This is a genomic window from Parasphingorhabdus halotolerans (genome assembly GCF_012516475.1).
Taxonomy (GTDB): Bacteria; Pseudomonadota; Alphaproteobacteria; order Sphingomonadales; family Sphingomonadaceae; genus Parasphingorhabdus; species Parasphingorhabdus halotolerans.
Genome location: NZ_CP051217.1, coordinates 2228078 through 2343420, shown reverse-complemented (window position 1 = coordinate 2343420; position 115343 = coordinate 2228078). Strand labels below are relative to the sequence as shown.

The following is a 115343-nucleotide window of genomic DNA, read 5'->3' as shown; positions in this document are numbered from 1 at the left end:
TGGGCCGCACGCCGCGTTCGGCTATCATCTTGTCAAATGCATCCAGATGCACTTGTTCCTGCTCGGCCATATGATGGATTGCGCTGCTGTCGGGCGCATCATCGCCCATCACCGCAAGCTGGCCTTTGTAAATTTGCGCCGCGCCATATTCGCCCGCCTGATTGACACGGATCATCGAGGCGATATCCGCTTTTGACCGTCCGAGGTTTTTTTCATCCATGCTGCATTTCCTTACGGCCCATTGTCAATAACATCAAGATAAGCATGGCTCCGACCACTGACAAAAGAAAATTAAAGCCCGCAAGAGAAATTCCGAAAAGCGACCAGGGCGCGACATCGCAGCGCACGAGCGGCGCGTTCATGATGGAGTCGAGCATATCGCCGCTGGCAGGCACCGTCGTGGCGCATGCGGTCAGCCCCTCCCACCAGCCATATTCCACGCCTGCGTGAAAACCGCCGATCAGACCGCTGACCAATACCGCCAGCGCCGCGGCAACCACGATGGATTTCGACAGTTCATGGTTGCGCAATGCCATCGCCAACGCAGCAAAACCGAGAGCGATGTAATGCGGCCAGCGCTGCCACATGCACATTTCGCACGGATAGAGGCCAAAAACATATTGGCTGATCAAAGCGCCGCCCAGCAAGGCAGCGGGAATGATCAGCGCCAGTGCATAGGCTATTCGCGTCAATGCCATGCATTCAGCCTTTAATTTTTAGCGGTCGCGGGTTTCTTTGTGACTGCCTTTTTCGTAGCCTTGTTGATCGCAACCCTCATACCTTCAGGACCCAGACGACTCAGCGTTTGCAAGGCATAATGCATCTGAAAATCCTTCACGCCCTGTTTTTCGAGCTCTTCCGAAGTCGCCGTAAACCGAGGATCTTCTTTGGTGTCTTCTTCCAGAACACCGTCTTCCAGTTTGATTTCGTTGATCAAATGGCGGCGGAGATCTGCCTCGCGGAATTTCGGGCGGGTTTTATAATCGGGGTCGGAAAGCTGCGGCACGATGATATCAGGTTCAATGCCGCCCTCCTGCACTGACTTGCCAGACGGCGTGTAATAGCGCGCTGTCGTCAGGCGCAGCGCCGAGGTATTGGAAAGCGGCAACAATGTTTGCACCGATCCCTTGCCGAAGCTGCGTTCACCCATCACCAGTCCGCGATGATGATCCTGCAACGCTCCAGCTACGATTTCAGAAGCCGATGCCGAACCAGCATCAATCAGCACAATCACCGGCAGGCCATTGGCGGCGTCACCGGTTTTTGCGAAATAACGCTCAATGTCTGATTTTTTGCGGCCACGCTGCGAAACAATTTCACCGCGCGTCAGAAACACATCCGACACCGCCACTGCCTCGTCCAGCAGACCGCCGGGGTTGGAACGCATATCGAGAATATAACCAAGTGGTTTTTTGCCCAGTGATTTTTCAATGCCTGTGATCGCCGCTTTTACGTCCGCGCCGACATCGGCGGAAAAGCTGTTGAGGCTGATCACACCAACCTGATCCTTAATCTCCCATGTCACCGGTTTGAGATCAATGATCGCGCGGTTCATCGAAACATCAAAAGGCTTGTCGCGGCCCGGGCGCACGATGGTCAGTTCGATTGGCGTGCCCGGCTTGCCGCGCATTTCTTCGACCGCTTCATCCAGTGTTCCGCCATAAATCAACTCGCCGTTTATATGGGTGATATAGTCACCCGCCTTCACGCCAGCTTTGTCCGCCGGGGTATCCTTAAACGGCGCAATCACCTTAACCGCTCCGTCTTCCATGGTTACAGACAGACCTAGACCGCCGTAATTGCCATCTGTTTGCGTCCGCAGGTTTTCAAAATCACGGGCATCGAGAAAGCTGCTGTGCGGATCGAGACTACCAAGCATCCCGTCAATTGCGCCCTTTATCAGATCGGCATCGTCAACCTGATCGACATAGTCGTTTCTCACCCGGTCAAACACGCTCATGAACTGCTCCATTTCGCGATATGTGTTCGCGTCCACCGCAGACAGTGCCGAAGTGGTGGCGGGTAACAGCGCGACGGTCAAAACCAGCGCGGAGGCTTGAAGAAAAGGCTTTTTCATGTGGTCTGTCCTGTGACTTGAAATATACAGTAAATATAGGCCTGAATCGCTGATAAAGCCAAGCACCTTAACCAAATATGACGCTGTTCGTCGACCAACAACTCAAAACTGGTCGCTCAAGCACAAACTTCAGCCGATAAGCGCGGCAATATCAATGGGTCGGCCATTTCGGCGCAGCTCAACGGTGACGGTTGGGTCGTCATTGCCGGAACGACCAACCGGAGCGCCTTGCACCACCTTGGCGCCTTCTTCGACGCTCGTTGTCGCCATATTAGTGATCAAGCTGGTCCAACCGCCGTCATGCTCAATGATCAATATGTTACCGTAACCCTTATACCGCCCGGAAAAGGCCACTCGGCCTGCTGCTGGCGCGACGATTTGCGCATTCGGATCAACGGCGATGGTAAGCCCGCGAGAGCGATAGCCGCTATTGGATATCTCTCCCAGTCCAGTGATGATATCACCAACCACTGGCAGCCTATAGGCATTGGCAATGGCGGGATCTTTTGATTTGCGGGATGCTCGCTGGTCATTGCCCTGCCCGGGCCGCAGCAGCGGACCATCCAGATCCGCCAGAGACTCGCGGACCTCGCCGCTTTCGCGAATTTGATCCATCAGATCGAGAATATCTCGTGCTTCCTCGCCCAGTGCCAGTGCGCGATCCTGTTCCAGCCCGGCATCATCGGCAAATTGCGAGGCGGTAATCCGCTCGTTGGCTTCCAATCGCGCCAATTGAGTACGGCGTTCCTTTAGCCGCTGCTGGCTCTCGTTGAGCGAAGCAATCGCGCGATCCGACTGGGCGCGCAGTTTCTCGCCCTGCTTCACCTCGTTCCGCAAGCTCGCCGTGCGGCGTTCAATTTCCGGAATGACGGTCGACATGATCGAACGCATATATATGAGCTCATCCAGCGAGCGGGGCTCCACAAGCGCGAGCGCGGTCGGCTTGCGGGTCATCATCTGGAGTGCCGCAGTCAAACGAACCACGGGTTCCTGCCTTTCCGCCAACCTTGCGCGTAGTTGTTGCTGAAGCCTTCTGACAATGGCGATGCGCGCCCTTGCCGCCCTTATGTCAGCTTCGCTTGCCTGAATGCGGGCCGCGAGCGCCGCCGCTTCGCTTGCCACCCGGTCCGCTTCATTAGATGCAGTGTCAGCCTGACGACGCAACGCATCGCTGCGCTGCCGCGCGCTTTCCGATTGTTCCCTTGCAGAAACAAGCGCACGTTGCTGCTCCGACAAGGATGGGCCGGAAGTCTGGGCGGTCAGCGATGCGGCGCAGAAGGCGCCAATCGCCAGCATTATTACCAAACCTAAAAATCCGCGCAGCACTCGCTCATCCTTCTCTGTGATAGGGATGGTTAGCAATTATTGCAGTCGCGCGAAACAATTGTTCTGCCAGCATCGCGCGGGCCATCATGTGTGGCCAGGTTGCTTTGCCAAAGGACAAAAAATGATCGGCGCTGGCGCGTTCTTCAGCTGACAAACCATCTGCTGCGCCGATAAGAAAACGCGCTTCGCGCACACCATTGTCGCGCCAACCTGCCAGCAGCTTTGCAAAATTTTTGGATGTCCAGTTTTCGCCGGTTTCGTCCAGCGCAATGATTTTGGTTTCGCCATCCAGTTTGGGTGTTTTCCCGCCTTGGTCCGGCAATTCGCTGAGTTTCACATCCCATGGAATGCGTTTCACATATCGGTCGACCAGCTCCCATTCAGGACTGCGGCCAATTTTTCCGCGAGCGACAATATGCAGTTTCATTGGCTGTTTTTAAGCTTCGGCGGCTTCCGCTTGATCCTCGTCATCCTCGACCATCCACATGCGTTCCAGATTATAGAAACTACGCACTTCGGGCCGGAAAAGGTGAACAATCACGTCGCCTGCATCAATCAAGACCCAGTCCGCATTGGCGAGACCTTCAATCCGTGCGGTTCCGCCAGCTTGCTTGACGCGCTCGGCCAGTTTTTGTGCAATCGATGCGACCTGCCGCGTCGATCTCCCTTCCGCAATCACCATATGGTCGGCAATATTGCTTTTGCCCGCCAACGGTATCGCAACAATGTCCTGCGCCTGATCGTCATCAAGCGATTTCATGACCAGCGCATAAAGCGCATCTGATTCAGCTTTCCCCTCCGGCGATTGGGCTGATTTCAATTTGGTCTTACGTTCAGTCAAAACTATATCCAGTCAATCATCGGGGCAAATAAGTTGCCGTGTCACTGCGTCACGAACGCAGCGATTGGCGTGTTCTTTATGCCATTGGGGCCGGGCCAGCCGAATCGCGGTGGCCGAGCGGGGGTCGGGACGATAGCGCAAGAATGTCAGCGCTGGCGTACTCCATTTTGTCCAGCTTCTACGCTGGCTCGCAGGGTGGACGAAGCGCCGGAGCCAGGCCATTGCGGGAGCCGCAAAAGCATCAACATCATAGCCGGGCCTGCTGATAACTGCAATCGGCAATAAACGTGCGATTTTCCGCCAGTCTTTCCAGCGATGAAATTGCGCCAGATTATCCGCGCCCATGATCCAGATAAATTGCCTTTTCGGATGTTTCCTAACCAGCGCGAGAATCGTGTCATATGTATAGCGCGTGCCCAATTGTTTCTCGATTGCGGTCGGGCGAATAGCGCTGCGCCGTGCCATTTTTAGTGCTGAGGCCAGCCGCGCATTAAGCGGTGCCATGTCTTTTGCGCTCGCTTTCAAAGGATTGCCTGGTGATACCAACCACCACAATTCGTCCACTGCCAGTTCTTCCATCGCGAACAAGCTGATTGAACGGTGTGCGCCGTGAGCAGGGTTAAACGATCCGCCGAGGAGTCCTGTGGTTTTCATCGGTTTGGGGTCAAGGCCGCACCTGGCCCGTCCCGCGCACCACCCATTTGTAAGTCGTCAGTCCTTCCAGTGCCACCGGCCCGCGGGCATGCAAACGTCCTGTAGAAATGCCGATTTCAGCACCCAGACCAAACTGGCCGCCATCGGCAAACTGGCTTGACGCATTGTGCATAACGATTGCGCTGTCCGCGCGCTGGATAAACTCCTGTGCCACCTCGTTATCTTCAGTCACGATGGCATCGGTATGATGAGAGCCATGCTCGGCGATATGGGCCAACGCTTCGTCCACACCCTGCACCATCCGCACGGCGACAATGGGCGCAAGATATTCTGTGTCCCAATCGACAGGTTCAGCAGAAACCGTCCGCGGATCCAACTCCATGATCATGTCGTCACCGCGCACTTCGCAGCCCGCCTCTATGAGCGCACGCACAAGCGGGCCGGGCGCGGGATAATCCTGATCGATGAGTAGCGTTTCCATCGCCCCGCAAACACCGGTACGGCGCATTTTGGCGTTGACGGCGATCGCAATGGCTTTGTTCCGATCCGCATCCTTTCCGATATAGGTGTGACAAATGCCATCCAGATGCGCCAGCACAGGAACGCGCGCTTCGTCCTGGACGCGCGCAACCAGCGACTTGCCGCCACGGGGAATGATGATGTCGATTAACCCGCTCGCCTTTAACATGGCACCAACCGCTTCACGGTCCGTCGTTTGCACCAATTGAATGGCATCCTCCGGCAGGCCTGCCTCGGCAACGCCCACCGCCATCGCCTTGTGGATCGTGCGATTGCTCTCAATCGCTTCCGAGCCGCCGCGCAAAATCACCGCATTGCCAGATCGCAAAGCCAAGGCGGCGGCATCCGCAGTAACATTCGGACGGCTTTCATAAATTATTCCGATCACACCCAGCGGCACTCGGATGCGCTCCATCACCAGACCGTTGGGTTGTTCATTACGATCAATTCGAGCGCCAACGGGGTCTGGCAAAAGGGCAACTTGCTCGACTGCTGATGCAATGGATTCCAATCGCTCATCGTCGATCATCAAGCGATCGAGCATCGCATCGCTCAATCCGCGCTCCTTGCCCTTCTGCATATCGAGCGCGTTGGCCGATAAAATCGCTTCTCTACCCATGCGCAGTTGCTTTGCCGCCGCTTTCAATGCCGCCGCTTTTTGCGCATCGCTCGCACCCGCCAAATCGGCGAATGCGCGGCGTGCTGTTTGGCCCATTTTTTCTATCGTGGCTTGATGCTTGTTCATCTTGCGATGCTAGCACGAGCAACAATGGCAATTAAACGATATTCGTAATCCTGACGTGCAAAAAAATCCGTCATTCGGGAAAAATTGAAAGGTGGCGAATTCTTGCAATCGAATCGCCAAAAACTGTGATATTGCAGTTAATGAATTGCAAAAAAGTCAATTCACCGCACGACTCGTTCGATTCGTCACGAGTCTGCCGAATGCGATTCGCGCGCTCAATCCTCCTCTGCTAGCGGGCGGTTGGGGATTAGTAATAATAACGGCGGGTCATGCACAACAATATTAAAACCAAGCCAGGGCTTTTAGCCCGGCTGGACCATATGTTTACGGATCGCGAGTTTTTCATGCGGTCGCACGGACAGGTAAGGTTCTTAAAATTTTCGGCAAAACTGCAAAAGCGCATCGCGGGTTCTATCGCGGCTGTGCTTGGCATCTGGCTAGTCGTCACTTTGGCGATGACGGTCAACCAGTTTACCGTGTCTCGCGACCGGATGGCTTTGGCGGCCAAGGAAGCCGAAATCAACAGCACCCAAAACCGTGTTGCCGCCTATAAATCATCAGTTGAAGATGTTGCGGCCGATCTTAACGAACGGCAAGATGCACTCGACCAGATCACCAAACAATTTATCGGCAATGATGTTGCCAAGCAGGCGACTGGTTCGGAAAAACTAACCGCTGACGAGAAGAAGATTCTCGAAAATACCAAGAAAATAAGTGCGGCATTTCCCGCGGCAGGCAAGCTCGCCGCGCTGGAAGCCCGCCAAATCCTCTTTGCCAAGAAGTTAACCCGCGCCGCCATGAAGCGCTCCACTCAGGCCGAGGTTGCCATTCGCAAATTCGGTTTGAACCCTGACAAACTCGCTGCCAATATGAACGCTTCGGGCATAGCAATGGGTGGACCGCTGATCCCGTTCTTCTCGAGTGGTAGCGATGATCTCCATCCGACGCTTGAGCGACTAAGCAACGCGCTGACCCGGATGGACGCGCTGGAGCGCACATTGCTCGCAATTCCCTCTGCTATGCCAACCAGCATAAATATGATGACGAGCAATTATGGCTATCGACGCGATCCGATTACCGGCGGCGGTGCGATGCACAGCGGCATTGATTTCAAAGGCCCGCACGGCCAGCCGATTCTCTCCGCTGCCAAGGGGAAGGTGACTCACGCAGGCTGGAAATCAGGCTATGGTAAGACTGTGGAAATTACACATGGTAACGGTTTAATGACGCGTTACGCCCATTTGTCGCGGGTAAACGTGGCCACTGGTCAAAATGTAACGCAGGGGTTACAAGTGGGGCTATGGGAAGCACGGGACGGTCGACCGGCACGCATCTGCACTTTGAAGTGCGGATGAACGGGCAGGCGATAAACCCCCGGCCATTTTTGGAGACGAACTCAGATGTTCTCAAAGTCAAAGCAAACGCTCGAAAGCGCGCCGACAATAACGCCAAGCAGAGCACCAGCCGTGGCTAGAAGCAACGGCACCGGTGGCTCGAGCTTTTCAATTATCGGCGACGGAATCACCATAACCGGCAATATCGATTCGCGCGTTGATTTGCATATTGATGGTGAAGTGATTGGTGACATCAAGTGCCTATCCCTGGTACAAGGCCCCTCCAGCAAGATCCAGGGCGCGATCATAGCCCAGAACGCGAGTCTGTCCGGTTCGGTGGAAGGCTCAATCGAATCCGGCGATCTGGTGATTTCTTCTACCGCCCGAATCAGTGGCGATGTGGCTTATGAAAATGTCACGATCGAGCAAGGCGGCCATGTGGATGGCAAGTTCAAGCACAAGAGTGCGAAATTACCCAATATGGCGAAAACCACTGTGGATATGAAAAGTGCCTCCCCACCACTGGAACTGACCGAAGGTGATAAGGCGGCTTAGGATGCTGCGAACGGTTAGTTCCTCGGCGCCTGCCTCCGATAACTCAGGGCTTCTGCGACATGAATACGCCCCACCTGATCAACACCTGCCAAATCCGCAATCGTCCGCGATACCCTGAGCACCCGCGTATAGCCGCGTGCTGACAGCCGCATTACTTCTGCCGCCTGCGCCAATAGTTTCTGCCCCGGCTCATCGGGGGTCGCGTAATTCTCCAGCCCGTCGCCATCAATCTCGGTATTCGTCCGGGCCTCCAGATCAGCATAGCGCTGCCGCTGGATATCCCGCGCTCGTGCGACGCGGGCTGCGACCACATGGGAGCTCTCAGCGGGTGGCGGCATAGTGAGATCGCTGGCCGACAATGCTTCCACTTCAATGTGCAAATCAATCCGGTCCAGCAAAGGCCCGCTGACTTTCGCCTGATAATCCGCCGCACATTTCGGTGCCCGCGAACAAGCCAGAGCGGCGTCCCCCAGATGCCCGCAACGGCAAGGGTTCATCGCGGCCACCATTTGTACGCGGGCCGGAAATGTTACATGTGCATTGGCGCGCGCGACGCTGACTTCTCCGGTTTCCAGCGGTTGGCGCAACGAATCGAGCACATCGCGTTTGAACTCAGGCAATTCATCCAGAAATAATACGCCGAGATGCGCCAAACTGACCTCTCCAGGCCGGACCTTCAAACCGCCGCCAACCAGAGCGGCCATCGAGGCGCTGTGATGCGGACTGCGAAAAGGTCTCGCGCGACTGATAGTGCCGCCTTCTAAAGTCCCAGCCATTGAAGCAACCATAGAAACTTCCAACGCTTCCCCGGGCGAAAGCGGCGGCAATATTCCGGGCAAGCAGGATGCCAGCAAGGATTTTCCCGAACCGGGCGGGCCGTTCATCAGCAAATTATGCCCGCCAGCCGCAGCAATTTCCAAGGCGCGCTTAGCGGTTTCCTGGCCTTTCACATCCTTAAGGTCGGGACCATAATCCGGCTCTGGCGCTGCGCCGGTTTCCGGCGGCGTAAGGATGGACTGACCTTTGAAGTGATTGAGGAGTGTCAATAAATCCGTTGGCGCAAGAACTTCGACATCGCCCGCCCACGCCGCCTCTGGTCCCTGCAATGCCGGGCAAATCAATCCCAGATTTTCGGCAGATGCGTGAAGCGCGGCGAGCAGGACACCGGGTGTTGCGGCCAGCCGTCCGTCCAGCGATAGTTCACCGACCACCACATAGCTCGCCAATGTCTCGGCATCGATAATCCCCATCGCGCCAAGCAACGCCAGCGCGATCGGCAAGTCATAATGCGAGCCCTCCTTGGGCAAATCGGCCGGCGATAAATTTATCGTGATCCGCTTGGGCGGCAGCGAAAGCCCCATCGCCGAGATCGTCGCACGGACCCGTTCTCGGCTTTCGCCCACCGCTTTATCGGGCAGCCCGACGACATTAAACGCAGGTAGTCCGGGAGCGACCTGACACTGGACTTCGACGCCCCGCGCCTCCAGGCCGAGATAAGCGACGGTCTGAACCAGTGCTACCATTTTGCCCCGCATATTTTCATCTAAAGGACAGTGGCCAGCCGCTAAGCTCGAGTCGAGCGGGAACGATCACTTGGCCGAAACGGTCAAAGAACACCTGTCTTCACCGTTTCCCGCGCATGTTGTTGGTTAATTTTCAGGGAACCAGCCGCTTCTACCATTTGGCAAGGCCTATCGGCCAAAAGGCTTCTTATGAATCGGGGCATGTATCACAAATCACACAAGCAAATCAGTCTGAGCGGCGCGCTCTGGCTGACCGTTTTTGCTGTTTTCTCGCTAGTCCTGCCGCAAAAGGCTGCGCAAGCGAGCGGCAGCTATACTGTCACCGAGACGGTTGAGACCCTCGAGTATGAGATTATTGAACCAGCTAGCGCCGATCAGGGTTTTGCGAACAGCAGCTTTGACGATCGTAGCTTCGATCAACAATCTCTCGCTATTGGCGAATATGGCCCGTTTCGCGTGGTCGCCCCGCATGTCGCGGAGATGACCGGCACCGTGGACAGCTATACACCGGCACTGTTCCGCAAGATGCTCCAGCGCCATCCCGGTATCAAACGCATCGAGATGCTCGACTGCGATGGATCGGTTGATGAAGAAGCCAATCTCAATCTGGCGCGGATGATAAGACGAGCGGGCATTAATACACATGTTCCGGCTAATGGTTCGATCCGCTCCGGTGCGGTTGAGCTTTTTCTCGCTGGCGTGAAGCATACGGCAGACGACGGCGCGGAATTTGTTGTCCATAGCTGGATGGATGAGGACGGCCTTGAGGCCAATGACTACCCGGCGCATGATCCGGTTCACGCCGAATATCTTGGCTATTATGCAGAAATGGGTGTTCCTGCTGAGAAAGCCCGGGCATTTTATGCGCTCACCAACAGCGTACCGTTTTCCGGACAACTCAAACTGTCGCGCAACGATCTGGCGCAATATCAATTGCTGCAATAGGCCGGAACAAGCCAGCATCGTCATACCGGCGCGATAAAATGATTATCGTTCACGCTATATCCATGAAATTCTGACATTAACGACCAAATGCACCGAATTATCGGCGGCACGGCTTGCGGCTGATATTGCAATGCACCATATTGAGGTTTGATGGAAGAAAAACCAAATAAGCGCTGGGCCTATACATCCGGATCGCGATTCGCGCTTTCGGTGCTGGGTTTTCTGTTGATCGCAATCTCACCAATTATCGGAGCCATTCCCGGCCCGGGTTCGTTATCGTGTTCCCGATCGGACTAGCATTGGTCCTCCAAAATTCGCGCTGGGCGAAGAAACGCTATGTGGATTTCAAACGGCGCTTCCCGCAATATGGCAAATGGACCGACTGGGCGATGCGCCGGAAGCGCCATAAAGAGCTTCCTGACAATTTTGAGCTGCCTTATTTTGGCAAAGTGAAGACCGGCAACGAAAACAAGAAAGTTCCGCGCTAAAGCTTGACTTTATGCGGTCTCCGCCTTAATCGCAGCGACCAACAGGCGGTCGTGCTTTTGCGCGGCCTTTTTTATCGATATTTTGACTTTAGGAAAACGCGATGAAGCGCACATTTCAACCAAGCCGACTGGTCCGCAAACGGCGCCATGGTTTTCGCGCCCGCAAAGCCACAGTAGGAGGCCGCCGCGTGCTGGCTGCCCGCCGTAACCGTGGCCGCAAGAAGCTCTCTGCCTGACACCGATACGCCCGTCGTATCCGAGCTTGCGAACGCGAGCTCACCGGAAAATTCACCCGCTATAGAAGTGATTCGGAAACGCCCGGATTTTCTCGCCGCCAATCGCGGCAAGCGATTCGTGGCGCCGGGCTTTGTTTTGCTCGCGCATAAACGCCGGGAGGATCATCCGGTGGCAGAAAACACGATTCGCTATGGCATCACCGTCACCAAAAAAATCGGTAATGCGGTTGCGCGCAACAGAATGAAGCGCCGGTTCCGTGCATTGCTTGCGCAAGTACTTCCAAGACAAGGTATTGCGGGGTCGACCATATCATGATTGGTCGCAAACAGGATCAAGAACCAGAATTTGCGAAAATGAAAACGGACCTTGAAAAAGGCCTCAAGCATCTCGCAAAGAAGCTCTGAATCGGATGCTCAAAGCCATTTTCATTTTCATTGTACGGTGCTGGCAGTGGGGCCCCTCGCGCATTTTGCCCCCAACCTGCCGTTATGCCCCGACCTGTTCGGCTTACACCATCGAAGCGATAGAAAAACATGGCGCAATTAAAGGTGGCTGGTTGGGCATGAAACGGCTATTGCGCTGCCATCCTTGGGGCGGCAGCGGATATGATCCGGTGCCTTGAACAACTAATACACCCGTCTTATCTGACAGTGATACCGAAAAACAGGACAATATAGTGGACGACAAGCGTAATATCATCATGGCGGTGCTGCTCACCGGTATCATATTGTTCGGCTGGCCGATGCTGATGGAAACTTTTTTCCCGGACATGGCAAACAAGAACGAGACGGTTGAGGCGGCAAATGCTTCTGGCAATGATCAGTCAGACGCAGGCACTCCGAATGTTTCCACGACTCCACAAGTTGGCGCAGATGTTGCGGCAACAACGCAGGTTGGAAAGCTCCGTTCGGTTGCGGCTGCATTGCCGGAAAGTCCGCGGATCGCAATTGAAACACCGCGTCTCAAGGGATCGATCAATCTTGCCGGCGCAAAAATTGATGATTTGACCCTAACGGATCACACGATTGATCTTTCCAAAGACAGCGCGCCAGTGCGCCTGTTTGCGCCTTCCGGGACTAAAGATGCCTATTTCAATCGCTTTGGTTGGGCTGGCGAGGGTGTTAAGCTTCCTGACGACAGCACGATATGGACAGCCGACAAGGCCAAGCTCTCGCCGGGCAATCCGGTGACTTTGAGCTGGGCCAATGACAACGGACAAAATTTTGCGATCACCTATTCCATAGACGAAAATTATCTCGTTACTGCGGAACAAAGCGTCATTAATCGCGGTGCAAGCCCTATTGCGCTCAATCCATATGGATTGCTTAGCCGGACGCGTGATCTGGATAATGTTCTTCCAGCTGAAAAGAGTACCTGGACCATTCATATCGGCCCGGTTGGCGTGTTTGAAGGTACGGCTAATTACGACTGGGACTATGATGATGTAATGGAAGCGGGGAGCAAAGGAGCCGATTTTAACGGTACCAAAGGCTGGATAGGCTTTACCGATAAATACTGGCTCGGCGCTCTGATTCCGACCGGTAGCGGCAAGATTGATGCAAAATTCCGCAGTGGCAACGGCGACCTGTTTCAGGCGCAGATTTCCCGCGATAGCGCGCAAATTATCGCTCCCGGCAAGGTGTTGAAAACCACTACGCGGCTATTCGCCGGCGCCAAGGAAACGGTGCTGCTCGATACCTACAAGGAGAAATACAACATCACCCTGCTCGATCGCGCGATCGACTGGGGCTGGTTTTACTGGTTTGAAAAGCCGCTTTTCTATCTGCTGCACTGGTTATTCGAAATGGTCGGAAATTTCGGCGTCGCGATTATCATTATGACATTCATCGTGCGCGGCATCATGTTCCCGATTGCGCAGAAGCAATTTGCATCGATGGCGCAGATGCGCGCAGTACAGCCAAAAATGAAGAAAATTCAGGAAAAGCACAAAGAGGACAAACAAAAGCAGCAGCAGGAAATCATGAAGCTGTACAAGGACGAGAAGGTCAATCCGCTCGCGGGCTGCCTGCCGATCTTCCTGCAGATCCCGATTTTTTTCGCGCTTTATAAGGTGCTGATGCTCTCCATCGAAATGCGCCACGAACCATTCACGCTGTGGATCAAGGATTTATCCGCGCCCGATCCGCTCACACCTGTTAATTTGTTTGGGCTGATTCCTTTCGATCCCCCGGCCTTTCTAGCAGTTGGCATTCTGCCGATCCTGATGGGTATTACCATGCATTACCAGTTCAAGCTCAACCCACAGCAGATGGACCCGATGCAGCAGAAGATTTTCAGCTTCATGCCGTGGATTCTGGTGTTCATCATGGCACCATTTGCCGCAGGCTTGCAGCTCTACTGGACGGTCTCCAATGTGCTCACCATCGTGCAGCAAAAGTGGCTCTATTCGCGTCACCCGCAGCTGAAAGAGCAAATGGCGAAGGATGCCGAGGAAAAGGCCAAGGCAAAAGAAGCCGAAGCTAAAGGCTAGGATGTGAAATCAACCTGCATATCTTGTTGTGCTGAACCTGTTTCAGAATCTCCTGGAATCCTGAGACACTTACAGGATGACGGGCTGTCGTGACCAATCCACTCCATCCTAAAATATTCTCCGGGCCTATTTCATTTTTGAAAAGCGCGCCGCAGTTGCAGTTCCTGCCACCTGCCAAGGCACCGGAAATAGCCTTTGCAGGCCGGTCCAATGTCGGCAAATCATCGCTGATCAACGCGCTCACCAATCGCAATGGACTCGCGCGCACGTCGAACACGCCCGGGCGCACGCAAGAGCTCAACTTTTTTGATGTTGGTGATCCGCTGATCTTCCGGATTTGCGACATGCCAGGCTACGGCTTTGCCAAAGCCCCGCCAAAAGTCGTCCAGAAATGGCGTTACCTGATCAATGACTATCTGCGCGGACGGGCAGTTCTGAAGCGTGTCTTCGTATTGATAGATTCTCGTCACGGGATTAAGCCGGTCGACGAAGAAATCATGGAGATGCTCGACAAGGCAGCGGTGAGCTATCACATTGTGATGACCAAGGCCGACAAGGTGAAGCAGGAAGCGCTTGCTGCCACTGTAGCGCAAGTAGCCGAGATTGCGAAGAAACATCCAGCAGCACATCCCGAGATGATCATCACTTCATCGGAGAAAAAGGATGGCATTGATGCGTTGCGGATGGCGGTTCTGGATGCCGTGCAACTCTGACTGCATTTGTTTCTCGACTTCGCTGGAAACGTACGGCTAATATGCCGCAATGAAACTGATAATCGGAAACAAGGCCTATTCCAGCTGGTCCATGCGCGGATGGCTCGCTTGCAAGCAATCAGGGCTGCATTTTGAAGAGCTCACGGTTCCTCTCTTTGGGGAAGATTGGGATGATATTCGGACTTCGGAAAATTTTGCGCCCTCGGGCGGCAAAGTGCCGATCCTGTGGGACGGCGAAACGGTGATTTGGGACAGCCTCGCGATTATCGACTGGCTGGCAGATAAAACCCACCGTGACCGGTTTTGGCCGAAAGACGAAACAGCGCGTGGCATGGCCCGCTCGATGGCGGCTGAAATGCACAGCAGCTACATGGCGCTGCGCAAACAATGCCCGATGAACACCCGCAAGAAATATGAAGGTCTGCAATTCTCGCCCGAAGTGGTTCAGGATGCCGACCGGATTTTGCGTCTCTGGGCAGAAGCCCGCGCACGCTTTGGCAGCGGTGGACCGTTTTTATTCGGAACGTTCGGTGCTGTCGATATCATGTACGCGCCTGTGGTTTCGCGCTTTTTGACTTATGGCTTTCAAGTCCCCGGATTCGCGCAAAGCTACATGCAGACCATATTGGAGCATGAGTGGATTGAAACCTGGATGGAGTCTGCAGAAGACGAGCCATGGGTGATTGAACGGTTGGAAACGCCGGAAACGGTTAAGGGTTAAACGGATATATGACCGGCAATAATGCGCTTGATTTGGCGAAACGCCTGATCTCCCATCCGAGCATCACTCCCGCTGCCGGCAGCGTGTTTGACGAGATGGAAGCCATGCTCGAACCGCTTGGTTTCGATGTACATCGCTTCATTGCCGGAGAAGCGCCTGATGGGCCGGTGGAAAACCTGTTTGCACTCCGCAAGGGTGCCCATGGTTCACGTCATTTTTCATTCGCGGGTCATCTTGATGTCGTCCCTCCCGGTGAAGGCTGGGAAACCGACCCCTTTGTTCCGGAGGTTCGCGGCGATTTGCTATACGGGCGCGGCGCGGTGGATATGAAGGGCAGTATTGCTGCTTTTGTGAGCGCTTTACATAGCCTGCCCGCCGATCTTGGCACGATCAGCCTGATCATTACCGGCGATGAAGAAGGTCCGGCGCGCTTTGGAACGGTGGCGCTGATGGAATATATGGAGGCTCAAAACATCACACCGGATCTTTGTCTGGTTGGCGAGCCAACGTCCGTCAACCGGCTCGGCGATATGATCAAAATCGGGCGGCGTGGCTCGGTCAACATGTGGGTGACCGTGAACGGTACACAGGGCCATGTCGCCTATCCCCATCTTTCGGACAATCCGATCACCAAATTGGGTAGAATATTAACCGAAATCGAGGCGATCCAGCTGGACGAAGGCACCGACTGGTTCCAGCCCAGCAACATCGAGTTTACCGATCTGTACGTCGGCAATCCGGCGCATAATGTGATTCCCGCAAAAGCGGAGGGGCGGCTTTCGATCCGGTTTAACGATCAGCATTCGGGTGCCAGCCTGAGCGATCATATCCGCGCAATAGTTGAAAAGCACGGCGGCGAACTACGGCCAGTAATATCAGGGGAGCCTTTTCTCACGCCGCCAGGCGAGTTATCCGGTTTGATCGCAGATGCTATTAAAGAGGTGACAGGTTTGAACACCGAGTTATCGACCAGCGGCGGCACATCAGATGCTCGGTTCCTTTCGAAGATCGTGCCCGTGGTGGAATTTGGCCTGTGCAACGCAACCATGCACAAGCTGGACGAAGCAGTAGCGCTGGATGATCTGGAGCAGCTTGCGAAAATTTATACGCTGGTTGTCGAACGGGCGCTTGCTTAGCGCCGCCGCCGCAAGATAATATAAAGCGCGCCGGACCCGCCGTGTCTGGGATGCGCATTTCTGACCGTGGCAATATGAGACGCGTGCCGGGAAGCTGCCAGCCAGTCGGCAATCGCTGCCCGGATAGCGCCCCGTCCGCCATCACGCCGCCGTTCATCCGCGCTGCGTTCTTTGCCGGTAATCAGCAAAATTGCGCGATGGCCTGCCGCAATAGAAAGTTCGAGCGCGCTATCCAGTCGGCCATGGGCGGTGGTCAGCGTATAACCATGCAGATCGATTGTAACCTCCGGCTGCACAACGCCCTTGGTCAAGCGGCGCTCCCAATGACCATCAAGACCATGTTTCGTCGGCACTGGAACCTGGTCTTTTAGCGGAATGGCAGCTGATGGCTTGACGCCAAATGTCTGCGCGGTGATCGGCCCAGAAACAACACGCAATTTTTTCGCGACGGGCAAGGATTTCACCCGGCTGACCCGCGTCTGATCCAGCGGTTTTACCGATTCGATAAACTTCTGCCAAAGCGCCTTTTCTCCGGCGGTAAGCGGCCGGTCAGACATAGGGACTACCGCCCGGTCAATCTGGCGAACGTACCTTTAGGCAAGAAAATCAGCGCCTGCCCACGGGACGACATACCGCCTGCTATGCGCGCGGCTTCTTCCCCCGCGCCCCAGAATGTATCAAACCGGTTAGAACCCTTGATTGCACCGCCAGTATCTTGCGCGACCCAGAGTCCGTCGGCAATATCATGCTCCATATTGAGGAAAACTGGCGCTCCCAGCGGCACGAATTGCCGGTCTGCTGCCACCGAAACGCGTCCTACAACCGGATGGCCCATAGCGCCCAAGGGGCCGGGACCGGTCAGTTCATTGAAAAAGACATAGCTCTTGTTCTCGCGCATGATCTTCATGCCCTCTTGCGGATTGGCGCGCAGCCATTCGACAATACCCTGCATGTTGGTCTTGCCATCGGCGAGCAATCCGCGCTCGCGCATCAGCTTGCCGATACCGGTATAATCACGACCGTTTTGGCTCGCGTAGCCAATGCGCATCACCGAACCATCGGGCAATGCCAATCGTCCAGACCCTTGGATCTGGAGCACGAAAAAATCGATATAGTCCTCGACCCAGGCAATCTCGAGACCCTGGCCCGCGAGCGCGCCGTCATCGATCTGACCGCGATCTTCGAACGGGACCAACTTCGTTCCGTCAATCTTGCCACGAATTTTCTTGTCTTTCAGCTCTTCAGAAAACAGCCCCAGATCCACATCCAGAAGATTAGTCGGACGGCGATAAACCGGAACCTGGTATCTGCCATTGCGCACTCGCGAGCCTTTGATTTCAGGTTCGAAATATCCCGTAGCGAAGGCCTTGCCATCACCAATCTGGACCGCTTCGAAATAGCTTTCGAAAAACCGGTTTGCGTCATTTTCCGGCCAAGCCTTGGCCGCGTCACAAGATTGTTGCCAATCCTGTCCCTGGGTCAGGCCGCTATTGTCTTCCCGGCGAGCCAAGGACGAACAGCTCGTGCGAAAAGACTTGAGCGCCCCGGAAGCGCGGGCCGCATCAATGCCAAGAGCGCCAATGTCCGGGCCAAGCGCAATGCCGACACCAACAGCGCGGGTTTCGTTGCCACCAATTTTTACCAGCTGATCACTTGCGACCGGCTTGATCGCCTTGGCCGGGTTTACATTTATTGTGGACTGGGGTTGATCTAGATCACTAATCCCTTGCGTCCACTCGCCCAGTTGTTGGCCGGAGTGTTGATCGGAAACTTGGTCTGATGCACCCCGCGCTGCGCCTTCAGGGATCACCGAAAAAGAACAGGCACTAATCAGCGCAACCGCGCCCAGAAGGCTTCCCGTTTTCATGATTTGTTTGCCCCAGCCTAGAAAATCAGGCTTCATCGGTTTCGTCGAGAACCCAGTTAGGATCAGAGCTGGAAAGATCGCGGCTGAAAGTCCACACATCATGCGTTTCAACAGCATCGGACAATGATCCGCCAATCAGCGTACCGTCTTTGTCTTTTACGACGGAGGCAATATCAGCATCAAAACGCACGGTGATACGCGCTGTGCGTCCTTCCATCTCGGCCTCAGAAATACGCGCATCCTCAATCCGCACCAGACGGTTTTCGAGAACTTCGCCTTTGGCATCGCGATCCGAAATGGCTGCATCAAAACTGGCATAAATATCATCGTCGCAAAGGATTTTCAGTTCGTCGCGATCACCCTTCCAGAAGGCTTCCAGAATCATGCCGTAAGCCGCTTTCGCGCCTTCAACAAAACGACCGACATCAAAATTGCGGTCTGCTGCCAATATATCGCGCATGCCTGATTCGGCTCCGGATTCATAAACCATCACCGGTTTTGCCGACGGTGCAGGCGCAATATCGGGCACATGCGGCTTGGCATCTTCCAACGGACGCCGGTCATTTGCTTTTGGCTCTATGCTACGCGGCGTATGCTCCTGCTCGTGCCCTGTGCGCTTGCCGAGCACGGAATAGAGGCGCAGTCCCAGAAAGGCCGCTACCATCGCCAACACTATAATTTCGACTGTCACATTCATTCCAATCATTAAATCGTACGCACTACATAGGCGGTAAACCGCCGCTTTTCAAATAGCTTTCATCCATCGGTCTTCAATATGACGGATACAAGCCATTGTGCTATGGTCTAAACTGTGAACCCAGGCTGACAAAGCTGTTCTTGAGATCATATACCGACAGGCATTGCTCTACCCACAAAGCCCTGCTAGTCGCGCTGCAAAACGGGCGCTTGCAGAAGTATTTGGCAGAATTTCCAGACGGACTCCGAAAAAACGAGGCTCGTAATCGAGTTTAGAAAATAGGGACTTATTACATGGCTGAAGAAAACGGCAATATCACCACTCCTGATCCAGCGGTAAATGGCGCGGATACAGCACCGCAAATTGGCGTGATTTCACAATATGTGAAGGATCTGTCGGTTGAAAACCCCAATGCGCCCGATGTCTATCAGTGGGAAGCGCAGCCACAGATTGATGTGCAATTTAATATCGGATCATCGCCAATATCGGATGAGGTCCACGAAGTGGAACTCAAGATCGAAGTGAAAGCAGAAGCTGAGCAAGGCGTCGCCTTCTCGGTCGAGCTTCTCTATTGCGGCCTGTTCGGGATGCGCAACGTGTCTGAAGATCAAGCCCATCCGTTTCTTTTTGCAGAAGCGCCGCGACTGTTATTCCCGTTTGCCCGCGCGATAATTTCAGATGCCGTGCGCGATGCCGGTTTCCAGCCGCTGATGCTGGAGCCGATTGATTTCACCGCGCTCTATATGCAGCAGCGTGAAGCGCAAGCGGCAGCTGCGACAGAAGCCGGAGATCAACCGGTTGGTAACGCGTAAGCGAAACACGTTTGAGGGCCTGAGATGAGCCTGATCAAAAACACCGGCACGATTGCCGGTTTCACGATCATCAGCCGGATATTCGGTTTTGTCCGTGATATGCTGCTCGCCCGCGTTCTGGGCGCGGGGCTGGCAGCGGATGCCTATCAACTTGCCTTCACGCTACCCAATACGTTCCGGCGGCTTTTTGCCGAAGGCGCGTTTTCGGTCGCATTTATCCCGATGTACAGCCGCCGTCTTGAGGATGAAGACGGCGAAGCACGCGCGCAGGAATTTGCCGACGATGTGCTGTCGATCTTCATCTGGATATTGCTGGGATTTTCGGCGCTCGCCATGCTGGCAATGCCGCTTATTGTTTACGGCCTCGCCAGCGAATTTCAGAATGAACCCGGTAAATTTGAACTGGCAGTGTTCCTTAGCCGGATGACATTCCCCTATCTGTTTTTCATCAGTCTGGTGGCGATGTTATCAGGCTTGCTTAATGCGCGATCCCGCTTCGCGCCAGGAGCAATAGCGCCGGTTTTGTTCAACTTCACCCTGATCAGCGGAATTATTATCGGTTATTATGCCCGCGGAAGCAGCGATAATGACGTAATAGTCGTCCAGATTTTAAGCGCTGCTGTTGCTCTCTCGGGCCTCGTCCAGCTTATTTATCTCTGGTGGGCGGTCAAACGGGCTGGCGTGAAATTGCAGGTAAAACGCCCGCGCCTGACGCCGGAAGTCAAACGGCTCGGCATTGTCATCCTGCCCGCCACATTCGGGGCAGGCATTTACCAGATCAGCCAGTTTGTCGATACGTTCTTCGCCACGTCTCTGCCGCAGGGTTCACTGACTTTGCTGAAAATGGCCGACCGGCTGAACCAGATGCCGCTGGGTATAGTCGGTATTGCGCTGGGCACGGCGATCCTGCCGATGCTGTCCCGCCATATCCAGTCGGGCAATCAAGCGCTGGCACAGCGTCTACAGACCGACGCCTTTGAAATGGCAACATTACTGACCTTGCCCGCCGCTGCCGCGCTAGCCGTATGCGCGCCTGCTTTTACCAATGCCTTTTTTGTCGGCGGAAAATTCACACTAGCTGATGGCGCGATTATGTCGAATATTGTGGTCGCGCTGGTTGCCGGCCTGCCTGCCTATGTCATCATCAAAATTCTGGTTCCCGGTTTTTTCGCGCGCAGCGATACCCGCACGCCGGTTTATACAGCGCTTGCATCTTTGATCGTGAATATCGGGCTTAACATATATGTTGTGATGTATGCCGGTTACGGGATTGTCGGTCTGGCCGCAGCAACAGCGGCCTCTGCAACGCTCAACTGCATATTGCTTTATACTATGTTGCACCGGCGCGGATATTTCCATTTTACCGCAGCGCTGGGTTCGCGCATTTTCCGGCAAGCGATTGCCACTGCAATAATGGCGAGCGTATTATGGCTGCTCATGCAATGGCTTGGTCCGAATTTTTCCGCTGATGCATGGTCGCGCGTGTGGTCGCTTATCACGCTGGTTGTAATTGGCGGAGGCGTTTATGCGGTGGCCGGTTTCACTGTCGGCGCGGTAGACAAGGCGCGGATCACGGCGCTGATCAAGCGCAAACCGATTGCGGCGCAGGAGAATGAAGCATGAGAACAGTATCCGGCATTCAGCCCACAGGTAATCTCCATCTCGGCAATTATCTCGGCGCGATCAAAAACTGGGTGACCATGCAGGACGAGGGCGAAGCACTCTATTTCCTCGCCGATCTCCACGCGATTACCGTTCCCGGCGATGCAAAAGAACTCAGCGCGAACAGCCGCGAGATGGCAGCTGCGTTGCTGGCGTCTGGCGTTGATCCCAAGAAATCTATCCTGTTCAACCAGGCCCGAGTTCCCGGACATGCCGAACTGGCATGGATGCTATTCTGTTCGACGCCGATGGGCTGGCTCGACCGGATGACACAGTTCAAGGAAAAATCCGGCAAGCACAAACAGCGCAGCTCGCTGGGTCTTTATGGCTATCCTGTGCTTCAGGCCGCCGATGTACTGATCTATCAAGCCACCCATGTGCCGGTCGGCGAGGACCAGAAACAGCATCTGGAACTCGCCCGCGATATTGCAGCCAAGTTTAACGGTGATACGGGCAACGAGACATTCACGCTGCCAGAGCCGTTTATCGGCAAGACCGCAGCGCGGATTATGTCGCTGCGCGATGGCAATGCCAAGATGAGCAAGTCCGACCCGTCCGACCTGTCGCGCATCAACATGACCGATGATGACGAGACGATTGCGCGCAAGTTCAAGAAGGCCAAGACCGATCCCGAACCACTGCCCGACAATCTTGCTGCGCTGGAAGGCCGGGCGGAGGCTGCCAATCTGGTCGCCATATATGCCGCGCTCGCCGACATCAGCGCCGAAGACGTACTCGCCGAATATGCCGGGAAAGGCTTTGGTGATTTCAAACCGGCGCTGGCTGATCTGGCGGTGAGCAAGCTTTCCCCGATCCGCAATCGTTTCGATGAACTGCGCAAAGACGAAGCGGCGATTGATGCCGTGCTGCGGGACGGCGCAGAGCGAGCCAGCGCCTTGGCCCAGCCGACGGTTGATGCAGCCTATGCAGCGTTGGGCTTGCTCCGGGGGTAACGCTTGGCTAATCCTCTGGTTAAACAGGGGGAATGGCTGATGACCGAAAAAGATGGTGGGCAAGAGCATCGGGACCACGCTCCGGCGCCAGCTTACCCCAAACCAGCCTATTGGCTCGCCATTCTCGGCTTGCTAATCATCCTTTGTGGCGGCGCTCTGGCGCATTTCATCCGATCCGCCGACGGCGTTTCGGTCGAGGATATACGTTTCTCCGGCACGGATGGCAAAACCATGAGCGCCCTGCTCTATGTTCCGCAAGGCGCGACCAGAGAAAACCCGGCTCCCGGCATATTGGCGGTGCATGGTTATATAAATTCGCGTGAAACCCAGGATGGCTTTGCGATTGAATTTGCGCGGCGGGGCTATGTCGTGCTCTCGCTCGACCAGACCGGCCACGGCTATAGCGATGGCCCGGCCTTCTCCAATGGTTTTGGCGGCCCGGATGGTTTGCGGTATTTGCGTGCCCTGCCGATGGTCGACAAAAACAATATCGGCCTGGAAGGCCATAGCATGGGCGGCTGGACGATCCTTGCCGCCGCCGCAGAAATGCCAGATGCTTATAAATCAATGGTCTTGCAGGGCTCATCAACCGGCGCGCCGTTTGCGCAGGAAGGCAGCCCGCAATGGCCCCGCAATCTGGCATTGGTGTTCAGCCGCTATGACGAATTTTCCAAAATCATGTGGGGCATGGACCGGGCGGTGGATACGCCGCAAAGCCCCAAATTGCAGGTCGTCTTTGGCACGCAGTCTACCATCAACGAAGGCAAGCTCTACGGCTCGATTGCCGATGGCACCGCCCGCGTACTGCATCAACCCGGCACCACCCATCCCGGCAATCATTTCTCCCGCGAATCGATCGACAAGGCTAGCGACTGGTTTGCCAAAACATTGGAAGGCGGAACACCGCGCCCCGCCAGCGACCAGATCTGGTACTGGAAAGAATTCGGCACCGGCATCGGGCTGATCGGCTTTGTGATGCTGATGCTCGGCGTGTTCGATATCCTGATCCGCGCCAAGCCATTTGCCGCGATCAGAAACACGCCATCCCAAACCACCATATCGCCAACCCCCATATCCCGGGACCGCAAATGGTGGCGGATGTTCGCGCTCAGCACCGCCCTGCCCGCGCTGATTTTCTTCCCCGCCTTTATCGCTGCGGGATTGGGATTGCCGGCATCGTCCATCTTGCCACAGGCCGTCACCACGCAGGTCATGGTCTGGGCGCTGCTCTCAGCCGGATTGACCCTGCTGCTCAACCGCTTTGGCCCCGCTACGACTTCCAGCCGATCTGCCTCATGGCTCCATTCCATCGTCATCGCGGTCCTTTCCGTAGCCGCCGCCTATCTCGCGCTCCGGCTGGTCGACCGCCTGTTCCACACCGACCTGCGGCTTTGGGTCGTCGCGATTAAATGGCCCAGCCTCAGCCAATGGGGCATTGCCGCGATTTACGTCATTCCCCTGACCGCAGCCTTCCTGGTCACCCTGCGCCCGCTCACCGGCTATTTCCTTGTCGATGGCGACAGCAACCGGCGGCGGTATGCCACGGGCATCGCGCTGCTCGCATCCGGCTTTGCGATATTGCTTGGCACAATCTACGGCATATTCTTCGCCACCGGCGTCCTCATCACCAGCCTTGACCCGCTCAGCACCGTGATTGCGCTGCAATTTGTTCCGATGCTCACCGCAATGGCGATTATCACGATATTCTGCTGGCACCGCACCGGCAGCCACCGGCCCGGCGCGCTGATTGCCGGAATTTTCGTAACCCTCTATGTTGTCGCGGGCACCGCCACCCAGGTTTAGCCGCTGCGCGAAACAGTATCGCGGAAATGCAGTTTTGTGTGCGAAGGTTACAATGATGATACAGTTATAAGCGCAAAAACCTCCTCCGGCGCAAATCGCGCGTAATTTTATTACAAAGTTTAGGAAGTTTAGCCCTGTACGTGCGCGCGCCCGCGCGTGTTGCAAGAAGCGTTCCCAACATCGGGTTTGCGGCGGTCGGCCGGGTGGGATGCTTGGCTAGAGCGGGTGTCAGGAGCATTTGGTAAGCGCTGTGCATATCGGCGCAGGATTAGCAAGGCGCGGGATATGTAGGAAAGATATTTCGCGCGAAGCAGCGAAGACGAGAAGTTTTTTGTAAGTGCGTTGTGGTATCGTGCGAGCCAGAGATATGTAAGCCAAGACTTGACAAATTTTATGTCAGCCATTAGCTTACATCCATGATCCGCTCCGTTCCGAAGCAAAGCCCTGCGCCGTTATGTCGAGCGGGGTGATCCCTCGAAGCTGAGCGTGCCCAATGTTGCAAGAGTGGAACGCATATTGGCCCGTCTGGATGCAGCGCCAGCACCGGAAGACATGAACTTGCCCGGATATCGCTTTCATGGGCTGAAGGGAAAGGACAAAGGGCGCTACGCCATCGATGCGTCGGGCAACTGGCGGATCACATTTGCCTGGGACGGCAAGGATGCAATTGATGTTGATTTGAAGGATTATCACTGATGACTAACCCGCTTACAAAAGGGCTGCGACCCGTTCATCCCGGCGAATTGCTGCGCGAAGATATTCTCCCCGCCGTCGCCCGCCCGAAAACCGAAATCGCGCGCCTGCTCGGCATTTCGCGCCAGACGCTTTATGATATTTTGAACGAGAAACAGCCAGTCACCCCGGCCATGGCGCTGCGCTTCGCAAAAATGTTCGGCGGCGGGCCAGAGGTGTGGCTGAACATGCAGCATAGCTATGATTTGAAAATTGCCGAGCAGGAACTGGGCGACGTGCTGGATAAAATTCCGGAGGTGAAGGCGGCGTGAGGGTGGACTTGCTCGTCCATTATTCGCCGATTGCTAGATAACGACTATTGCGCTTTATCAGGAACTCAGAAGCTTAAACATATCCGGATCAACGTTAAAGGCCTCACTAAACCCTTTGTCCGCCCATTGTTTGAATTGCTCCTCAGTGCCGTTTGGTTGCAACCAACGGTAGTCATACTTGAAAGGGCCAGCGGTAGTAATCCACTGCCGCGTTAGATCATAGAGTGCAAAACCACCATAAAATTCCTGAAACGTGTTCATCACATCTGTTTCTTTCACACCGCCCTAATAACTGGAACGATCATTTCGTCTTCAGCGCGATCAATGAACATCGGCGACTGACGTGAAAATACGCCCATACTTGATTCGTCCCTAAACCGGCCAGCCATAGCCGCTCCGGGCCAACAAATTACATGTGGGTACTCTAACTTATCACGGGCAAACGAAGCAAATTGTCCAAAGAGGACTTGAATGGGTAAATTCAAGGGGGCAGCTTGACCTATGTCATGGAGTTTCAAACATTCTTTTGCCAGTTTGCACTCCGTAACCATTAGCTCCATTGCCCGGCAATTATTTATCGGAGAAAATAACTTAAGGGCCTCGCATAGTGAGCTACTAACTTCCTCATACTCGGTTGCGTTGTATCTGGTAATGGCGCTCGCGGTTTCCGGACAAAACATTCGAACGGCAGCCGAAAGATGCAGGAAACGCATTCCGGGATCAGCATCAGTAATAAAAGTCTTCGGACTCCAAATTGGAAAAGGAAAACCCTCTCCTGAATTGATGGTAATATCGCAAATCAGTAAAAATAGACCGACTACGGGATGGTCGATTGTCGCGGGACGCTCAAGTTTACTTTGCGCAAGAAAACCTTCGAATGCAGCCGTGTAAACAGTAGACATCATGCCCGCTTTCTCAGCCTCATCCCAATCAAACTTTCCTCCCGAAGCAAAATGAAGATACTGCAATTGGGAAAACCGTGCCTGTCCTTCAAAGATATGGAATGCACCTAGTGGCGAAAGAGTAACTGGTGAGCCGTAGTAAGAACCTTCTTCTCGCGCTTCGCGCAAATTGCGAAATTCTTGTTCCCAGTCACGTGGGTCGGGTAGGTGAGAGAGTTCACGATCAAATGTACTGGCAAGCAACCAAACTCCATTTGTAAGTGCGATATGATAAGCATGTCCGACACTCTCAAACATCTTATCATTGACCAAAGGAACTGCGCGCTCTGGATTGGTTGCGATGAAACGATACGCTTCAATATCAAATTGATTGTTTACGATAATATTGGAAAGACCACCCGGGTTTTCAGGTGATGGCTTTCCCTGCTGTGTCGCCGAGAATTCCAGTACTGATTTGACGGGGCCAACTTTTTCCAAAAATTTATTCAGGTGATTGAGATTGGCATGTGTCTGAGCAGGATAGCTTAGGCTTAACATCAAACCACATGTGCTTCCCACATGCTGCCACCAGTGGATTGTTTCGTGAAGATACGTCGAAAAAGCCTGAACATGCTCAAACGAAACATCACTCTGAAAACCTATTCCGTTCGGCAGTTCGGCGATTAGGTCGTGAACACGGGGCGACAACCGAACGACAAACCGAAGTCCATCATACATCCCATGTGCACCCAATGTCGCACGAAATTGATTGGGTGTGAACAGATCACCCCGGCTTTCTTCAAGTAGGGATGAATCTAGGTTTTGCATTTGGAGTTACTTAGCGCGCCCACCTACGCCCGCGAAATCATCCCGCCATCCAGGGCAATCGTCTGGCCGACCAGCCATGCCGATGCCGCGCCGCAGAGATAGAGCGCGGTTCCGGCGATATCTTCCGGCTTGCCCGCCCGGCCACGCGGGATTTGCGCCAGTGCCGCTTTGGTCATCGCTTCATTCTCGACAATCTGCTTGGTCATGTTGCTCGGGAAAAAGCCGGGCGCAATAGCGTTCACATTGATATTCCAGTGCGCCATATCGGTCGCGAGATGGGTGGTCAGGTGGATCACTGCGGACTTGCTGGCGGTATAGGCATAGGTCGGCATGCCGGAGTTGCGGATGCCGTTGATCGAAGCGATATTGATGACCCGCGCCGGGTCATCGGCAGTGCCCGCCGCCTTGAGCAGCGGAATGAACTTCTGGGTGGTGAAGAAGATCGATTTGATATTAATGTCCATCACCTTGTCCCAGCCGTTCTCCGGGAACTGATCGACCGGCGCAGCCCAATTGGCACCGGCATTGTTGATGAGGATGTCGACTTTCTCTTCCTGCGCGCTGACCGCCGCGACGAAAGCTTCAATGCCTTCGACTTTCGACATATCGGCGGCAATCGCGACGCACTCGCCGTAGGCAGACAGCTCTTTCTGCATGGCATGGAGCCGCTCTTCCTTGCGCGCGGTGATGTAAACCTTCGCACCGTTTTCGAGCAACCCGCGCGCCATCATCGCGCCAATCCCGCTGGAGCCGCCGGTAACCACCGCCACTTTACCGCTTACGTCGAACAGGTTTTTCATGCGCTTTTCCTTTGTATGAAATCTCACGCGCCTTGTTTCAGAGCGCGGGTTGATTGTCCATCAAAGAAGCCGCGCCCATCGATGGAGCGCCTTAGCTGGTTGGCGGCGGTGCAAAAACCGGCGCATTTGGCCCCAGCGGGATTTCAAACGCGACCCACAGCATGATCAGCGCCAACCCGGCACCCAGCAACCACAAAGCGTAAGGCAGCATCATCGCGGTCAGATTGCCGATGCCAAAATCCTTGTTCCAGCGCTGGCAGAAGATCAGGATCAGCGGGAAATAGACCATCAGCGGCGTGATAATATTGGTCGCACTATCGCCGACGCGATAGGCGGCGGTCGTGGTTTCCGCGCTCACGCCAATCAGCATCAGCATCGGCACGAGGATTGGCGCGAGCAAGGCCCATTTGGCGCTGGCGGACCCGACAAACAGGTTCATCACGGCCACAAAGATCACCACCAAAGCGAGCAGGAGCGGCGCAGGCAGGTCTAGGCTTTGCAATGTCTCTGCCCCATGCACTGCCGTGATCAGTCCGAGATTGGACCAGCTGAATAGCGCCACGAAATGCGCGACCATGAAGGCGAGGACGAGAAAATAAGCCATGTCCGCCATCGAATCACGCATCATCTTTACCAGATCGCGATGATCCTTGATCTTCCCAACGCCTTTTCCATAGGCCCAGCCAGCGAGCAGGAAGAGCAGGAAGAAACCGCCGACCAGCGACTGGTAAAATGGCGTGAGCTGTGCTTCCGCCGCTGCGGTCTCGTCGATCAAAGCTGTGCCCGGCCCGAACAGCATCAGCAGCCAAAGCGCAATGACACCGAGCAATGCGAAACCGGCATAACGCAGGCCGCGCTTTTCGCCTTCGGTCAAAGGCCGGTCCTGCGTGTCATCATCGACCGAGACAGCGGTTTCGGAGTTGTTTTCACTTGGGTTTAATGCGCCCGAATAATGACCCAGGTGGGGTTCGATAATCCGGTCGGTGACATACCAGATGACTGGCAGGAACACGAAGGTCATCACGATAATAAAATACCAGTTGCCTGCAATATTGGCCTCCCAGCCGGGGAAGACGGTTTCTGCAGCGGCTTGCGTGATGCCAAAGAGCAGCGCGTCGAGCTGGCCGGGAAACAGGTTTGCCGAAAAGCCGCCCGAAACACCCGCAAAGGCCGCTGCGATTCCGGCAATCGGATGCCGCCCGGCTGCTGCGAAAATAACGCCAGCCAGCGGGATCAGCACGACATAGGCCGCGTCCGCCGCCAGATTGCCCAGCATGGCGACCAGCGCGACTATCGGCGTCAACAGAAATACGGGAGCGTTCCGCACACCGGCGCGCATCGCGGTTCCGAACAGGCCGGAACGTTCGGCCACGCCGGCACCCAGCATCACCACCAGCACATAGCCGAGCGGATGGAAATGGGTGAAGGTCTTGGGCATCTCGACCCAGAGCCGCCGGATATTGTCCGCGCTCAGCAGGCTGGTCGCGGCAATCACGGTGTTGCTTCCGGTTTCCTCATCCACCTCGATCGGATGGACCGCTGACCAGCCAAGCACATCGGCTAAAACCGACAGGGCGACGACAAATAATATCAGGTAGAAAAACAGGAAGACCGGATCGGGCAGCTTGTTTCCGGTGCGCTCGATCCATCCGAAAAAGCCTCCATTGGGCGCCAGCGCTCCATTTTTTTCCATTGCTCAAGTGTCCCGATCCAAAACCCCTCATACTTAAACCATTGCCGGACAATATTGGTCAAGAATAATGGCTATTAATAGATAGCATCTATCGTGGGGCTGAAAAAGCTGAACTTCGCAAATTTATCGGCTATGGCAAGAGAAATCATAGTGAGACTCATGGAGGATACCCGAAAAATGGCAACCGCATTAAAAGAAGCTGATAGCGCAATTGGTATGACCGCCGGGTTTAACATTCCCGATCCTGCGACCATCGACCGCCTCGAAGGCAAAGTCTCGGATGCCGAATGGAAATTGCGCTGCGAGCTGGCAGCGACTTACCGGCTGTGCGCAATGCATGCCTGGACCGATCTGGTTTTTACCCACATCTCCGCGCGCCTGCCCGATGAAGATGGCGAGGAACGATTCCTGATCAATCCTTACGGTGTGATGTTTGACGAGATGACAGCTAGCTCGCTGGTGAAGATCGATCTTGAGGGCAATATCAAACAGGACACGCCCTATTTCATCAATCCCGCCGGTTTCACCATCCATAGCGCCGTCCACAGCGCGCGCCATGATGCAGGCTGCGTGATCCATGTGCATACACCTTATGGCATTGCGGTGTCTGTCCAGAAAGAAGGCCTGCGCCGCTACACCCAATTCTCAATGCAGGTCCATGATGATCTGGCCTATCATGATTATGAAGGTATTGCGCTTGATCTGGATGAACGGGATCGGCTGATTGCCGATGTCGGCGAGAAAAGCCTGCTGATCCTGCGCAATCATGGCACGCTGACCATCGGACAAAATTGCGCGATAGCATTTCTGCGTATGTATCTGCTCGAGAACGCCTGCAAAACCCAGATATTGGCTCAATCGGTTGGCGGCGCGGAACATCTGCACGAGGAAACCGAAGATATGTCGGCCCGGGTTTACAAGCAGGGGCTCCCCGCTTTCACCCCGGGTTTTGGCGACAATCTGGTGTGGCCGGGATTAATGCGCAAACTCAACCGCACCAATCCGGGATTTGACTATTAAAGTAAACCGGATGTCGTAGTGCCTGGACCGCCATTGCGAGCGAAGCGAAGCAATCCAGAGCGTCGCTTACCGCTCTGGATTGCCGCGTCGCCTTCGGCTCCTCGCAATGACGAGTCCGCTTGCCTCCCGCGCCATTTTCGTTAAACGCTAACGCATGGATATTATCTCAATTCGCGGCGGCAAAAAGCTCTCCGGCAACATTCCGATTTCTGGCGCAAAAAATAGCGCACTGACCCTGCTGCCTTGTGCACTGCTCACGGACGAACCGGTGACTTTGCGCAACCTTCCGCGACTGGCTGATGTCGACAGCTTTGGTCATTTGCTCAACCAGCTGGGCGTTTCGACCTCGATTGAAGGATCACGCCCGGAAGATTTTGGCCGGGTGATGACTCTCAAGGCCGGCAAGATCACATCGACCGAAGCGCCTTATGATATCGTCCGTAAAATGCGCGCGTCAATATTGGTGCTCGGACCATTATTGGCGCGAGCCGGTGAATGCCGGGTATCGCTACCCGGCGGCTGTGCAATCGGCAACCGCCCAATTGATTTGCATCTCAAGGTGATAGAAGCTCTGGGTGCGGATATCGAAACCACCAGCGGCTATGTCACGGCGCGCCAACCCAATGGAGGCCTGCCCGGCGGAGAGTTTAGCTTCCCGGTTGTATCAGTCGGCGCGACCGAAAACGCGCTCATGGCAGCGGCCACCGCCAAAGGCACCAGCGCCCTCAAAAACGCGGCACGGGAACCTGAGATTATCGACCTTTGCAATATGCTGGTTGCAATGGGCGCCGATATCGAAGGAATTGGTTCTTCCACCCTGATCATACACGGGGTCGATCGACTGCATGGCTGCACCTATCGGGTGATGGCCGACCGGATTGAAGCAGGCAGCTACGCCTGCGCCGTGGGTATCGCGGGAGGCGAGGTGGATTTAATCGGCGCGAATGCCGATGAAATGGAAGCCACGCTTGATGCTCTGCGGCATGCCGGCCTCACCATCGAACCGCACCGCAAGGGCATCAAGGTTGCGATGGACGGCAAGCTCAAACCGCTGACCTTGTCCACCGCGCCCTATCCCGGCCTCGCCACCGATATGCAAGCGCAGCTTATGGCAATGCTGTGTATGGCCGATGGCGCGAGCGTGCTGACCGAAACGATTTTCGAAAACCGCTATATGCATGTGCCCGAACTCAATCGGATGGGCGCGGATATTGAAACCAAGGGCCGCACGGCGGTGGTGCGCGGCGTGACCAAAATGACCGGTGCGCCAGTGATGGCGACGGATCTGCGCGCCTCGATGAGTCTGGTCATAGCCGCACTGGCGGCGGAAGGCGAAACGCAGTTGCAGCGCATCTATCACCTCGACCGCGGCTATGAACGGTTGGAAGAAAAACTGGCTGCGGTCGGCGCCGATATTGAACGCGTCAGCGGGGATTAGATCTCCTCTGCGCCAGCGGCTAGCACTTATGGCAGCTTGCATGTCCGCTCCTTTTGCCGTGTAATCCTCTTCACATAAGGAGAGGATGGGTTCATGTTTTCAGGACCGTTGGAAGACCGGATGGCAATCCGGGAATTGCACGACAGCTATTGTGACGCGGTGCTTCGTAAAGACCCGAATGACTGGGGTGCTCTGTGGGCCGAAGATGCTGTCTGGTCGCTCATGGGCACCGAAGTTGTGGGGCGAGAGAATATAGTGAACCTTTGGAACGGCGCGATGAGCGCGTTTGACGCGGTAAGTTTTTTGGGCATCCCTGGCAGCCTTGAAGTCACAGGCGACACAGCATCGGGCCGCTATCAGACGCATGAAATATTGGTCGAAAAGGGCGAACCGCGCATTGCCGGTGGGCGCTATGATGACGAGTTTGTCAAAATCAATGGCCAATGGCTGTACAGCAAACGGATATTCAATGTCGTCGCGCAAATGGGCGGCAACAAGCTTTAGGAGCATTTGAAAAATGGCGAAAATATTGATCGCTGCCCATATCGATGTCGATCCGGCAACGCGCGAGGAATGTTTAAAGAAGGCACAGCCTTATATTGACGGCGCGTTGAGCCAGGAAGGCTGCCTGTGTTATAGCTGGTGTGCGGACATGCATAATCCGGCACGAATTGAAGTGTTTGAGGAATGGGTCGATGAGGAAGCCCTCGCGCAGCATTTTCAGGATATACATTACGCAAGCATGCTCGCCCATATTGGTAGCTTTGGCTTGACCAATGCTGTTAGCGCCAAATATCGCGTAGACGCAGAAGGCCCCGTTTATAATGCGGAAGGCAAACCCACACCCTCTTTTGACCAATAGGAAATTCCGATGAATGAAGCGGTAGCAAAATCGTTATTCCAGCCTGACATATTAACCGACCCGTTCGATTTTTATGAGGAAAAGCGCGCCGACAGCCCGGTCTTTCTCGATGAGGCAAGCGGGGCTTATGTAGTGCTGGATTATGATCTGATATCCGAAGCAGTGGGACGGCTGGATGATTTTTCCAATAATTTCACTGCGCTTTTGTCGGGCGGTAAATCTGATGAAGAGCTGGCCAACGATACCGAAATTCAGGAAATTCAATCCAAAGGATGGCCGCAGGTCAATACGTTACTGACCGCTGACCAGCCGGTGCACACCCGCTTCCGCAAACTTGTCAATCTCGCCTTTTCCATGCCCAAGGTAAACAAGCTTGAAGACGCGATGCGCGAAATGTCTACCGAGCTGATCGACGCATTTATTGACAAAGGCCAATGCGAGTTCGTCAGCGAATATGCGGTACCCATGCCGGTCAGAACCATCGCCGGACAGCTGGGGCTCGATGTCGCTGATGCCGGTACGATCAAACGCTGGACCAACGCGTTTGTGGACCGCTTGTCCGGCATGATGACCCGCGAACGGCAATTGGAAACTGAACGCGAAGTGGTCGAGTATCAGCATGCCCTAAAGGCAAATATGGATGCCCGCCGCAAGGAAGCCAAGAATGACATCTTGTCTGATCTGGTGAATGCACAGGTGGATGGCGAGCGCCCGCTTGATGATGCAGAATCTTTGTCCATCGTCCAGCAACTCATGGTCGCCGGCAACGAAACAACGACGGCCGCCTTGGCGGAAGGCTTGCGGCTTTTTGCAAGCAATCCCGATCAATATAAAAAAATCCAGGATGATCCCTCGCTTATCCCCAATGCGGTCGAGGAAGTATTACGCATGTCTAGCGGCTCGTCGGGCATCTGGCGGGTGATGCATCGCGATGCGGAACTGGGCGGCGTGAAGCTACCCAAAGGCGCGATGGTGATGATGCGCTATCATGCCGCCAATCGCGATCCGAAACAGTTTGAGAATCCGAACCAATTTCAGGTTGATCGCAAAAACGCGCGCACCCATCTGGCGTTTGGCAAAGGCATTCATATGTGTGTTGGCAATATGCTCTCGCGCAAGGAGATGACGGTGACGTTTCAGGAATTTGCCAAACGCATCGACAATATCAAAATCGCTGATGGCGCTGAACTGAAATACCCGCCGAACATGATGCTGCGCGGCCTGTCTTCGCTGCCGCTCACTTTCGACAAACGATAAGGGTAGACCACATGGGCATGATGGACGGTAAAGTTGCGCTGATATCCGGCGGCGCAGAAGGCATTGGCGGCACCGCAGGACGACGCTTTGTAGAAGAGGGCGGTTCGGTGATGCTCGGCGATATCCAGCTTGAAAAAGCGCAGGCCCATGCGGCTTCTCTTGGCGCGCGTGCGGCTGCCATCGAACTGGACGTCCGCAACTTGGATCAATGGCATGCGGCGGTCAAAGCCACCCAAGAGAAATTCGGCAAACTCACAACCTGCTTCAATGTCGCGGGCATTTCCGAGCCGGGTTCGGTCGATGAAGTCGATCTCGATAGCTGGACCCGGACCATCGACATCAACCTCAACGGAACCTTTAACGGATGCCGCGCTGCAATGCCGGCTATGGTCGCAAGCGGCGAAGACTGCTCGATCGTCAATATCGGTTCGATGCTGGCGATGCGGCCGGGTTCGATATTCGCGGCCTATAGTGCCAGCAAGGCGGGCGTCACCGCGATGAGCAAGTCGCTTGCGCTGCATTGCGCCGCGCAAGGCTACAAGATCCGCGTCAACACCGTTCATCCCGGCGCGATTGATACGCCGATGTATCAACGCTATCTCGCCGCCTATGACGGCCCGCATGATGAAGCGGTGGAAGTATTCAACCGCAACCATCCGATCAAGCGGGTTGGTCAGGCGGAGGAAGTTGCCAATGCCATGATCTGGCTATCGAGCGAAGGCGCGAGCTTTACCACTGCCAATGACATCACCGTTGACGGCGGCGGCAGTTACCGGGAGTAGCATCCCTTCAAAAGGCGCAAAAAAGAGGCGGCCTGAGCCACCTCAATTTTACCGAAATTAGTGAAATGCGAAATCCGCTACTTCGGCAAATCCGATTTAGCGCCCGTTGCTGGCCACAATATCAACAGCAGTGCCGCCACCCGAAACTTTGTTGAGCGTAATCATATAGGCACCATCATCATTACCACGAGTTCCACCGAGCACATGCTCACCGCCACGCAGCAAATATTCCGCGCTGTAGCCACCGCGTTTCGCCTGGGTGTAATAATAATCGACCACTGATTTCATCGAGCTGGCTGTCGTGAAGCTGACAACGCGTAAATCGCATAATCCGCCTTCTACACCAGCTGCTTCTTTGATATTGGCTCTGGGATAGACAGGAAATTCCGGCGGCATCCGGTTGGCCCAACCCATGTCGTAGCTGAGCTTGGCATCACAAGTGCCTTTGCCGCGCTGCGCATATTGCGATTCCGCCTTTGCGCCCAGCGTCATGCCATCGTTGCCACCGCCACACGATGAACATTCGTCATCCGACGTCATCTGGCGCGGCGCGGGTGCGCTCATCATCGTGCCATTGAGTTGCGCGTTCGCCGCCGCCTTACCGCCTTCAGCAGCACCCGCATAGCTTGCTCCGGGAGGCACCGAACCATCTACAGCGCCATTGGCGCCGCGAATAGCATTGCCATTGCCTTGATCAGTCAAGTCGGGATCCACCAATATGGAATCTTCCAGCGCATCATTCATTGCCGGATCGGACGAGGGATCGATCAGATTATCATCCAGCTCCGCCAGTTCAGCTTCATTGTCGGCATTGCTGCCACAAGCAGCCAGCGTGAGCGGCAGTGTAAATGCCGTGGCGGCCAGAAGGATGGAACGGGTAACGTGTGACATGCAAATAGCTCCTGAATTTGGAGACTGAATGCACTGAAAAGCGTTAATAATCCGTTAGGGAATATGGTTAAACCGCAAAGTTTTCATTAACCTATTGTCCCGTTTCGGGATTTGAGACTTGTTTTGTTCGCTCCCGCTCACCTTCGGTGCCAGCCCACGATCAGGCGAAGCCGCGAAAATAACTACCCAAATGTATCGGGGCCCTCGATTTCACCAAAGCGAATCAGGCGCGACGTCAGCACCGCGGCCTGCCGGTTCACTACCGCTTTCTTATATTCCGGATCGGTGATCATTTCCATAAACGCGCCACTAGTGGGGTAGCGCGCAATAAACGACGCGTCCCATTGTTTGTCATCCGGCCCGATCACCATGCACTCCATTTGTCCGCGCCAGATAATCGTACCGCCAACCCTCGCAAATATCGGCCCGCTGGTTTTGCCATATTCGGCATAGGCCCGCTCACCGCTCCAGCCATGGGCGGCATTGGGATGATCATCAGGATATCGCGCGGTTTCATGAAACTGCAGCAAATTGAGCATATTGATCGGCACATCACGCGGCAACGCCTTGAACGCGTCAAAGCTCTCCCGTGTCGGGTCGAGGTAAATATCGTCGGCCATAGTTGCCTGCTCCTATTGAAACTGTTTTCTGTTCTCAAGCCATTGTTCTCGGGATTGCCCCCAATCGTCCACCGGATGATTCTGAAATGGTTCGGGCATTTGCGTCTTGCCCCGGTTGGTCGAACCGATACGCTTTGCCAGCGCGATAGACGGTGCGTTGTCCGGATTGATACAATGCATAACATCATCCCAGCCAAGAACGTCAAATGCATAGTCCATCGAAGCTACCGCTGCCTCCAGCGCAAAACCTTTTCCGGCATATTCCGGGGCCACTGCCCAGCCCACTTCGGTGCCCGGCCAGTCGGCCGGTTGCCATGGTCCCGTCCGGCCAATCCAAGTGCCAGTTGATTTTTCGATCATCGAAAACATGCCAAAGCCGTTGATTACCCAACTACCAGCGAGCGTGCACCAAAGACGCCAGGCCTCAGATCGGCTGGACGCCCCGCCAATATGCCGCATGGTATCTGCATCTGTCGACATGAGCGCAAAAGCATTGAAATCCTCACCGCTTGGCGGTCGCAAAATCAAGCGTTCGGTTTCGATTTCAATTTGCGCAATGTCAGGCATATTCCTTCTCCCTGCTCAGATCATAATCGCAGTTCCAAAAAGCGCAATCTCTTGAAATATCGGTGCGCTATGCTTATAATACAGCGATGGCTAACATTATTTCTATCCTGATCGGGATCATCACCCTCATCCTTGCCTTTGTCGGGCTGGTTCCCCTGCTCGGCTGGACCAACTGGTTGATCCTGCCAATCGCTGGCATCGGCGCACTATTCGGTCTGGTCTCCAAGAGCAGCAGCGGCATGTATTTCTGCCTGATTGTGATGGCGATTTGCGCGCTGCGTCTGTTTATCGGCGGCGGCATAATCTAACGCCGGTCAAACCGGAAATTACAATTGCCAGCGCGATTCAGCAGGCGTAAGCGCCCGGCTGTGAACGATATTGCGAACAATCCATCAGCCGGTAGCCGGTTGGGCCTCGTGCAAGCTTTGCTCGCTTGCCTGTTCTGGGGCGTTATGCCGATCTATTTCAAATTGCTGGAAGATGTTGCGGCTATCGAAGTGGTGGCGCACCGGGTTATCTGGACTGTGCCATTGCTGCTGGTCATCCTCTATTTTCGGAAGAATATCACCGGGCTGCTCTCATCATGGGCGGACAAGAAAATACGCTGGACATTACTTGCCAGTTCGCTGCTGATCGCCGCCAATTGGCTCATCTATGTCTGGGCGGTTCAGGAAGATCATATACTCGCGGCCAGTCTGGGATATTTCATCAGTCCGTTGCTTAGCGTGTTCCTGGGGAGAATATTCCTTAAAGAAACCCTCAGCCGCAACCAGTGGGTCGCGGTCGGCATCGCTGCCCTTGGCGTTTCAGTACTCGCAGTAGAAGCGTGGCAGACTCTATGGATCAGCCTCGCCCTGGCTGCATCGTGGAGCGGCTACGCGCTGGTACGCAAAGTCGCCGACGTTGGTCCGATTGTCGGACTGACCATTGAAACCAGTGTGTTGCTCCCCTTTTTCGGGCTCTTCCTGCTCTGGGTCAGTTTTGGCAGCGGCTATTCGGCAGATACGGTGCATTTGGGAGACTCGCTGCCGATCGACATATTGCTGTTAGGCGGGGCAGTGGTCACCGCAGCACCGCTCATGCTATTTGCCTCTGCGGTCAAGAAAATGACCTTGAGCGCAATCGGCCTGCTGAACTATCTCGCGCCGACATTGCAATTTCTCATCGGTGTCATGATTTACCGCGAGCCGCTGACCATTTCCCACATCATCTGCTTCGGCCTAATCTGGATCAGCCTTGCGATATTTTCCGCAGATTCGATCCGCAAGGAACGAACACGCCGCACCGAGCTGGCTATTTAGCAATCTGCCAGACGAGCTGATCGCCGCCATGAAACGGCACCAGTGACGCGCCGCCGGTTTTCAGTTTCTCTGGCACTGTGATGGCCTTTCGTTCCAGAGTTATTGTCCCCTTATTGAGCGGCAATCCATAAAATTGCGGGCCGTGGAGCGACGCGAAACCGTCCAGCTTATCCAGCGCTCCCTCTTCATCAAATACCGCAGCGTAGCTTTCCATAGCATAAGGTGCATTGAAAATTCCGGCACAGCCACAGGCCGATTCCTTGGCGTGAATTTCATGCGGCGCGCTGTCCGTGCCCAGAAAATACTTCACCGAACCAGAGATCGCAGCCTTGCGCAGGGCGAGCCGGTGCTTCTCCCGTTTCGCCACCGGCAGGCAATAGGCGTGGGGACGGATGCCGCCCGCAAAAATCGCATTGCGGTTGATATGCAAATGCTGCGGGGTGATGGTTGCCGCCACATTGGTGCCCGCGCTGTCGACAAATTGCACAGCATCTTCCGTCGTAATATGCTCGAACACGATTTTCAGTTCGGGCAAATCGCGCACCAGACCCGACAATATGCGGTCGATGAAAACAGCTTCGCGGTCAAAAATATCAACTTCGCTATCCGTGACTTCACCGTGAATCAGTAACGGCATGCCGATCGACGCCATTTTTTCCAGTGCGGGCATGATTTTGGTTACATCGGTAACGCCATGCGCACTGCCAGTCGTGGCATTGGCCGGGTAAAGCTTGGCCGCCGTGAAAATACCCTGCGCAAAACCCGCAGCAATATCATCGGCATCGGCAGCATCTGTCAGATAGCAGGTCATTAGCGGCGTGAAGTCCAGACCCTCCGGCACCGCCGCTAAAATCCGAACGCGATAGTCCGCTGCCATAGCGCTGGTTGTCACCGGTGGCGAAAGATTGGGCATGACAATGGCGCGCGCAAATTGCGCAGCGGTATAGGGCACTACGGCTCGCATGATATCACCGTCGCGCAAATGCACATGCCAGTCATCAGGGCGTCTTATGGTAATTTGGTCGGTCATACGGATTCCATAATATTGTCGAGCGCTGGCAATTGGGCCTGCTCGTCCCTACCTAATCCTTATGACCGAAACCAGACTTATTGACCGCACCCTTATCCGTATCTCGAAATTGGCGGATGGTGAAGATATCCGTCAATTTCTGCAGGGGTTGGTGACCCAGGATATGAGGACCGTGCAGTCGGGCGAACCACAATGGTCTGCGCTGCTGAGCGCGCAAGGCAAGCGGCTGTTTGATTTTTTCCTGTGGGCGGATGGCGACGATATTCTCATTGATTGCGGAAAGGACGACGCCGAGGCGCTGGCCAAGCGTCTCAAGCTCTACCGACTGCGCCGGAAAATCGGTATTGAACCGGACGGGAACCTAGCGGTGCACTGGTGCCGAAATGAATCCGGCAAACCCGCCGATCCGCGCCTGCCCGAACTGGGGAATCGCTGGTTGTCGAACGATCTGGATAAACCGGCCGCAGACCAGGAGTATCGCACACATCGGTTATCGCTTGGCGTGACCGAAGGGGAGGCTGAACTCGGAAGTGACAAAACCCTGTGGCTGGAATGTAATGCGGCAGAGTTAAACGGCGTCAGCTTTACCAAAGGCTGCTATGTCGGACAGGAAAATACTGCGCGGATGAATTACCGCCAAAAGGTAAACCGCCGGATGGTTGTCGTTCCGCTCGATCACGCCGATGAAAAACGCCAGCGGGCAGCTTATCCGGAGCTAGGGCTGTCGGTCGAGCATCGGCGAATAGATGATCTGGAGGGGTTGGACCTACCCGGCTGGCTGGAAAAAGTGCTTTAGCATTTGTCTTGTTCGAGCTGAACCGTTCCTCCTGAACCTGTCGACGGACACCACCGTCAGCGCACTGACGAACAAGATGCTTCGACAAGCTCAGCACGAACGGATGATTGACTTTGCTTAACCAGAATCGTCCACGGCCCTGAAAGCTAAGCCTCCAGGATCAGGTAACATCACCCTCTTCGACCACTTTCGGCTTCATCACACGCTTCTTGCGCGCCGGTTTCTTTTCTACTTCAACATTATCGCTGCTGACCGAAATTGCCGGTGGCAGAGCGCTCGCATCCAGACCATTGGACTCCGACGCGTCACCATTTGGGGCCTTGTCGGCAACCTTGCGCGGACGGCGGGCCCGGACGGGTTTTTTCTCGGCGGGCTTATCGGACGCTTTATTGTCTTGTGCATGATCATCGCGTTGATTGCGATTGCGCGCATTATGATTCTGACGTTCTTCACCGTCGTCGTCATCGCCTGAATTATTGCGATCATCATCATTGCGATTGTTGCTGTTGCCACCGCGCTGATTATCTTGCTGGTTGTCGCGATTGCCTTCTCTGGCAATTCTTTGTTCTTCGCGCCGCGCCATTATGTCGGCGTTCACCCGGAAATAATGATCTGCAAACTGGAGATAATATTCCGCATTGACGCGGTCATCATTGACCTGCGCGTCATGCGCCATTTTCTTGTATTTATCGAGCATCTGCGCCGCATTGCCGCGTGCGCGGTTATCAATACGGTTATCGCGATCCACGCCGCCACTGCCGCCACGGTTGTTGTTGCGGTTGTTATTATTGCTATTGTTCCGGCCGCGCCCGCGACGGGGGGCCTGACGATTATTGATCAAATTCCGGGTGTCCTTATACCGTTAATAAACTCGGTCTTTCCTAAACTTTGGCACTCACAACGAGCCCATTTGCGCTATGGAAAATGCCCCACAGCAGCCCATTAAATGACAAAAAATCGCCGGACATCAGCACATTTATCAAGTTGGGGACAGGCCAGCGATTTTGGGAAATTGCCAGAAATCATCCGGGCCTGATCGAACCTTAGCGGTATCATTTGGCAAAACCAAGCTATTTTTGTCGTCTGAGCGTGAGAAGGCGGTCGTTCCCACCCAAATCCTGTTTGCATTCAATAACATAACCGTTTCCAGAAGCGATTTCTGACACGGACGCGGCTTGATCGAAGCCGATTTCCAGCAATGCCACGCCCTTGTCAGCCAAGAGCCGGTCGAGCGCCGGGATGATGACTCGGTAATCGTCAAGGCCCTCCTCACCGGCAAACAACGCCTGATGCGGTTCAAAACCAGCGACCTCCGGTGCGAGAACCAGTGAAGAGGAAACATAAGGCGGGTTAGCCAGAATGAGGTCAAACGGACCGTCGAGTCGATCGATCCAGTCAGGCCGCGTCCAATCGAGCAGCGCAAACCACGCGCGATCTGACATGTCCAGACGGTCGGCATTATTATGGGCAATCTGAAGCGCGGCCGCGCTGGAATCTATGCCGACCCCTTTGGCATCATGAAATTCGTGGAGCGCAGCGAGCAAAAGAGCGCCGCTACCGGTGCCGAGATCCAGAATATTATGCGGCGGAGAATTTTGAAAAATCTCCACCGCTTGCTCGATCAATGTTTCGCTATCCGGACGTGGAATCAGCACATCGGGCGACACCAGCAATTCCAACCCCCAAAACTCCCGGGTGCCGGTGATATGGGCAATTGGTTCGTGCTTTGCCCGGCGTTCGAGCAAGTCACCAAAGCTTTCCGGAACTGTCAGCCTGGGTAAATCGAGCAACAGCTGCTCCCGCTCTATTCCCAGCGCATGGGCCATCAGCAATTCGGCATCGAGGCGCGGCGTATCACTGACCGGCTCGAGCCTTCGCGCTGCATCACGCAGCGCCAGAGCCGCTTCACCCATCGAGATTGGCGAGACGGCTGGCTTCATCCTCGGCAATCAGCGCGTCGATCATATCGCCCAGCGCGGTGCCCTCGATGATTTCCGGCAGTTTGTGCAGCGTCAGGTTGATCCGGTGGTCGGTAACGCGGCCTTGCGGGTAGTTATACGTCCTGATGCGTTCGGAGCGATCCCCCGAGCCGACCATCGCCTTGCGCGCATCAGCCTCTTCGCTCGCCACGGCTGCGCGCTCCTGCTCATAGAGCCGCGCGGCGAGCACTTTCATTGCTTGGGCCTTGTTTTTGTGCTGCGATTTGCCGTCCTGGCATTGCACAACCAATCCGGTTGGCAAATGGGTGATGCGGATCGCGCTGTCGGTCTTGTTGACATGCTGCCCGCCCGCACCGCTCGCACGGTAGGTGTCGATGCGCAGGTCTTCGGTACGGATCTTGATATCGACTTCTTCCGGTTCCGGCAGGATTGCAACCGTCGCCGCCGAGGTATGGATACGCCCGCCGCTTTCGGTTTCCGGGACGCGCTGTACGCGGTGGACACCGGATTCAAATTTCAGTTTGGCAAAAACACCCTTGCCGTTGATATTAGCGACGACTTCCTTGAACCCGCCCACTTCCGAGGCATTGGCGGAGATCATTTCGACCTTCCAGCCCTGGTCCTCGGCATAGCGGGTGTACATGCGGTAGAGGTCGCCAGCGAAAAGCGCGGCTTCGTCGCCACCGGTGCCGGCGCGAACTTCTATCATTGCCGGACGATCATCAGCGCTGTCTTTGGGAAGCAATTGCAACGCCAGGCTATGTTCGGCTTTTTCGAGCGCTTTTTTGACGCCATCGACTTCATCAGCGGCCATCGCCCGCATCTCGGCGTCATCGCCCGCCATCATGTCCGCGAGACCCGCCTGCTCGTCGCGCAGGGCTTTGACATTGGCAGCGGCGATAGCCACCGGCTCAATTTCGGCATATTCCTTGGAGACAGCAACAAATTTATCGCTGTCCAAATCACCAGAGGCCATCATCGCCTGCAACTCGGCAAACCGCGCTTCGATTTGCGCGATACGTTGGGGGGTGATGGTGGTCATGATTGCCAACCCAATACATCGTCATGCTGAACTTGGTTCAGCATCCACCGCGCTCCAATCACAGCCTGCGAGAAAGGAGAAATGGACCCTGAAACAAGTTCAGGGTGACGGGATGTGCATATTTTCATCAGTTTGTATTACCGCTCACAAATCCAGTTTCGCTTAATGCTTTCTCAAGCGCCTGTGAGACTTCCAGCGATTCTGCAAGTTCGTCAAAATATTGAAAATAAAATTCTCCGCCGGGGTTATCCGCATCTCGCACGAATAAAGCACCTCGATGCCCCCTGCTTTTTGCTTTATCAACCTGCTTGTTCGGCTTTCCTTTATAAAGCATTTCAGACGTTAAGCCATTCGCTCTCAATTTTTGAAGAACTCCCCTCGCCTTCTGCTCAAGTTCTCCACTATTGGCGACAACTGCAATTGAGATTGCCGACACTGGCGCATCAATCAACATCCCCAACCGTTCAATTCCAGCAGCCCAGCCAACAGCAGGCGTATGCGGTCCGCCAAGCGATTCCATCAGGCCATCATAGCGCCCACCGGCCAGCACCGTCCCCTGCGCGCCTAGCCGGTCGGTGACAAATTCAAATGCGGTGTGCCGGTAATAATCCAGCCCGCGCACCAGACGGCTATTGCGTTTCCAAGCCACGTTGCAGGCATCAAGCCCTTCGGTCACCTGCGCGAAAAACGCTTTGGCTTCGCTCGACAAATACGCATCAATATCCGGCGCAGCGTCCGCAATTGGCCGGTCCTGACGTTCTTTACTATCCAAAATCCGCAGCGGATTGCGCTCCAGCCGGTCCTGACTGTCTTCTGATAAATCTTTCCGGTGCGCCTGAAAATGCTCGACCAGAGCATCACGCCACGCATCGCGGCTTGCGGCATCGCCCAGCGTATTCAATTGCAATGTCACACCATCGGAAATGCCCAACTCATTCAAAAGCTGATCCGCAAAACACAGCAATTCCACATCCGCCGCCGCTTCTCCCGCACCGATAATCTCGGCATCCAGCTGGTGAAATTGCCGGTAACGGCCCTTTTGCGGGCGCTCATAGCGAAACAACGGTCCGTGCGTGGAGAGCTTCATCGGCGCATGCTGCTGCCAGCCATTGGACAGAAAAGCCCGGCATATTCCTGCCGTAAATTCCGGCCGCAGAGTCAGGCTATCGCCGCCGCGATCCTCAAAGCTATACATTTCCTTGGACACGACATCGGTGGTTTCACCAAGCGAGCGGGCGAAAACAGCAGTCGGTTCAAAGACCGGCATTTGCAGCCCCTTAAACCCGTAAAGCCGCCGCACCCGCTCAAAGGTTTCCACGACATGCTGGAAGCGGTCCTGGTCTTCGCCAAATATATCCTGCGTGCCGCGCACGGGTTGCGGTGTTTGTGTCTTTGCCATGTTTACCTTTTCTCGGGCCAGCCTTTAGCCGGTGACGGCGGAAAGCGAAATAGGCTTATTTACTGCTACTACTGGACGGCGGATGTAAAAACCGCCATTTATGTTTTCAGTTAATACAGGGGTCTGCCGTAACATGCGTTCTGTCGCTCTTTTGGGTCTGGCTTCGGCCCTCTTCATCGCACCAATACCCACCGCCATTGCGCAGGCGATGCCGGACGATATCAGCAAGCCGGACTATATTGCGCCCGAGCAGACCATTCCTGAAGCGCAAGACATCGCCTATCCCGGCACGATGACGCTGGAAGTTGATGCGACCGACAACGAGCAAGGTATTTTCAAAGTCACGCAAACCATCCCGGTTGCTAAAGCCGGAAAACTGACCCTGCTCTATCCCGAATGGCTGCCGGGCAACCATGCTCCGCGCGGCGAGATTGAGAAAGTGGCGGGTCTGGAGTTTTTTGCAGGCCCGCAAAAGCTCGATTGGGTTCGGGACAATGTTGATGTCTATGCGTTTCACGTCACCGTCCCCCAAGGGGTGCGCGAAATAACCGCGAAATTCCAGTTCGTCTCGGCCACCACCAGCAGTCACGGGCGCATCGTGATGGCACCGGCCATGCTCAACCTGCGCTGGCATCAGGTCTCACTCTATCCGGCGGGCTATTATGTGCGCCAGATTCCGGTAACTGCCACCGCAATCTACCCCGACGGCTGGCAGGCGGCGACCGCAATGCGGCCAAATACTGTTACTGGCAGCAAGGTTGCTTATGAAACCGTAGATTATGACACATTGGTCGACAGCCCGGTTTTTGCCGGGAAATATTTTCAGACGCATAAACTTTCCAGCCGTGTGCATCTGAATATTGTCGCGGACGATGCCAAATATCTGAAACCGAAGCCGGACCAGATCGCCAAACACGCCAAGCTGGTCAAAGAAGCAGAGGCTCTATTCGGTAGCCATCAATATGACCGTTACGATTTTCTGCTCGCGCTCACCGACGAGATGGGCGGCATTGGTCTTGAGCACCATCGCTCATCCGAGAACGGCGTAAACCGCGAGTATTTTACCGACTGGGATGATAGCCCGGGGCGACGCAATTTGCTGCCGCATGAGGTCGTTCATAGCTGGAATGGCAAATATCGGCGGCCACAAGGCATGTGGACGCCCGATTTCCGCGAGCCGATGCGTGATGATTTGCTGTGGGTCTATGAGGGGCAAACGCAGTTTTGGGGTTATGTGCTGGGCGCACGTTCCGGGCTGTATTCAAAGCAGGATACGCTCGATGCCTATGCCGCTATCGCTGCCGCCATGGACCAGCGCGTCGGGCGTAGCTGGCGGCCGCTGATTGATACCACCCTTGACCCGATCATCGTCGCCCGCCGCCCCAAACCATGGACGGACTGGCAACGGCAGGAAGATTATTACAATGAAGGCCTGTTGATCTGGCTGGAGGCAGACCAGATTATCCGTCGTGAATCCAGCGGCAAGAAATCTCTCGAGAATTTTGCCAAAGCGTTTTTTGGCGGCAAAAATGGGGACTGGGGTGTGGTTACTTATGACGAGCAGGACGTCTTGGATACTCTAAACAAAGTGCAGCCTTATGACTGGGCGTCATTTGTCAAAGACCGCGTCCATAAAACAACCACCGCAGCGCCCAAAAACGGTTTGACGCTTGGCGGCTATCGGCTGGTGTTTACCGACAAGCAGAGCGCATATCTGAGGGCAAATGACAAACGCCGCAAGCAGACAGATCTCAGCTATAGCCTTGGGTTGACCGTCAACGATAAAGGTGTGGTTTCCGCAGTATCCTGGGGTGGACCGGCGTTCAAGTCGGGGATGAAAAGCGGCCTCACCATCTCGGCGGTCAACGGAAAAGCCTTCAGTACAGACGTTTTGAAGCAAGCGATCGAAGATAATATGGGGCAATCCAAGCCAATTGAGGTATTCGCCAAAAATGGCGATGCCTATCATAATTTTATGGTCGATTTTAACGGTGGCTTGCTTTATCCGGCGCTAGAAAAAATCGACAACCAAGGCTCTGGAGAGGGCGCATCTGAAGGGGGAATTGATCGGCTTTTGAAGCCGATCACCAAATGATTTGGCAAAATAAGGACCCTCACACCCCATGGATATTTCCAAAATCGCTATCGGCGATAACCCGCCCGAAAGCCTGAACGTCATCATCGAGGTACCGGTAGGCGGCGAACCGGTAAAATATGAATTCGACAAGGAAAGCGGCGCATTATTTGTTGACCGCATCTTGCACACACCGATGCGCTATCCCGCCAATTACGGCTTTATTCCGCACACCTTGTCCCCCGATGGCGATCCACTTGATGCGCTGGTTGTCGCCCGCTCGCCGTTTATGCCCGGCTGCGTTGTCCGCTGCCGCCCGATTGCGGTCTTGAACCTGGAGGACGAACATGGCGGCGATGAAAAGCTGCTCTGCGTTCCGATTGACGCAACATTTCCCTATTATCGCAAGATCGACGAAGGCAATGATCTGCCCGAAATCGTGATGCAGCAGGTGGAGCATTTCTTTACCCACTATAAAGACCTGGAACCCGAGAAATGGGTCCGCGTCGGCAAATGGGGCGATGCCGAGGAAGCGAAACGCGTCGTTTTGGAGGCCATCGCATTGGCCAAATCGAAGTCCTGATGATGCGCTTCGCAATGGGTTTGGCGCTCATCGCCACTCTCGCCGCCTGCGCCACACCAGAAACGCGCGTGCGCAAGGGCTTGATGAGCGCAGGCCTGTCCCAGCCAATCGCTGCCTGCATGGCAGACCGCATGATAGACCGGCTCTCGCTTGGCCAATTGAATAAGCTAAACGGCTTGGGCAAACTCAAGAAGCGCAAAGCTGGCGATGTGACATTCAACCAATTCGTTAAGGAAACGCGGGCATTGCAGGACCCGGAGATCGTCGGCGTTGTCACCTCATCTGGCCTGATCTGCGCGGTTAAATAACCGGGCCGTGAATGGCGGTGAGCCATTATGCGCGATGCGCGATGCGGATGCGTCTCCGATTGGCGCTGTTCGGGAGAACATGGTAATATGCTATTTCGCTGCGAATAGGGTTTGCGCAGGAGAGATGGCTTGAAGTGTATATTACCGGTTTCGATGATAACATCCGTCATGCTGGCCGCCTGCGCTTCGGTCAGTTCGGCAGGCAATGAGGCGACCATCAATCAGAAGGATGCGGCAGATCTGGCAAAACGCCTGGACAATCGAATCGCGGGCACACCGGAAAAATGCGTGTCTGCTAGCCGGTTAGGGCAACCGGTTGTCTATGGCAGCCAAACCATCATCTACAGCGGCAGTGGCCGGACAGCATATCTCAACAACTTGCCCTCCCGGTGTCCCGGTCTGGACGATGATGACTTCATTCTAACCAGACGATCAGGAGCGCAACTCTGCAAGGGCGATCCGATTGAACCCGTTGATCGATTTACCGGTTTTTCCGGCCCGATTTGCCGACTGGGCGAATTTATTCCCTACACCAAACCCAAAAAACCCAGATAAGAAATTACGTTACGCGCAACAATCATCGAAAATGGGAGTCTTCAATGCTTCCAATTCTCCCGCGTCTATGCTTTAGCCTTACGCAAGAATCGACAATCGTACGATCAAAGAAAGGTCTTTTTCCTTCACATGAATATCCATGAGTATCAGGGCAAAGAACTGCTCGCAAAACACGGCATTGCCGTTCCCGCTGGTTATGCAGCACTCACCGTTGACGAAGCTGTCGCAGCGGCAGAGAAATTGCCCGGACCGCTTTATGTGGTGAAGGCGCAAATCCATGCAGGTGGTCGCGGCAAGGGTAAATATAAGGAACTCGGCCCCGATGCCAAAGGCGGCGTGCGGCTTGCGAAGTCCGTCGATGAAGTGCGCGTCAATGCCGAAGAAATGCTCGGCAATACGCTGGTCACCATTCAAACCGGTGATGAGGGCAAGCAGGTGAACCGGCTTTATGTCACCGACGGCGTGGATATCGAGAAAGAATTTTACCTCTCGATGCTGGTCGACCGCGCAAGTGGCCGGGTGGCGATGGTGGTTTCCACCGAAGGCGGCATGGATATTGAGGAAGTTGCGCACAGCACGCCTGAGAAAATTCGCACGATCACGATTGATCCGGCGCAGGGCTTTATGCCCCATCACGGCCGCACGATTGCTTTTGCGTTGCAGTTGAAAGGCGATTTGAACAAACAAGCGCAGAAGCTGGGCAAGAAACTCTATGATGCGTTCATGGCGATGGATTGCGAGATGGTCGAGATTAACCCGCTGGTGGTGACCGAAGACCAGCAGCTGATCGTGCTCGATACGAAAATGAGCTTTGACGGTAATGCGCTCATGCGTCACCCCGATCTGGTCGAATTGCGTGACGAAACCGAGGAAGATCCCGCCGAAGTGGAAGCATCGAAATATGACCTCGCGTATATCAAGCTCGATGGTAATATCGGCTGCATGGTCAATGGCGCAGGGTTGGCGATGGCGACGATGGACATCATCAAGTTAAACGGCGCGTTTCCAGCAAACTTCCTTGACGTAGGCGGCGGCGCGACCACCGAAAAAGTGACGGCTGCTTTCAAGATTATTCTCGCTGATCCCGCAGTGGAAGGCATTTTGGTCAACATCTTTGGCGGCATCATGAAATGCGACATTATTGCCGAAGGCATTGTGGCCGCAGCAAAAGAAGTGAACCTTTCGGTGCCTCTGGTCGTCAGGTTAGAAGGAACCAATGTTGCGAAGGGTAAGGAAATCCTGGCGAATAGCGGTCTTCCTATCGTGTCAGCCGATGACTTGGGCGATGCAGCGAAGAAGATTGTCGCGCAAGTGAAAGAGGCGGCTTGATATGGATGACGCTGAGAACGAAAAACTGACTACTCTTGCCGACGGTATGGATGAGTTATTAGATGAAAAATACTACGTTGAAGTAGACGAAACTACCATCACGATAAATGTCAAATATCCCTACGAAATCCCCATTTCGCAGTGTAATAGTACAGATAAGCTGCTGGCTTGGATAATCCATTTGACAGAAAAGACGTGGATCGCTCCGAAGGTGTTGAGAGAGTTTGCCTACAAGGCTGCTTCAGCCGGTGATTTTGATTTGCCCCACGTCTAGCATGCACAAATGCGCAGCTAGCCCCGGTTAGCCGGATGGCTATGCTGCACTGCAATAGAGATATTTGACGTTTACGTGAACGTAAGCTATAGAGTGTTCAGAGTTTAAAGAAGGAAACAGCAATGAAAATCCTGGTACCTGTCAAACGGGTCATAGATTATAACGTAAAACCGCGGGTCAAATCCGACGGCAGCGGTGTTGATCTCGCCAATGTCAAAATGTCGATGAACCCGTTCGATGAAATTTCCGTCGAGGAAGCCATCCGCCTGAAAGAGGCCGGCAAGGCGGAAGAAATTATCGCGGTTTCGGTTGGCCCGCAAAAGGCGCAGGAAACATTGCGTACCGCACTCGCCATGGGCGCGGACCGTGCCATTTTAGTTATGACGGACGAAGAAGTCGAGCCACTCGCGGTTGCCAAAATCCTTGCCAAAATCGTCGAAGAAGAAGCGCCGAAGCTGGTGATCACCGGCAAGCAGGCGATTGACGATGACAGCAACCAGACCGGCCAGATGCTCGCAGCATTGCTCGGTTGGGGTCAGGGTACATTTGCCAATACCGTTGCAATTGACGGCGACAGCATCACCGTGAAGCGTGAAATTGATGGCGGCCTGCAAACGGTTAAATTGGCGCTGCCCGCAGTCGTGACCACCGACCTGCGTCTCAATGAGCCGCGTTATGCGTCTCTGCCAAACATCATGAAGGCGAAGAAAAAGCCGATGGATGAGAAAACGCCTGCCGATTATGGCGTTGATATCACCCCGCGTCTCACCACCATCACCGTCGCCGAGCCTCCGGTTCGTCAGGCCGGTGAAAAGGTCGAAGACGTCGATGCGCTGGTCGCGAAACTTAAAGCTGTGGGAGCCATCTAATGAAAACGCTCGTACTCGTAGAACATGATAACACGAACATGAAAGACGCGACGCTGGCCGTCGTCACCGCCGCGTCGCAATTGGGTGAAGTCCATGCTCTGGTCATCGGCTCCGGCTGCGCCAGCGTTGGCGAACAGGCGGCGAAAGTCGCTGGCGTTGCCACCGTGCATGTCGCGGATGATGCTTCGCTGGCTAACCAGCTTGCGGAAAATGCTGCGCCATTGATTGCGACCTTGATGGAAAGCCACGATGCCTTCCTCGCGCCTGCAACCACTACCGGCAAAAACATAGCACCACGCGTTGCGGCTTTGCTCGACGTAATGCAGATTAGCGATATTCTCTCGGTCGAAAGCGAAGACACGTTCACCCGGCCGATCTATGCCGGTAACGCGATTGCCACGGTTAAATCATCCGATGCCAAGAAAGTCATTACCGTTCGCGGGACGGCTTTTGATAAAGCGGCAACCGAAGGCGGTAGTGCTTCTATTGAAGCTGTGAGCGGCGCCAACGATGCAGGCTTGTCCAGCTTCGTCAGCGAAGAAATCGCCAAGTCCGAACGGCCTGAACTGACCTCAGCCAAGATCATCGTATCCGGTGGTCGTGCTTTGGGTTCATCCGAAAAGTTCGAGGAAGTCATCACGCCATTGGCAGATAAACTCGGCGCAGGCATTGGTGCGAGCCGTGCAGCGGTCGACGCGGGCTATGTTCCGAACGACTATCAAGTCGGCCAGACCGGCAAAATCGTCGCGCCAGAAGTCTACATCGCCATCGGCATTTCCGGCGCGATCCAGCATCTGGCGGGCATGAAAGACTCCAAAACCATCGTCGCGATCAACAAAGACGAAGACGCACCGATTTTTCAGGTTGCCGATATCGGGCTGGTTGCGGATTTGTTTGACGCCGTTCCGGAGTTGACTTCGAAAGTCTGATTCCCTTCTCCCTTGAGGGAGAAGGATACGCCGCCTTATCAGCTCTGCTGATTAGGCAAAGTTGGATGAGGGTGCTCAACGCCATAGGTCCGCGCACCATACGGCCAGTACACCCCCACCCAGCTACGACTAATTCGCTTCACTCATAAGTCTACACAACCCTCTCCCTCAAGGGAGAGGGATATCTTACTCGTCATGCTGAGCGCAGGCGACGATTGATGCGGGGCATCAAACCAAAGCTGAGCGTTTCAGCATCCACCGAGAGGCAGGCGCGGACCGCGAAATAGATCCTGAAAGAAGTTTAGGATGACGAAATAGGAAACTCCGGCGTGAAAGCGCTGGGGTTTTCTAAGTCCACTTAGGAAAAAGAACACGCACAATCTTTGCCTCGAGAGAGGTCTTATCGATCTGTTCGGTTTGCCTTGCTTCATTCAGCTTTTGCTGCGTCGATTGAATTGTCAAATAGCTACCTTCATTGGCTTTTTTGAGAAAATACTCGGCAATACGTGCAAACGGTTGTCGTGATTCGGTGGAGAAAAAGGTGTTGAGAACTTCAGTTAAGTTTTTCTGCTTGGTTCCAACGAGCATTTTTCGTTCAATTGAAAGCAACAAATTTAGAAGATAGATCAGGCCATAGTGATTTTGCTCAAGATCATCTGCGTTGGTATCAAGATCGTATTTGCCAATGAGTGACTCCCATAGTTCAATTCTGTCTCGATATATTGATCCACTCGTAGGCGTTATTGATACCCAGCTATCTTTCCACCGCTCATTCCATGGCTTGGGTTTCTCAATAGCATAAGGTAACCCGTCCTCTGGATATATAAGATCATCAAGTTTAACGATTTTGCTTTTACACTCAGAGCCTTCCCACCAATGAACCCGAAGCACAATTGTGTTTTCGGCATCACCTCTTCTGAATGTTTCGTCATCGACTGAAAACAGATTGTCGTTGTGATCTGTAATGATGTCCACAACAGAAGCTTTGTGTGCCTCAAGAGCTTTCGGTTCTGGATTTGAGGTTATCCATAAAAGCGAGAAACCTTCTCTTTGATAGAACTTGTTTCTTTTGGTGATGATTGGGCGTTGAGTGGTGGCTAGTTGGATTTCAAATACAAAGGTCCGGTCTTTGTAAACGAACCTGATGTCAGGTTTTTTGTGCTCTTTAAATTTTCTGCTGTTGTATATTTCATCAACCCAAATGTCTGGCACATCTGGGCATGCTGCTAGCGAAAGAGCCATTTTTTCCTTCAACTTTTTATGAAGCGGGCCTTCCTGTTGCCCTTGAAATATTCTCGCATTTGCCTGATCAATAGAGATTGATCCTTCACTGGTCCATGGACACTCAACAAACTTATCGAAATGTTTGAAATAATATTCTCCGGTCTGCCAATGCATAGGAACGACGACCGAGTTTTCACATCTTGCGCAGACAATAGGGCATTTTGAACGCTTATTCTTGTCAGCCTTAGCTCGAACTTCGCGACCTTTATTAAAATCCAGCAATTGACTCGCTGAAATTGACTCTAGGTTTTCCAGATCCACAACTCTTTCAATAAGTCGTATTCTATTCTCGCTCATTTGGTGCTCTTTAAAGGCGTTTTATCTGCGGTTTCAATTAAGTTGGACTTCACTAATATAGTATCATCCACGACCACCTGTGGCATAGTGTTTTCAACAACTAACGCACCCGCACCAAAACCATCTCGGATGGCTGTTCACCCGCCCCGCTCAAATAGACTTCCGCTCGCTTAACGCGGTCAGGCTCCGACAAATCAAACGACAGGCTATGCTGATGATTGTCTGTCGGTTTCACCAAATTGGTCGCGTCCCAGAAATCGAACGTGATTTTCGCCGCACCATCGGGCGTACTCATTTTCATGCGGGGTTGATTGCCTTGCGGGCAATAATGGGTGGCGACGACATCGGCCTTGTCGCGATGATACAGCGTGAGCGAATGGGTTTTGCCGCGGCTGATCCAGCGTTCGACCAGCACACTGTTGTTGGCGGTCAGTTCAAACTCGATATGGAATTTTTTACCGTCTTCGCCTTCCCTTTTCCAGTCCCCTGCCAGTGCAGACATTTGTTCAAACGAGGAAAGAGCCGGTGTCACATCCTCCGCCGCCGCTGATCCGGCGAGAGCGATCATCGCAATCAGCGCCAAGCCCGTGGTTTTCGTGAACATCATGATTCCTTATACGGTGAAGCTTTCCCCGCAGCCGCAAGCGCCCTTGGCATTGGGGTTTTCAAACACAAAACCGGCGGTGAAATCATCCTCCTGCCAGTCCATTGTGCTACCGATCAGATATAATACGCTGGGGCCATCGACGTAAAACACGCCGCCCGGCGTCACGATTTTTTCATCGAACGGGACTTCTTCGGTGATATAATCGACCGAATAAGCCAACCCGCTGCACCCGCGACGCGGGGTGGAGAGCTTTACACCGATGGCGTCATCAGGCGCTTTGGCCATTAAATCGGTGATCCGCTGTTCTGCCGCAGGTGTCAGGATGATCGCTGCGGGAATCTCCCTCTTTTTGGGGGCTGATTTGGTTTTTGTGTCAGTCATCATAACATTCCTAACTCAAGCTTCGCTTCATCGCTCATCTTTTGCGGATCCCACGGTGGGTCCCAGACAAGATTGACTTCGCTATGCCCCACGCCGGGGACGCTGCCGACTTGCAGCTCAATCTCGCCGGGCATGGATTCAGCGACCGGACAATGCGGTGTGGTCAGCGTCATGGTTACAATTGCGTGGTTTTCCGGTGTAATCTCGACCCCGTAGATCAGCCCGAGATCATAGATGTTCACCGGAATTTCCGGATCGTAAATGGACTTCAGCGTATCAATAACCGCTTCATAAAGATCGCCGCCGGGTTCGCCCGCTGGCTCCGCTTCGGGCTTCTGCGCAAGAAATCCTTCCAAATAATCCTTCTTGCGATTGAGTTTGCTGGCATCGCTCTCCGCTTCAAAGGGAGATGGCGCGAGGACGGGCTCGGACTTGTCATCCACGGCGTCATCGACCTTGGCTAGCTTCGGCTTCTCAACCGAGTCCACTTCTTCGACCAATATTTTGCGTTCTTCATTCATGTTCATTCACCCAAAAATCTTTCTGACCCGTTCAATGCCCTGCACCAGCGCATCGACATCGCTATCATCGCTGTAAATCCCGAAACTCGCCCGCGCGGTTGCAGGGACGCCGAGATAATCCATCAATGGCTGCGCGCAGTGATGGCCTGCGCGGATTGCTACGCCGCCTTCATCCAATATAGTGGCGACATCATGCGGATGCACGTCACCGACCGCGAAGCTTAAAATGCCCATGCTTTTATCGGGGCCGAATACACGGACGCTGTTGATTTGCGCGAGCGCTTCCCGCGCCTTCGCCAGCGTTGCATTTTCATGATCCGAAATCACGTCTAGGCCAATGCTCTCGACATATTGGATCGCGGCATCCAGCGCGACTACACCGGCAATATGCGGCGTGCCTGCCTCAAACCGGCCCGGCGCAGGGGCATAAGTTGTGCCTTCAAAACTCACGCGGTCAATCATTGACCCGCCGCCCTTCCACGGGGGCATGACGTCCAAAATTGCATAAGGCGCCCAAAGCACGCCGATACCGGTCGGGCCATAAATTTTATGCCCGGAAAACACGTAAAAGTCGCAGCCTAGATCCTGCACATCAACGGGCACACGCGGGGCAGCCTGACAGCCGTCGAGCAATAGTTTCGCACCAACTTTATGAGCAATCGCCGCCGCGCGCTTCGCGTCGATCAGTGAGCCCAGCACGTTGGACACATGGGCCAATGCAACCAACTTGTGCCGCCCGGTAATATTCTCTTCGATCCAATCCAGATCGATCTGGCCATCGTCTGTCAGCGGTGCGACATCAATATGCGCGCCTTTCCGCTCGGCGAGCATTTGCCAAGGCACGATGTTCGAATGGTGCTCCAATTGTGACAACATAATCCTGTCATCGGCGCCGACATTGGCATTGCCCCAGCTTTCGGCGACCAAGTTAATGCTGTCCGTCGCGCCACTGGTAAAGACAATCTCGTTCTCGGATGCGGCGTGGAGAAAACCCGCCACCCGCTTGCGCGCGGCTTCATAAGCCAGCGTCATATTGGCCGAGCGTGCGTAAACGCCGCGATGAACGGTGGCGTAATCCGGCCCATAGGCGCGGGCGATAGCGTCGAGCACCGGCTTGGCCTTTTGGGCGGTGGCGGCGGTATCGAGATAATGCCAATCCGCCGGTATGCCGGGAAAATCGGCGCGATAGTTGGTCTTTATGTTGGCAGGCGCATTCATGACTTGCCCTCACTCAGCGCTTCCAACGCCGCCAGCGCATTCTCTTCAATCTCGGCGCGCTTGTCGTCATCTCTGATACCGACAAACGCATCCCCGATAAAAGCCTGCAACATCAATTTCTTGGCAACTGGCGGCGGCAAGCCGCGTGAGGCCATATAGAAAAGCGCCTGCTTATCCAGCTCGCCGACCGTGGCACCATGCGCGCATTTCACATCATCGGCAAAAATTTCCAGCTCCGGTTTTGCGTTTGCCGCAGCGGTACGGTCGAGCAGCATGGCTTTGACCGATTGCTCTGCATCCGTCTTTTGTGCGCCGCGCAGCACGTCAATTTTACCAAGGAAAGTACCCGTGGCCTTGCCGGCCAGCACCGATCGGACGACCTGCCGTGACACGCTACCTGGCAAGGTATGCCGCACATTGGTGACAATTTCCAGATTGCGGGCATCCCCGCCAATTTGCGCGGCTCCCAGATTAAACCGGGCGTCTTCATCCATCGTCACATTTAATTCAAAACGGCTATAATGGCCGCCCAGATTGAGAATATGAATATTGGCCTTCGCCTCATGATCGATATGCATATTGATGCGGCGCGTGGTCACTTTATCCGCCGCGCCTTCAAGGATGATTACCTTATCCCAATAGGCTCCGGCTGGCACATTAACCCGTTCCGGCTCCGGCAACGGCCAGACCGGTTTGATCGCGTCCAGATCGGCATAGCGCCATGTCTCGTCACGGCGCGTAGGGAGCGGGAGAGTCGTCATGCCGCGCCTCCCACTTTCTTCATAAAGATCAGTGAGTAAAGATAGCTGAGCACTACAACCGCGCAGATCGCTGTTGCGCGATAAGGTTCTTCAATCAGGGCATAGGCCACATAACAGCCGACGGCCCGGCCAACAGCATGGATGACACCAACTTTATCATCTGCCGCCCAGCCATAAGGAATCCAGATCACGCCCGCCAAAATGGCCATGCCAAGGACAATAATGTCAGGCTCGCCTGCAGCTTGCGCGCCGATCAATATGGCTGGAACGGTCACCGCTATACCGACGATCGAAAGCAGGAACATCTTGGTCAACGGATTATCGCCACCGGAAAAAAGGTTCACGCCCTTCGCCTTGTCGAGCAGGAATGCCAACGGCAATATGCCCGCCATGATATAAAGCGCCAAGCTTCCAACGGTGCGGTCTGGCAGAACCAACGCCAATCCGCCCAGTAATGCCCAGCAGATCATTCCTGCGATAGGCATGGACATAGTGCCGGTTTCCCGAAAATGCGTTTGCAGCTGTTCCACGGTTGCCGTCCGGTCCATCACGCCGCCTCCGCCGCCTCCTGAACAGTCGATTCATATCCTTCGCTTTCCAGCTGCAATGCCAATTCCGGCCCGCCGGTTTTCACAATACGCCCGTTCGCCAGAACATGCACAAAATCCGGCTTCACTTCGTCGAGTAGGCGTTGGTAATGGGTAATCAGCAGCACCGCTTTGTCCGGCTTACGCATGATCGCGTTGATCCCGTTGCCGACGATGCGCAAAGCATCAATATCAAGTCCGCTATCGGTCTCGTCGAGGATAGCCAGCTTGGGATCGAGTATGCCCATCTGCACCATCTCGTTGCGCTTTTTCTCGCCGCCGGAAAAACCAACATTCACGGCGCGTTTCAGCATATCCATGTCCATTTTGAGCAGCGCAGCCTTTTCCTTGGCCAGCTTGATAAACTGCGCGCCGTTGAGCGGCTCCTCACCGCGCAACTTACGCTGCGAATTCAGGCTTTCGCGCAGGAATTGCAGGTTGCTGACACCGGGGATTTCAACCGGGTACTGGAAACCGAGGAACAGCCCAGCGGCGGCGCGTTCGTGCGGATCAATATCGAGCAGGTCCTGACCATTGAACGTCGCCGAGCCCTGCGTCACTTCATAACCGGGCCGCCCGCCCAGCGCATAAGCGAGCGTCGATTTACCCGCGCCATTGGGGCCCATGATCGCGTGGATCTCGCCCGCGTTTATTTCAAGCGAAAGTCCCTTGAGAATTTCTGTGTCGGCAACGGTGGCGTAGAGGTTTTCAATTTTTAGCATTATACTGACTCTCGGAAAAAAAGAAATTTGGAAAGAAGAAATATGTTAGCCACGAACGGTATCAAGCCGGCACCAAACAAAAGAATCCAGAGCGACCAAAATTGCTTAGGCTTCTGATTTCTATCGACGTCTATCAAACCTTCGAAAGGTCCAACACCTCTTACTGTCCCAGAAAAGAAACTTTTGATGCATAAAAATGCAAACGGAGATACGACCAGAGCACCCAGCAATAGAAAAAGAAACACGCCCATCACTGAGTATTCCTCTTAAGACTAATCACCTCTCTAAGCCCCTCTACTTCAGGAGTTTCAGGTCGGTCATGCCCCCGGCATGACCTAAATAGTCCGGGGGACTGTTTACCTGAAACTGGGTTGGGGTGGGGGCTATCGTCTGCGCGCAATGCTCCAGAGATAAACACCAAGACTCCGTCCAAATTGCCCATCACATCCTGATTGGTAACGCGGACTACGTGGTAGCCATGCTCGCCCAGTATATCATCGCGAACCCGGTCTTTGGCTTCATCGTGCGTATCGCCATCAACTTCGACGATCAGCTTGCGTTGCGGACAGACGAAGTCGGCGATGATATATCCGATTACGGATTGGCGGCGGAATTTATGGCCGTTTAACTGGCCGTTGGAGAGGTGTCTCCACAGGCGCTTTTCAGGCTCGGTTGGGTTATTGCGCATTTGGCGGGCGTGTTCTTGAAGGATAGCAAGGCGTTCTTTTGGTATGCCCCACCCCTTGCCCCTCCCCTGAAGGGGAGGGGTTTTAGAAGAATAGCCCCTCCTCTTCAGGGGAGGGGTTGGGGTGGGGGAGTCAATCATCCAACCGAACCTTCCAAACTTATCGCCAGCAATTTCTGCGCTTCAACAGCAAATTCCATCGGCAGCTGCTTCAGCACATCTTTCGCGAAACCGTTCACAATCAAACTCACCGCTTCTTCCTCGTCCAGCCCGCGTTGTTGGGCGTAGAACATCTGGTCGTCGGAGATTTTGCTCGTGGTCGCTTCATGCTCGATCGTTGCGGTCGGGTTTTTCACCTCGATATAGGGCACGGTATGCGCTCCGCATTGGTCGCCGAGCAATAGGCTATCACATTGCGTAAAGTTACGAACATTTTCCGCATTCGCGCCGACGCGGACCAGACCGCGATAGGTATTGTCGGACTTGCCCGCGCTGATCCCTTTCGAGATAATCGTGCTGCGCGTGTTCTTGCCGTTGTGGATCATCTTGGTGCCGGTATCGGCCTGCTGGTAATTATTGGTCAGCGCGACGGAGTAAAATTCGCCTACGCTGCCTTCGCCGTTGAGTACGCATGACGGATATTTCCACGTCACCGCGCTGCCGGTTTCCACCTGCGTCCAACTGATCTTGCTATTCTTGCCTTGACACAGCCCGCGTTTGGTCACGAAGTTGTAGATACCGCCCAAACCATTTTCATCGCCGGGATACCAGTTTTGCACGGTAGAGTATTTAATTTCCGCATCATCCATCGCGACCAGTTCAACAACCGCCGCATGGAGCTGGTTCTCATCACGCATCGGCGCGGTGCAGCCTTCAAGATAACTCACATAGCTACCCGCTTCGGCAATAATCAGCGTGCGTTCAAACTGGCCGGTATTTTCCGCGTTGATCCGGAAATAGGTGGACAGCTCCATCGGGCATTTCACGCCTTTGGGAATGTAGACAAACGTGCCGTCGGAGAAGACCGCACAGTTCAATGTAGCGAAATAATTATCTTTCATCGGCACAACCTTGCCGAGATATTTCTTCACCAGCTCGGGATATTCCTTGATCGCTTCGGAAATCGAGCGGAAAATCACGCCTGCGTCTTCCAGCTCCTTGCGGAAAGTAGTCGCCACCGAAACGCTGTCAAACACAGCGTCCACAGCCACTTTACGTGCGCCTTCAACGCCCGCGAGAACCTTTTGTTCTTCAATCGGTATGCCAAGCTTCTCATAGACACGCAGGATTTCCGGATCGACCTCGTCGAGACTGCCCAGCTTTTCCTTCGGCTTCGGCTCGGCGTAATAATAAGCGTCCTGATAGTCGATCATCGGGATATCGAGCTTGGCCCAATCGGGCGATTCCATTTTTTGCCACATACGGAAAGCCTTGAGCCGCCATTCGAGCATCCACTCGGGTTCGCCCTTTTTGTCGGAGATGAAACGCACCGTGCTTTCATTCAGCCCCTTGGGCGCGAAATCCTGTTCGATATCGGACGACCAGCCGAACTCATAGGTGCTCGCCTTGTCGACAGCCTCTTGCGCCTCACGGTTCATTTCCGTGCGCTCGTCCATTTTTACTTCTTCGGTTTTCATTAGCTCGCTCATATCAATTTCCGTTCGGGCTGAACTTGTCGGAGCCAGCCTCTATCCGCAGACAGCAGCGTGAATAATGAAATGGCCCTTCTACAGGCTCAGGACAAACGGCAGATATTGAGAGGTTTCTAATCATCATGCTTTTTCCATCGTTCGAATTTTAGAAGCAGTCGGAATATCCGACAGGCTGGCCAGGCTGACATCATCAAGCGCCTTGCGTATAGTTTTGTTGACCACACCCCAATGCGGTTTGACGGTGCAGCCATCTTCCAGTTTGCAGTCATGGTTGCCATTTATCGTGCAACTCGTAATTGCCAGCGGGCCTTCCACGGCCTCGACAATATCTGCAAGACTGATGGAGGCTGGAGGCCTCGCCAGCCGGATACCGCCGCCGACGCCGCGGGTGGATTCGATCAATCCTGCAGCGGATAATTTACTCACCAGCTTTTGCGCCGTAGGCAGGGGCACGCCGGTTTCTTCCGACAATCTGGATGCGTTCAGCTTTCCTTTTGCCAAAAGCGCAGCGCCGCAATGCCGCGCAGCGGCGGACATGATGACAACGGCATAATCGGCAAGATTGGAAAGACGCATATTATCCTGGATATTACCTTCGATTCCGGCGAATCAAACATTGGATCGCTTAAACAAGACTAATTTAGTCGCATTTATCCAACATTGCAAGAAAGCCGGGCAAGAAAGCTGGGCAAAAACCCAAAATAATCAAGCCTGTCGGGCCTCCATCGCCTCCATCAGGTATCGGAAACAATCGATGGAATATTGCCCTTGAGCCGTCCGCGCTGGTCGATCAGGGTCGCTGTTTCCCCTTCGGAAACGCGCAATTTGGTCGGTGTTACCCCAGCGAAAAACTTGACTTCGCGGATCATGTGGGACTGATCATAAAAGGCATCTTCCAGCGCCAGCAATTCTTCCTCATTATGCTCGGCATAGGCCCGCGCGGCCCGCAACGCGCGATATTTGCGCGCGAGATATTTCGGCGGCATGCCATAGAGCTTGTTGACCATACGCAACACTTGCCGGGAGCTTTGCGGCGATCGCTCCATCAACGCGCTGACCGGCGGGGACGGCTCAGAGGATAACCATTGGTCAACCATATGGCTAAACTCCACCACTTCGGGTTTCACTTTGGATTTGAAAACGCTGAAGACCTTGTCGGCCCAACTGGTCATCTCCTCTGCCGTCTTGCAACCACGCAGATATACGAGGTGTTTGTCGACTTCACTGGTAAACACCTCGTCAGCGGGCACTGCCTTGTCGGTATAACCTGCCGCTGACTGCTTGGTCAGGGCGGCCCAGCCGCACGGCAACAAGCCGACACCGAACATCCGGAAAGGGCCGTTAACGTCGAAATGCATAGCACCGGTAGACGGGCCGACCAGCATTGCGTTCTCGCAAGGGTAGCTGGTTTCATTGGCAAAACTCAATGTTGCAGTACCATCCAGAATGAACCGCATTTGGGCGATTGCAGCGCGTTCATTATCATCGAAACGCGGCTGATCGACTTCAAACAGATAGTAGACCGAAACCAGGTCCCGGACGTCTTCTGCAGGCGCGAAATATCTCAGACTAACCAATTGCGATCCCTTTAACGGCAATTCTGACGTGCCGATATCCACATGGATGCGCCTTTATAGCTGAAAAATATAGTGAAAAAAAAGGCCTGGCTGAAAAAACAGCCAGGCCATGAAGGAAAAGGACTCTATTCACACGGAATATCCGATGTCGTGAGTCCCTCGGGTCGCACAATGTCTATGGACCCGAATCACGCGCCAGATATTGGACAAAAACGACGCATTTTGATCTGATTATTGACAAAATAGGTCAAAATCCGGGTTTTTATCCTCGGTTTATTGACTTTCGCGCGCAATCCACTGGTCGACCCGTTCCTCCATGATTTTCAACGGGACAGGTCCACTGCGCAAAATAACATCATGGAAATCGCCCATTTTATATTTTTCACCCAGCTTGCTTTGCGCCCGTTCGCGCAATTCCAGTATTTTCAGCTTCCCAATCATGTAAGCCGTCGCCTGACCTGGATAGACAATATAACGCTCGATCGCTTTGCGGATATCACCATCCGGATTCGGCGTGTTTTCGGTCAAATAGGCAATCGCCTGTTCCCGGCTCCAGCGCTTGTCGTGAATTCCCGTATCCACCACCAACCGGCAAGCGCGCCATAGCTCCATACCCAGTCGGCCAAAGTCGGAATAGGGATCGGTATAGAATCCCATATCCTTGCCCAGTTCCTCCGAATAAAGGCCCCAGCCTTCGGAATAGGCGGTCACGCCACCGAATTTACGGAACGGTGGCAGATTGCCCAATTCGGTCTGGATTGCGCGCTGCAAATGATGGCCCGGCAGGCCCTCATGATAGGCCAAAGCTTCCAGTTCTGTTTTGGACATATCGTTGAGATTGTAGAGATTGACATAATAGGTGCCGGGTCGGGATCCATCTGGCGCAGGGCTTTGGTAAAAGGCCTTGCCTGCCGATTTTTCGCGGAAGGCTTCTACCGGCTTGATCACCAAGGGTGCTTCCGGCAGCGTATTGAAAAATTCAGGCAGTTTGGTTTTCATCGCCGCCAGCTTCACATCCACATCAGCAAGATAGGCTTCCCGCGTGTCGTAATAATATTGATCATCGGTCCGCAGATGCTTGAAGAAATCCTGCAGGTTTCCTTTGAAACCGACTTGCGCCATGATTTTTCGCATTTCGCCGTGAATCCGCGCGACATTATCCAGGCCGATCTGGTGGACTTCATCGGCACTCAAATCGGTTGTCGTGTAATTTTTCAATCGCTCGGCATAATAGGCCTCCCCATCCTTGAAGCGCCATATCCCGTCGCCTTCGGGAGCCATTTTCTGCTGGCGCTCCATTTCGGCGACGAGCTTCTGATAAGCGGGGGCCAGACTATCAGTCAGCGCCTCTTCGCCTCGCGCTATTAAATCGGCTTTTTCTTCGTGGGGTATGTCCAGCGCATTCACTTTTTTCTTCAAGTCGGCATAAATCGGCGAATCATCGCCTTCCTCGAAAGGAGCGCCGCTGATGACGTTTTTCGCATCGCTGATGACATAGGGGAACACCCAGCCCGGGACGATAACGCCATCGTTCGCCCGCTCTGCCGATTGCAGAACAAGGGCCTCGATCAATGGTCCGGCTGCATAGAGCCTGCTCACATAAGCACCCGCATCAGCCTTGCTGTCGACCCGGTGAATGTTGATCAGAAAGGCCGGAATCTGGCTCTGCGCACCATTCATCTGATCGAAAATATAGCTGTTGCGGCGAAACGGGAACGCCTCTCTGGCGCGCTCGGCGCGGGCCTGAAACAGCCGATAGCTCAGCTGTCCTGCTTCATCCAGTTGGGCAGAATCAAATTTCTGTTCCATCTCCGCCAGCGCTGCCTCACCGCGTTGATATTGCTCCAGTTCTGCCGCTTCACTGGGGTCATCCCATCGGCCATAATCGGCATCTCTCACGCCGCGATAGGCTTTTGACATTGGCGAATTGGCGAGCTCGGTTTTATCGTATTCCTCAAAGAACGTGGCCAGTTCGGCATTGATATCAGCAGATGCGTCCGCCGCTTCGACGGGTTGCGCGCTAACGGTTGCTATGGGGCTGATTGAGCACCCGGCTATCATGGCAGAAGTAGTGAGCAGGAAAATGCGTTTCATGAATCAGGACCCTTTGTTACTGAGATTCTTTATCGCTATTCCGTAACAGCTGACACCGGTTTGCACAAATGCCATAGAAGCCCTTGCGCCGTTTCTCCTGCCGGTTAAAGACGATGCAAAGACATAATATGGGGGATGGTGGACATGGCAGAAGACGAGCCAGGCGAAACAACCGAGCAAAAATCCGCAAATCAAAATGCCTATTGGTCGGAGAATATCCGTCTGCTCGGCGTCCTGATGACCATCTGGTTTGTGATCTCCTTTGGCGCTGGGATTTTGTTCCGGTCGTTTCTCGATCAGTGGATGGTTGGCGGCTATCCGCTAGGCTTCTGGTTCGCGCAGCAAGGGTCGATTTACGGGTTCATAATGCTGATCATCTACTACACTATCAAGATGCGCAAAATTGAGCGCAAATATGATCTCAATGATTAAGGTGTTAAAAACATACACTCTCCGTTCGTGTGAGGTATAAAGCATGACCACCCAAACCCTCATCTACATCTTCGTCATCGCCAGCTTTGTGCTCTATATCGGTATCGCGATCTGGTCGCGCGCCGGTTCGACCAACGAGTTTTACGTCGCAGGCGGCGGCGTTAACCCGATCGTCAACGGCATGGCCACTGCTGCCGACTGGATGAGTGCGGCCAGCTTTATCTCGATGGCCGGGATTATCGCATTCGCCGGATATGACGGCAGTGTCTATCTGATGGGCTGGACCGGCGGCTATGTCATGCTGGCGCTCCTGCTCGCGCCTTACCTCCGTAAATTTGGTCAATATACGGTGCCGGATTTTATCGGCGCGCGTTATTATTCCAAGACCGCACGGGTGGTTGCCGTGATCTGCCTGATCTTCATTAGCTTCACCTATATCGCGGGTCAGATGCGCGGCGTGGGGATTGTCTTTTCAAGGTTTCTAGACGTTGACATTACGATGGGCGTTTTAATCGGGATGTCGGTAGTGTTTTTCTACGCAGTGCTCGGCGGAATGAAGGGGATTACCTATACGCAGGTCGCCCAATATTGCGTGCTGATCTTCGCCTATATGGTGCCCGCCTTTTTCATCAGCTTTTTGGTGACCGGCAACCCTGTTCCGCAACTCGGGCTGGGTTCGACGGTCGATGATGGTTCGGGGCTTTATGTGCTGCAAAAGCTGGATCTGGTGCTGCAGGATATGGGCTTTGGCGCGTATACCGGCGGCGATAAATCGATGATTGACGTATTCTGCATCACCGCTGCGCTGATGGTGGGGACGGCTGGATTACCCCATGTGATCGTGCGTTTCTTCACCGTGCCCAAAGCTTCCGATGCTCGTAAATCTGCGGGCTGGGCGTTGGTTTTTATTGCTTTGCTCTATACTACCGCGCCTGCCGTCGGAGCCTTCGCAAGGCTCAACTTTATCGACAGTGTAAACAATGTTGAATATTCGCAGGCTCCCGAGTGGTTCAAGAATTGGGAAAGCAATGACCTGATCGCATGGCGCGATAAAAACGGCGACGGCAAGATGCAGCTTGGCAAAGGCGACGCGTTCAAAGGCGCGCCGGAATTTGACGCGGGAGCCGGTGCCAATGGCGAGCGGGTTGTCACCAACGAAGCAGCGGATGACAACGTAAACGAAGTCTATGTCGACCGCGATATTATGGTGCTCGCCAATCCGGAGATTGCCAATCTTCCCGGATGGGTGATTGCCTTGGTTGCAGCGGGCGGACTGGCGGCGGCGCTGTCGACGGCAGCAGGGTTGCTGCTGGTGATCAGTTCGTCGATCAGCCACGATCTGCTCAAGCAAACCTTCCGGCCCAATATTACCGAGAAAGGCGAATTGCTGGCTGCGCGGCTGGCGGCAACAGCGGCCATATTCGTCGCTGGTTATCTCGGCATCTATCCGCCCGGCTGGGTCGCGCAGGTTGTAGCCTTTGCGTTCGGGTTGGCTGCAGCTTCGCTCTTCCCCGCGATCTTCATGGGCATATTCTCCAAACGGATGAACCGCGAAGGCGCGATTGCCGGGATGGTGACGGGATTGACGTTTACGTTCCTGTACATCGGCTGGTTCAAACTCTGGTCGCCGGAGAGCAATATCGAGGCCAACTGGCTGTTTGGCATATCGCCTGAAGGTATCGGTGTGATCGGGATGGTGCTGAATTTCGCAGTCGCGATAGCGGTGGCACGGTTTACCAGCGCGCCGCCAGATGCGGTCGGGAAATTGATTGAGGATATTCGGGTGCCGCGGGTTACTTGATGAGTATTGATTTTGAAGCCTATTTTCGGTCCAAGCCAAAATTGCCTGAGACATTAACGGAAGGGCCGGGCTGGATCATCAACTCGACTACACCAATGCGCGTCATAAAAGATGATTTTGCGCAAGAATTGTTGCCTTACCTTAAAGGCCGTAAATGGCGGACAGATATTAATGTGGAAGGAAACCTTACTACCGAAGCGTTGGAGGCCTGGAAAAATCTAAGACATCAACTCATCGAAAATCATGGCGCGCTGGTCTATGATCCTCAAGCTGATCAATTGTCAGACGGCGATGGGACACAACCCGTAATCTCCATTGATAGCCAAGAGAGCGAAGAACGGGGTTTTAGTCTACAAATATTTTTTGAAAATGCGGACAAAGTAGGCGTCGATAAGATCGGTCAGTTGCTTGATATATTGGAAGCAGAACTCCCTGAAGCGCTTCCCCATAGATATGGCCACTTTGAACCCGCACAATGGCGCTGGGATGACGGCGGACGTGAAGCGTTTCTTGAACGATGGACGAACGACGATCCACCATTTTGGATTGGTAAGACTCCCGTAAGCTATATGTTCTCAAATTTCGCTTTTAAACTCGGGTATCAACGAACCGAATTTCGATCAGGTAGCATCGAATTTCAATTGAAGGCCAAGCTAGCGAGAGATCCCAAGAAACTAAGAGCTGTAATGATCGCAGCAGAAAAAATTGCCATCGTTTTTAATGCTTTTTATGCCGGGCTGACCGAAGACACATTCGATTGTTCTCCATGGTGGAAGGGCTTGAGCCCTAATAACCATTTGCAGTTAATAATGGGACCACCTCTATTAGAGCTTTGGCAGGGTATTGAATCTATATCGCAGCCGCTGGGCAAAAGACATCGATCCATCGGAGGCAGCAATGTCGGCGTTGCCAATGTCTCACCACCAAAAGCCCTCTGCTATTCTGGCGCGCCAAATAGTGATGGATACGCTAAAGTTTTCCCGTTTAAAAAAACAGACCCGTACTGGGTTTGATAAAAACCGTACTTTGCGTATCTCCACTTGCCAACGACAAACAATTTTAAACGGAGCATTCCATGCAATTTGATGACGTTGTCCTCGGTCGCCGCAGTACGCGCGTTGAAAAGAGCGCCATAGTCGCGTCTGACAGCCAAGTCTGGCTCATCTGTTCAATCGCCCCTCAACCAGCGCATTGACAACAGACGGATCAGCCAGTGTCGAAGTATCCCCCAATGCGCCATGCTCATTCTCGGCAATTTTACGCAAAATCCGCCGCATGATTTTTCCCGAACGGGTTTTGGGTAGTGCGGGTGTCAGATGCAGATGATCGGGCGTGGCGATGGGCCCGATTTCCTTGCGGACATGGCCGCGCAGTTCAGCAACCAGTTCTTCTGAAGATTCCACACCCGCGTTCAACGTGACATAGCAATAAATGCCCTGCCCCTTGATATCGTGTGGATAGCCAACCACCGCCGCCTCGGCGACTTTGGGATGGGAAACGAGCGCGCTTTCAACCTCTGCCGTTCCCATACGGTGGCCGGAAACATTGATCACATCATCGACACGGCCGGTGATCCAGTAATAATCATCCTCGTCGCGCTTACAGCCATCACCGGTGAAATATTTGCCTTTATAAGTCGAAAAATAGGTCTGGATGAAACGTTCGTGGTCGCCATAGACGCTGCGCGCCTGGCCCGGCCAACTGGCGGTGATGCAGAGATTGCCGTCGGTTGCGCCTTCCAGAACCTTGCCATCGCCATCGACCAGCTGCGGTTGGATGCCAAAAAACGGCTTGCCCGCGCTGCCCGGTTTCATGCCATGCGCGCCGGGCAATGTTGTTATCATCGTGCCGCCGGTTTCGGTTTGCCACCAGGTGTCAATAATCGGCGACTTCTTCTCGCCCACGACCTCGTGATACCAGCGCCAGGCCTCTGGGTTTATCGGTTCGCCAACCGTGCCGAGCAGCCGGATCGAGCTGCGGTCATGCACTTTTACCGGCCCGTCGCCTTCGCGCATTAATGCTCTTATAGCAGTAGGCGCTGTGTAGAAGATATTGACCTTATGCTTGGCCACGACTTCCCAGAAACGGCCAAAATCGGGATAGTTGGGAATGCCCTCAAACATCACCTCGGTCGCGCCGTTTATCAGCGGGCCGTAGACAATATAGCTGTGACCAGTGACCCAGCCGATGTCAGCGCTGCACCAGAACACCTCGCCCGGTTTATAGTCGAATACATAGTGAAAGGTGGTCGCGACCCAAACGGCATAGCCGCCTGTGGTATGAAGCACGCCCTTGGGCTTGCCGGTCGAACCAGAGGTATAGAGAATGAACAGCGGGTCTTCTGCTTGCATTGGCTCGCAGGGACATTCAGCGGGTACATCTGCGCTGATTTCATGATACCAGTAGTCACGACCTTCAGTCATTTCGATGTCGGTACCGGTGTGATTAATCACCAACACCGCATCGACATCCGCCCCCGGTTTTTCCAGCGCTGCATCAACATTGGCCTTCAGCGGTACCGGCTTTCCGCCGCGCAGTCCGCCATCAGCACAGACAATAAATTTGCTCTCGCAATCCTCAATCCGTCCCGCCAGCGCGTCAGGAGAGAAGCCGCCAAACACGACACTATGGATCGCCCCAATCCGTGCGCAGGCCAGCATCGCGACAGCGCCCTCAACGATCATCGGCATATAAATAGTGACGCGATCACCCTTTTTGACACCCATTTTCTTGAGTGCGCCCGCCATTTTGATGACCTCACGGAGCAAATCCGAATATGTGAGCTTCCGGCCTTCAGACTGGGGATCATCGGGTTCAAAAATTAGCGCGATCACATCTCCATTGCCCGCCGCGATATGCCGGTCCACGGCGTTGTGGCAGATGTTAAGCACGCCATCTTCATACCATTTGATATCGACAGGGTCGTAGGACCAGTTGGATATTGTACTCGGAGCGGTTTCCCAATCAATCCGCTCCGCCTGCTTCGCCCAGAACGCATCGGGGTTGGCAATGCTCTCATCATAGAGCCGCTGATACTCCTCCGCGCTGCAGTTCGTGTTCGCAGTCGCCTTGGTGTCAGGCTGGATCATGTCGCTCATAAACTGCTCTCCTGAGAATCGTTGGGCTTTTCGTAGCAGACGAACGGCTTGCTGGCATAGTGCTGAAATGTCGCGCTTGCCGCTCTGATACTTGCGTGTTAACTGACTAGCTAACGGTTTTGGGGAGACAACGAAATGCGTAAGATATTATTGCTTGCCGCCTGCACAACCGCTCTGGCGGTTGCCGGCTGCAAATATGTTGGCGATGATCCCGACCGGATGAGCGAAAAAGTTGAAAACACCGAATATCCTGAACAGGTTTTCTGGGGTGACACCCATCTCCATACCGATAACAGCGTAGATGCCTTTGGTTTCGGTAATCGGCTCAATGCGGAACAGGCGCTGCGCTTTGCCCGCGGCGAAGAAGTTACCGCAACCAAGGGCGCAAAGGCCAAACTCTCCCGACCACTCGATTTTCTGGTGATTGCCGATCACAGCGACGCCATGGGTGCGACCAAGGCGATCAAGGACGCCCCGCGCATTGCGCTCTTGGGCAATGAATTTCTGCTCCGCTGGCATGATATGCTCAACGAAAGCGATGAAGGTGCGCTGCGCGTTACAGCCGAGCTGATTGATGGCGCCGCCAAAGGCACATTGCCGCCAGAACTGACCGACCCGAAACAACAGGCCAAGCGAACGAAGGATCTTTGGGAGGCGCATGGCGAGACGGTCGACAAATATAACGAGCCCGGCAAGTTCACCGCCTTCATGGGCTTTGAATATACCCCGATGCCCGGCGGCGACAATCTTCACCGCGTGGTGATGTTCCGCGATGGTGCAAAAAAGGCGAATCAGGTTCTACCCTATTCATCACAAAGTTTTGCCGGAAATCCGGAAAAGCTGTGGGAATATATGGCCGCCTATGAAAAGAAAACCGGCGGGAAAATTCTGGCGATGCCGCACAACAGCAATGTGTCGAACGGGCGCATGTTTGAAATGCAGAAATATGACGGCAGCCCGATTGATAAAGCCTATGCTGAAACCCGGGCGAAATATGAGCCGGTGGTCGAAGCAACCCAGATCAAGGGTGACAGCGAGGCGCATCCGTTTCTTTCTCCCAATGATGAGTTTGCGGCGTTTGGCGATACCGGTTGGGATCAATGCAACTTGAGCTGTACGGGCGGGAAAACCAAGCCTGAGCAATATGCCGGTAGCTATACGCGCGAAGCCCTGAAGCGCGGGCTTGAATTGATGCACACTATCGGTGCCAACCCGTTCAAGTTCGGCATGATCGGCTCGACCGACAGCCACACGTCACTTGCGACGGCAGACGAGAACAACTTCTTCGGCAAGCATAGCCAAAACGAACTGAACAACAAAGACCGTGCCATGCAACCGCAGAATCTGGGTACGCGCGAAGGCCGGTTTGGCTGGCATTATCTCTCCAGCGGCTATGCTGCAGCATGGGCGACGAGCAATTCACGCGAAGCCATTTTCGACGCTTTCATGCGCCGTGAGGTCTATGCCACAACCGGCCCACGAATGACCGTGCGGTTCTTTGGCGGGTTTGATTTTTCCGAAAGCGATACGGGCGATCTGGTGAAAACAGGCTATGCCAAGGGCGTGCCAATGGGTGGTGACCTGACTGGCGGGGAGGGCAAAACACCAACCTTCCTGATCAGCGCAATGATGGACCCCGAAAGTGCGAGCCTTGACCGAATTCAGGTGGTCAAGGGCTGGGTTGATGCCGGAGGGAAGTCTCAGGAAAAAATCTATAACGTCAGCTGGAGCATGGAAGACACCCGCACCCTTGGCGCAGACGGCAAGCTCGCTCCAGCCGGCAACACCGTCGATCTGTCCACCGGAAAATGGGATAACGGCATCGGCGCACCCGAACTGGTTTCATTCTGGCAGGACCCGGATTTCGATGCGGGGCAAAATGCATTCTATTACGTCCGCGTACTCGAGATTCCAACCCCGACATGGCCGGTTTATGATGCACTGAAATTCGGTTTGACGTTGCCGGACGAAGTGATCAAAATCCAGCAGGAACGCGCCTATTCGTCGCCGATCTGGTATAGCCCGAAAGCTTAGTTATACTTGGCATCAAGTTGTAGTCCGTTCATCCTGAGCCTGTCGAAGGATAATGACGAAATGGCTTCGACAAGCTCAGCCCGAACGGTAACTGGAATTCATGGTCGGCAAAATGCGTAAACTACTCAAAGAACCCCTGATCCATTTCCTCGGCGGCGCATTGCTTGTGTTCGGTTTCTTCTGGGCCACCGGAACCAATCGCGATCCTGCCGATTATGCGATCACAATTGCCGACGCGGATATCCAGCGGTTAAAAACCGGCTGGGAACAAAACTTCCGGCGACCGCCAACGAACGAAGAACTTGAGGGGTTGATTAATCAGGAAATTACCGAAGAAATCTATTATCGCGAGGCATTGCGATTGGGACTGGACCAAGGTGACCCCGTAATCCGGCGGCGGCTGTTCACAAAGATGCGGTTTTTGAACAATGAAGATGCTGCAAATGAAGAGCCATCCGATGCAGATTTGCAAAAATGGATGGATATAAATCCCGAACAATATGTACTGTCGTCACTATATAATCTGGAACAAATCTATCTCGGACAGGGTGACTCAGGAAATGCAGATCGCGTAAATCAAATTGTCGAGCAATTGAACAAGGGCACGGTAAAACCGGCGGATGTTGCACGGCCAATCTCGCTCCCCGCCACATTGTCCAAAGCAAGCATGTCGGACATCAGCCGTCAGTTCGGTGAACAGTTTGCGGATGGATTGGAAGCACTCAAACCTGGCCTATGGCGGGGCCCGGTACCATCAGGATTCGGTCTGCATCTGGTAAAAATAACAAGCAAGACTCCGGGCAAAGCCGCCGCTTTGGATGAAGTCCGTCAACAGGTCACAAACGACTGGCGGGCCGCCCAAACCGCGGCTAGCGAAACAAAAGCGCTGGACCGCTACAAAGCGCAATATGATATAGAAGTGGCGGGCCGGAAATGAGACTAGCCTTTATTTTGAGCGGAATTGTTGTATTGTTTGTAACCAACACGCCAGCCCGCGCCGACGAATTGCGGCCTGCTTATGTCGAGCTGACCCAGCAAAGTGCAAAGCAATGGACATTGTTATGGAAAGCCTCTGCCCAGTCGCGACTGGGTGCGACGGGCGAAGCCATTGTGCCGGAAAATTGCGAGGTCCGCGGTGCGCCGCAAAAACGTTTTGCCAATACCAATATTCTGACGACGCTCACGCTAAGCTGCAATGGCAATCTGGAAGGGCAGAATATTGGCCTGAAAGCGCTGGAGTTATCTTCAACCGATGCGCTGGTTCGCGTAGCACCGCTAGGTGGAGAGACGCAGACATTGCGGCTGACACCCGACCAGCCCATCGCGACCATTGCCGGTAAAGACGAAATTGCCAATGTTGCATGGACATATACAGTTATCGGGGTTGAACATATCGTGCTCGGTTTCGATCATCTCCTGTTTGTGCTGGCATTAGTGCTTTTGCTCAAAGGCGGCTGGCTGGTCGCCAAGACGGTGACCGCGTTTACCGTTGCGCACAGCATCACATTAATCGGCACCACGTTGGGCTATTTATCCTTACCCCAACAGCCAGTTGAAGCGGTCATTGCGCTATCGATTGTCTTCCTCGCAGTTGAAATCGTCAAGGCGAAACCGGGAGAGTTTAGGCTATCGGAGCGCTTTCCGTGGGTCGTCGCTTTCCTATTCGGCCTGCTGCACGGTTTCGGCTTTGCCGGAGCCTTGGCCGAAATTGGACTGCCCCAAGGCGATGTCCCAATGGCGCTGCTGACGTTTAATCTCGGCGTCGAAATCGGTCAGCTGTTGATCGTTGCGGCAGGGTTGCTCGTTCTTTGGTTGATCCGGAAATATCAGGACAGCCTGACGCAGCCGGTAAAGACGGCGTCAGCCTATGGCATCGGCATTATCGCGACGTACTGGTTTATCGAGCGGATGATTGCCTGATCAGGATCGAGGCTCGCCAAGCTGCGCGACCCGTAGTTCGATCTTTTTCATCTCCGCGAGAAGTGACAGCAGGTTCATCCGGTCAAACATCCACATTTTGAGCAGCCCAACCGCCTGAAACGAGAGCAGTAAACCGGCTGACCATAAAATAGTCTCGCGAACTTGTTCCGCCTGGATCGCTTGCCAGCCGCAATATAATGCACCCAGAAACCACAGAAACGTGACAACCGTGATCAGATAAGACCAGAACCGCATCGGGCCGCGCATCGTTGCTCCCAGCTGATCAAAAAGCCCCCGGCCACCCTCCAGATCGTCGAGAAACGCCTTGTCATCGGCGCTCAGGGCTGCACTCAAGTCATTATCAAAATTGCTCATGTCATTCTCCTTGATCGTCATCATTTAAAATCTCTTTCAATTGCCTGCGCGCATGGAACAGTCGGGACTTAGCCGTGCCAACCGGCGTATCTGTTACTTCGGCAATTTCGGCCAGTGTCAGACCTTCACTGAAATAGAGCGTGGCCGCTGAGCGATGTTCATCGCTGAGCCGGGCAAAAGCCTGATCAATCGTCACCTTGTCTTCGCCGCTCGGCCCAATGGAAGGCTCATCGTGCTCAGTAGCCGCCTTAAAATGTTCCCGGCTGCGTTGATTTTTGCGAATCCGGTCGGCACATTTGCGGTGCAAGATCGTGTAAGCCCAAGCCGGAAATCGCGACGTATCCCGCAAGCCGGTCCAGCCTCTGCAAATACTGCTCCATGCCTCCTGCACGGCGGAACACGCTTGCTCTTCGTCGCGGAGCAATCGGTACGCGGTACGCATCAACCGGGGATACCAGCGCGCGGCCAGCCGCTCTCCTGCGCGTCGATCACCGGCCTGCACCCGCGTCAGCAATAGCTCGTCAAATATCCTGTCGGTATCACTGTAACGCATGAACACCTCGTGCCCTTTTACTCCTGTAGTCGGAGCAAGGGGGCAAAAGGTTCAAAATGGCAAAAAAATTATCCCGCCGGAGGACGGTGCGCTTCGTCAGACCAATCCTGCCGCATCGCCCATTGCTCGAGTGTTTCAAACTCAACTTCTGGCAGGCGTTCCTGCATATAATCGGTATTCACAACAAAGGGCTGCGTTGGGGACTCATTATTATAGGTGTAGAAAGCCGCGATACCCGCTGAGGTTGCCGCGCGATTCTCTTCCGGCATCTCGTCACCGAAAGCGCCGACCAAAAGGTCGCCAAATTCTTCCGGTGTGCAGGGATCATATTTGATTTCATGACCAAACACTTTCGAGAGTGTTGCTGCGACTTCCGGTGGATGCAGTCTTTGCGGGCCACCAATGTTGAGCCAGGAGCCTTCAAAATCGGGCCGATCGAGGGCAGCGACCATGCATTTGCCTACGTCGTCGAGGCTGATCCAGTTGGCTAGCAGATGGGCCTTGTGCGGATAAACATAGCGCTTTTCATGAACGATGAATGGACGCGCCCAGTTGGTGAGCAGATTGTCCATAAACAGCACCGAACCAAAGATGGTTGCCGGAACGCCGGAACGGAAAATCTCGTTAATTGCGACCGTATTATTGCCGTAGGTGAACGGATCGCCGGGCTTGTCGGGAATCCAGCTGGACGTATTCCAGATGAAACGGTCGCTTCCGGCTTGCTTGACTGCCGCCGCAACCCGTCCCGTCAGCGTGGCGCGGTCTTCGCGGGCCTGCAACGGATGGGTGTAAAATACCGCATCAGAGCCTTCAAAAGCGGGAACCCAGGTGGATTCGTCATAGAGATCAAAAATCCGCGCCTCGTCAGCGGCGTTGCTACCACCCAGATCCGGGTTTTCACTTCGCGAAAGCGCTCGGACCTTATGACCTGAAGCGGCGAGTTGCCGTATTTGTGCCAGACCCTGACGCCCTGTTGCGCCGACCACCGATACCAACGACATGATTCGCTCTCCTCTTTATCTTTGGGGAGGAAGCTAGTGGCGCAGACGCTTTCGCCCAATGCTCCATTTTATCAGGTCATTTTTGTTAGGATGACTTCCCGATACGGTGATCAAGCTTTGCCCGTCAGTTTCGCCTGCCAACGTTGCATCCCGCCAATCCAGCGTTCGGGATCACCGGCTTTATGCTTCATATAGTCGGCGACCTGCGGATGCGGCAAGATCAGGAAGCGCTCTTCCTCGATCGCTTCGAGCACGTCTTGCGCCACCGCTTCGGCGGACAGCATGCCATCTTTATCGACGCTGGCGGTATCCATATGCGCGGTCATCGGCGTGGCGACACCTTGCGGGCAGAGCACCGACACCTTGAGCCCCTCTGCGCCGTGGGTAATTGCAAGCCATTCGGCGAAACTCACCGCGGCATGTTTGGTCACCGAATAGGGCGCGGAACCAATTTGTGCGAGCAGCCCCGCCGCCGAAGCCGTACTCATAATATAGCCACCGCCCCGCGCCAGCATTTTGGGCACCAGCACCCGGGCTGCACGGATATGCGCTTGGACATTAATATCCCAGATCATCTGCCAGCCCTCATCCGGCACCTCGACACCGCCATCAAGACCGATGCCCGCGTTGGAAACAAACAGATCAATCGGACCAATATCGGCCTCGACCGTTTCAATCAAATGCACGATATCTGCACCAAGCGATACATCTGTGTGAAAGGCCGTGCCGCCCACTTCCTCGGCAACCGCTTGCGCGCCTTCCAGATTGCGGTCGGCGCAGATAATATGTTTCGCGCCCGCTTCGGCAAAACGCCGCGCCATGGCCGCACCAATCCCGCTGCCGCCGCCAGTAATTACAATGATTTTGTCTTTAACATTCATGAGCTATTTCTCCTGCCGGTCACCTGACACCGGGTGGCGAGGATGGCAAGAGCGCGCGGAAGTCAGCTCAGAAATATTTTTGAGGAAAATGATTAACTATCAAAAAATGGCACCCGCGAACCAGATCAGCTGGCCAGCCGCACCACTTCTATGGCTTGCAAATTATCGGGCTGATCCGGCCAAATACCGCGCGTATCATAAACGACCTTGTTGGCCCGTTCCTCCAGCGGAATGGACTTGAACACATCATGGTCGGTCAATGTGATCATGATCGGGCAAGTTTCCAACGCTTGGTCGATATCGATGAGTTCGGCACCTGTATCCTCGAACGCCGCAGGCAATTCGCTGGCATAGGGCTCAACAATCTTGATGCGCGAACCATAGCGCCGCGCCAGTTTCACGGCAATTTTCAGTGCCGGACTCTCGCGAAAATCATCGATATTGGCCTTGAATGCCAATCCAAAGCACGCAACAGACCGATGCGGCAATTCGTCGATCATCTGCGATGCTCTTTCCAGCACGTGATCGATTTTGCCGTCGTTCACCTCGCGGGCAATTCGGATAAGCGGCGTATGATCGGGCGCGCTGTGGATTATGAACCACGGATCGACCGCGATACAATGGCCGCCAACACCAGGCCCGGGTTGGAGAATGTTCACCCGGGGATGCCGATTGGCGAGCCGAATGACTTCCCACACGTCCAGATCCATCTGATCGGCAACAATCGACAGTTCATTGGCAAAGGCGATGTTTACATCGCGGTAGCTGTTTTCAACGAGCTTGGTCATTTCTGCCGCCCGCGCGGTTGTGGTTACCAATTCACCGCGCACAAACCTACGATAGAAGCCGAGAGCTTTGCGCGCGCAACGGGGCGTAATACCGCCGATGCTGCGGTCATTCTGGATGAGCTCTTCGAGAATTTTCCCCGGCAATACCCGCTCTGGGCAATAAGCGATGGAAATATCAGGAATCTCGTCGACAATGCCCGGTATTTTCAGATCGGGCCGCAGCTTTGCGATCAGATCCCGCATTTTCTCGGTCGTGCCGACAGGAGAGGTGGATTCCAATATGATTGTGTCACCGGCCTTGAGCGCCGCCGCCACATTGGTCGCTGCGTCCATCACATAGCTTGTATCAGGGACATGGTTGTCGCCAAATGGCGTCGGCACAGCGATCACAAATACATCTGCCGGTTCGACATGCAAGGATGCGCGCAATGTGCCGCGGGCCACAACGCCCTGGACGAGACCATCAAGATCCACTTCTTCGATATGGATTTTACCGCTGTTGATTGTGTCAACGACATGCTCAGTAACATCGACGCCTACAACCGGACAGCCGGAGCGTGCGATGACGGCGGCGGTTGGAAGGCCAATATAACCCAGGCCCAAAACGCAAACAGACGGTTTTTCTTCAGATAACATCGGTGCCAAAACTCCACATCGCGCCGTCATGGCGCTGCAATTCCGGCTTATTGTTATGAGAATAATGTAAATATTTCGGTAACTTCGAATAAGTTTGACGACGAATTAGCCCACTAGGCTTTTCACAATAATATCAGCAATCCGCTGGCTGGCCTTGCCATCGCCAAACGGGTTATGCGCCATGGCCATGCCTTGATAATATTCCTGATCATCCAGCAGCCTCATCGCTTCCGAGACTATAGCCCCTTTGTCCGTACCAACCAGTTTTGCCGTCCCCGCCTCGATGCCTTCGGGCCGTTCCGTCGTGTCACGCATCACCAGCACCGGTTTTCCAAGCGCTGGCGCCTCCTCCTGCACACCGCCGCTATCGGTTAACATGAAGGTGCAAGCATTGAGCAAAGCGACAAAATTGGGATAATCGAGCGGTTCGATCATCGCCACATTGGCCATGCCTGCAAGCGCGTCGTTCATGATCGCGCGAACGTTGGGATTGAGATGAACGGGAAAAATCAGCGCTACATCGTCACGCGCAGCTATTTCTTTTAGCGCAGCGGCAATATTGGTCAAACCATCACCAAAATTCTCACGCCGGTGGCTGGTTACGCCAATGATCTTTTTGTCAGCATATTTGGCAAACAGAGATGTGAGTTCCGGATTGAGCTTTTGATCCGATTGCGTTTTCCCAGCTGTTATCAGCAAAGCATCAATCACGGTGTTGCCAGTCACGGAAATCTGCTCTTCGGCGATATTTTCCTTGCGCAGCGCGTTGGCCGAGGTTTCGGTTGGCGCGAAATGCTGGTCGGCGATGCTGCCAATAATCTTGCGGTTCACTTCCTCGGGCCAAGGATGATAGATATTATAGCTACGCAAGCCGGCTTCGACATGGCTTACCGGGATTTTGCGATAATAGGCCGACAGCGCGCCGCACATGGCGGTTGCGGTATCGCCTTGCACAACGACCCGGCTTGGCTTGGCCTGATCGAGAATCCCACCGATTCCGGATAAAAGCCTGCCGGTTAGTTCATCCAGATTTTGATCGGCCCGCATGATATCAAGATCAAAATCCGGCTTGATCGCAGCAATATCCAGCACCTGGTCCAGCATTTCACGATGCTGTGCAGTCACACAGGTCAGCGTATCAACATCGGAGCGCTCACCAAGGGAGCGGACCACAGGAAATAATTTAATCGCTTCTGGTCGTGTGCCAAACACGACAAGAACTTTGGGCGTGATGCCAGATGTTTTACTCATGAGCGCTGACTATCAGATTATGTTTAAATATTTTGATAATTGTCCCTGTGTGAGTTAAATTTTGGGATCAACAGGGCTGAACATCTTTCCGCAACAGGATTGACGATAGTTCAGACATTACAAATGCATCACTTGCCGAGCTTCATTCGAATTTGGCTTTCCTTTGGAACAACAGGCTGTTAACGGAAGTTAACGGTGTCGCGCAAACGTAAAATATAGAGTAAGAAAATAGCATGACCGCCGTTATCACCTCCATTCTCGAGCGAATCGCAGGCATTCCGCGTTGGCAGAAGCAGGCTATCGTCTTTTTGCTGGATATCATATTATGCATCCAGTCGATCTGGATTGCGTATTCCTTGCGGATTGGCGTTTGGATTTACTGGGATTACGCGGTTGAGAAAGTGGTCCTCGGCGCGCTGCTGACGATGATCCCGACATTTTATTTTGCCGGTGTCTACAAGGCCATTTTCCGATATGCCGGAGCGGGCATGATGAAGACGCTGGTGCGCGCATTCTTCTTTTATTCCGTTCCAATTTTGGTGATTTTTGTTATTGTTGGGATTGACGGAGTGCCTCGCACTATCGGGATGATCCAGCCGACTATCTTTTTCATATTGGTTGGGTTTTCGAGAGTTACTGCCAGATATTTGATGCTGGATATTCTTAACCGCAATCGGTTTGGCGGGGAAACAAAAAACGTCCTGATCTACGGTGCTGGCAATGCCGGACAACAGCTTGCTGCTTCTATTCAATCCGAACCGGCGATGCGGTTGCACGGATTTGTCGATGACGACAAGAGGCTTAACGGTCAGAAACTTGATGGCAACAAGGTCTTCTGGAGTGGTCGATTACCAACACTAATAGAAAAACACGACATCACCGATATCTTGCTGGCGCTCCCCAATATTTCCCGCAAAAAACGCCGGATGATTGTTGAAGAGATCCAGCAGTTCAAAGTGCATGTGCAAACCTTGCCCAATATGAAAGAGATCATGGATGGCCGGGTGTCATTCAATGATATTCGCGAACTGGATATCGAGGATCTTCTTGGACGGGAACCCGTGGCACCCCATGAACTTTTGCTGGGTCGAACGATTGTCGGCAAAACTGTTATGGTAACCGGAGCAGGCGGTTCCATCGGCAGCGAGCTGTGCCGGCAAATTGTCAGAATCGGCGCACGACGGCTGGTGCTATATGAAATTTCGGAATTTTCCTTATACGCGATCGACCAGGAGCTGCAAACCTATGCGAGCGAACAAGGCCATCAGCATATAGACATAGTGCCGTTGCTCGGATCGGTGACCGACGCCCAGCGACTTGCTTTTGTTTTCGGGCGCTGGCAGCCCGAGACCGTCTTCCATGCTGCAGCTTACAAGCATGTGCCATTGGTTGAAGCCAATCCGGTTGAAGGGGTCCGCAACAACATCTTGGGTACTTTCGAAGTCGTGAATGCTGCACATATGGCTGGAATAAAGGATTTTATCCTGATCAGCACCGACAAGGCGGTTCGCCCCACGAATATAATGGGCGCAACCAAACGGGGTGCTGAACAGATTTTGCAAGCCTTTGCGGCCAAAGCCGGAAATACCAAATATTCGATGGTCCGGTTTGGTAATGTGCTGGGATCAAGCGGATCGGTTGTCCCGCTATTCCGCCAGCAAATCGAGGCGGGCGGCCCAATCACGCTGACACATCGGGACGTTACGCGCTATTTCATGACAATTCCCGAAGCAGCGCTGCTGGTTATACAGGCAGGAGGATTGGCTAAAGGAGGTGAAGTTTTCGTTCTGGATATGGGCAAGTCGGTAAAGATCATTGATCTGGCGCGGACGATGGTTCAACTATCAGGGCTCTCCGTGAGAGACGAAGCTCGTCCTGACGGTGATATCGAAATTGTGGAAGTTGGCCTTCGTCCGGGTGAGAAACTTTACGAAGAGCTGATTATCGGAAATAATCCTGAGGCTACAAAGCATGAACGCATCATGATGGCACATGAAAATTTTACACCCTGGCCGGAACTTCTCAAATTGCTCCATGCATTGAAAAAATGCCGCGACCGCGAAGAAACGATAAGTCTTTTGGAAAACCTGGTGCCCGAGTTTGAACATAATCGAGACAACGCGGCGCAAGTCTCTGCAACTTAGCGCGCTTTTTCGGAGTTGGGCGGTAGATTAGTTTTAGCAGTTTTTTGAAATCTTGAGATGCTATTGGCCACTTCGAACAATGGCGATTTCGGGCTGAAGTAGCGATTTGGTTCCCGCACTGGCCAAGAAGCCCGATTATTTACGGGACGCGCCGGCCCGTTTTGGTGTGGTTCAGGCCTTCTGTGGGGTCTCTGGCCTCTGGCCTCATGTGGCGACGGCTGCCGCCCTTTCCAGCACCACCAGACGGCGCATGTTATAGGCTAGGTTCTGCATCCCGATCTTCACGCCTGCCCGGATGATGCCGATGGTGCGGACAAACTTTCCGCCCATGCTGTTGTGCTGGTTGCCAAACACATGCTCGACCCGTGCACGGACTTTTGAGCGGGTCTTGTTGGCGGCTTCCTGGCGCGGCGTGAGCGGCTTGCCCCGATTGCCGCGCCGGTGGATATGGCTCTTCATCGCGCGCTCGGCGAGCATCTCCTCACTCTCTTTGCTGCGATAGGCGCTATCGGCCGACACGCCGCTGGCGGTGTTATCAGGGTCAAGCACATCCTCTAGCTTCTGGCTGTCATGCACCGAGGCCGTGCTGACCGCGTAACGCCGCACCAGCTTGTGCCGACGGTCGATGTTGATGTGATTCTTGTAGCCGAAGTGCGACTTCCCATGCTTCTTCGTCCAGCGCGCATCCTTGTCTTTCTGGCGGTTCTTGGCGGGGTGTGCCTCCCAGTCTGCTGGCGTTCTCCCGGCTTTGACCGTCATATTATCATCGCGCGTGTTGCGCTGGCGCGGGGCCGGAACGATGGTCGCATCGATGATCTGACCGCCCATCGCAAGATAGCCCTTTGCTTTGAGGTAGCTGTCAAACTGATTGAACAGCCCCTCAACCGCCCCGGCTTTGCCGAGCGCTTCCCGATATAGCCACAGCGTTTTGGCATCTGGCACCGCATCTTCCAGTCCCAACCCGACGAACCGCATGAACGACAGCCGGTCGCGCAACTGATATTCCATCGCGTCGTCCGACAGATTGTAGAGCGCCTGAAGCACCAATGCCTTGAAGATCAGCACCTCATCCCAAGGCTTGCGGCCCGCCAAACTCTTACGGTCAGCGTCTGCACGCTGCAACCCGCCCTTCACCAGAGCTGACTTCAGCTTGACCCGGAACAGCTCAAAGGGAACCGCCGCCAATATCGCCACCAAAGGATCAGACTTCGCGTCCAGCCCCTCATAGCGATGCTCCAAATCAAAAAATCCCCGCTGGCTCATGATCCAAATTCCCCCGTTGCGTCAGAACCCTTGAATCGGATTTTGATCGCTCTGGGAAGGACTATATTTCGAGGTGGCCTATAGGTTATTCCATCTGTTTGATAATGTGATTGTCATAAAAATGTTTCGGGAAAATTTGACAGTTTACGTAGTTGATTCAATAGTCTATTAAATCGCTTGATATCACTGTTTGAGTTTGAAACATGAAGCTTTTCTCTCCTATATTTGTTTGTATTTTTCTTTTGACTGGTTGCGCAGGCAACGGGCGAATGGGGCTGGATAAAGATATCCAATTGTCGTCTCAAGTGTCACTCCCTCCTCCAAACCGTGGAGACGTTCTCGCAAATAATCGTGCCTATTTAATCGGGCCGTTTGACAAATTGGGAATTGATGTATTTGGAATTGAAGACTTGTCGCGAAAGGTTCAAATTGACGCCAGTGGGCGATTATCTTTCCCCTTGATTGGAGTTGTTGAAGCCGCCGGTTTGACACCTGATGAATTGGCCGATCATTTAGAAACCCAGTTGGCTGATCGGTTCGTTAAGAATCCTCAAATAACTGTGAATCTGGAAGATACAGTTAGTCAGGTAATAACGGTCGATGGACAAGTGAATAAACCAGGATTGTACCCTGTTGTTGGTCGTATGACGCTGATGCGTGCCGTCGCAACTGCAGGAGGGACGAGTGAGTTTGCCCAACTGAAAAATGTAGTCGTTTTCCGGACGGTTAACGGTCAGCAAATGGCGGGATTGTTTGATTTAAAGGCGATCAGAAAGGGTAATTATTCTGACCCGGAAGTTTTTGCGAATGATGTCATAATGGTCGGTGATTCTCAGGCTCGCCGCTTATTTAAGGACATATTGCAAGCGTCACCGTTGCTCACAACGCCGCTGATTATTTTATTCCAGAATTGAAAAATAGCGAATCACTCGGCAAAATCGGGCTCTTGGGCCTGCATTGGATATCTACACATAGACATTAGTATTGAATGAAACAACGAAAACTATAAACCGGTTTAGGACTTTCGGCTGGAACCAAGAGTCTTTCATCGCACTATGTTTATCTTTACGGATAATGTTAGAGCAAGTTCAAATTCAAAGTTGATTGAACCGACGCAATGACCAAAAAGATATTTAAATATATCTTAATTGCTCATCCGGAATCGAGTGCTATTCAATAGGGAAATCTGAGAGGGCTGGGTTTTATGAGTCGTAAATTGAAGAACAAACCCCTACCATATTTCGCACTAGTAGGATTTTTGATCCTGACATTTATTACAGGGGGTGGAAGCCGTGCCGATATTCAATCTCTAGTTATATTGCGTCCGGCCGCAATCATTATGTGCGCCCTCGCTTTATTGACGCTCAAATTGGAGCATATAAAAGCATATCGCTACTTGTTTGTTATTGCGACAATAATTTTCTTGCTGGTAGGTTCGCATCTTGTGCCTTTGCCGCCTTCTATTTGGCGCGCATTGCCGAGCGGGGAGCTAGTCTCCAAAGTGTATGAGCTTGCCGGAATTGGAGAAGTCTGGAGACCGCTTTCAATGGTTCCATCAACTACATTGAACGCTTTCTATAGTCTATTTGTTCCTTTGGCTGTTTTATTACTTGGTTCACAAATTTCAGCGGAAGAGAGTTTTAGCTTGTTGCCATTTATACTAATATTCGGATTGCTCAGTGCTTTCGTTGGACTGCTACAAATAATGGGCGCGCCGGACGGCTCTCTCTATTTTTACCGGATTACAAACAACGGGTCCGCTGTAGGACTTTTCTCAAATCGTAATCATCAAGCTATCCTACTGGCCATGCTTTTTCCGATGCTTGCAGTTTACGCTTCGGCAGGTGGAAGAAGGGAGCTAAATAAAACTAAGTTCCGAAACGGAATTATGATCTCTGCCGGAGCAGTATTGATCCCATTGTTATTGGTGACAGGATCCAGAGCGGGCTTGGTACTCGGCACATTTGGCCTAATGGCAGCCTTCTTATTCTATAGTAAATCAGTATCGAACAGGTCTGAAATAAGAAAAGTAGGTAAATGGCGCATATTCGGAATTGTTGTTGGATTTGGCACTCTTAGTTTGGGTGCGATAACTGCACTAATGTCTCGGGGAGAGGCATTGCAGCGGCTTTTCGCTACAGATCAAACAGAGGATCTACGCTTCAAGATATGGCCCATCATTGTTGAAACAAGTTGGAAATATTTCCCAACCGGTTCAGGCATTGGGTCTTTTGTGGAGGTTTATCAAATCGATGAACCCTATAACCTGTTGGCCAGAAGCTATGTCAATCATGCACACAATGACTGGCTTGAGGTATTTATGACCGCCGGCTTACCTGGGTTATTGATCCTTTTATTCTGCATAGTAGCATTCGCGATTGCTACCTATCGGGCATTCGTTGCATCTAAAAAGGATAGTTCTTCGATTCAGTATATGAGGTTGGGAGCAATAATGGTCTTTATGCTGGCGCTTGGGAGTATTGGCGACTACCCGTTGCGAACACCTTCCCTTTCTTGCCTATTTGTAATCGCGTCCATTTGGATGATCAAACGCGATGAATCGGGCAAAAAAAGAGTGGATGCTGACAAAGGGTTGGTCTAGTGGTCGTGCACAATCCGGAATGATCGATTATCATAGGTTAGCTCTTATCTGTGCGTTTGATGAATTGAGAAATATGAATGTTGCAAACTAATTCAGGGTCCACCGTGTCCTTAGGCGCGGGCGCGGGTGGCTATGGCGATGAAACGAGTGAATGGACTGCTCCGCCAATACTACTGCAGTATTGGCAAGTTGCGCTCCGTTGGCGATGGGTAGTTTTAGGTATAATTGTCTCTTCTTTGATCATTGGATTGGTCGCTACGTTGTTGATGACTCCAAAATTCACAGCCACTGCACGGGTCGAGATTAGTCGAACACAAACTAACGTGACAAAAGTTGAAGGACTAGAATTAGAATCTTCCGGTAGAGATGTTGAATTTTATCAAACTCAATATTCACTTTTGTCCGCCCGCACACTTGCGGAACGCGTTGCTCGCCAATTGAAGCTCGCAAAAAGTGAAGCTTTTTTTGCTGCGCATGGGCTCGACAATGGCGATGGCCTACTAAATTCCACAGACTCACTAGGTACCTTATCAAAGAAAGAACTAGATAAGCGTGAGAAATTGGCAGTGGGATTTCTATTGGCTAATGTGAGCATATCTCCCATTCGCGGTTCAGCGTTGGTGGATGTGAGCTATACCAGTAGTTCTCCGAAAATATCTGCTGATATCTCAAATACCTGGACTCAGCAATTCATTGAACAAAGCATGGCGCGTCGGTTTGCTTCAACGGCAGACGCAAGAAAATTTCTAGAGGGGCGTCTAGAAGAGCTTCGCATGCGTCTTGAGACGTCCGAACGTGATCTCGTTAATTATGCTTCGGCAAAAGATATCGTGTCACTTAACCGTGAACGAGATACTGACGGGAAAACCACATCAGAAAGGACGTTAATCACTGCTGAATTGGAGGGACTCAACAAAGAACTCGCAGATGCAACTGCGGATAGGATTGCGTCTGAATCCAGACTCAATGCTAAAGCAAATAGAGAATTGACGCCAGATCCGCTGATTATCAATGGCGCTAGTGCCCAGCTCAGGCAGAAACGGGCTGAATTGAGGGCAGAAATGGCTAAACTGATGGTGCAGTTTGAACCTGAATATCCTTCAGTCAAAGTGCTTGCAGAAGAGATACGTGTCCTCGATGACGGCATCGCCAAGGAGGAAGGCCGACTGACTAATCGGGAAGCCGCTCGCGCGTCAAACAATCGCATAACGGACTACCGTGCGGCATTAAATCGCGAAAGTGGACTCACGCGACGAGTTAATACGTTGAAAAAACGGTTCAGTCAGCAGCAACGGGATATTATCCAGTATAATATCTACCTCCGTGAAGTTGACAATAATCGACAACTTTATGATGCCATTCTGCAGCGCTACAAGGAAATTGGGGTTGCGGGAATTGGATCTAATAATGTCGCAATTGTCGACGTAGCCAACATTCCTAACAGCCCATCATCGCCAAATTTGCCGTTCAATTTGGTTTTATCTCTTATGCTCGGGCTTGGATTGTCCGTCGTCGTAGTGGTTGGGTTGGACCAGATCGAGGAAGGTTTGCGGGATCCATCTCAAGTAAACCGCTTACTTCATCTGCCGTTATTGGGCGGCGTCCCAAGCATACCGCCGGAAAATATACAAGAGATGATGAGCGACACCAAGTCTGTATTATCGGAAGCCTATTTCACTGTCAGATCCAATCTGGCATTTTCCACTGATCATGGCGTGCCACGGACATTTATGGTCACCAGTACACGGTCTGCCGAAGGCAAAAGTACCAGCAGTACCGTGTTGGCTACCATTTTGGCGCGAACTGGTAAAAAAGTGCTGCTCCTTGATGCTGATATGCGGTCGCCCTCTATAAATGGCCTTTTTGGACTCCAAAACGATCGAGGATTGAGCAACTATTTGGCAGGGGAAGATGATTGGCAGAATCTTTTGATTCCAACCACCAATGATTTTGTGACAATATTACCGGCTGGCCCTGCCCCCCTAGTGCGGCAGAGCTATTGAGTAGCGACAGGGCCAAGATGTTGATTCAACATCTAACTCAAATTTACGATCATGTTATTATCGATGCACCTCCAGTCCTTGGTTTGGCAGATGCGCCACTTTTATCCCGAATAGTAGAAGGGGTGGTTTTCGTATCAGAGGCTGAAGGCGTGCCCATTCGAGAGATTAAGACTGCGTTGGCTAGAATTCAGGCTTCCCATTCCCATGTCTTTGGAGTTATCGTAACTAAGCTTCAGGAAGTCGCTTCAGGTTATGGTTATGGTTATCACTATGGATATGGAACTAGAGGTGACGAGAATCCGAAAGATCCTTACAAGACATAGTTCAGTTTCTATGATCAAAGTTTCTCAGCTTATTTTGCGTGTAATGGCCATAGTTGTTTTGGTTTTTCTATCGGGCCAAGCTGCTTTGCAGGCGCTTTCGACCGTCGTTGCGTTAACCAATCCCGCGCAAGCATTGCAAATCATGCCAAACTCGACATCGCGACAAAAGACTGCAAACGTGATGTTGTTGACGCAACCAGATAATATCCCGTGGAACAAGATCACCGAACTCGCGAGATCAGCTTTAAGGGAAGATCCCATTGCATCCCGAGGACTCGTTCATTTAGGCTTGAACTACGAAAATGAAGGCCAGCAGAGCCTTGCTCTGGAAGCCATGTCATTGTCGCAAACATTATCACGTCGTGATTTAATTGCGCAGTTCTGGCTTTCTCAGCAAGCTGCAAGGGAAGGAAAAATCGAAAAATACTTCGAGCATTCTGACATTGCATTTACAGTCAATGCACAGAGCAATTCGATAATGATACCTCAGCTAACGCGCGCAATTTCGGAACCAGAAGTACAGGCCGTATTTGGAAACTATATTCGACAAAAACCGATATGGTTGCCGGAAGTTATAAATCAGATTCTTAGCGAAATTGAAAATCCCGCCCATGTAGCGGATACATTGATGCTTGCAGGCGGTTTGCCCGAAGGTGACGTGTTCAGGGCGATCGAGGGAAAAGTGATAAACCGGCTTATAGGTAAAGGCGATATACAGACGGCTAAAAAATATTTTCTTTCGCTCGATGCTAAAAATAACGCTATTTTGTCCAACACCCGTTTTTTTTCAAGAAACGTGAATCCTGCTACTGCTCCAATGACATGGGGCATCCTGACCGGGCATATGTCAGAGGGCAATTTCACCTCTTCTGAAGACGGAAAAAGCTTGGATCTTCAAGGACAAGTTGCCCCAACAGGCAGGGGCGAAATTGCCCGAAAGTTACTGTTTCTAACCCCTGGTCGCTATCAGGTGAGTGCAACTGGCGAAGTGGATGATGATGGGGAAGGATCCGGTGCTTTCGCAATCTTGTCATGCGCGTCTGGCCGACCCAACGGAGAATTGATGCGGTATACCATTTCTCCCAAACCCATACTCAAAACTGTCGAACTGCCAAGCACATGCATTGCATATTACATGACTATAGAAATTCGTGCGAGTGATGGCCAATTCGGCCTCATTTCAACTATCTATGATATTAAATTGGACAAATTATGACAAATAGAAAAATTGCTTTGATTGGCTGTGGTGGCTGGGGCAAAAATCTCGCTCGAAATTTACATGAATTGGGTGCGTTGGTATTGATTGTTGATCCCTCACCAAATGCTGCCGAGTTGGCAAAGAGTTTAGGCGTCCGCTGTTCAACAGATCTTGCGGATGCGATTGACGATCCGTCAATAGACGGCATCGCTATTGCCACGCCTGCTCCAACGCATTTTGCAATTGCAGAGCGTGCAATGCTCGCCGGCAAAGGCGTCTTTGTTGAAAAGCCGATTGCACTCTCAACTAAAGAAGGAGAAAGATTGCGTGAAATATCCAGCGATACCGGTGAGGTATTGATGGTGGGGCATTTACTCCAATATCATCCCGTCTACCTTCGCTTAAAGGAGCTGAGCGAAGCAGGCGAATTGGGCGATATTAAATATATGGCCTCCAGCCGACTGAGCATGGGAATGATCCGAACCGAAGAAAATGTTATTTGGAGCTTCTCACCACATGATATTTCCATGGTGTTAGGAATCGCAGGAACGATACCAGAGCGAGTTAGCGCAATAGGAACTCTCGTATTACCACAAAAGATAGCTGATAACGGAACAATCCACCTGGTTTGGAAAAATGGATTGCGCGCAGATATAACGTCTTCATGGCTTAGCCCGCAAAAAGAACAAAAATTGGTCGTGGTTGGCGACAAGGCAATGGCAGTATTTTCGGATACGATGCCGTGGGAAGAAAAACTGACCATATATCGAAATGAAGTCACATATGTTGATGGACGCCCCAAGGCTGTGAAAGGTGCGGCAGACATGGTTGACGTCCCGCAGGCGGAGCCTTTGAAAATGGAAATGCAACACTTCATTGATTGCCTTGCCGAGTCCAAAAGCCCGCGGACGGACGCTGCGGAAGCCACACGTGTTCTGGCGGTGTTACAATGCGCCGAGTCTTCGCTGGAGAACGACAATAAATGGGTCAAGTCTGAAGATTTTATAGCGGAGGAGTAATTTTTAGTTCTGCCGCCAGCGGCAAAACGAACTCGTCTTAGTGGCTCACGTTGCTCGGACGGACTACTTTCCAAAAGGTCAGTATTATTATTTTGAGGTCGAGCCAAGGCGATCGTCTGTTCATATATTCAGATTCAAATTCAACTTTGGTCGGAATCGGCAGATCATCCCGCCCATTAATTTGGGCCCAGCCGGTGATACCGGGAGTCAACACGTTAATCCCTCTCTCTCGCCGCAAGGAAATCAAGTCATCCTGATTGAAAAGCGCTGGCCTCGGGCCGACCATGGTCATTTCCCCTGTTAACAAACAAAAGAGTTGAGGGATTTCGTCCAAGCTGGTGCGCCGGAGAAATGGTCCAACCGACGTAAGCCACCGTCCGGGTTCATCTAACAGATGCGTCGCCACCGTTGGCGTATCGATCCGCATTGTCCGAAATTTGGGCATAAGAAAAATTATATCATTCTTGCCGGACCGTTTTGACCAGTAAAGTGCAGGTCCCTTGGATGTTAGTTTTACCGCAAATGCGACCACAACAGACAGTGGTAAAACAAATGGCAGTGCCGCCGCCAAGAGCAACATATCAATCAATCGTTTCAAGCTGTGATCCTAACCATTAAACATCCTTACCTTTTGGAGATATCGATAAATATTTTGGGGTTTAACGATACGGAAGAGTAAGTGCAAGGATCACAATTGCCGACACGGAACTACATTGGTCGAAAACCAATCTACTAGGGTCCGGACCCAATAAGGGGATTCCCAAGGCGGCGTGAATGTGATTCAATGCTTTCATCGAGGAGGCATTGGATATGGCGGATTTCTTTTGGTTTTCGGATGAGCAGTGGGCACGGATTGCGCCATTGTTGCCAGTGAACGGCAAGGGCGCAAGGCGGGTGGATGATCGCCGGGTGCTCTCAGGGATTGTCCATGCGCTGCAAAGCGGTGGTCGCTGGGGTGATTGCCCGCCGGTCTATGGTCCAAAGAAGACGCTCTACAACCGCTTTGTGCGCTGGGCCGAGCGCGGGATATGGGAAGACATCTTCAGCGCATTGGCTGGGGCCGAAGATGCACCTGACCGGCTGTTTATCGACAGTAGCTGCATCAAGGTCCACCGGACAGCCGGAGGCGCAAAAGGGGGGCCTTGGCCAATGGTATCGGCCAAACGCGCGGGGGTCGGAACACCAAACTCCACGCTATCTGCGATGTGAAAGGCAGGCCCCTTGTCCTGCTGCTGACACCCGGCAACGCACACGATATGCGGGTTGCCAAACAGTGCATTGCGGCCATGCCGCCATCTGCTGAACTGGTTGGCGATAAAGGCTATGACAGCGATGAACTCAGAGCCTGGCTGGCATCAAGAGGCACTATGGCGGTCATCCCGCCCAAGCGTCACCGCAAGGTCAAGCTCGACTGTGATCCTGCCATCTACAGACAGCGCAACGTCATTGAACGCATGTTCTGCCGCTTCAAAGACTGGCGTAGGGTTGCCACACGCTTCGACCGAAATATCAAAAACTTCATGGCCACCATCGCCATAGCGGCTACCGTCATCTGGTGGCTCAAATGAGTACGGATCATAGTTGCATATTTTTCTTTTTCAAAAAATATTTTTGACGTCGCTCGAGAGTCACCCTAGAGACCGTTTTCATCCAGAATAAACTTGTATCTTTTCTTAGAGCTTTAGGGAATCCATGAAAATTCTAACCGTTGTTGGAGCACGGCCACAGTTTGTTAAGGCTGCCGTCGTCAGCCGGGCTATTAACGAGACCCCGGAACTCTCCGAAGTCATTGTGCACACTGGCCAGCATTTTGATGATAATATGTCCACCATATTTTTCGATGAGTTGGGCATTCCTCATCCTAAATACAACTTAGGTGTCGGTGGTATGTCTCATGCAAGCAATACCGGCAAAATGATGGAAGGAATTGAGCAAAAAATTCTCGATGAAAAACCTGACTTTGTCCTTGTTTTCGGAGATACGGACTCTACCCTCGCGGGGTCTTTAGCGGCTGCGAAATTAGGGGTTAAAGTAGCTCATGTCGAGGCTGGGTTACGTTCGTTCAACCGGGCTATGCCGGAAGAAATCAATCGGATACTTACCGATCATATTTCCTCTATTTTATTCGCGCCATCAGAGATCGCGATGACCCACCTTGCAACGGAAGGCATCAAGGGCGAGATGGTCCAAAATGTCGGTGACGTGATGTACGATGCGATCCGGTTGTTTAACCCAATTGCTGAAGCAAAGTCAAAAGTGATGGAGCGCTTGTCTCTTGATACAGGCGGATATGCACTTTGCACGCTTCACAGAAAAGAGAATACCGACAATAGCGATCGCCTCAAGGCGATTATCGATGGTTTAGGTCAAGTTGACTTGAGAATTGTTTTGCCTCTACATCCGCGCACAAAGATGATCCTGAAAAAGACCGATGCAACTCTGCCAAGCAACATTAGCATAATAGAGCCTGTTGGATACCTAGATATGATAACGCTTCAGCGTTACGCCGGTGTTATCGGCACAGACAGCGGCGGGATACAAAAGGAAGCTTATTTCCAAAAGGTTCCCTGCGTCACTTTTCGAGATGAAACGGAGTGGACCGAATTAGTTGACCTTGGTGTGAACATATTAGCTGGCGCTGATGCTGCTCTTATTGCCCAATCCATGAACAACGCTCGTTCAATCGAACAAATTACAGAAGTATATGGCGCAGGAGATGCTTCCAATCAGATAACCCAACGCTTAGTGGGTGAGGGCAATCGTGGCTGAATTGAATCCAATCCATCTCAAAATAGCAATACTCGTTCATTACTATCCGCCAATAAACAGTTCGGGCGCCAAACGTTTTGAAGCCATGACCAAATTCTTCGCGCGCGCGGGGCATACAGTGACTGTCTGCACCACTAGTAAATCCGGATCGGATGGCGAGTTTACCGAAGAGACGCCCAAAGGCGTAGCTGTTTTTGAACTTGACCGGCTAGGTAGGATTAGCCCGTCCGAACAAGGCAAAAGGCAATTCGAGGACATGTATAGTGACAAGCCCTCGTTCAGCCGCAGATTAAAAGCCATAGTAATGGACCTTTTCGGCCAGTTGCCCGACCCAAGATTGCCGTTTGCGCTGGGGTTTGGCAGTCCTTTTTTAGCACCGGAAGTGAAGCAGGCTCTGCGAGAATCGGATGTTGTAGTGGGTTCTTGCCCGCCGTGGCCGTTGGTTTTGGCCTCGCTGATCGTTTCGAAGCGCTTCGGTCCGCTATGCATTATGGATTACCGCGATCCGTTCAGTGATTGCCATGAAATGCCCGGCGGTCGTTTTGCCAAATTTGTCGAGAAGGTCGTCGATAAATTTCTTGTCCGCCGCGCTGATGCTGTGGTGGCTATTTCCGGGCCGATGGCTGAATATTATCGGAATTTCAATCCTAAGACTTCTGTTATTATGAACGGGTACGACCACGAGGTTATCGAGCAAGTCGCTTTAGATAATATTTGGCAGGCGAAGAGCGCGCAAGATCCTATAGTCCTGCGCTATATGGGGCTGGTGTCACCGGGCCGAGTGCCGCATAATTTACTGGCAGCACTGACAAAAGCTGTGCGCGCGAAACCAGAACTGCTGGAACGGCTTCGCTTTGAATATTATGGTCCCGGCGACATAATGCGTAAAACTTTGGACGCCGAATATCCGGATATCGCCGAGCTGTTCCATTTCAACTCCAACATACCATATCGACAGGCATTGGGCCTTATGTTGACGGCGGACTATCTTTTGTTTTGTGAAACGTCATCGAAACATAATCTAAGTGCGCAAGGAATACTGACTACAAAGTTATTTGAGTATATAGCCTCGGGCCGCCGAATCGTGGCCGATATCGACAAGCAAACTCTCGCTGGTGGATTGGTTGCAAAAGCAGATGCTAGCCATGTAATTTCGACAGACCCGAATCATTTTGAAGAATTTCTACTGTCGGATGGCTTTCTATCGCCTGGACCTTCCAAACCCTCTCTGATCGCGAATAATTTATCTCGCAAGTTCGCCGCGGATCAGTATATGGAATTGATGAAAAGCATGGTTTTTCCTACAAAAAATTGACTTAGAATTGAAAAAGGACTCCGCGACAATGGCTGATCGCGAATACCAAATTTGCACACGCTGTATAATGGATACTAGTGATCCCAATATTATCTTCGATGGTGCAGGACGCTGCGACTATTGCGTAAATTTTGATGAGGTCATGCAACCCGCATGGAATGCAGACAAAGCAAATTCTGTAAAGCTGGATAAGGTAACAGACGAAATTCGAACGGCAGGTAAAGGTAAGGACTTTGACTGTATTATCGGCTTGTCTGGTGGCTTGGACAGCAGTTATGTTGCCCATATTGTAACCAAAGTAATGAAGCTACGTCCGCTTCTGGTCCATGTCGATGCTGGCTGGAATACTGATCAAGCGGTAGGCAACATCGAAAAATTGGTGGATGGCCTGGGTGCAGATCTTTATACTGATGTGGTAGATTGGGGAGAAATGAAGGATTTGCAACTTGCATTTTTCAAAGCACAAATTCCCGATCAGGACCTGCCTCAGGATGCATCCTTTTTCTCTGGTTTGTACAAATTTGCTCGCAAATACGGCGTAAAACACATTGTGACTGGTGCAAACCACCAAACCGAATGTTGCCGTGAGCCCGAGGAATGGGGCGGTTATCCTGGAATTGATAAACTGCTTTTTCAGGATATTATGAAAAAGTTCGGCCGTAAGAAGCTCAATAATCTGCAACTAATCGATATCATGCGTTATAAACTCTACTACCGATATATTTTAGGCATGAAGGTGTACAAACCGCTCGACTTGATAAAATATACAAAGGCGGAAGCTGAAACTACTCTTGCAAAGGAATACGGTTGGAAACCATTTCAGCATAAGCACCATGAATCGCGATTTACCCGATTTTATGAAGACTATTGGTTGCCAAAAAAATTCGGATATGAGAAGCGCCGCGCGCATTTTTCAAGCCTAATTATGACCGGTGAAATGACACGGGATGCCGCGCTGAAGCGGATATCTGCGCCTGAATTAGATGGTCATTTTCTGAAGGAAGAATTTGATTATGTTGCGAGCAAACTCGGGATCACATCAAAAGAGCTACAAGATATTTTTGATGGGCCCAACAAGACATATCGGGAATATAAAAACAAACGCTGGATGATAAAACTTGGGGCCGATGCAATGCAAGCTATGGGCCTTGAAAAGCGGCTGTTTAGATGATCAGCATTGTTGACTATGGGCTAGGCAATGTTCAGGCGTTTGCCAATGTCTACAAAAGACTTGGGATAGAGGCTTGTGTTGTTTCCTCGGCTGAGGAACTGGAAAATGCCAAAGGTATAATATTACCCGGTGTCGGTGCTTTTGACCACGCAGTAAAAATGCTTGCTGAATCTGGTTTTAGGCCAATGCTTGAAGAGCTCGTTGTAAAGCGCGAGGTTCCTGTTCTCGGTATTTGTGTAGGAATGCAATTGCTCGCCAATGGAAGCGATGAGGGAGATTTGCAGGGCCTTGGATGGGTACCAGGCCAAGTCCGCAACCTGAAAACGAACCCTGATTTTGGAAATGATCCGCTGCCGCATATGGGCTGGAACGACGTCCATGCGACAAAAGCTTCACCATTGATGCGAAACTTGGAATCTGACGCTCGATTTTATTTTCTGCATAGTTACTATTTCGAATCCGCGACGTCAGATACCGCCCTAGCGACTGTGAATTACGGTTTTAATTTCACAGCTATGGTCAATTTGAAAAACGTTTATGGTGTCCAATGTCACCCCGAGAAAAGTCATCGCTGGGGCGCCCAGTTGCTCAAAAATTTTGCGGAGATTGGCGGGTGTTGAGACCTAGGATTACGCCATGCCTACTCGTTCACAAAGGTGGCTTGGTGAAAACAGTCGGCTTTTCCACACCAAAATATGTGGGCGACCCCATTAACGCTGTAAAGATTTTCAACGAGAAAGAAGCTGACGAGCTTGTTGTCTTAGACATTGACGCAACCGTTAATGGGTCTGAACCAGATTATGATATGATCCGCAATCTGGCCAATGAAAGCCGTATGCCTTTATGCTATGGCGGCGGTGTGAAAACAGCGGAACAAGCAAGCCGGATAGTCTCGCTGGGCGTTGAAAAAGTTGCGGTCAGCTCTGCCGCCGTAGAAGACCCGTCGCTAATTTCCGAGGTCGCCGCCCAAATTGGCCGTCAAAGTGTCGTCGTCGTTATTGATACACATAAGAAATCTTTTGGTCGTGGATATGAGGTTTACACCCACAACGGAACGCGCGGTGCGAAAAAGGAACCTATTACATTTGCAAAAGAGGTCGCGCAATTGGGCGCGGGTGAGATAATTTTCAATTCCATCGACAATGATGGTCAAATGGCAGGATATGATCTCTCTTTGGCAGCGAAGTTGCGCGATTCGGTAGATATTCCCATCACCATTTTGGGTGGAGCAGGATCGCTCGATCATATGGCGGCGTTGTTTGAGGCGTGCGGCATTGTGGGCGCATCCGCTGGAAGTTTTTTCGTTTTCAAAGGGCCCTATAAGGCCGTTCTCATCACCTATCCAAGCCAGCAACAGAAAGCTTCGTTGATCAATGTTTAAAGACCGCACCCTTTTGATTACCGGCGGCACCGGTTCCTTCGGCAATGCAGTGCTCAGACGCTTTCTAGACAGCGACTTGAAGGAAATAAGAGTTTTCAGCCGCGATGAGAAAAAGCAGGATGATATGCGCAAGCTGTATAGTCATCCTAAGCTCAAATTTTATATCGGCGATGTTCGTGATCCAGGTAGTGTTGCCGGTGTAATGAACGGCGTAGATTATGTTTTTCACGCAGCGGCTTTGAAACAAGTGCCATCTTGTGAGTTTTATCCGATGGAAGCGGTCAGGACCAACGTGCTTGGTACGGAAAATGTGATCAATGCCGCCGTTGCAGCAAAAGTCAAACGGGTAATATGTCTGAGCACTGACAAAGCCGTTTACCCGATCAATGCAATGGGGATATCAAAGGCCATGATGGAAAAGGTCATGGTTGCCGCATCCCGAAACGCAAATGACAAAACGATCATTTGCGGGACGCGCTACGGGAATGTCATGGCATCTCGCGGATCTGTAATCCCGTTATTTGTTGAACAAATTGCCGCTGGCAAGCCAATAACCGTTACTGATCCGGAAATGACCAGATTCATGATGACATTGGATGATGCCGTTGAACTAGTGCTTTACGCGTTCGAGCATGGCAAGAATGGTGATATTTTTGTTCAAAAGGCACCAGCAGCGACGGTCGCGGTATTGATCAAGGCAATTTTGAACATTATGAAAAAACCTGATCACGAGGTGCAGGAAATCGGTACTCGTCATGGTGAGAAACTATATGAAGTTCTGCTTAGCCGGGAAGAGCGCGCTGCAGCAGAAGAACTGGGCGACTATTTTAGAGTATCGGCGGATTCTCGAGATTTGAATTATGATAAATATTTCAACGAAGGCGAAACAACCATCACGAGTTCGGAAGACTATAACTCACATAATACTAGCAGGCTTGATGTCGATGGCATGCAAGAATTATTGTTGAAGCTGCCCTTCATTCGAAAGATTGCGAACGAAAAAACGGCCTTTGATAAGGACATGAACTGATGCAGGTCGCAATCACGGGAGCAAAAGGTTTCATCGCTCGAAACCTGCGTGTGCGCTTAACTGAACTTGGTTATGATGACATCCGTCAGATCAGTCATCAACTGACAAGCGCGGAATTGGATAGCGCATTAACTGACGTAGATATGGTGTTCCATCTTTCAGGCGTGAATCGACCAAAGGATCCGGCGGAATTTATCGAGGGTAATGTAGGGTTTACTGGGCTGATATGCGATTCATTGGTACGGGTTGCTCCCAAAGCAGCGATTGTGTTTTCATCATCCACGCAAGCTGCGATCGACAATGAATATGGTGGCAGCAAAAAAACGGCGGAAGATGTATTGATTAAACATGGCGAGACAACCGGTGCTGCGGTGATGATATCTCGCCTTACCAACGTGTTTGGTAAATGGAGCCGCCCGAACTACAATTCGGCCGTGGCAACATTTTGTCATAATATCGCTAACGACCTGCCAATCACGGTCAATAATCCCGACGCACCTTTGAAGTTGGTATATATTGATGATGTGATCGCAAGCTTAATTGGTTTACTCAATGAGAATACCCGACCGAGCGGTTTTTTTGATGTGACACCGGAATATGATACGACGGTCGGTGAGGTCGCTGATATTATTAGAAGCTTCCGCGAAAGCCGAACATCACTCGTTACTCCCCCCGTTGGCGAAGGGCTTGTTCGCGCATTATATTCCACTTACGTATCCGTGTTTACGCCAAAGCAATTTGCTTATGATTTGCCGATGCATGGCGATCCCAGAGGTACTTTTTCGGAGATGCTTAAGACCCCAGATTGTGGACAGTTTTCCTATTTTACGGCGCACCCCGGGATCACCCGGGGAGAACATTATCATCATTCGAAAACCGAAAAATTTCTTGTTCTTAAAGGAAAAGCAAATTTTGGCTTTCGCCATATTGAAACCAATGAGACACACAATATTGTCACTAGCGGTAAAAAAGCTCAAGTCGTTGAAACAGTGCCGGGCTGGACGCATGACATTACTAACATTGGTGACGACGAGATGATCGTAATGTTGTGGGCGAACGAGGTGTTTGATAGAGACCGGCCAGATACGATCGCTATGAAAGTCAATTCATGACAAAATTGAAGGTAGCCACTGTTATCGGGACTAGACCCGAGATTATTCGATTATCAAGGGTATTAGCCGCTTTGGACGCTCATTGTGAACACGTCCTAATTCATACTGGGCAAAACCATGATTACGAACTGAATCAAGTTTTTTTTGATGATCTTGGTGTTCGCAAACCGGATTATTTTTTGGATTGTGCCGTGGGAAGCGCGAATGCTGCAGAAACTATTGGCAACCTTATTATTGCGGTTGATAGTGCGTTAGCGGAAGTAGAGCCAGATGCCTTGTTGGTGCTTGGCGATACCAATAGCTGCCTATCAGTAATTCCAGCCAAGCGCCGGAAAATTCCAATTTTCCATATGGAAGCGGGTAATAGATGTTTTGATCAGCGAGTGCCTGAAGAGACAAACCGCCGAATTGTCGATCATGTCGCAGATATAAATCTCACTTATAGCAGTATAGCGCGTGAGTACCTGCTTCGAGAGGGCGTGCCGCCTGATCAGGTGATAAAGACCGGCAGCCCGATGTATGAGATAATCCATCATTATCTCCCGCAGATTGAAAGTTCAGATGTTTTAACTCGGCTTGATTTGACGGAAGGTCAGTATTTTCTGGTTAGTGCACATCGCGAAGAGAACATCGAACCCGAAAAGAGCTTTAACCAACTTGTGGAAATTTTGAACGGGATTGCGTCCGATTATGATCTGCCTGTCATTGTATCGACCCATCCGCGCACTCGTGCGCATATTGACAGACAGGGCGTCGAATTTCATCCTAAAATCCAACTGTTAAAACCTATGGGTTTCTTTGACTATATCAAGCTTCAGCAAAGCGCCCGCGCGGTCCTTTCCGATAGCGGTACAATAACGGAAGAAAGCTCGATCCTGAATTTTCCAGCCCTCAATATCCGGGAAGCCCATGAACGGCCAGAGGGAATGGAAGAAGCAGCTGTAATGATGACAGGCTTGGATCCGAAGCGTGTCAGTCAGTGTCTTTCGATCCTGACGTCTCAGGCGCGTGGCAAAAATCGCGATCTCAGGTTAGTCGGTGATTACTCCATGCCGAACGTTTCAGAGAAAGTGGTCCGGATAATCCATAGCTACACGGGTTATGTTAACCGAGTGGTGTGGAAAAAAAGCTAATATAATGTCCAAAACTCTGCACGTTTTGGTCGTGACGCAATATTTTTGGCCGGAGACTTTCCGCATAAATGATCTGGTTTCAGAACTGGTCAACCGCGGACACGAAGTGACCGTGTTGACGGGACAACCAAACTACCCTGCCGGAAAGATTTTCCAGGATTATCGCGACGATCCCGCTGCTTTTTCGTCTTACGCGGGCGCAAAAGTTATTCGGGTTCCGTTGATTTCACGCGGCAAAGGAAGCCTACGCCTGCTCTTAAACTACGCCAGTTTTGCGATCTCAGGATGTACAATTGGAGTCTGGAAAATTCGCCGCGTCAAATTTGATGTTATTTTTTCGCCCCAACTTTCTCCCATCACGGCCATGCTGCCGGCGGTGCTAATTCGGCAGGTGCGCAAGCGCAAGTTTGCAATGTGGGTACTGGATTTATGGCCAGACACATTAAAGGCCCTAGGTATTATCAAATCTTCTCGACTGTTAAACATGGTCGGACGTCTTGTGGGTTTTGTTTATCACCGCACGGACAAGCTTTATGTTCAGTCAGAAGGCTTTATTCCCAACGTGCTGGAACACACGAAGAAACCCGTAGAGCTAGAGTTTTTACCTAATTGGTCGGAGGACATACCCGAACTAAATTCGGTGGAGCCTAGCCCCGAGGTGACGGCTGTGCCAAAAAGCTTCGACATAATGTTCGCAGGAGCCGTTGGTGAAGCACAGGATTTTCCGGCCATTTTGGAAGCTGCTGAGCAGCTTAAGGATGTACCACAATTGCGATGGCTCATTGTAGGCGACGGGCGTGTTTCCGATTGGGTGGCAGAAGAAATCAATCGGCGAGGCCTGACAAATATTATCATGTTGGGAAGACATCCGGTCGAAACCATGCCCTCCTTCTACAAACACGCAGATGTGATGTTGGTATCCCTAAAAGCAGAACCAATTTTCGCAAGTACGATCCCCGGAAAGATACAATCTTATCTCGCTGCGGGGAAACCGATTATTGCTATGCTGGACGGCGAAGGGGCAAAAGTAATTAAGAGTTCCGGAGCGGGGATAAGTGTCCCAGCAAGCAATGCATCAGAATTGGCGGCTACGATTCGGACAATGATGTCAATGGAACAGTCCGAACTGCGCGCGATGGGTAAAGCCAGCAAGGAATATTCAAATAAAGTTTTCGACCGGAAAAAAATCATTGATCGAATTGAACGTGACTTATTTAGCCTCAAGGCCGTAGAAAAATGATCGATAAACGCCAGATTTTCGATGCATGCCTATTGGGCAAAACCAGCTTGGTAGATGAGCTGCTGGCGACGGGTCTCTCACCGAACTGTCGTGATGATAGACAACGCACGCCGCTCATGGTGGCATGCTGGCTTGGTAATATTGAGTTATGCAACCTTCTGTTGAAACGCGGGGCTGACGCAAATGCTAAAAACCAAAATGGTACGACGGTCTTTATGTACGCAAAATCATCAGCGCTAGGCAGTGGTAACACGAACATTATGAAGCTGGTGCTAGAACATGGTGCCGATATCAACGCCCGTGATGATGCGGGGCTGACAATTCTGGAATACGTCGAGAATGCGACCGAGAAGGTCCATAAATTTATTTGTTCAAATGGAGGTATAAAGTGAAAATTTGTATTTTAACCTATGATGCGCCCCATCTAAAAACGTCTCAAGTTTTTCACGTTCTTAAGAATAGAGAAATGCTGGATGTAGATTTCCTGCTTATGCCGTTTATCGAGCGTCCAGGTCGAGAAGTCGCGTTTCAGCATAGGCCTGAACAATTTGTCGGAGTTGCGCCAAGAACATTAGCTGCCGCCTATGATCGTGTGGTTCATGACTATGATAACTGGCAACAGGTGCTAGACCAATATGACCAATTCATAGTCTGCGGTTCCAATCTCATCGAACGCGAATTTGCCAACTCGGGAAAAATCCTGAATTGTCACTCTGGTTTGATTCCTGCTGTGCGTGGCTTGGACTCGTTCAAATGGGCTATTTTGAATCAATCGCCGATTGGGAATACATTGCATCAATTGGATGAGTACGCAGATGCAGGCGTAGTCCTCGCTCATTCTCGCACGCCAATTTATTCTGGCGATACGTTGCAGTCTTTTGCCGTCCGTCACTATGAAAGTGAAATTTGGATGCTCGGAAATTTCGATACAGTCATAAAAAGCGCCACCGTGGAGGAATTCGAAGTTGGTAATCCAACAAAACGGATGCCGATTACGGTTGAACAGGAAATGTTGCTGGCCTTTGACGCCTACAAAACGAAATACTGCTAAAACGGGAGAGTTTTCCGGGTGTTTCTGAGTGTGGATTTGACCCGCAGTTTTGTTGACGTGCAGATGTGGCAAAACCCATTTGTTGCTCGGCACGCCACAGACCGATCCACACAGATTTGTAGAAGATGGTTATACGACTTCTACGGTTAGAGAAAATTGTACCCCTTAACATTACCGTCCATAGTCCTTAGTAGAATAGGCTGTGAATCTAATTTCAAAACGATTTGTTAAATTTCAAAATCGAAATTCAACTGGTCGGGCCTGATGCCTTCAATTTTTCTGGCTTGGTCGAATGGCTGAGAGTATCGGGCCTTGAAAAATTCTTTCACCGACGAATTTGGCACCGGCAGGCGTAAGATGCTCGCGATCTTGCGAGATAAATTTACGATCCTCAGTAAATACGGGAACATAACCCTCTCGCTGAGAGATCAGCGCCAGCACGTCAACATACTCGCTTTTCTCAAAAGACTTGAGACCTAACTCATTTGACTCTAGATATTCCGGTACAACTTTAGTCTGGTAAGTATATCTGACTTCTGGGTCCAGCATCATGATCGCATTATTGTTCCAGCCAAAGTTTTTGGTCCCAATGACCACAAACCTAGTATGATCTCGAGTCACAAGCTTTTCGCGAAGCTGATGAATGCAAGGAATATTCTCTGAGTTCAATTTAGTTGCCATAACAATAATATCAGCCGTTGCGGATATTTTCGTTAAATACGGTTCTGAATTTCCTATTTCACATGGCTTTGCGTCAGAATAAGCAACTTGATTGGTATCGAGACGGTGAGTTTTATCCATCATGTTAATGAAATCGCGCGCAAACGAATTGCCGATGACTAAGACTTTTTTACCCGGTCCATCCGGATCAAATTGCACGTCCAAATATTTGTAAGGCGCTTCGTTAAAAGCGATGTTCATACCTTTGCCAAAGTCCTTGTCGTTTTTTGCCAGCTCTGGCCAGCGCGAATAGAAGCCCGAGGTGAAGTGCATCGCAAGTCCGATCGCTATTAAGATAGCTGAAAAACTTGCTGAAAATACATACAACCGAGCGGGTCCTATTCGATCTCGATCCCGGAAAGGAACTTCCACGAAACGCCAAGAAATGTAGCCCATGACAAATGTAGCAATTATGCCAATGCCAAACATGGCAAGCGCCGGTTCCTCCAAACTAACGACTCTGGTAAAAACGTATATCGGCTGATGCCATAAATAGAGACTGTAGCTCATCGCACCAATCACAACGAACGTTCGATTGGATAGAATAGTGTAAGCTAACGATCCCTGCCGATTTAGGGAAATCACCGCGCAAATACCCAAAATGCATATCAAAGTAAAAACGTTTGGATTAAATTCACTGAAGCCATAAAAATAATTTGATAAAAGAATTATCAACAAACCCGAGTTGCTTAATGCCGCTGCAAGTTTATCGTCAACCTTCGCTGCCGCTGCCTTGACTCCTTGCGTCGCAATTATAGATCCTGCTCCTATCTCCCAAATTCTTGAAAATATAAGATAAAAATTGGCGTCTAAAAAACGAGTAGAGGCATAAATACAATATATATAGCTAGTAACTGTTATAAATATTAATACTCGATTAATACCGATCTTATTCCAAAATTTATACGCAATTATTAGCAGAATTGGAGAAAACAGATAGAATTGTTCTTCTACGCCTAAACTCCAGGTATGAACTAATGGTTTCAAATCAATTGATGGATCAAAATACCCCGCAGTCATCCATAGTAGAATATTATTAGAGAAAAATGTCGTGGCGACAATCGATTGTCCAAAATTTTCCAAATCATCAGGAATTAAAATATATGAAAATACCACGACGGATATCGTCATCATGAAGATCAAGGCAGGGATAATTCGTCGTATTCTACGTTCGTAGAATTTGATGATACTAAACTTTTCACCTTCGATCTCGGAAATAAGGATTGTTGTAATAAGATAACCACTGATCACAAAAAATATGTCAACGCCAATGAAACCGCCGGCAAAAGCGCTAATTCCTGCATGAAATAGCATCACCGAGAGAACTGCAATAGCTCTCAAACCGTCGATATCGGGACGATATTTCATGTTACGCATATCGGAACTTTCGCATACTTAGAGTGAGTTTTGACCTAGCTTACAATTCAGAATTGTAAAACAACCGGACTGTAATTCACCACCTCAAAAAGCCCTTTGGGAATTTAAAGGGGTATCAACAGCGGTTCGATTTCGGGATTTAGAAATGGTGCGATCAGGCATCGGTTTAGGAGAAGTGAAAAGGAGCACCAGATAGATAAAGAGGAACCCATTGCTCAGCAGCATTCCTATGAATGTAGCATTGAAAAGTCCCAAGCAATAGAGCGGCCAGAGCGATTGCAGTGCCAGATCTTTGGTAGTCCGGAACCATCGCAGCGATTGGCCTATGAAAAAGGAAATTACACTCAAGCCAACCCAACCAAAATTAACAAACGCGTCAACGAAAAAAACCGTATTTGCATTGGCGGTATCATTCCATCCCCATTGATACTCAAAGACCATACGCTCAAGATTGACCCTTTCCTCACCAAGCAAAAATGCCAAGAAACTGCTGGTTGCGCCGCCCAGCGGAACCCCTGATAATCTTTCGTAAAAAACGTGAAGGGTATCGGTCGCTGTAAATACCGGTACTGCGAATATACGCCAAATTATGGTGCTTATTGGTCCATCCGGCGCATAGCTTGAAGAAAAATAGATTCCAAAGTCTGAACCAACGCCAGAGGTTTCGGTGCTACCCATCGATAAGATGGTCATGATATAAAGCACAATTGGTATGGATAATGCCGCAACTATAAACGCTTTACGGCTTTTATGGTTTGAAAGAGAATAAGCGAACAAGAGTGGGACGAACGCGTTTACAAACAAAAACTTTTGTAGGAAACTGATCGTGAAAAGGAAAAAAAGAGCCAATGAAAAATATCGAACGGAGCTTTTGCGAATAAACTGTATCGCGATGGCGTATGGCATTAGAGCCTGAGCAAAGAACGCAAAAAGATACAAAAGCAAAGATTGCCAGCCTTCCCTTGCTTTAAATAGTTCACCTCTCTCAGAGCTCAACCGCCCTGCATCGGCGCCTTGAAAAAAGGAAAAGATAGGGATGTTATCTGCAGTAGCGAATGTAAGTAACAAGAAAAGCATGAACAATATAACGATTATGTTAGATACTTTTATCTGATCAATATGTATTCTCATTTGGTTTGATTTTTGCGCCTTGTCAAACAAGGGCATCGTAAAACCTATAAATATCATGGCGCACGCAATGATGCACTGGTTTACCAAATCGATGTTGTAACTATCGCTATTGTCCCAATAGTAGGCGCCCAAAGGAATGGCCATGTACATTATTAGGAGAGCAGTTATAAATAAATACACTGCGCTCCTTGGATCAAGAATCTTACTCAGCATTGGCTATTCCAAATCAAAACGCACCGCCAATCAATAGACGCATCGTTGCTATTACCATGATCGCGAGCGCAGCCCACGCCAAAATAATTTTAATATTGGCGACAATTCCAGATAGGAGTGCGTGGACCGGCGCGTTTATCGTTTTCATCACAACAATATAGTAAACAAAATAACTCACAAAACCAGAGGCTGCGTATGCCTCAGAGATATAGGTCACATCAATCTTCCAAGCCAGAAAGACAGAACCGGTGCGCACAAACAGACCAAATATCTGCAACATCAACGCGCGCGCCTGATTATCGGTAACGGCGAGCGCCATAGAAATTGGCGATGTCAGAAACTGTATTATGAACCAAGGCGTCATCCAGGCAACGATAACGCCCGCGCGTTCCCAACCCTCTCCAAATATAATGCCGAACAGAAAGGGTGACACCATGCCTGCTGCCAAAAGCGGCCCGACCCCAGACCGGGTTAGCAAATTAATCGTGTCTACGCTGAACTGAGCAAGGTTATGCTTTCTGTGTTCATCGGGAGCACGAGATAAATACACTTGCCCTACGGCTATTCCGAACAATGCCATTGGTGCCTGCAGTACAGAAATTGCAAGGAGGATATATCCGGGTTCAGGCCCAACGGCCAAGGCTGATATCATTATAATCGGGATAAATAACGAGGCCGAGTTGCACAACGACTCCGCCGCCGAATATTTGGGAAAGTTTCGATATCGAGATAATAGTTTGCGAATGCGGACTTTCGAAATTACCGAAAGTCTTATTGTTTTCTTACGGACCATATTCTGACCCAAAACGAAAAACGAAGACCCGACGTTGAACATCGATCCGACAAGTAAGCCAGTGGGTCCAGCCATAATTGATGCAATGCCAAATTGCATAGATACTGCGCTACCGGATTGGATGATCCGGCTTTTTGAAATCATCCCGAACGCTTTTTTACGAACATATAAATTTTGCAACGCACTTGCGCCTGCAGAAAAGAATACTCCGAATGGAATAAACCATAAATATGGCGCAACTGCGGGACGCCCCATTATATCCGCGATCTCATCGGTGTAGAACATGATAACGACGCTCAGGCAAAGGCTGACGAGGCCGGCAATGCACAGTGCCAGCACAAGCAAATTCGCAGCGTCATCTTCCTCTTCGGGCAGAGGAATGGCTATATCAAAGCGCAAACAAGCAGCAACCGTCAGAATGGCGAATAAACTATTAAAAACAGCCAGCGTACTAAAATCTTCCGGTGTATAAAGTCTCGATAATACAGGAAGTGCGAGTGCGGTAATGGCATGCGCTGATGCGGCCCCGCCGACCAGAATTGAGATCGATCGCGCAATCTCATTTTCTCTCGCCTGCGAGAGCCATAGACGAAACTGTTTAATCACTATCCCGGCATGGAAATGTCAAGAAATTGCACGCGCAGCATATCCTTGTGACTAATTTATATTCAAACAGTCGGCTGGTCTCCATTTGAAATGGAATTAAAGCATATCTCAACTCGATCGACAGAGCAGATATTCGCCGCAAACAGCCCTCAGGTCAAACGCTAGGCACGCACAACGGTTGCCGCCCCTTTGTCAAATTTGGCCATGACGTTCCGCGTATCAACGATCAACTTCGCAGCATCGCCGACCATTTTATAATCTACTCCATCATGATCCGTGCAGACCAAAACAGCGTCGTAGCCAGAGACATTTTCTGCTGTAAGGTCTATACTTTCACGGCCAGACATGTTCTCATGTTCGCGCATATGCGGTACTACCGCGACATATGGATCATGGAAATCCACGACGCCACCGCGAGTTTCTATTTCTTCAATCAACGAAAACGCAGGGCTTTCGCGTGTATCCTCAACATTCCTTTTATAAGCAACGCCCAACATCAATATCCGTGCTTCGGCCATGCATTTTTTTCTATGTGTGCTCAAAGATTCCATCAGTTGATCAACAACCAAATAGGGCGCGTTTGTATTAATTTCGCCAGCTAGTTCGATGAATCGCGTCGGAACGTGATATTCTCGCGCCTTCCAAGTAAGATAAAAGGGGTCAATCGGGATACAATGCCCGCCCAGCCCTGGTCCGGGATAAAATGGCATGAAGCCAAATGGCTTGGTTTTTGCCGCATCAATGACTTCCCAGACGTTTATGCCCATCCGGTCGTAAATAACCTTTAGCTCGTTCACCAGCGCGATGTTGACAGAACGGAATATATTCTCGGTCAGTTTTACAGCTTCTGCAACTTCGCAGCTCGCCACTGGAACGACAATATCAACCACAGCGCCGTAAAATGCCTCGGCTATCCGGCTTGCCGCTTGGCCGTCACCGCCAACTACTTTGGGAATAGAGGCAGTGTGGAAGTCGGGGTTTCCGGGATCTTCTCGCTCAGGAGAATAGGCGAGGAAAAAATCTTCACCTGATTTCAAACCCCCTTCCTCGAGGATCGGACGCATAACATCTCTAGTTGTTCCTGGATAAGTGGTCGATTCAAGCGAAATGATCTGTCCGGGACGCAAATTCGATGCAATGCTGCGTGTTGTATCAACTACATAGGAAAGATCTGGCTCACGATATTTGTTCAACGGTGTAGGAACACAAATTATGACTACATCGCATTCGGCGAGATTGCTGAATTCAGACGTTACTTCAAAACGCTTTGCATCGCGCATTGCTTGGATCTTAGCATTGCCTATCCGTCCAATCGGAGACACACCATTATTAATGCTTTCAATTTTGGATGGGTCAACATCAAAACCAAAAATTGAGAAACCGGCGTCAAAAGCGGCAACAGCTAGTGGCAGGCCAACGTAGCCCATCCCGATGATGCCAACTTTGCTCTCCCGTTCTGAAACACGCTGAAAAAGCGCTTCCGAAGGCACTGATTCGATATTTGTCATTTTATATACTCTCAGTTTGTAGCCATTGAGGGAGTGGCCAACGCCTTCGTTAACCCATCAAAAACCGCGTCCACATCAGCTTGTATCCAATACGGATTCATTGGCAGGCTGATAACTTGCTCACTTAGCATTTCCGAAACCGGCAGCGAACCTAGCCCGTCGCCAAAAGCTGCATAAGCAGGCTGCAAATGCATGGGTTTAGGGTAGTAGACCGCCGTTGGTACGCCGATCCCGTCCAGCCGTTCTTTTACAGCATCCCGGTTGTCAACGCGGATAGTATATTGTGCCCAGGCAGAAACAACACCCTCAGCTTTTATCGGCGTAGTGACAAGGTCCTTGAGGCAATCGTGATATGCATCTGCAAGCGAATTACGGTTCGCGATTTCTTCAGCGAAAATTTTAATCTTCGCGAGCAAAATAGCGGCTTGGATTGTATCCAGTCGACTGTTCATTCCTACGCGAACAGTTTCATATTTTGCCTTGCCCTGGCCATGGGTTCTGATTGAGCGCATGGTAGCCGCCAGATCATCATCATTCGTAAAAATGCCGCCGCCATCGCCAAAACAGCCGAGCGGCTTGGCCGGGAAAAAGCTCGTTGTCGTAATCGGCGCAAGTGTACCCACCGGTCGCCCTTTCGCATCGCGCGCACCAAAGCTCTGTGCGGCATCAGAGATATGAAAGAGAGCATGTTCCTTTGCGATCCTATTTATTGTGTCAGAATCATGCGGCAAGCCAAATAGATCTACCGAGATTATCGCCTTTGGTCTCATACCGTCAGCAGTTGCTTTGGCAATTTTTTTGACAAGATCATCGCTATCGATGTTGAACGTCGATGCATCGACTTCAACAAACACCGGAATTGCACCTAGGATCAAAATGACCTCAGCCGTTGCGGTATAAGTGAATGAGGGTACGAACACAGCATCACCATAGCCGATCCCAGCCGCCATCATTGCAATTTGGATTGCATCAGTTCCATTGGCCACGCCAATAGCGTGCTTTACGTCCGAAAACTGCGCCAGCTCTTGTTCAAATTGACCAACTTCCGGCCCCATAATAAAGCGGCCATGATCAAGAACTACAGCAATATTAGCATCAATCTCAGACCTGAGTCTTTCACGTTGCTCGGCCAAGCCAGTAAAAACCAATTTGCGCGTCAATTTCGTATCCTTTAACAGGGAATTGTTTAGGTCGCGCGCCTAACCGGAATATCTAGTTAGTTCAAGTTACATTATGGATTTCTAAATTGAGAACAGATTTATGGCCAACTCTATGACGCAGTTGATATGAGAGATTGAAGTCGATTATTGCGCGATACCTAGATGGAGCATAGGGTTTCTTTAATTGGCCATTAGCTAGGCTCAGGACGTATTAAAGGGATTCCCAACGTTAGGTTTTTATGATTCAATGACGACATCGAAGGAGGTGTTGTCATGGATGATCTGTTTTTGCTGAGTGAGGCGCAGATGCGCCGGATAGAGCCATATTTTCCTTTGTCCCACGCGATACCGAGAGTGGATGACCGCCGGATCGTGTCGGGTATCATTTATGTGATCAAGCATGGACTGATGTGGCGTGATGCACCGAAGGCTTATGGTCCGCATAAGACCATCTACAACCGCTTTATCCGCTGGAGCAGGCTTGGCGTGTTCAACCGCATTTTTGCCGAGCTGGCGGGCAAGGCGGGCGAGCCTGACCGGATCATGATCGATGCGACCCATCTCAAAGCGCACCGGACCGCCGCCAGCCTCCTAAAAGGGGGGCTTTACCCAGACGTATCGGGCGCACCAAAGGTGGGTTGAACTCAAAACTCCATGCCGTCTGCGACGGCGAAGGTCGCCCCATCATCCTGCTGCTGACGGAAGGACAGATGAGCGATTACAAGGGTGCTGCCCTGCTGCTTTCATCGCTACCACAGGCAATGGAACTGCTGGGGGACAAGGGATATGACAGTGACTGGTTCCGGTCCGCTCTGGCCGAACGTGGTATTACGGCGTGCATTCCACCACGCTCCAACCGAAAGGTGCAGCACCATTATGACAAAAGCCTCTACAAACAGCGCCACAAGATCGAGAATATCTTTGGCCGGATCAAGGACTGGAGACGCGTCGCCACCAGATACGACAGATGCGCCCACACCTTCTTCTCTGCTATCTGTATCGCAGCAACCGTCTGCTAATGGTTGTGATCAATGAGTCCTGAGCCTAGATTAGCGCAAAAGCACCTGCTTTTTCGATTTGACACCAAAGAGCGTCAATGTATCAAATCCGAGCTCGATTTGTGCGTATGCGTAGCTTTTAGATATGAGACAACCGACACTGCGGTATTTTGAGCGTAGGCTTTTCGAATCCGCATCTCTGGCATCGGGTCAGCCAAACCCTGATGAGCTTCCTATTCTCTGATTCAAGCGCATTAAGCCGCCGGGCCTTTGAGACATCGACTTTAACATTCCAAGTTTCCAACTATTTAGCATCGCTTCTCAAACACCGTGCATCCGAACAAGGTCGGCCGTGTTCATGTCTATCTCGCATTCCTCCGATACCCCAACAGTTGATTCTTTTGCAGACAGTAGGCTTCATTTTCTGGTCTTTTTTAGTGACTGACCGAAAACTAAGTTGAGTGGTATCAGCGGTTTAGCTTGACGCCGTCCCAAGTCATTGATTCAACGCAAGTGACAAAACTTCGCAAAGGACCGATGGGGAATGGACGGTGTTGGAACCGTTCTTCCCCCGGCCCAGCCATGTCGGTCGTCCGCGCAATTGGCCGATGCGGCGGATCGTTGAGGCAATGCTGTATATGCTGCGCGGTGGCCTGCCTTGGCGGATGATGCCACCGGGCTTTCCCCCAGCAACCACGGTGCAGCACTATTTTTACCTCTGGCGCGACGATGGCACATGGGCGCGGATCAACCATTACCTGATCCAGGATGCGCGAATAGCGCAAGGCAGTGAAGCCTCGCCCAGCGCTGGTGTCATCGATAGCCAGTCGGTCAAAACGACAGAAAGCGGCGGGATACGCGGCTATGACGCGGGCAAGAAGACCAAAGGCAGAAAGCGCCATATCATTACCGATACCAATGGCTTTCTGGTTCATGCCGTCATCCACAGCGCCGACATACAAGACCGCGATGGCGCGCCGCTTGTGCTCGCCAACATCCGTTCCACCTTCCCGTGGCTGCGTCATGTCTTCGCCGATGGCGGCTATGCAGGCGACAAGCTCAGAAAGGCACTGACAAAAATCGGCGACTGGACCATCGAGATTATCAAACGGTCAGATCGCGCAAAAGGCTTCATCGTTCTCCCCCGCCGATGGGTCGTCGAACGCACTTTCGCATGGTTGAACCGCAACCGCCGCCTTGCCAAGGACTTCGAGCAATCTATCGCTTCGGCAACGGCATGGATCTTCATGGCCTCCGTCCAACTCCTGACGCGGCGCATCGCAAAACCATGATATTAAACTGGAGGCCACCTCGAACAATGGCGATTTCGGGCTGAAGTAGCGATTTGGTTCCCGCACTGGCCAAGAAGCCCGATTATTTACGGGACGCGCCGGCCCGTTTTGGTGTGGTTCAGGCCTTCTGTGGGGTCTCTGGCCTCTGGCCTCATGTGGCGACGGCTGCCGCCCTTTCCAGCACCACCAGACGGCGCATGTTATAGGCTAGGTTCTGCATCCCGATCTTCACGCCTGCCCGGATGATGCCGATGGTGCGGACAAACTTTCCGCCCATGCTGTTGTGCTGGTTGCCAAACACATGCTCGACCCGTGCACGGACTTTTGAGCGGGTCTTGTTGGCGGCTTCCTGGCGCGGCGTGAGCGGCTTGCCCCGATTGCCGCGCCGGTGGATATGGCTCTTCATCGCGCGCTCGGCGAGCATCTCCTCACTCTCTTTGCTGCGATAGGCGCTATCGGCCGACACGCCGCTGGCGGTGTTATCAGGGTCAAGCACATCCTCTAGCTTCTGGCTGTCATGCACCGAGGCCGTGCTGACCGCGTAACGCCGCACCAGCTTGTGCCGACGGTCGATGTTGATGTGATTCTTGTAGCCGAAGTGCGACTTCCCATGCTTCTTCGTCCAGCGCGCATCCTTGTCTTTCTGGCGGTTCTTGGCGGGGTGTGCCTCCCAGTCTGCTGGCGTTCTCCCGGCTTTGACCGTCATATTATCATCGCGCGTGTTGCGCTGGCGCGGGGCCGGAACGATGGTCGCATCGATGATCTGACCGCCCATCGCAAGATAGCCCTTTGCTTTGAGGTAGCTGTCAAACTGATTGAACAGCCCCTCAACCGCCCCGGCTTTGCCGAGCGCTTCCCGATATAGCCACAGCGTTTTGGCATCTGGCACCGCATCTTCCAGTCCCAACCCGACGAACCGCATGAACGACAGCCGGTCGCGCAACTGATATTCCATCGCGTCGTCCGACAGATTGTAGAGCGCCTGAAGCACCAATGCCTTGAAGATCAGCACCTCATCCCAAGGCTTGCGGCCCGCCAAACTCTTACGGTCAGCGTCTGCACGCTGCAACCCGCCCTTCACCAGAGCTGACTTCAGCTTGACCCGGAACAGCTCAAAGGGAACCGCCGCCAATATCGCCACCAAAGGATCAGACTTCGCGTCCAGCCCCTCATAGCGATGCTCCAAATCAAAAAATCCCCGCTGGCTCATGATCCAAATTCCCCCGTTGCGTCAGAACCCTTGAATCGGATTTTGATCGCTCTGGGAAGGACTATATTTCGAGGTGGCCTAACGTCAGCGGTCATTTTTCACAAACCAAGCTCCGAATAGATAGAAAATTTGCTTTTTATTTTTCGTAGCTGGAATCGGATGCGCATGATCATAGGTCGATATTCTTTTTCCGGTTGTCAGTTCTAATTCGATTGCATGACCGGTGCGAGTATAGCTTAACAACGCCCTTTTACCGTCGGCTGAAAGGCTAATGTTACCTGCATTGATGGAATATTCAGCCGGATTTTGACGAGAATACAATACTTTTTCCGATCCATCCTTAAGGTCAATTTGTATCAGACGTGAAGAGAGTGAACTTTCAGAAGCTCCCATATTATCAAACAACAGGATCTTACCGTTTTCCACGAATTGCGCGCTATGCTGCACGGCAAAACTACCGGAAAAAGCACGTTTGATTAGTTGGCCATCTGCGCTGATTACCATCACCGCGCTAATCGCTTTGAACGATAAAAGCATGTCACCAGTTTCAAGCCAATCTGTTTCGGCCGCCTCTTCTGGCGAGGCTACGTCGACAAAATTGAGATGTAGGGGATCGCATGAATCTCTGCTTCGCGCCAGCAAGCTATTATAGCGTTTGTTATTGGCAACTAACCGAACTAGATCTATCCGCTTTTTTATTCTTCCATCGTGCCCCAAAACATGAACAAAGTCGGCGAATTGTTTGTCTGGCTTAGGGCATATTAGGTCTAATTGAATTTCTTTGGGAACGCCTTGATATTGATGATCATCGCGAATTTCATAAAACGGGCTATAAATGTCGCCATTGACAGTTAATTTCGCCCAGTGGTGATAAAAATCGCGCTTTCGCCAGACTACATTGCCTTCGCTATCAATTCTCGCTAGCCCCCACCCGTATGGAAAACTGTTGCGCAATGCTAATGAAACAAGCAAATCACCATTTTTGAACATTTGCAGTCCGACAACAGAGATATTTTTAGTTGGATCATTTCCTCCATATGAAAATTTCCCTTCAACTACGGATTTTGCATCCAGAAGAGCGCTCGATTTTAACGGCCATTTTCGAACCACATTTCCTTTTCGGTCATATTGTACGGCCAAACATCCCGGGCTGGGGCAAATATCCAGAAATTGACTGATGCCTCCTGCGACCAAAATATCGCTACCGTTAGGATCTAGCTGGCTAAAGCGCGATTTTGACGTCAGTCTACGGTCTTGTTCAAAATCCGCGAGATTCGGGGGACATTGCTATTCTCGATAGCCCGCAATGCGTGATAGGCGGACAATACTGATTTGAAAACATCGTAACTACCCAAATGTCGATGTGCTGATATCAAACCGCTGGCATGTGACCCAAGAATGAGTAGAAGCAAGAAGCTGATGATAGATATTTTTTTTGACATACAATCTATTTTCGATTGGTTTTTTGCTATGGCGACAAAACATACATTAGAGAAGAGAATTCCGAGATGAAAACGAAATATGGCCCTGTGTTTCTAGCCAAAGCGACGGGACTTGTGATGTCGCTGTTCGTTTTAATTCCCGATCCAGCCCAAGCCTATCTGGGACCTGGTTCCGGCTTGACGGCTATCGGTTCGATACTTGCCCTGGTCGGAGTGATTGGATTGGGTATAGTCGGCTTCATCTGGTATCCGATAAAGCGGCTAATCAACAAACTTCGCGGAGGCCGGAAGGAAACGGAAAACTCTGTTGAAACTTCGGATGACTGAAGCGGCACTTTTGGTGGTAAGTTCAGTAATTTTCGGTCTAATTTTTCAACGCAGTGGGCTTTGGGAGCGAACGCGCGCGATATTTACGACCACCAGAGGGACTCTCGGTCAACTGAGGCAAGCACATGTTTCTGATCGTACAAAAGAAATGGCTGCGCGGCGCTCGACCATTGATTTAATGCGTTATATTGCAATATCCGTTCCCTTATTAATCGCACTGGTAGCGCTGTCTGCTTTGCCAACAATAGCCGCGTTGCTCTTAGGATGGACCAGCGTTGGAGCATTGTGGTCGGCCAGTACCGATCCCGTGTTATTGGTCGTGACTTTTTTTGTATTCCTAGCTGCAACACGGTTCTAAGTTGAGGGATAAGCAAAAATATAGCGGTATTGATCGATTGGTCCATCGGTTGGCTTTTTCCAAACCAGTTCGATTTATGATGGAAGAATTGGAACAAAGTGGTCGCTTTGGGAAATTTGATGAGATCGAGAATATTGATCCGATTTATATTTGCGGCTTAGCTCGCAGCGGTACAACTATCTTGCTGCGTTATCTTGATTCGACTTTAACGATGGCGAGTCCCTCATACCGTGATATGCCGTTCCCCACTACACCCTTGGCTTGGAGGCATTTCTCTAGACCTCGACAGTTAGCCCTCGAACCTCTTGAACGAGGGCATGGGGATGGCATAACCATTGACGCCGACAGTCCTGAAGCGTTTGAAGAAATAATTTGGAAACAATATTATCCCGAACATTATTCTAATGATCAAATCAACCTCTGGGAAACGCTAGACGAAAAGCCTGAGGCAACGGCTGCGTTGCGCTCTTGGGGCCGTAAAGTTATTTTGGCTCGGAAGTATGACAATCCTCTGGCGAACCGGTTGTTGATCAAAAATAATGCCGGAATCGCTAGACTTTCGTTGATTACAAAAATTTATCCTAATGCTAAAATTCTTGTGCCTTTTCGCCACCCGGTTGCTCATGTCGCTTCGCTTATAAAGCGGCACATCCGCAGCGACAGCTCTCAGGAAATTAGCAGATTCAATAAACGTTATATGGACGATCTAGGCCACTATGAATTCGGTAAAGGAATGAAGATCATCAACTATCCCGGGATGAAAATGTGGAATGTCTCACAAGCGGAAAGCACTGATTTTTGGTTCGCATATTGGATGGCGTGCTATGGTTTCTTGCTCGACAACCCTCACGACCAGGTCATGTTTTTCGACCATGATGCGGCTTCAGCGGCTCCAGATAAGATGGCTGATAGACTCGCAGCTTTTTTGGGCATTGCGCGAACAAACTTGAACGATCCCAATGAATTTTACCAGAATCGGCCCCACGATTCCTTCGGATTGCCTAAAGAAGCAGGCGAGCTGTGGGAACGTCTACGTCAATCGCCCAAAAACCTAATACATCAAACTAGTGGAGCAATTTAAGGCCACCTCGAAATATAGTCCTTCCCAGAGCGATCAAAATCCGATT

General features: G+C 52.1%; 114 protein-coding genes and 3 pseudogenes (1 of these 117 cut by a window edge). 64 read left to right on the top strand and 53 right to left on the bottom strand.

Features of this window, described 5'->3' with window-relative positions; translation table 11 throughout:
* The 8 genes from HF685_RS11560 to HF685_RS11525 all read right to left on the bottom strand — a co-directional run.
* Positions 1 to 220, bottom strand: the start of a protein-coding gene (locus HF685_RS11560) for a demethoxyubiquinone hydroxylase family protein (protein ID WP_246218598.1). 320 nt of this gene lie to the left of the window's left edge; only the first 220 of its 540 coding nucleotides appear in the window; its start codon is at positions 218 to 220; the stop codon falls past the left edge of the window.
* Complete coding sequence (locus tag HF685_RS11555; protein WP_168820105.1) at positions 213 to 698, bottom strand: disulfide bond formation protein B; 486 nt, start codon at positions 696 to 698, stop codon at positions 213 to 215. The genes HF685_RS11560 and HF685_RS11555 overlap by 8 nt, the downstream gene beginning before the upstream one ends.
* Positions 699 to 709: 11 nt before the next feature.
* A complete protein-coding gene (locus tag HF685_RS11550) occupies positions 710 to 2077 on the bottom strand; it encodes a S41 family peptidase (protein WP_168820104.1) in 1368 nt (455 codons plus the stop codon).
* Positions 2078 to 2206: 129 nt separating this feature from the next.
* Positions 2207 to 3373 carry a murein hydrolase activator EnvC family protein gene (locus HF685_RS11545; RefSeq protein ID WP_168820103.1) on the bottom strand — a complete coding sequence of 389 codons (1167 nt, stop codon included), beginning with the start codon at positions 3371 to 3373 and terminating at the stop codon, positions 2207 to 2209.
* 34 nt (positions 3374 to 3407) lie between these two features.
* Positions 3408 to 3830, bottom strand: a complete 423-nt coding sequence (locus HF685_RS11540) for a 23S rRNA (pseudouridine(1915)-N(3))-methyltransferase RlmH (protein ID WP_168820102.1) — start codon at positions 3828 to 3830, stop codon at positions 3408 to 3410.
* Between the two features lie 9 nt (positions 3831 to 3839).
* On the bottom strand, positions 3840 to 4163 hold the full coding sequence (gene rsfS, locus HF685_RS11535; protein ID WP_168821498.1) for a ribosome silencing factor: 324 nt from the start codon (positions 4161 to 4163) through the stop codon (positions 3840 to 3842).
* Between the two features lie 93 nt (positions 4164 to 4256).
* Positions 4257 to 4898 carry a nicotinate-nucleotide adenylyltransferase gene (locus HF685_RS11530; RefSeq protein ID WP_168820101.1) on the bottom strand — a complete coding sequence of 214 codons (642 nt, stop codon included), beginning with the start codon at positions 4896 to 4898 and terminating at the stop codon, positions 4257 to 4259.
* Positions 4899 to 4908: 10 nt separating this feature from the next.
* Positions 4909 to 6162, bottom strand: a complete 1254-nt coding sequence (locus HF685_RS11525; protein WP_168820100.1) for a glutamate-5-semialdehyde dehydrogenase — start codon at positions 6160 to 6162, stop codon at positions 4909 to 4911.
* 269 nt (positions 6163 to 6431) lie between these two features.
* Here HF685_RS11525 and HF685_RS11520 point away from each other — a divergent pair.
* Positions 6432 to 7636 (top strand): annotated as a pseudogene (locus HF685_RS11520) (M23 family metallopeptidase).
* Complete coding sequence (locus HF685_RS11515) at positions 7629 to 8051, top strand: bactofilin family protein (protein ID WP_246218596.1); 423 nt, start codon at positions 7629 to 7631, stop codon at positions 8049 to 8051. The pseudogene HF685_RS11520 and the gene HF685_RS11515 overlap by 8 nt, the downstream one beginning before the upstream one ends.
* Before the next feature lie 14 nt (positions 8052 to 8065).
* Here the strand turns inward: HF685_RS11515 and HF685_RS11510 are convergent, their stop codons facing one another.
* Positions 8066 to 9574, bottom strand: coding sequence for a YifB family Mg chelatase-like AAA ATPase (locus HF685_RS11510; RefSeq protein WP_168821497.1), 1509 nt, complete (start codon positions 9572 to 9574; stop codon positions 8066 to 8068).
* Positions 9575 to 9763: 189 nt separating this feature from the next.
* Between HF685_RS11510 and HF685_RS11505 the strand changes: the two genes are divergently transcribed.
* The 9 genes from HF685_RS11505 to dapE all read left to right on the top strand — a co-directional run bounded on the left by HF685_RS11505 (position 9764) and on the right by dapE (position 16305).
* Positions 9764 to 10519: an alpha/beta hydrolase gene (locus HF685_RS11505; protein WP_246218595.1), complete on the top strand. Its 756-nt coding sequence runs from the start codon at positions 9764 to 9766 to the stop codon at positions 10517 to 10519.
* A gap of 299 nt (positions 10520 to 10818) precedes the next feature.
* A complete protein-coding gene (locus HF685_RS16110) occupies positions 10819 to 11007 on the top strand; it encodes a hypothetical protein (protein WP_211051147.1) in 189 nt (62 codons plus the stop codon).
* Positions 11008 to 11108: 101 nt separating this feature from the next.
* A complete protein-coding gene (rpmH, locus tag HF685_RS11495) occupies positions 11109 to 11243 on the top strand; it encodes a 50S ribosomal protein L34 (RefSeq protein WP_168820098.1) in 135 nt (44 codons plus the stop codon).
* A gap of 67 nt (positions 11244 to 11310) precedes the next feature.
* Positions 11311 to 11559, top strand: a complete 249-nt coding sequence (gene rnpA, locus HF685_RS11490; protein ID WP_246218594.1) for a ribonuclease P protein component — start codon at positions 11311 to 11313, stop codon at positions 11557 to 11559.
* Positions 11560 to 11653: 94 nt separating this feature from the next.
* On the top strand, positions 11654 to 11866 hold the full coding sequence (gene yidD, locus HF685_RS11485) for a membrane protein insertion efficiency factor YidD (protein ID WP_168820097.1): 213 nt from the start codon (positions 11654 to 11656) through the stop codon (positions 11864 to 11866).
* A 54-nt stretch (positions 11867 to 11920) separates the two neighbouring features.
* Positions 11921 to 13735 carry a membrane protein insertase YidC gene (gene yidC, locus HF685_RS11480; protein WP_168820096.1) on the top strand — a complete coding sequence of 605 codons (1815 nt, stop codon included), beginning with the start codon at positions 11921 to 11923 and terminating at the stop codon, positions 13733 to 13735.
* Positions 13736 to 13824: 89 nt separating this feature from the next.
* Complete coding sequence (gene yihA / locus HF685_RS11475) at positions 13825 to 14448, top strand: ribosome biogenesis GTP-binding protein YihA/YsxC (protein ID WP_168820095.1); 624 nt, start codon at positions 13825 to 13827, stop codon at positions 14446 to 14448.
* 49 nt (positions 14449 to 14497) lie between these two features.
* Positions 14498 to 15169: a glutathione S-transferase family protein gene (locus tag HF685_RS11470; protein ID WP_168820094.1), complete on the top strand. Its 672-nt coding sequence runs from the start codon at positions 14498 to 14500 to the stop codon at positions 15167 to 15169.
* A gap of 8 nt (positions 15170 to 15177) precedes the next feature.
* Positions 15178 to 16305 (top strand): succinyl-diaminopimelate desuccinylase, encoded by a 1128-nt coding sequence (dapE, locus tag HF685_RS11465; RefSeq protein WP_168820093.1) that lies wholly within the window; start codon positions 15178 to 15180, stop codon positions 16303 to 16305.
* On the opposite strand, the gene HF685_RS11460 is transcribed toward dapE, so the two are convergent.
* The 3 genes from HF685_RS11460 to HF685_RS11450 are packed head-to-tail and all read right to left on the bottom strand — an operon-like array spanning position 16302 to position 18869.
* Positions 16302 to 16862, bottom strand: a complete 561-nt coding sequence (locus HF685_RS11460; RefSeq protein WP_168820092.1) for a Smr/MutS family protein — start codon at positions 16860 to 16862, stop codon at positions 16302 to 16304. The two genes, dapE and HF685_RS11460, sit on opposite strands and share 4 nt — an antisense overlap.
* Before the next feature lie 5 nt (positions 16863 to 16867).
* A complete protein-coding gene (gene mltA / locus HF685_RS11455; RefSeq protein ID WP_246218593.1) occupies positions 16868 to 18208 on the bottom strand; it encodes a murein transglycosylase A in 1341 nt (446 codons plus the stop codon).
* On the bottom strand, positions 18198 to 18869 hold the full coding sequence (locus HF685_RS11450; protein WP_168821495.1) for a Tim44/TimA family putative adaptor protein: 672 nt from the start codon (positions 18867 to 18869) through the stop codon (positions 18198 to 18200). Before HF685_RS11450 ends, mltA begins: the two co-directional genes overlap by 11 nt.
* A gap of 293 nt (positions 18870 to 19162) precedes the next feature.
* On the opposite strand from HF685_RS11450, the gene secB reads away from it, so the two are divergent.
* The 6 genes from secB (at position 19163) to HF685_RS11420 (ending at position 25103) form a co-directional block, all read left to right on the top strand.
* A complete protein-coding gene (secB, locus tag HF685_RS11445; RefSeq protein ID WP_168820090.1) occupies positions 19163 to 19681 on the top strand; it encodes a protein-export chaperone SecB in 519 nt (172 codons plus the stop codon).
* Between the two features lie 24 nt (positions 19682 to 19705).
* Complete coding sequence (gene murJ / locus HF685_RS11440) at positions 19706 to 21304, top strand: murein biosynthesis integral membrane protein MurJ (RefSeq protein WP_168820089.1); 1599 nt, start codon at positions 19706 to 19708, stop codon at positions 21302 to 21304.
* On the top strand, positions 21301 to 22296 hold the full coding sequence (gene trpS, locus HF685_RS11435; protein WP_168820088.1) for a tryptophan--tRNA ligase: 996 nt from the start codon (positions 21301 to 21303) through the stop codon (positions 22294 to 22296). Before murJ ends, trpS begins: the two co-directional genes overlap by 4 nt.
* A gap of 39 nt (positions 22297 to 22335) precedes the next feature.
* A complete protein-coding gene (locus tag HF685_RS11430; RefSeq protein ID WP_168820087.1) occupies positions 22336 to 24099 on the top strand; it encodes an alpha/beta hydrolase family protein in 1764 nt (587 codons plus the stop codon).
* A 486-nt stretch (positions 24100 to 24585) separates the two neighbouring features.
* On the top strand, positions 24586 to 24795 hold the full coding sequence (locus tag HF685_RS11425) for a type II toxin-antitoxin system RelE/ParE family toxin (RefSeq protein WP_246218592.1): 210 nt from the start codon (positions 24586 to 24588) through the stop codon (positions 24793 to 24795).
* Positions 24795 to 25103, top strand: coding sequence for a HigA family addiction module antitoxin (locus HF685_RS11420; RefSeq protein ID WP_168820086.1), 309 nt, complete (start codon positions 24795 to 24797; stop codon positions 25101 to 25103). Before HF685_RS11425 ends, HF685_RS11420 begins: the two co-directional genes overlap by 1 nt.
* Positions 25104 to 25160: 57 nt before the next feature.
* Here the strand turns inward: HF685_RS11420 and HF685_RS11415 are convergent, their stop codons facing one another.
* The 4 genes from HF685_RS11415 to HF685_RS11400 all read right to left on the bottom strand — a co-directional run bounded on the left by HF685_RS11415 (position 25161) and on the right by HF685_RS11400 (position 29305).
* Positions 25161 to 25382, bottom strand: coding sequence for a hypothetical protein (locus HF685_RS11415; RefSeq protein WP_168820085.1), 222 nt, complete (start codon positions 25380 to 25382; stop codon positions 25161 to 25163).
* Positions 25379 to 26812 carry a hypothetical protein gene (locus HF685_RS11410; RefSeq protein WP_168820084.1) on the bottom strand — a complete coding sequence of 478 codons (1434 nt, stop codon included), beginning with the start codon at positions 26810 to 26812 and terminating at the stop codon, positions 25379 to 25381. The genes HF685_RS11415 and HF685_RS11410 overlap by 4 nt, the downstream gene beginning before the upstream one ends.
* A gap of 23 nt (positions 26813 to 26835) precedes the next feature.
* Positions 26836 to 27612 carry a glucose 1-dehydrogenase gene (locus HF685_RS11405; RefSeq protein WP_168820083.1) on the bottom strand — a complete coding sequence of 259 codons (777 nt, stop codon included), beginning with the start codon at positions 27610 to 27612 and terminating at the stop codon, positions 26836 to 26838.
* Positions 27613 to 27703: 91 nt separating this feature from the next.
* The gene (locus HF685_RS11400) at positions 27704 to 29305 is read right to left on the bottom strand and encodes an AbgT family transporter (RefSeq protein WP_168820082.1); all 1602 of its coding nucleotides are present in this window, start codon (positions 29303 to 29305) and stop codon (positions 27704 to 27706) included.
* 177 nt (positions 29306 to 29482) lie between these two features.
* On the opposite strand from HF685_RS11400, the gene HF685_RS11395 reads away from it, so the two are divergent.
* The 6 genes from HF685_RS11395 to HF685_RS11370 all read left to right on the top strand — a co-directional run bounded on the left by HF685_RS11395 (position 29483) and on the right by HF685_RS11370 (position 34664).
* Positions 29483 to 30325, top strand: a complete 843-nt coding sequence (locus HF685_RS11395) for a class II aldolase/adducin family protein (protein ID WP_168820081.1) — start codon at positions 29483 to 29485, stop codon at positions 30323 to 30325.
* Between the two features lie 154 nt (positions 30326 to 30479).
* Positions 30480 to 31763, top strand: a complete 1284-nt coding sequence (gene murA, locus HF685_RS11390; protein ID WP_168820080.1) for a UDP-N-acetylglucosamine 1-carboxyvinyltransferase — start codon at positions 30480 to 30482, stop codon at positions 31761 to 31763.
* A gap of 93 nt (positions 31764 to 31856) precedes the next feature.
* On the top strand, positions 31857 to 32267 hold the full coding sequence (locus tag HF685_RS11385; RefSeq protein WP_168820079.1) for a nuclear transport factor 2 family protein: 411 nt from the start codon (positions 31857 to 31859) through the stop codon (positions 32265 to 32267).
* Between the two features lie 13 nt (positions 32268 to 32280).
* Positions 32281 to 32625 carry a putative quinol monooxygenase gene (locus HF685_RS11380; RefSeq protein ID WP_168820078.1) on the top strand — a complete coding sequence of 115 codons (345 nt, stop codon included), beginning with the start codon at positions 32281 to 32283 and terminating at the stop codon, positions 32623 to 32625.
* Between the two features lie 9 nt (positions 32626 to 32634).
* Complete coding sequence (locus HF685_RS11375) at positions 32635 to 33882, top strand: cytochrome P450 (RefSeq protein ID WP_168820077.1); 1248 nt, start codon at positions 32635 to 32637, stop codon at positions 33880 to 33882.
* 17 nt (positions 33883 to 33899) lie between these two features.
* Positions 33900 to 34664, top strand: coding sequence for an SDR family NAD(P)-dependent oxidoreductase (locus HF685_RS11370; RefSeq protein ID WP_246218591.1), 765 nt, complete (start codon positions 33900 to 33902; stop codon positions 34662 to 34664).
* Between the two features lie 96 nt (positions 34665 to 34760).
* Here HF685_RS11370 and HF685_RS11365 read toward each other — a convergent pair whose 3' ends face one another.
* From HF685_RS11365 to HF685_RS11355, 3 genes are all read right to left on the bottom strand, one after another.
* Positions 34761 to 35555 carry a hypothetical protein gene (locus HF685_RS11365; RefSeq protein WP_168820075.1) on the bottom strand — a complete coding sequence of 265 codons (795 nt, stop codon included), beginning with the start codon at positions 35553 to 35555 and terminating at the stop codon, positions 34761 to 34763.
* Positions 35556 to 35737: 182 nt separating this feature from the next.
* Positions 35738 to 36175 (bottom strand): DUF1330 domain-containing protein, encoded by a 438-nt coding sequence (locus tag HF685_RS11360; protein WP_168820074.1) that lies wholly within the window; start codon positions 36173 to 36175, stop codon positions 35738 to 35740.
* Positions 36176 to 36187: 12 nt separating this feature from the next.
* Positions 36188 to 36742 carry a GNAT family N-acetyltransferase gene (locus HF685_RS11355; protein ID WP_168820073.1) on the bottom strand — a complete coding sequence of 185 codons (555 nt, stop codon included), beginning with the start codon at positions 36740 to 36742 and terminating at the stop codon, positions 36188 to 36190.
* A gap of 86 nt (positions 36743 to 36828) precedes the next feature.
* On the opposite strand from HF685_RS11355, the gene HF685_RS11350 reads away from it, so the two are divergent.
* Positions 36829 to 37050 carry a hypothetical protein gene (locus HF685_RS11350; protein ID WP_168820072.1) on the top strand — a complete coding sequence of 74 codons (222 nt, stop codon included), beginning with the start codon at positions 36829 to 36831 and terminating at the stop codon, positions 37048 to 37050.
* A gap of 60 nt (positions 37051 to 37110) precedes the next feature.
* Positions 37111 to 38043, top strand: a complete 933-nt coding sequence (rarD, locus tag HF685_RS11345) for an EamA family transporter RarD (protein WP_168820071.1) — start codon at positions 37111 to 37113, stop codon at positions 38041 to 38043.
* On the opposite strand, the gene pyrC is transcribed toward rarD, so the two are convergent.
* Positions 38036 to 39073: a dihydroorotase gene (gene pyrC, locus HF685_RS11340; RefSeq protein WP_168820070.1), complete on the bottom strand. Its 1038-nt coding sequence runs from the start codon at positions 39071 to 39073 to the stop codon at positions 38036 to 38038. The two genes, rarD and pyrC, sit on opposite strands and share 8 nt — an antisense overlap.
* Positions 39074 to 39134: 61 nt before the next feature.
* Here pyrC and ygfZ point away from each other — a divergent pair, with 61 nt between their 5' ends.
* Positions 39135 to 39869, top strand: coding sequence for a CAF17-like 4Fe-4S cluster assembly/insertion protein YgfZ (gene ygfZ, locus HF685_RS11335; protein WP_168820068.1), 735 nt, complete (start codon positions 39135 to 39137; stop codon positions 39867 to 39869).
* 160 nt (positions 39870 to 40029) lie between these two features.
* Here ygfZ and HF685_RS11330 read toward each other — a convergent pair whose 3' ends face one another.
* The 4 genes from HF685_RS11330 to hisS all read right to left on the bottom strand — a co-directional run bounded on the left by HF685_RS11330 (position 40030) and on the right by hisS (position 44250).
* Complete coding sequence (locus HF685_RS11330; RefSeq protein ID WP_168820066.1) at positions 40030 to 40710, bottom strand: DUF4167 domain-containing protein; 681 nt, start codon at positions 40708 to 40710, stop codon at positions 40030 to 40032.
* 229 nt (positions 40711 to 40939) lie between these two features.
* Complete coding sequence (gene prmC / locus HF685_RS11325) at positions 40940 to 41782, bottom strand: peptide chain release factor N(5)-glutamine methyltransferase (RefSeq protein ID WP_168820064.1); 843 nt, start codon at positions 41780 to 41782, stop codon at positions 40940 to 40942.
* Positions 41775 to 42851, bottom strand: a complete 1077-nt coding sequence (prfA, locus tag HF685_RS11320) for a peptide chain release factor 1 (protein ID WP_168820063.1) — start codon at positions 42849 to 42851, stop codon at positions 41775 to 41777. Before prfA ends, prmC begins: the two co-directional genes overlap by 8 nt.
* Before the next feature lie 127 nt (positions 42852 to 42978).
* Positions 42979 to 44250, bottom strand: a complete 1272-nt coding sequence (gene hisS, locus HF685_RS11315; RefSeq protein WP_168820061.1) for a histidine--tRNA ligase — start codon at positions 44248 to 44250, stop codon at positions 42979 to 42981.
* Positions 44251 to 44383: 133 nt separating this feature from the next.
* On the opposite strand from hisS, the gene HF685_RS11310 reads away from it, so the two are divergent.
* From HF685_RS11310 to HF685_RS11275, 8 genes are all read left to right on the top strand, one after another.
* On the top strand, positions 44384 to 46345 hold the full coding sequence (locus HF685_RS11310; RefSeq protein WP_168820059.1) for a M61 family metallopeptidase: 1962 nt from the start codon (positions 44384 to 44386) through the stop codon (positions 46343 to 46345).
* A gap of 28 nt (positions 46346 to 46373) precedes the next feature.
* On the top strand, positions 46374 to 46907 hold the full coding sequence (gene ppa, locus HF685_RS11305) for an inorganic diphosphatase (protein WP_168820057.1): 534 nt from the start codon (positions 46374 to 46376) through the stop codon (positions 46905 to 46907).
* Positions 46907 to 47215, top strand: coding sequence for a hypothetical protein (locus tag HF685_RS11300; protein ID WP_168820055.1), 309 nt, complete (start codon positions 46907 to 46909; stop codon positions 47213 to 47215). The genes ppa and HF685_RS11300 overlap by 1 nt, the downstream gene beginning before the upstream one ends.
* 129 nt (positions 47216 to 47344) lie before the next feature.
* Entirely contained in the window at positions 47345 to 47770 is a 426-nt protein-coding gene (locus HF685_RS11295; protein ID WP_168820054.1) for a DUF6491 family protein, read from the top strand.
* Positions 47771 to 47899: 129 nt separating this feature from the next.
* Positions 47900 to 49099: an ADP-forming succinate--CoA ligase subunit beta gene (sucC, locus tag HF685_RS11290; RefSeq protein ID WP_168820053.1), complete on the top strand. Its 1200-nt coding sequence runs from the start codon at positions 47900 to 47902 to the stop codon at positions 49097 to 49099.
* 1 nt (position 49100) lies between these two features.
* Positions 49101 to 49373 carry a hypothetical protein gene (locus HF685_RS11285; RefSeq protein WP_168820052.1) on the top strand — a complete coding sequence of 91 codons (273 nt, stop codon included), beginning with the start codon at positions 49101 to 49103 and terminating at the stop codon, positions 49371 to 49373.
* Between the two features lie 122 nt (positions 49374 to 49495).
* Positions 49496 to 50242, top strand: coding sequence for an electron transfer flavoprotein subunit beta/FixA family protein (locus HF685_RS11280; RefSeq protein ID WP_168820051.1), 747 nt, complete (start codon positions 49496 to 49498; stop codon positions 50240 to 50242).
* Positions 50242 to 51171, top strand: coding sequence for an electron transfer flavoprotein subunit alpha/FixB family protein (locus HF685_RS11275; RefSeq protein ID WP_168820050.1), 930 nt, complete (start codon positions 50242 to 50244; stop codon positions 51169 to 51171). The genes HF685_RS11280 and HF685_RS11275 overlap by 1 nt, the downstream gene beginning before the upstream one ends.
* Positions 51172 to 51519: 348 nt before the next feature.
* Here the strand turns inward: HF685_RS11275 and HF685_RS11270 are convergent, their stop codons facing one another.
* From HF685_RS11270 to HF685_RS11210, 13 genes are all read right to left on the bottom strand, one after another.
* Entirely contained in the window at positions 51520 to 52752 is a 1233-nt protein-coding gene (locus HF685_RS11270; protein ID WP_168820049.1) for a DUF6035 family protein, read from the bottom strand.
* Positions 52753 to 52852: 100 nt separating this feature from the next.
* Positions 52853 to 53359, bottom strand: a complete 507-nt coding sequence (locus HF685_RS11265; RefSeq protein ID WP_168820048.1) for a hypothetical protein — start codon at positions 53357 to 53359, stop codon at positions 52853 to 52855.
* 6 nt (positions 53360 to 53365) lie between these two features.
* Positions 53366 to 53740 (bottom strand): HesB/IscA family protein, encoded by a 375-nt coding sequence (locus tag HF685_RS11260; RefSeq protein ID WP_168821493.1) that lies wholly within the window; start codon positions 53738 to 53740, stop codon positions 53366 to 53368.
* Positions 53740 to 54261: an SUF system Fe-S cluster assembly protein gene (locus HF685_RS11255; RefSeq protein ID WP_168820047.1), complete on the bottom strand. Its 522-nt coding sequence runs from the start codon at positions 54259 to 54261 to the stop codon at positions 53740 to 53742. The genes HF685_RS11260 and HF685_RS11255 overlap by 1 nt, the downstream gene beginning before the upstream one ends.
* Positions 54262 to 54267: 6 nt before the next feature.
* On the bottom strand, positions 54268 to 55479 hold the full coding sequence (locus HF685_RS11250; RefSeq protein WP_168820045.1) for a SufS family cysteine desulfurase: 1212 nt from the start codon (positions 55477 to 55479) through the stop codon (positions 54268 to 54270).
* The gene (locus HF685_RS11245; RefSeq protein ID WP_168820043.1) at positions 55476 to 56240 is read right to left on the bottom strand and encodes a SufD family Fe-S cluster assembly protein; all 765 of its coding nucleotides are present in this window, start codon (positions 56238 to 56240) and stop codon (positions 55476 to 55478) included. Before HF685_RS11245 ends, HF685_RS11250 begins: the two co-directional genes overlap by 4 nt.
* Positions 56237 to 56788: a DUF7010 family protein gene (locus HF685_RS11240; RefSeq protein WP_168820041.1), complete on the bottom strand. Its 552-nt coding sequence runs from the start codon at positions 56786 to 56788 to the stop codon at positions 56237 to 56239. The genes HF685_RS11245 and HF685_RS11240 overlap by 4 nt, the downstream gene beginning before the upstream one ends.
* Entirely contained in the window at positions 56788 to 57549 is a 762-nt protein-coding gene (sufC, locus tag HF685_RS11235) for a Fe-S cluster assembly ATPase SufC (protein ID WP_168820039.1), read from the bottom strand. Before sufC ends, HF685_RS11240 begins: the two co-directional genes overlap by 1 nt.
* 250 nt (positions 57550 to 57799) lie before the next feature.
* Positions 57800 to 58237 (bottom strand): endonuclease domain-containing protein, encoded by a 438-nt coding sequence (locus HF685_RS11230; RefSeq protein WP_246218590.1) that lies wholly within the window; start codon positions 58235 to 58237, stop codon positions 57800 to 57802.
* Between the two features lie 134 nt (positions 58238 to 58371).
* On the bottom strand, positions 58372 to 59850 hold the full coding sequence (sufB, locus tag HF685_RS11225) for a Fe-S cluster assembly protein SufB (RefSeq protein ID WP_211051495.1): 1479 nt from the start codon (positions 59848 to 59850) through the stop codon (positions 58372 to 58374).
* A gap of 156 nt (positions 59851 to 60006) precedes the next feature.
* On the bottom strand, positions 60007 to 60462 hold the full coding sequence (locus HF685_RS11220) for an SUF system Fe-S cluster assembly regulator (protein ID WP_168820035.1): 456 nt from the start codon (positions 60460 to 60462) through the stop codon (positions 60007 to 60009).
* A 158-nt stretch (positions 60463 to 60620) separates the two neighbouring features.
* Positions 60621 to 61505: a DUF6597 domain-containing transcriptional factor gene (locus HF685_RS11215; protein WP_168820033.1), complete on the bottom strand. Its 885-nt coding sequence runs from the start codon at positions 61503 to 61505 to the stop codon at positions 60621 to 60623.
* Positions 61506 to 61736: 231 nt separating this feature from the next.
* Positions 61737 to 63557 (bottom strand): DUF885 domain-containing protein, encoded by a 1821-nt coding sequence (locus tag HF685_RS11210; RefSeq protein ID WP_168820031.1) that lies wholly within the window; start codon positions 63555 to 63557, stop codon positions 61737 to 61739.
* Between the two features lie 144 nt (positions 63558 to 63701).
* Here HF685_RS11210 and HF685_RS11205 point away from each other — a divergent pair, with 144 nt between their 5' ends.
* From HF685_RS11205 to HF685_RS11195, 3 genes are read left to right on the top strand one after another with little or no spacing between them, the layout of a single operon-like run.
* Positions 63702 to 63989: a DUF4212 domain-containing protein gene (locus tag HF685_RS11205; RefSeq protein WP_168820029.1), complete on the top strand. Its 288-nt coding sequence runs from the start codon at positions 63702 to 63704 to the stop codon at positions 63987 to 63989.
* A gap of 43 nt (positions 63990 to 64032) precedes the next feature.
* On the top strand, positions 64033 to 65790 hold the full coding sequence (locus HF685_RS11200; protein ID WP_168820027.1) for a sodium:solute symporter family protein: 1758 nt from the start codon (positions 64033 to 64035) through the stop codon (positions 65788 to 65790).
* Positions 65790 to 66803, top strand: a complete 1014-nt coding sequence (locus tag HF685_RS11195) for a hypothetical protein (RefSeq protein WP_168820025.1) — start codon at positions 65790 to 65792, stop codon at positions 66801 to 66803. The genes HF685_RS11200 and HF685_RS11195 overlap by 1 nt, the downstream gene beginning before the upstream one ends.
* Before the next feature lie 147 nt (positions 66804 to 66950).
* On the opposite strand, the gene acs is transcribed toward HF685_RS11195, so the two are convergent.
* Complete coding sequence (acs, locus tag HF685_RS11190) at positions 66951 to 68888, bottom strand: acetate--CoA ligase (protein ID WP_168820023.1); 1938 nt, start codon at positions 68886 to 68888, stop codon at positions 66951 to 66953.
* 135 nt (positions 68889 to 69023) lie between these two features.
* Here acs and HF685_RS11185 point away from each other — a divergent pair, with 135 nt between their 5' ends.
* The 3 genes from HF685_RS11185 (at position 69024) to HF685_RS11175 (ending at position 72842) form a co-directional block, all read left to right on the top strand.
* Complete coding sequence (locus HF685_RS11185; protein ID WP_168820022.1) at positions 69024 to 70922, top strand: DUF3604 domain-containing protein; 1899 nt, start codon at positions 69024 to 69026, stop codon at positions 70920 to 70922.
* 112 nt (positions 70923 to 71034) lie between these two features.
* Positions 71035 to 71859 carry a peptidyl-prolyl cis-trans isomerase gene (locus HF685_RS11180; RefSeq protein WP_168820021.1) on the top strand — a complete coding sequence of 275 codons (825 nt, stop codon included), beginning with the start codon at positions 71035 to 71037 and terminating at the stop codon, positions 71857 to 71859.
* Positions 71856 to 72842, top strand: a complete 987-nt coding sequence (locus HF685_RS11175; protein WP_168820020.1) for a HupE/UreJ family protein — start codon at positions 71856 to 71858, stop codon at positions 72840 to 72842. Before HF685_RS11180 ends, HF685_RS11175 begins: the two co-directional genes overlap by 4 nt.
* Here HF685_RS11175 and HF685_RS11170 read toward each other — a convergent pair whose 3' ends face one another.
* From HF685_RS11170 to wecB (HF685_RS11145), 6 genes are all read right to left on the bottom strand, one after another.
* Positions 72843 to 73217, bottom strand: a complete 375-nt coding sequence (locus HF685_RS11170) for a DUF6768 family protein (RefSeq protein WP_211051143.1) — start codon at positions 73215 to 73217, stop codon at positions 72843 to 72845. It abuts the gene before it with no gap.
* A gap of 1 nt (position 73218) precedes the next feature.
* Complete coding sequence (locus tag HF685_RS11165; RefSeq protein ID WP_168820018.1) at positions 73219 to 73770, bottom strand: RNA polymerase sigma factor; 552 nt, start codon at positions 73768 to 73770, stop codon at positions 73219 to 73221.
* 68 nt (positions 73771 to 73838) lie between these two features.
* Positions 73839 to 74771 (bottom strand): SDR family oxidoreductase, encoded by a 933-nt coding sequence (locus HF685_RS11160; protein WP_168820017.1) that lies wholly within the window; start codon positions 74769 to 74771, stop codon positions 73839 to 73841.
* Between the two features lie 110 nt (positions 74772 to 74881).
* Positions 74882 to 75652 (bottom strand): SDR family oxidoreductase, encoded by a 771-nt coding sequence (locus HF685_RS11155; RefSeq protein ID WP_168820016.1) that lies wholly within the window; start codon positions 75650 to 75652, stop codon positions 74882 to 74884.
* A gap of 125 nt (positions 75653 to 75777) precedes the next feature.
* Positions 75778 to 77076, bottom strand: coding sequence for a UDP-N-acetyl-D-mannosamine dehydrogenase (gene wecC, locus HF685_RS11150; RefSeq protein ID WP_168820015.1), 1299 nt, complete (start codon positions 77074 to 77076; stop codon positions 75778 to 75780).
* A gap of 105 nt (positions 77077 to 77181) precedes the next feature.
* Complete coding sequence (gene wecB, locus HF685_RS11145; RefSeq protein WP_168820014.1) at positions 77182 to 78327, bottom strand: non-hydrolyzing UDP-N-acetylglucosamine 2-epimerase; 1146 nt, start codon at positions 78325 to 78327, stop codon at positions 77182 to 77184.
* Positions 78328 to 78560: 233 nt separating this feature from the next.
* Between wecB (HF685_RS11145) and HF685_RS11140 the strand changes: the two genes are divergently transcribed.
* Entirely contained in the window at positions 78561 to 80471 is a 1911-nt protein-coding gene (locus HF685_RS11140) for a polysaccharide biosynthesis protein (protein ID WP_168820012.1), read from the top strand.
* Between the two features lie 204 nt (positions 80472 to 80675).
* Here HF685_RS11140 and HF685_RS11135 read toward each other — a convergent pair whose 3' ends face one another.
* The gene (locus HF685_RS11135) at positions 80676 to 81734 is read right to left on the bottom strand and encodes an IS5 family transposase (RefSeq protein ID WP_168819961.1); all 1059 of its coding nucleotides are present in this window, start codon (positions 81732 to 81734) and stop codon (positions 80676 to 80678) included.
* 203 nt (positions 81735 to 81937) lie between these two features.
* Here HF685_RS11135 and HF685_RS11130 point away from each other — a divergent pair, with 203 nt between their 5' ends.
* The 6 genes from HF685_RS11130 (at position 81938) to HF685_RS11105 (ending at position 88879) form a co-directional block, all read left to right on the top strand.
* A complete protein-coding gene (locus HF685_RS11130; RefSeq protein WP_168820010.1) occupies positions 81938 to 82648 on the top strand; it encodes a polysaccharide biosynthesis/export family protein in 711 nt (236 codons plus the stop codon).
* A gap of 290 nt (positions 82649 to 82938) precedes the next feature.
* On the top strand, positions 82939 to 84336 hold the full coding sequence (locus HF685_RS11125) for an O-antigen ligase family protein (protein ID WP_168820008.1): 1398 nt from the start codon (positions 82939 to 82941) through the stop codon (positions 84334 to 84336).
* Positions 84337 to 84413: 77 nt separating this feature from the next.
* Positions 84414 to 86339: a GumC family protein gene (locus HF685_RS11120; protein WP_246218589.1), complete on the top strand. Its 1926-nt coding sequence runs from the start codon at positions 84414 to 84416 to the stop codon at positions 86337 to 86339.
* Positions 86336 to 86662 carry a P-loop NTPase family protein gene (locus HF685_RS11115; protein ID WP_168820003.1) on the top strand — a complete coding sequence of 109 codons (327 nt, stop codon included), beginning with the start codon at positions 86336 to 86338 and terminating at the stop codon, positions 86660 to 86662. Before HF685_RS11120 ends, HF685_RS11115 begins: the two co-directional genes overlap by 4 nt.
* A 10-nt stretch (positions 86663 to 86672) precedes the next feature.
* Positions 86673 to 87878 carry a hypothetical protein gene (locus tag HF685_RS11110; protein WP_168820001.1) on the top strand — a complete coding sequence of 402 codons (1206 nt, stop codon included), beginning with the start codon at positions 86673 to 86675 and terminating at the stop codon, positions 87876 to 87878.
* Entirely contained in the window at positions 87875 to 88879 is a 1005-nt protein-coding gene (locus HF685_RS11105) for a Gfo/Idh/MocA family protein (RefSeq protein ID WP_168820000.1), read from the top strand. The genes HF685_RS11110 and HF685_RS11105 overlap by 4 nt, the downstream gene beginning before the upstream one ends.
* Before the next feature lie 37 nt (positions 88880 to 88916).
* On the opposite strand, the gene HF685_RS11100 is transcribed toward HF685_RS11105, so the two are convergent.
* Entirely contained in the window at positions 88917 to 89477 is a 561-nt protein-coding gene (locus HF685_RS11100; RefSeq protein WP_168819999.1) for a sugar transferase, read from the bottom strand.
* A gap of 212 nt (positions 89478 to 89689) precedes the next feature.
* On the opposite strand from HF685_RS11100, the pseudogene HF685_RS11095 reads away from it, so the two are divergent.
* The 12 genes and pseudogenes from HF685_RS11095 (at position 89690) to HF685_RS11040 (ending at position 101081) form a co-directional block, all read left to right on the top strand.
* Positions 89690 to 90447 (top strand): annotated as a pseudogene (locus HF685_RS11095) (IS5 family transposase).
* Between the two features lie 124 nt (positions 90448 to 90571).
* Positions 90572 to 91648, top strand: a complete 1077-nt coding sequence (gene wecB, locus HF685_RS11090) for a non-hydrolyzing UDP-N-acetylglucosamine 2-epimerase (protein WP_168819998.1) — start codon at positions 90572 to 90574, stop codon at positions 91646 to 91648.
* 85 nt (positions 91649 to 91733) lie between these two features.
* Positions 91734 to 92963 (top strand): glycosyltransferase, encoded by a 1230-nt coding sequence (locus HF685_RS11085; protein WP_246218831.1) that lies wholly within the window; start codon positions 91734 to 91736, stop codon positions 92961 to 92963.
* Between the two features lie 67 nt (positions 92964 to 93030).
* Positions 93031 to 94134 (top strand): N-acetyl sugar amidotransferase, encoded by a 1104-nt coding sequence (locus HF685_RS11080; RefSeq protein WP_246218588.1) that lies wholly within the window; start codon positions 93031 to 93033, stop codon positions 94132 to 94134.
* The gene (hisH, locus tag HF685_RS11075) at positions 94131 to 94754 is read left to right on the top strand and encodes an imidazole glycerol phosphate synthase subunit HisH (protein WP_168819995.1); all 624 of its coding nucleotides are present in this window, start codon (positions 94131 to 94133) and stop codon (positions 94752 to 94754) included. Before HF685_RS11080 ends, hisH begins: the two co-directional genes overlap by 4 nt.
* Positions 94748 to 95515, top strand: coding sequence for an AglZ/HisF2 family acetamidino modification protein (locus tag HF685_RS11070; RefSeq protein WP_168819994.1), 768 nt, complete (start codon positions 94748 to 94750; stop codon positions 95513 to 95515). The genes hisH and HF685_RS11070 overlap by 7 nt, the downstream gene beginning before the upstream one ends.
* The gene (locus HF685_RS11065) at positions 95508 to 96545 is read left to right on the top strand and encodes a polysaccharide biosynthesis protein (RefSeq protein WP_168819993.1); all 1038 of its coding nucleotides are present in this window, start codon (positions 95508 to 95510) and stop codon (positions 96543 to 96545) included. Before HF685_RS11070 ends, HF685_RS11065 begins: the two co-directional genes overlap by 8 nt.
* A complete protein-coding gene (gene wbjC / locus HF685_RS11060; protein WP_168819991.1) occupies positions 96545 to 97657 on the top strand; it encodes a UDP-2-acetamido-2,6-beta-L-arabino-hexul-4-ose reductase in 1113 nt (370 codons plus the stop codon). Before HF685_RS11065 ends, wbjC begins: the two co-directional genes overlap by 1 nt.
* Positions 97654 to 98790 carry a non-hydrolyzing UDP-N-acetylglucosamine 2-epimerase gene (gene wecB, locus HF685_RS11055; RefSeq protein ID WP_168819989.1) on the top strand — a complete coding sequence of 379 codons (1137 nt, stop codon included), beginning with the start codon at positions 97654 to 97656 and terminating at the stop codon, positions 98788 to 98790. Before wbjC ends, wecB (HF685_RS11055) begins: the two co-directional genes overlap by 4 nt.
* Positions 98791 to 98794: 4 nt before the next feature.
* Positions 98795 to 100030 (top strand): glycosyltransferase family 4 protein, encoded by a 1236-nt coding sequence (locus HF685_RS11050; RefSeq protein ID WP_211051142.1) that lies wholly within the window; start codon positions 98795 to 98797, stop codon positions 100028 to 100030.
* A complete protein-coding gene (locus tag HF685_RS11045; RefSeq protein ID WP_168819987.1) occupies positions 100027 to 100422 on the top strand; it encodes an ankyrin repeat domain-containing protein in 396 nt (131 codons plus the stop codon). The genes HF685_RS11050 and HF685_RS11045 overlap by 4 nt, the downstream gene beginning before the upstream one ends.
* Positions 100419 to 101081, top strand: coding sequence for a formyltransferase family protein (locus tag HF685_RS11040; protein ID WP_168819985.1), 663 nt, complete (start codon positions 100419 to 100421; stop codon positions 101079 to 101081). The genes HF685_RS11045 and HF685_RS11040 overlap by 4 nt, the downstream gene beginning before the upstream one ends.
* Before the next feature lie 270 nt (positions 101082 to 101351).
* Here the strand turns inward: HF685_RS11040 and HF685_RS11035 are convergent, their stop codons facing one another.
* The 5 genes from HF685_RS11035 to HF685_RS11015 form a co-directional block, all read right to left on the bottom strand.
* A complete protein-coding gene (locus HF685_RS11035) occupies positions 101352 to 103178 on the bottom strand; it encodes an acyltransferase family protein (RefSeq protein ID WP_168819983.1) in 1827 nt (608 codons plus the stop codon).
* Between the two features lie 84 nt (positions 103179 to 103262).
* Positions 103263 to 104522 (bottom strand): hypothetical protein, encoded by a 1260-nt coding sequence (locus HF685_RS11030; protein ID WP_211051139.1) that lies wholly within the window; start codon positions 104520 to 104522, stop codon positions 103263 to 103265.
* 13 nt (positions 104523 to 104535) lie between these two features.
* Positions 104536 to 105921, bottom strand: coding sequence for an oligosaccharide flippase family protein (locus HF685_RS11025; RefSeq protein ID WP_168819978.1), 1386 nt, complete (start codon positions 105919 to 105921; stop codon positions 104536 to 104538).
* Between the two features lie 161 nt (positions 105922 to 106082).
* Positions 106083 to 107429 carry a nucleotide sugar dehydrogenase gene (locus tag HF685_RS11020; RefSeq protein WP_168819976.1) on the bottom strand — a complete coding sequence of 449 codons (1347 nt, stop codon included), beginning with the start codon at positions 107427 to 107429 and terminating at the stop codon, positions 106083 to 106085.
* Positions 107430 to 107440: 11 nt separating this feature from the next.
* On the bottom strand, positions 107441 to 108589 hold the full coding sequence (locus tag HF685_RS11015; protein WP_246218587.1) for a DegT/DnrJ/EryC1/StrS family aminotransferase: 1149 nt from the start codon (positions 108587 to 108589) through the stop codon (positions 107441 to 107443).
* Between the two features lie 273 nt (positions 108590 to 108862).
* On the opposite strand from HF685_RS11015, the gene HF685_RS11010 reads away from it, so the two are divergent.
* Together HF685_RS11010 and HF685_RS11005 are read left to right on the top strand one after the other, a co-directional pair.
* Positions 108863 to 109608, top strand: a protein-coding gene (locus tag HF685_RS11010) for an IS5 family transposase (protein ID WP_168819974.1) whose coding sequence is annotated in 2 segments (ribosomal slippage) — positions 108863 to 109181 and positions 109181 to 109608 — 747 coding nt in all. Because the reading frame shifts where the segments join, the coding sequence is not laid out codon by codon here.
* Positions 109609 to 110111: 503 nt separating this feature from the next.
* Positions 110112 to 110879, top strand: a pseudogene (locus HF685_RS11005) (IS5 family transposase); the annotation flags it as partial.
* A gap of 151 nt (positions 110880 to 111030) precedes the next feature.
* On the opposite strand, the gene HF685_RS11000 reads toward HF685_RS11005, so the two are convergent.
* Together HF685_RS11000 and HF685_RS10995 are read right to left on the bottom strand one after the other, a co-directional pair.
* Positions 111031 to 112089 carry an IS5 family transposase gene (locus HF685_RS11000; RefSeq protein ID WP_168819961.1) on the bottom strand — a complete coding sequence of 353 codons (1059 nt, stop codon included), beginning with the start codon at positions 112087 to 112089 and terminating at the stop codon, positions 111031 to 111033.
* An 84-nt stretch (positions 112090 to 112173) separates the two neighbouring features.
* A complete protein-coding gene (locus HF685_RS10995) occupies positions 112174 to 113283 on the bottom strand; it encodes an arylsulfotransferase family protein (protein ID WP_168819972.1) in 1110 nt (369 codons plus the stop codon).
* A gap of 314 nt (positions 113284 to 113597) precedes the next feature.
* On the opposite strand from HF685_RS10995, the gene HF685_RS10990 reads away from it, so the two are divergent.
* The 3 genes from HF685_RS10990 to HF685_RS10980 all read left to right on the top strand — a co-directional run bounded on the left by HF685_RS10990 (position 113598) and on the right by HF685_RS10980 (position 115297).
* Complete coding sequence (locus tag HF685_RS10990; protein WP_211051136.1) at positions 113598 to 113858, top strand: hypothetical protein; 261 nt, start codon at positions 113598 to 113600, stop codon at positions 113856 to 113858.
* Positions 113851 to 114216, top strand: coding sequence for a hypothetical protein (locus HF685_RS10985; RefSeq protein ID WP_168819970.1), 366 nt, complete (start codon positions 113851 to 113853; stop codon positions 114214 to 114216). Before HF685_RS10990 ends, HF685_RS10985 begins: the two co-directional genes overlap by 8 nt.
* 76 nt (positions 114217 to 114292) lie before the next feature.
* Positions 114293 to 115297 (top strand): sulfotransferase, encoded by a 1005-nt coding sequence (locus HF685_RS10980; RefSeq protein ID WP_168819968.1) that lies wholly within the window; start codon positions 114293 to 114295, stop codon positions 115295 to 115297.
* The last annotated feature ends 46 nt before the right edge of the window (positions 115298 to 115343 follow it).

Coding starts and splice junctions, on each gene's coding strand:
- HF685_RS11555 (WP_168820105.1), bottom strand. CDS start 698: ATGGCATTGACGCGAATAGCCTATGCACTGGCGCTGATCATTCCCGCT.
- HF685_RS11550 (WP_168820104.1), bottom strand. CDS start 2,077: ATGAAAAAGCCTTTTCTTCAAGCCTCCGCGCTGGTTTTGACCGTCGCG.
- HF685_RS11545 (WP_168820103.1), bottom strand. CDS start 3,373: ATGCTGGCGATTGGCGCCTTCTGCGCCGCATCGCTGACCGCCCAGACT.
- HF685_RS11540 (WP_168820102.1), bottom strand. CDS start 3,830: ATGAAACTGCATATTGTCGCTCGCGGAAAAATTGGCCGCAGTCCTGAA.
- rsfS (WP_168821498.1), bottom strand. CDS start 4,163: ATGAAATCGCTTGATGACGATCAGGCGCAGGACATTGTTGCGATACCG.
- HF685_RS11530 (WP_168820101.1), bottom strand. CDS start 4,898: ATGAAAACCACAGGACTCCTCGGCGGATCGTTTAACCCTGCTCACGGC.
- HF685_RS11525 (WP_168820100.1), bottom strand. CDS start 6,162: ATGAACAAGCATCAAGCCACGATAGAAAAAATGGGCCAAACAGCACGC.
- HF685_RS11510 (WP_168821497.1), bottom strand. CDS start 9,574: ATGGTAGCACTGGTTCAGACCGTCGCTTATCTCGGCCTGGAGGCGCGG.
- HF685_RS11505 (WP_246218595.1), top strand. CDS start 9,764: ATGAATCGGGGCATGTATCACAAATCACACAAGCAAATCAGTCTGAGC.
- rpmH (WP_168820098.1), top strand. CDS start 11,109: ATGAAGCGCACATTTCAACCAAGCCGACTGGTCCGCAAACGGCGCCAT.
- yidD (WP_168820097.1), top strand. CDS start 11,654: ATGCTCAAAGCCATTTTCATTTTCATTGTACGGTGCTGGCAGTGGGGC.
- HF685_RS11470 (WP_168820094.1), top strand. CDS start 14,498: ATGAAACTGATAATCGGAAACAAGGCCTATTCCAGCTGGTCCATGCGC.
- dapE (WP_168820093.1), top strand. CDS start 15,178: ATGACCGGCAATAATGCGCTTGATTTGGCGAAACGCCTGATCTCCCAT.
- HF685_RS11460 (WP_168820092.1), bottom strand. CDS start 16,862: ATGTCTGACCGGCCGCTTACCGCCGGAGAAAAGGCGCTTTGGCAGAAG.
- mltA (WP_246218593.1), bottom strand. CDS start 18,208: ATGAAGCCTGATTTTCTAGGCTGGGGCAAACAAATCATGAAAACGGGA.
- HF685_RS11450 (WP_168821495.1), bottom strand. CDS start 18,869: ATGAATGTGACAGTCGAAATTATAGTGTTGGCGATGGTAGCGGCCTTT.
- secB (WP_168820090.1), top strand. CDS start 19,163: ATGGCTGAAGAAAACGGCAATATCACCACTCCTGATCCAGCGGTAAAT.
- murJ (WP_168820089.1), top strand. CDS start 19,706: ATGAGCCTGATCAAAAACACCGGCACGATTGCCGGTTTCACGATCATC.
- trpS (WP_168820088.1), top strand. CDS start 21,301: ATGAGAACAGTATCCGGCATTCAGCCCACAGGTAATCTCCATCTCGGC.
- HF685_RS11430 (WP_168820087.1), top strand. CDS start 22,336: ATGACCGAAAAAGATGGTGGGCAAGAGCATCGGGACCACGCTCCGGCG.
- HF685_RS11420 (WP_168820086.1), top strand. CDS start 24,795: ATGACTAACCCGCTTACAAAAGGGCTGCGACCCGTTCATCCCGGCGAA.
- HF685_RS11410 (WP_168820084.1), bottom strand. CDS start 26,812: ATGCAAAACCTAGATTCATCCCTACTTGAAGAAAGCCGGGGTGATCTG.
- HF685_RS11405 (WP_168820083.1), bottom strand. CDS start 27,612: ATGAAAAACCTGTTCGACGTAAGCGGTAAAGTGGCGGTGGTTACCGGC.
- HF685_RS11400 (WP_168820082.1), bottom strand. CDS start 29,305: ATGGAAAAAAATGGAGCGCTGGCGCCCAATGGAGGCTTTTTCGGATGG.
- HF685_RS11395 (WP_168820081.1), top strand. CDS start 29,483: ATGGCAACCGCATTAAAAGAAGCTGATAGCGCAATTGGTATGACCGCC.
- murA (WP_168820080.1), top strand. CDS start 30,480: ATGGATATTATCTCAATTCGCGGCGGCAAAAAGCTCTCCGGCAACATT.
- HF685_RS11385 (WP_168820079.1), top strand. CDS start 31,857: ATGTTTTCAGGACCGTTGGAAGACCGGATGGCAATCCGGGAATTGCAC.
- HF685_RS11380 (WP_168820078.1), top strand. CDS start 32,281: ATGGCGAAAATATTGATCGCTGCCCATATCGATGTCGATCCGGCAACG.
- HF685_RS11375 (WP_168820077.1), top strand. CDS start 32,635: ATGAATGAAGCGGTAGCAAAATCGTTATTCCAGCCTGACATATTAACC.
- HF685_RS11370 (WP_246218591.1), top strand. CDS start 33,900: ATGATGGACGGTAAAGTTGCGCTGATATCCGGCGGCGCAGAAGGCATT.
- HF685_RS11365 (WP_168820075.1), bottom strand. CDS start 35,555: ATGTCACACGTTACCCGTTCCATCCTTCTGGCCGCCACGGCATTTACA.
- HF685_RS11360 (WP_168820074.1), bottom strand. CDS start 36,175: ATGGCCGACGATATTTACCTCGACCCGACACGGGAGAGCTTTGACGCG.
- HF685_RS11355 (WP_168820073.1), bottom strand. CDS start 36,742: ATGCCTGACATTGCGCAAATTGAAATCGAAACCGAACGCTTGATTTTG.
- HF685_RS11350 (WP_168820072.1), top strand. CDS start 36,829: ATGGCTAACATTATTTCTATCCTGATCGGGATCATCACCCTCATCCTT.
- pyrC (WP_168820070.1), bottom strand. CDS start 39,073: ATGACCGACCAAATTACCATAAGACGCCCTGATGACTGGCATGTGCAT.
- ygfZ (WP_168820068.1), top strand. CDS start 39,135: ATGACCGAAACCAGACTTATTGACCGCACCCTTATCCGTATCTCGAAA.
- prmC (WP_168820064.1), bottom strand. CDS start 41,782: ATGGGTGAAGCGGCTCTGGCGCTGCGTGATGCAGCGCGAAGGCTCGAG.
- prfA (WP_168820063.1), bottom strand. CDS start 42,851: ATGACCACCATCACCCCCCAACGTATCGCGCAAATCGAAGCGCGGTTT.
- hisS (WP_168820061.1), bottom strand. CDS start 44,250: ATGGCAAAGACACAAACACCGCAACCCGTGCGCGGCACGCAGGATATA.
- HF685_RS11310 (WP_168820059.1), top strand. CDS start 44,384: ATGCGTTCTGTCGCTCTTTTGGGTCTGGCTTCGGCCCTCTTCATCGCA.
- ppa (WP_168820057.1), top strand. CDS start 46,374: ATGGATATTTCCAAAATCGCTATCGGCGATAACCCGCCCGAAAGCCTG.
- HF685_RS11300 (WP_168820055.1), top strand. CDS start 46,907: ATGATGCGCTTCGCAATGGGTTTGGCGCTCATCGCCACTCTCGCCGCC.
- sucC (WP_168820053.1), top strand. CDS start 47,900: ATGAATATCCATGAGTATCAGGGCAAAGAACTGCTCGCAAAACACGGC.
- HF685_RS11285 (WP_168820052.1), top strand. CDS start 49,101: ATGGATGACGCTGAGAACGAAAAACTGACTACTCTTGCCGACGGTATG.
- HF685_RS11280 (WP_168820051.1), top strand. CDS start 49,496: ATGAAAATCCTGGTACCTGTCAAACGGGTCATAGATTATAACGTAAAA.
- HF685_RS11275 (WP_168820050.1), top strand. CDS start 50,242: ATGAAAACGCTCGTACTCGTAGAACATGATAACACGAACATGAAAGAC.
- HF685_RS11270 (WP_168820049.1), bottom strand. CDS start 52,752: ATGAGCGAGAATAGAATACGACTTATTGAAAGAGTTGTGGATCTGGAA.
- HF685_RS11265 (WP_168820048.1), bottom strand. CDS start 53,359: ATGATGTTCACGAAAACCACGGGCTTGGCGCTGATTGCGATGATCGCT.
- HF685_RS11260 (WP_168821493.1), bottom strand. CDS start 53,740: ATGACTGACACAAAAACCAAATCAGCCCCCAAAAAGAGGGAGATTCCC.
- HF685_RS11255 (WP_168820047.1), bottom strand. CDS start 54,261: ATGAATGAAGAACGCAAAATATTGGTCGAAGAAGTGGACTCGGTTGAG.
- HF685_RS11250 (WP_168820045.1), bottom strand. CDS start 55,479: ATGAATGCGCCTGCCAACATAAAGACCAACTATCGCGCCGATTTTCCC.
- HF685_RS11245 (WP_168820043.1), bottom strand. CDS start 56,240: ATGACGACTCTCCCGCTCCCTACGCGCCGTGACGAGACATGGCGCTAT.
- HF685_RS11240 (WP_168820041.1), bottom strand. CDS start 56,788: ATGGACCGGACGGCAACCGTGGAACAGCTGCAAACGCATTTTCGGGAA.
- sufC (WP_168820039.1), bottom strand. CDS start 57,549: ATGCTAAAAATTGAAAACCTCTACGCCACCGTTGCCGACACAGAAATT.
- HF685_RS11230 (WP_246218590.1), bottom strand. CDS start 58,237: ATGCGCAATAACCCAACCGAGCCTGAAAAGCGCCTGTGGAGACACCTC.
- sufB (WP_211051495.1), bottom strand. CDS start 59,850: ATGGACGAGCGCACGGAAATGAACCGTGAGGCGCAAGAGGCTGTCGAC.
- HF685_RS11220 (WP_168820035.1), bottom strand. CDS start 60,462: ATGCGTCTTTCCAATCTTGCCGATTATGCCGTTGTCATCATGTCCGCC.
- HF685_RS11210 (WP_168820031.1), bottom strand. CDS start 63,557: ATGAAACGCATTTTCCTGCTCACTACTTCTGCCATGATAGCCGGGTGC.
- HF685_RS11205 (WP_168820029.1), top strand. CDS start 63,702: ATGGCAGAAGACGAGCCAGGCGAAACAACCGAGCAAAAATCCGCAAAT.
- HF685_RS11200 (WP_168820027.1), top strand. CDS start 64,033: ATGACCACCCAAACCCTCATCTACATCTTCGTCATCGCCAGCTTTGTG.
- HF685_RS11195 (WP_168820025.1), top strand. CDS start 65,790: ATGAGTATTGATTTTGAAGCCTATTTTCGGTCCAAGCCAAAATTGCCT.
- acs (WP_168820023.1), bottom strand. CDS start 68,888: ATGAGCGACATGATCCAGCCTGACACCAAGGCGACTGCGAACACGAAC.
- HF685_RS11185 (WP_168820022.1), top strand. CDS start 69,024: ATGCGTAAGATATTATTGCTTGCCGCCTGCACAACCGCTCTGGCGGTT.
- HF685_RS11180 (WP_168820021.1), top strand. CDS start 71,035: ATGCGTAAACTACTCAAAGAACCCCTGATCCATTTCCTCGGCGGCGCA.
- HF685_RS11175 (WP_168820020.1), top strand. CDS start 71,856: ATGAGACTAGCCTTTATTTTGAGCGGAATTGTTGTATTGTTTGTAACC.
- HF685_RS11170 (WP_211051143.1), bottom strand. CDS start 73,217: ATGAGCAATTTTGATAATGACTTGAGTGCAGCCCTGAGCGCCGATGAC.
- HF685_RS11165 (WP_168820018.1), bottom strand. CDS start 73,770: ATGCGTTACAGTGATACCGACAGGATATTTGACGAGCTATTGCTGACG.
- HF685_RS11160 (WP_168820017.1), bottom strand. CDS start 74,771: ATGTCGTTGGTATCGGTGGTCGGCGCAACAGGGCGTCAGGGTCTGGCA.
- HF685_RS11155 (WP_168820016.1), bottom strand. CDS start 75,652: ATGAATGTTAAAGACAAAATCATTGTAATTACTGGCGGCGGCAGCGGG.
- wecC (WP_168820015.1), bottom strand. CDS start 77,076: ATGTTATCTGAAGAAAAACCGTCTGTTTGCGTTTTGGGCCTGGGTTAT.
- wecB (WP_168820014.1), bottom strand. CDS start 78,327: ATGAGTAAAACATCTGGCATCACGCCCAAAGTTCTTGTCGTGTTTGGC.
- HF685_RS11140 (WP_168820012.1), top strand. CDS start 78,561: ATGACCGCCGTTATCACCTCCATTCTCGAGCGAATCGCAGGCATTCCG.
- HF685_RS11135 (WP_168819961.1), bottom strand. CDS start 81,734: ATGAGCCAGCGGGGATTTTTTGATTTGGAGCATCGCTATGAGGGGCTG.
- HF685_RS11130 (WP_168820010.1), top strand. CDS start 81,938: ATGAAGCTTTTCTCTCCTATATTTGTTTGTATTTTTCTTTTGACTGGT.
- HF685_RS11125 (WP_168820008.1), top strand. CDS start 82,939: ATGAGTCGTAAATTGAAGAACAAACCCCTACCATATTTCGCACTAGTA.
- HF685_RS11120 (WP_246218589.1), top strand. CDS start 84,414: ATGTTGCAAACTAATTCAGGGTCCACCGTGTCCTTAGGCGCGGGCGCG.
- HF685_RS11110 (WP_168820001.1), top strand. CDS start 86,673: ATGATCAAAGTTTCTCAGCTTATTTTGCGTGTAATGGCCATAGTTGTT.
- HF685_RS11105 (WP_168820000.1), top strand. CDS start 87,875: ATGACAAATAGAAAAATTGCTTTGATTGGCTGTGGTGGCTGGGGCAAA.
- wecB (WP_168819998.1), top strand. CDS start 90,572: ATGAAAATTCTAACCGTTGTTGGAGCACGGCCACAGTTTGTTAAGGCT.
- HF685_RS11085 (WP_246218831.1), top strand. CDS start 91,734: ATGACCAAATTCTTCGCGCGCGCGGGGCATACAGTGACTGTCTGCACC.
- HF685_RS11080 (WP_246218588.1), top strand. CDS start 93,031: ATGGATACTAGTGATCCCAATATTATCTTCGATGGTGCAGGACGCTGC.
- hisH (WP_168819995.1), top strand. CDS start 94,131: ATGATCAGCATTGTTGACTATGGGCTAGGCAATGTTCAGGCGTTTGCC.
- HF685_RS11065 (WP_168819993.1), top strand. CDS start 95,508: ATGTTTAAAGACCGCACCCTTTTGATTACCGGCGGCACCGGTTCCTTC.
- wbjC (WP_168819991.1), top strand. CDS start 96,545: ATGCAGGTCGCAATCACGGGAGCAAAAGGTTTCATCGCTCGAAACCTG.
- wecB (WP_168819989.1), top strand. CDS start 97,654: ATGACAAAATTGAAGGTAGCCACTGTTATCGGGACTAGACCCGAGATT.
- HF685_RS11050 (WP_211051142.1), top strand. CDS start 98,795: ATGTCCAAAACTCTGCACGTTTTGGTCGTGACGCAATATTTTTGGCCG.
- HF685_RS11045 (WP_168819987.1), top strand. CDS start 100,027: ATGATCGATAAACGCCAGATTTTCGATGCATGCCTATTGGGCAAAACC.
- HF685_RS11035 (WP_168819983.1), bottom strand. CDS start 103,178: ATGCGTAACATGAAATATCGTCCCGATATCGACGGTTTGAGAGCTATT.
- HF685_RS11030 (WP_211051139.1), bottom strand. CDS start 104,522: ATGCTGAGTAAGATTCTTGATCCAAGGAGCGCAGTGTATTTATTTATA.
- HF685_RS11020 (WP_168819976.1), bottom strand. CDS start 107,429: ATGACAAATATCGAATCAGTGCCTTCGGAAGCGCTTTTTCAGCGTGTT.
- HF685_RS11000 (WP_168819961.1), bottom strand. CDS start 112,089: ATGAGCCAGCGGGGATTTTTTGATTTGGAGCATCGCTATGAGGGGCTG.
- HF685_RS10990 (WP_211051136.1), top strand. CDS start 113,598: ATGAAAACGAAATATGGCCCTGTGTTTCTAGCCAAAGCGACGGGACTT.
- HF685_RS10985 (WP_168819970.1), top strand. CDS start 113,851: ATGACTGAAGCGGCACTTTTGGTGGTAAGTTCAGTAATTTTCGGTCTA.
- HF685_RS10980 (WP_168819968.1), top strand. CDS start 114,293: ATGATGGAAGAATTGGAACAAAGTGGTCGCTTTGGGAAATTTGATGAG.